Here is a 114094-nt window from a genome sequence, read left to right as displayed (position 1 = left end):
TCGGAAATGTGAAAACTATCTCAAAACGGGATCGGGCGCGCGAGGGAAATGCGCCACTGCCTGTTCAGCGACTGCGCTGCACCGCCATCGGCAGGGCCACGGCGTGCTGCCAGTCCGGCCGGTCCAGCAGGCTGGGGTCGTCCAGCACCGCCGCCATCAGCGGGTGGGTATCGTTGCCCCAGAACAGTTCGCCGTCGATGGCCAAGGTCGGCACGCCGAACACCCCGGCCTCGATCGCCGCCTCGGTGTTGCGACGCAACTGCTCCTTGATGGCCGGCTCGCCAATGGCCGCCTCTACGTCGCTGATACCCAGCCGGGCGGCGGGTTCGCGAAGGGTCTCGGCCGAGTCGCCGGCGTTGCCGTCGCGCCAGATCCAGTCGAAAAGCGCGTCCACCGCCGCAGTGCTGGCACCGGCGGCCAGGCACAGGCGCAGGGCCGCCAGCGGATTGAACGGGTGCCCGGGCGGGAAGCGCAGAGGGGTGCCCTCGGCCTGCGCAGTCCACAGCAGCTGGCGGTACATGAAGCGGCGCTTGGCCGGGATCTCCGCCGGGCCCAGGTTGCCCAGATGGTGCAGCACCGCACCAAAGGCGATGGGCACCGGTTGGATGCGCCCGAACTGCGGCAGCCGCTTCACCTTCTGCCAGTGCAGGTAGGAGTAGGGCGAGACGAAGTCGAAATACCAGCGGAGGGTGGGCATCGATGGCTCCTCGTAACGGTCAGGGCTGCGCGTTGCGCTGCAGGTAGCGGTCGCGCAGTTCGGTCTGGCGCGAGCGCATCGGCATCGCCCGGCCGCCCAGCCAGACCTGTTCGGCATAGTGCGCCACATCCAGCGGATCGCCTTCCCACAGCACCAGGTCGGCGCGCTTGCCCGGCTCGATGCTGCCGATCTGGTCGGCCACGCCCAGCACCTCGGCCGGTACCCGGGTCAGCCCGGCCAGGCCGTCGGCCCAGGGCAGGCCATTGGCCACCGCGTTGCCGGCCAGCTGGCGCATCTTGCGTGCATTGTGCGAGGCGTCATCGCGCTGGGCGAAGGCCACCGGTACGCCCGCGCGCTGCAGCCGCGCGGCGTTCTCCAGGGTGGCGCCGATCTGGTCGAAGGTCGTCGGCAGGTTGCGCAGCGCGTCGACGAATACCGGCACCTTGGCCGCTGCCAGTTCCGGTGCCAGCTGCCAGGCCTCGGCACCGCCGGCGACGGCGATCTTCACCTTCTCGCGGGCCGCCCAGCGCAGCAGCTGGCGGATGTCGGCTGCACGGTCCACTTCCACCACAATGCGGCCCTGCCCGGACAGATAGCGGGCCAGCGTGCGGCGACCGGCCGGGGTCAGCAGCGCATGCGGCGAATCGGCGGCAACCTGGCCACGCGCTTCATCGACCATCTGCTGCAGCAGCATCCACTGCGCGGCGCGCGATTGACCGGTCAGTTCAGATGCCGCCGCACCCAGGCGCAGGAACAGCGCGCGCGGGCCGATCGGGTCGGCACTGCCATCGAAACGCACCACGCCGCCCTGGCCGGCGACGAAGCCACCGCCGGTGGCCGCGCCCAGCGCAGTGAAGCCGATGCCGTCCAGGCGTGCCACCGGAATCAGCACGGACGCCGGGTTATAGGCCAGTGTCACGTCGAACTCCGGGCGCAGCGGCTGCTCGCCGATCTTCAGTGCGCTGTCGACCGTGCTCGATTCACCGGATACTTCCTCGATGCCGATCTCGGTGATGCCACCGAACAGGGCAGGGGTCAGCATGCGGCCCTTGGCTTCGACCATCGGCACACCGGCCGGTGCGGACAGGCCCCGGCCCACCGCACGGATGATGCCGCCCTGCACCAGCACATCGGCGTCCTCCACGTTGCCACGTGCGCTGGCGGTAGCGACGGTCGCACCGCGCACCAGCAGGTCCTGCGCCTGTGCAGACGGCGCGATGCAGGCCAGCGCCATGACGGCAGCGCCGAGCGTCGCGGCAGATTTCGCCATTGTCTTGAACATGCCCATCAGCGCAGCTCCTGCCCAAGTTGGAAATCAGACCGCGGCGTCGCCGCTGGCGTGCTGCGGTCGTACACACGGCGGCCATCGACGAACACCTGTTCGGCCAGTGCATACGAACTGAAGGGGTTGCCGTTCCAGATCACCACGTCGGCCATCTTTCCGGCCTCCAGCGTGCCGGTCTGTGCTTCGATGCCCAGCGCCTTGGCGGCGTTGGCGGTCATCCAGGTGATCGCGCGTTCCGGTGCGATCTCCGGCATGTGCGCGCGGCGCGCGGCGGCCATCACCTTGGCCGCTTCCTGGTTCAGGCGCTGGATGCCTTCGGGCGAGTCGGAGTGGACGATGGCGCAGCTGTTCTTCGGCCGGTCGACCAGTGCGATGTTCTCGGCGATGCCGTCGAAGGCCTCCATCTTGAAGCCCCACCAGTCGGCCCACAGTGCACCGCACACACCTTCGGCAGCCAGCCGGTCGGCCAGTTTGTAGGCCTCCACGCCATGGTGGAAGGCGGCCACCTTGAAGCCGAATTCCTTGGACAGGTCGAGCATGGTGGCCATTTCATCGGCGCGGTAGCAGTGGATGTGCACGCGGATATCGCCCTGGATCGCACCGGCAAGGGTGTCCAGCTTGAGGTCGCGCTTGCCGCCGGCGTCACCGGCGCTGTCGCCCTTGTCGCTGCCGAACCAGCCCTTGCGCTTGGCCGGCTTTGGCTTGTTCTTGGCGATGTAGTCGGCCGCGTCGATGAAGGCTGCGCGGTAACCGGCCACGTTGCCCATCCGGGTGGCAGGTGCCACGCCCTTGCCGCCACCGTAGACGCGCTTGGGGTTCTCGCCGCAGGCCATCTTCAGGCCCCACGGCGCGCCGGGGAACTTCATCGCCTGGTAGGTGGTGGCAGGCACGTTCTTCAGCGTTACGCCGCGGCCACCAACGAGGTTGGCCGAACCGGGCAGCACCTGCATGCTGGTCACCCCGCCGGCCAGTGCCGCCTGGAAACCGGGATCCTGCGGCCATACCGAATGCTCGGCCCAGACATTGGCGGTGACCGGCGCGGTCATCTCGTTGCCGTCGCTGTGCGCGCTTACGCCGGGGCTGGGATAGACGCCCAGGTGCGAATGCACGTCGATCAGGCCCGGGGTCACCCATTTGCCGTCGGCGTTGATGCGGGTGACGCCAGCGTCGACCTGCAGCGCATCGCCGACGGCGACGATGCGACCATCGCGCAGCAACACATCGGCGTTGTCCAGGCGCTGGCCGGTGCCGGTCAGCACGGTGGCGTTCTGGATCAGCAACGGCCCATCGGGATGCGCCTGGTAGGTACTCGGGTAGGGATCGGCCACGAAGCGCGAAGCGCCCACGGCCGGCGCCGTGCTCAGCGATACCAGCGCCAGACCCAACCCGGCGCGCAACAACGTCGATGTCATGCAGATCCCCTTGGCAGCGTGTTCAACCCACCGACGCTAGCCGGGGACTGGCCTGCTTGCCAAGTGTCCTTTTTCACGGGGCGTCATCTGCCATCTCGACGGCAACGTCCGCCTCCCGGAAAATGGTGCTCCCCACGCCGCACCGGACCGCCCATGAAGAGCAAGCAGGACATCGTCGACAACTGGCTGCCGCGCTATACCGGCGTGCCCCTGGACAAGTTCGGCCAGCACATCCTGCTGACCAACTTCGGGGGTTACCTGCATACGTTCTCCGCGCTGACCGGTGCGCCGGTGATCGGCCTGGACCGGCCCATGGCCAGTGCCACCATCGACGGCATCACCATGATCAACTTCGGCATGGGCAGCCCCAATGCCGCGATCATCATGGATCTGCTGTCGGCGGTGATGCCCAAGGCGGTGCTGTTCCTGGGCAAGTGCGGCGGGCTGAAGCGCAAGAACGAGCTGGGCGACCTGGTGCTGCCGATCGCGGCCATCCGTGGCGAGGGCACCTCGGGCGACTACCTGCCGCCGGAAGTGCCGGCCTTGCCCGCCTTCGCCCTGCAGCGTGCGGTCTCGACCATGATCCGCGACCTTGGCCACGACTACTGGACCGGTACCGTTTACACCACCAACCGCCGGGTATGGGAACACGATGAGGCCTTCAAGGAGCGGCTGCGGGCGATGCGCTGCATGGCCATCGACATGGAAACCGCGACGATCTTCGCTGCCGGCTTCGCCAACCACATCCCCAGTGGCGCCCTGCTGCTGGTTTCAGACCAGCCGATGATCCCGGACGGGGTGAAGACCGAGGCGTCCGACGCCAAGGTCAGCTCGCAGTTCGTGGAAAACCATATCCAGATCGGTATCGAGGCGCTTAAGCTTATCCGGCGCAACGGCAAGTCGGTCCGCCACCTGCGCTTCGACGAATGATGATGATGGCCTGGCGCGGTGCGCCGGCCCTGGGAGTAGGTGATGGACGTTGCCGCGCAAGTGGTGGAATTCTGGAAAGACGCGGGCCCTGAAAAGTGGTTCGCCCGCGATGATGCGTTCGACGCACGGTTCCGTACGCTGTTCGCGGACGAACACCATGCCGCCGCATCGCGCGCGCGCGAGCACTGGCTGAGCAGCGCCGAGGGCGCGCTGGCGTTGATGCTGCTGCTGGACCAGTTCCCACGCAACTGCTTCCGCGGCACGGCCCATTCCTATGCCACCGATGGTCTGGCCCGGCACTACGCCATGCGCGCGATCGAAGAAGGGCTGGACCTGCAGCTGGTACCCAAGCTGCGCGCCTTCATCTACCTGCCGTTCGAGCATTCCGAAGATCCGCTGGACCAGGACCGCTCGGTCGCGATGTTCGACGTGCTGGGTGACAAGGAATACCTGCGGTACGCCGAACTGCACCGCGACATCATCCGCCGCTTCGGCCGGTTCCCGCACCGCAATGCTGTGCTTGGCCGCATTCCGTCGCCGGAAGAACTGGATTACCTGGCCGAAGGCGGTTTTGCCGGATAACCCGGAAGGAGTAGATCCACGCCATGCGTGGATGGATTCAACGGAAAACGCCGGCTTTCGCCGGCGTTTTTGTGGGTTTCAACTGCAGCCGATCAGTACTTCGGCACGCCGTTGTCCACTTCGTCCGACCAGGCATCGATGCCGCCGGTGACGTTGAACACCTTGCTGAAGCCCAGCGCACGGAACTGCTCTGCTGCCTGCGCGCTGCGGCCACCGTGGTGGCACAGGAAGGCCAGGGCGGTGTCCTTGGGCAGGGCTTCCAGCTCGGCGCGGCCATTGCCATCGAAGCTCTTGAACGGCACGCCGACAGCGGCGATGGCGCGTTCTTCGGCCGGGCGCACGTCCACCAGCATCACGTTGCCGGCACGCACCAGGTCGTCGGCATCACGCACGCTGATTTCCTGCACCGGCTTGGGCGCGTTCGGGTTGTCGATTGCCAGGCCCTTGCCACGGATATCGTCGACCCAGTCGATGGTGATGCCATCGGCGCGGCGGGCGCTGGCCAGGTCGAACTGCACGCGCAGGCCATTGGACTCGGCGGCGATCGCGCCTTCATCGTACGGGGCCAGCTGGAAGTTCGGCTGGAAGCGGGCATCGATGCCCAATTGCAGCGACGCACCCGGCGAATCGGCCAGCGCGCCCTTCAGCATTTCCACCGCGGCCGGGGTGACGGTGATGCGCGGCGGGGTGCGGTCCGGTGCAGCCAGGCCCAGCACGCTGCTCAGCTCACCGCTGGCGGCCATCTGCAGCACGATGTCGCTGCCGCCGACCAGTTCGCCGTCGATGTACAGCTGCGGGATGGTCGGCCAGTCGCCATAGGCCTTGATGCCTTCACGGATCTCCGCGTCAGCCAGCACGTTGACGTGGGCGAACTCCACGCCCAGGTCCTGCAGGGCACCCACGGCCTTGGCCGAGAAGCCGCACTGCGGCATCGACGGCTGGCCCTTCATGAACAGCACGACGCGGTTGTCGTTGAGGATGGTTTCGATGCGCGAACGCAGGGCGGGATCGAGGGACATGGCAGTCATGGGTCCGAAGAATTCGAATCATCAATTCTACCCCCCATGGCATCATGGGGCATGACCAACGCAGGAACATTGCATCGCATCCCGACCCGCCCCTGGCGCTGGGTGCCCTGGCTGGTGCTGTCGCAGCTGGCCGTGATCCTGGTCTGGGTGCTGGCGGGCTGGCACTGGGGCCTGGCCCTGATGGTGGCAAGCCACGCGTTGTTCATGGTGCCGGTGTTCCTGCCCAACAGCCGCTTCTACGCGCCGGTGCTGAGCCGGCTGCCCGCGGCCGGCGACAGCGTCTGGCTGACCATCGACGACGGCCCCAGTGAACAGACCCCGGCAGTGCTGGATCTGCTGGACCGGCACCAGGCGAAGGCGACCTTTTTCCTGGTCGGCGAGCGCGTATTGGCGCATCCGGCCCTGGTGGAGGAGATCCTGCGTCGCGGACACGACCTCGGCAACCACAGCCACAGCCATCCACAGGCGCGCTTCTGGCGGCTGGGCCCGGGCACGATGGCGGCGGAGATCGAGGGCTGCCAGCAGGCGCTGCAGGCAGTGAGTGGGCGACCGGTCCGCTGGTACCGCTCGGTGGTGGGCATGACCAACCCGTTCGTGGCGCCGGTACTGCGCAAGCTGGGCCTGGTGCGCGTGGGCTGGAGCGCCCGCGGTTATGACGGCGTCGGCTGCACCCCGGATGGCGTGCTGGCGCGTCTGCTCCCGGACCTGCGCCCGGGCGCGATCGTGCTGCTGCATGAAGGTGCCGCACATGGCCACAACCTGGCCATCATCGAACGGGTGCTGCAGGTGCTGGACGAGCGTGGCCTGAAGGCCGAACTGCCGGCCAGGTGACCGGTAGCGCCGGGCCACGCCCGGCGAGCGCGCAGCGCGGCAAGAGCGAAGCGACCCGCGTTTGCTCTTCGCTTTTCTCCTGTCTTCCGTGGTGGACGCGCCCGTAAACCGTCCGTGCCCATCCGCCCGGGCAGCCCCCGTAGACAGCCGCCCACCACGAGCGGCTCAGCCGTTGGCCGCAGTTCCCGGCCGCTCGGCCACCAGCAACCAGCTGTTGAACGGCGTGCGCCCATGCAGCGGACGCAACGGAGCCACCTGCATGCCGGCAGCCGCCAGCGTGGCCTGCAGCCGCTGCGGATCCGGGTAGTGACGCGGTCGCGTGCCCATCCAGCCGACCAGCCAGGCCAATCGGTCAGCCACCCGCGTGGTGCGGTCGCGGCGGTCGCCGGTCGCCAGCGGCGTGCGCAGCAGCAGGCGGCCACCGGGCGCGACCCGCGCGCTCACCGCGCGCAGCAGCTCCAGTTGCGGTGCTTCGTCCAGGTACTGCAGCACATCCAGCAGCAGCACATGCCCACCATGCACCGGCAACGGCGCCTGCACATCCAGACAGTCGAACCGTACGTTGGCCAGGCCGCTGCCGGCGCGCTGCGCACGGGCGATCTTGTCGCTGTCCACGTCCACCCCGAGGTACCCCTGCTGGCGGCCACGCTGGCGCAGCACGTGCGCGAACAGGCCCAGCCCGCAGCCCAGGTCGAGCACCGGCTGGCCGTCATCGGGAAGGTGCTGCAGCACGCCGTCATACAGCGGGTCGCTGCCCAGCTTGCCGCGTGTGTAGTAGTAATCGCGGCGGCTGCCCCAGGCCTGCATCGGCCGGAAGGACTCGGCGATCAGGCGCGCCTGCCCGGCATCAAGCGGCGAACAGGGCAGGGGCGTGCCGTTCCGTGGCGTGCCGTCCATCGTCTCAGTCCGTCCTGCCCAGCAGGTGTGCGGCCACCGGCAGCGCACGCGCGCTCCACAGCGCGTACATCCGTGCGGACGGGTGCAGGCCATCCTCGGCAATCATTGCCGGGTCAGCGCCGGTGTCGCGGCTGATATCGGTGATGTCGACGAAGGCCACGCCCTGCTGGGTGCTGATCACCTCGGCGGCAGCGTTGAACTCGTCGGTTTCCAGTTCGATCTGGCCCAGGTCGCGACCGCTGCCTGCACCGTACGGCGTAGTGCCCCAGTCCGGGAAGGACAGCACCAGGACCCGGTCCGCACGGCCGCCGGCAAAACCAATCGCGCGCTGCAGCAGGGCCTGGAACTGCACCTGGTACTCGTCCAGCGGACGCCCGCGATACTGGTTGTTGACGCCGATCAGCAGGCTGACGAAGTCGAACGGCCCTTGCGGCGCAACTTCGTCGATGCCGGCGTCGAGCTCGTCGGTGGTCCAGCCGGTGGTGGCGATGGTCTGCGGATCGCCCAGCGCGACGCCCTGCGCGCGCAGGGCGGCGGCGAGCTGATGCGGCCAGCGGCCGTCGACCGCGACCGCTTCACCGATGGTGTAGGAATCGCCCAGGGCCAGATACGTAAAGCCCATCGATCAAGCCACCGACCGGCGGGGCTTCAGCGGCACCACCTTGGTGGCATCTTCGGCACGGCGGGCGAGGGCGCGGTCGATACGGGCGAACACGTCGCGCATCACCGACGCCTCCGGCAGCAGGGTCACGCGGAAGTGGTGGCGGTAAGGCACGTTGAAGCTTGAGCCCGGCACCACCAGCACGCCGTCGTTGTTCATCAGGTCCAGCGCGAAATTATGATCGTCAAAGCCCTTGGCAGCGGCACCGACCACGGCCGGGAACGCGTACAGCGCGCCGGCGGGGGCAACCAGTGACAGGTGTTCGCTGGCCTCGCAGGCTTCAATCACTGCACGACGGGTTTCATACAGGCGGCCACCCGGTGCGCACAGCTCCGAAATGGTGTCCGGACCGTTCACTGCGGCGTCGATGGCGTACTGGCCCGGCACGTTGGCGCACAGGCGCAGCGCGCCCAGCAGGTCCAGCGCGGCGCGGAAGTCGCCCAGCCGTGCGTCGTCGCCGCTGAGGTGTGCCCAGCCCACCCGCCAGCCGCAGGCGCGGTGCACCTTGCTCAGGCCGCCGAAGGTCAGGCAGGGATGGTCACCGGCCAGCGGTGCGACCGGCTGGAACACCGCGTCGTCGTACAGGATCTGGTCGTAGATCTCATCGACCAGCAGCAGCAGGTTGTGGCGGCGCGCGATCTCGACCACCTGCTCCAGCAGCTCGCGCGGGTAGCTGGCGCCGCTGGGATTGTTCGGGTTGATCAGCACGATGGCGCGGGTGCGCGAGGACACCAGCGTCTCGATCTCGCTCGGGTCCGGCTGGAAGCCGTTCTCGGCGGCGCAGCGGTAGTAGACCGGGCGGCCGTCGTTGAGGATGGTCGAGGCCGACCACAGCGGATAGTCCGGCGAGGGCACCAGCACTTCGTCGCCCGGGTTGAGCAGCGCACGCAGCGACAGGTCGATCAGCTCGCTGACGCCGTTGCCGACGAACACGCGGTCCGGGTGGGCATCCGGTGCGCCACGGCGGGCGTACGCGGCGGCGATGGCTTCGCGGGCGACCGGCAGGCCCTGCTGATGGGTGTAGGGATCGGTGCGGCCCATGTCATCGGCGATCGCGCGCTGCAGGTGTTCCGGTGCACGGAAGCCGAAAGCGCCGGGATTGCCGATGTTGAGCTTGATCAGCTTGTGGCCCTGCGCTTCCAGCTCCCGGGCTCGCCGTGCCAGTTCTCCGCGGATTTCGTAGCGCACTTCGGAAAGGCGCTCGCGGATGACCAGGGGTTTGGGCGAGGGAGTGGACATGGGCGGTGGGCCGCAAAAGGCATGGGGCTTCCATGGTAGCGGAATTGCTGCAGCGCATGGCAAGGGCCGCAGGGCCCGCCAACATTGGGCTGGGCGGCACCACACAGGTAGAATGGCGGCGATGACCCAGACCCCCGATTTCACCGCTCTGCAGACCATTGGCTGGCCCTGGCCGGGCCCGCCGCAGCAGGCCGACTGGCAGGCCGTGATGGCCGCACACCAGCAGGCCCACCCGGCGCGGGTGATCGAGCAGCATCGCACCCACTATGTGGTGGCTGATGGCCCGGAGGCATCGATCAAGGCCGAATCGCTGCCGGAGTGGCAGCGCCCGCGCTTCCCCAGCCACGAACGGCCGGCGGTGGGCGACTGGGTGCTGCTGGATGGCATCCGCATCGTTGCCCTGTTGCCGCGACGTACCGCGATCAAGCGTGGCGCCGCCGGTGAGCATTACCACCAGCAGGTGATCGCGGCCAACATCGATACCGTCTTCATCGTCTGTGGCCTGGACGCGGACTTCAATCCGCGCCGTATTGAACGCTACCTGCTGCTGGTGGGCGGTGGCGGTGCCGAACCGGTGGTGGTGCTGACCAAGGCCGACCAGACCGAGTACAGCGACGACGCGCTGGCGGTGCTGGAAGAACTGGAGATGCAGGGCATCGCCCTGCATGCGATCAATGGCCTGGATGCCGACAGTGTTGCAGTGCTGGAGCCGTGGCTGGGTCCCGGCCGGACGGTGGTGCTGGTGGGCTCGTCGGGTGCGGGCAAGTCGACGCTGACCAACACGCTGCTGGGCGAGCAGCGGATGAAGACCAATACGGTGCGCGCCAACGATTCGCGCGGCCGCCATACCACCACCCACCGCGCACTGATGCCACTGCCGATGGGCGCCTGCCTGATCGATACGCCGGGCATGCGCGAACTGAAGCCGACCGGCGAAGAGACGCTGGCCGAAGGTGGCTTCGCCGATATCGAAGCGCTGGCCGCGCAGTGCCGCTTCCGCGACTGCATGCACCAGCAGGAACCCGGCTGTGCCGTGCGTGCGGCGATCGATGCCGGCGAGATCGAAGAGAGCCGGCTGCAGAACTACTTCAAGTTGAAGGAAGAAGTGGCCGCCGCCGCCGCGAAGCTGGCCGTGCGCCAGGCCGAGACCGCGCAGGAACGCGGTGGCAGGAAGGGCAAGAGCCAGCAGTTCCGCCCGGCGGGCAAACCGCGCAGGCGCTAAGGCTGGAGAATGGTGGCTGCCAACCTTGGTTGGCACTGTCACGGCAGGGGCAGTCCAGTAGATCCACGCCATGCGTGGATGCTTTCCGCGCATGCTTATCTGTGCCAACCAAGGTTGGCACCTACCAACGCGCGGGCAGGGCGTTATAGTCCGCCCATGGAACCGACCGCGACGCTGGACCGTGACGTGGCCCACCATGCAGCGCTCGATGCGCGCCTGGTCGAGGCCGTAGGAGGCATCCGCCTGCTGGGCCTGACCAGCTGGCCGGCGACACTGCAGGCACCCTTCCTGGACAGCGTGGCCCGTGGCCAGCCGACGCTGCCGGTGGTCGACTACCCGAAGCTGGATTTCAGCGACGAGCGTCGCGCGCTGGCCGCGCTCGCTGCCGAGTGTGACGAAAACCATCCGCTGGGCCATTACGTGCAGCAGTCCGCGCAGAGCTGGGATCTGGCAGCGCAGCTGCTGGAAGGCCTCGGTACCGCGGCCGTGGATGCCTGTTCGATGCAGTTGTTCGGGTCGCCCGAGCAGCCTTTGCCGGGCAACGGACCGAGCACGCGCGATGCGGCGCGCCACTTCATCCAGATTGCCGCCGAACTGGATCACGAACTGCTGGCACCGGAAGAGCAGGTGCCGGTATCGGCGATCGCGTTGCAGCTGCAGCTGCAGAATGACCTCGACGCGTTCTTCGAATCACGCATCATCCAGGTGCAGCTGGACCCGGAGCTGGTTTCCAAGGCGGCTGCCGGACCGACCCGCATCCGCCTGCGCACCAGCGCGCGTTTCAGCGCTTACGATCGCGCGCAGTTGTTCCATCATGAAGCGCTGGTGCATTCGCTGACGGCGTTGAACGGTCGCGCGCAGCCGGTGCTGCCGAGCCTGGCACTGTCCTCGCCACGGGTGACGGCCACCCAGGAAGGACTGGCGACGTTTGCCGAGCAGATCACTGGCAGCATCGACATCGAGCGCCTGAAGCGCATCAGCCTGCGTACCGAGGCGATCGCGATGGCGCGCGAAGGTGCGGACTTCATCGAGGTGTTCCGCTACTTCTGCGACGCCGGGCAGAACCCGGAAGAGAGCTTCGCCTCTGCGCAGCGGGTATTCCGCGGTGTGCCGCCGAGTGGGGGCCTGGCCTTCACCAAGGACACGGTGTACCTGCGCGGTCTGGTGTCGGTGCATACCTTCTTCCGCCACATGCTGGCCGAGGATCGCCTGCAGGTCTGCCGCTGGTTGTTCGCCGGCAAGATGAGCCTGACCGATGCGATCGCGTTCGCCCCGCTGTTCGAATCGGGCGTGCTGAAGCCACCGCGCTGGCTGCCGCACTGGATGAGCCGGGCCAATGGCCTGGCCGGCATGCTGGCGTTCTCGCTGTTCGCCAACCGCATCCGGATGGACCAGCTGGCGCCGGAATGAAATGCGTTGGCGTCTTGTGGCGTCTTGATTGATATTGGGGAGAGCGGGGGGCTTACGCTGGCCAGGACACGCCGCAAGTACGTCCCTGTAGGCTCGGCCACGGCATCCATGCCGTGGACGGTCCTGGCCAGCGCAAGCCCCCCGCTCCAGACAATTTCCTGCGAGACGGCCAGCAATCCACCAGAGGGATTGCGCTTGAAGAGCTTTAAAAGCAAAGAGCCGGGCACTGCCCGGCTCTTTGCTTCTGCTCTTGCTTTCCATTGCCTCCGCGCCGGCGCGGGGAACTGTCCAGCGCGGGTAGGCAGGCCCATGCAGGACCGTTGGCGCCATGGATGGCGCCATCGAGCCCCCAGGGACGGGTTTACGGCGTGTCCTGCATGGGCCTGCCTACCCACGCCATGCAGGAACAATCAACGCGCCGCAGCGCCCGCTTTCGACTTAGAACTCCGCCGCCACCGTCATGAACACCTGCCGCGGCGCACTCGCATGGATCGCATACCGCGTGCCCTTCGGATCGGTCGGTGCGAACGAGCTCAGCTGACCCGCATAGCGCTTGTTGGTCAGGTTGGTCGCGTTCAACGACACCCGCACGTTGCGCAGGCCCATGCCCGGGCCGAAGTCGTAGCCGGCGCCGGCATCGAAGGTGGTCACGCCCGGCACCGACTGGTCGTTGGTGTAGGTGTAGTAACGCTTGCCGGTGTACTTGGCGCGCAGGCTGGCGAAGAAGCCATCGCGGTTCCAGCTGATCTCGCTGGACGCCATGCGCTGCGGCGTATCCACGGTGATCTTGCCGGCCACCGGCACGATCGCACCGCCCGAGGTGTAGTCATCCTCGTAGGTGGTCTTGTTCCAGGACAGCGCGTTGTACCACTGCAGGCCATCGACCGGCTTGAGGATGAAGGTCAGCTCGGCACCATGGCTCTTCACCGAACCGACGTTGATGAAGCGCGTCACGCACTCCGGACGCGTGCCTACCTCGATGCTCGAGCACGGGTTCAACGACAGCAGACGGTTGTCGAACTTCACGTTGTAGGCCGCGATCGACGCCTGGTATTTCTCGCCGAAGGTACGGAAACCAGCTTCCAGGCTCTTGGACTTCTCCGGCTCCAGGCCGGCGCTGGCCGCGAACGATTCCGGCGACACCTGCAGCGGGCCACCGCTGCCGCCGCCGACGAAGGCTGCGATGTTTTCGGCGTACGAGGCGAACACTTCATTGTTGGCATTGAGCTTGAAGCCCACGCCCAGCTGCGGCAGTACCGATTCCTTGGCGGTCAGCGTACCCGAGGCGATGCTGGTTTCCACGCCCGGCTGGGCCTTGGCAGTCATGCGCGTGTTGGGGCTCTTGATGCCCACGTCCACGGTCAGGCGCTGGTCGAGGAAGCGCATGCGGTCCTGCACATAGAACTGGCGGGTACGGATGTCGAAGTCCTGGTTGAACAGGCGACGGTCCGGATTCTGCAGGTACAGGTCGTCCAGGAACGGGCCGCTGATGTAGTAGAAGTTGCGCGAGACGTTATGGTCGTTCTGCTCGTACCACACGCCGGCTTCCAGTTCGTGGATGCCCAGCATCCACGACAGCGCAGCGGTCACGCCATCGCGGTTGATGGTGTAGTTGGTGCTGCGGATCGAGATCGGCAGCATCTTGTCCGTGCCCGGGTAGGACGGCTGGCCCGGTGCCCACCAGTGGCCCTGGCCACGGTTTTCGTGGTGGTAGCCCAGCAGCTTCAGGCGGCCCTGCTCACCCAGGCGGATGTCGGCGTCGATCGAATACAGGTTGTCGTCGCGCAGCGCACGGCTCTGGTAGTAGGCATCGTCGATGCTGTTGACGCCGCCGCTGAACGCACAGTGTGCCTTGTTGTAGGTGCCCGGTGCGCAGTATGCAGCCGCGACCGCGCGGTCCCAGTCCGGTGCATAGATGTTCCAGTCATAACCCAGGCCGCGCGCCAGCATGTCCTTGGACAGGTAGGCATAGTTGGCCTGGCTGGCGCGCGAGGTGGCGACGAAGGCACCGAAGCGGTTGTCGCCCACGTTCCATACCGCCTTGGCATTGAACTGGCGGGTGGTCTGGTTCTGGTATGGCGCGGCCCACATGTCCTGGTCCTGGTGCACGCCGGACACGTAGGCCGAGAAGCCGTTGATGTCACCAGTGTCCACCCGCAGGTAGCCGCGGCGCTGGTTGTCATCACCCACGGTGATGCTGGCGCGGCCGCCGAATTCGGTGGACGGATCCATCGAGAAGTACTGGATGGTGCCGCCAAGGTTGCTGGTCGAGGCCACGCCCAGCGAGCCGATGCCCTGTGACAGCTCGGCACCGGCCAGGTTCTCGGCAATCAGCGCACGGGCGATGCTCAGGCCGTTGTAGTTGCCGTAGCTGTTGTCGCCCAGCGGGATGCCGTCCAGCGTGTAACCCAGGCGGCTCTTGTCGAAGCCGCGCAGGCTGATGGTCTGCGATTCTTCATTCGCACCGAAGGCATCGTTGGACTGCACCGACACGCCCGGCAGGCGGTCGAGGATCTTCTGGCCGCTGGTACCCGGCGGCAGCACCTGCTTGTCGACGGTGGTGATGCGCTGCACCTGGCGGGTCTCGCCCTGGCCGATGACCGAGACGGTATCCAGCGTCTGCGCGCTCAGCGCGGTATCGGCGGTGGCGTCGGTGGCTTCAGCGGCGTGGACGCTGGCGGCGGAAAGCGCGATCGCCACGGCGATCGTCAGATATCGGGTCTGCATGATGGTCCATTGCATGGGGGGTGATCACCGGCCCGGGGCGCGGTGCATGGCCACTATGCGAAGGGAACATGAAACCTTGTTTACGAAAAACCAACGAACGGCATTGCGGGGGAATCCGCGCAGGGCGTGAATCTACCGGGGGAGGGGAGTAGATCCACGCCATGCGTGGAGAAGGGCTACCCCATGTACAGGCCGCCGTTGACCGGATAGTCCGCACCGGTCACGTAGGAGGCTTCATCAGAGGCCAGCCAGGCACACAGGCCGGCCACTTCTTCCGGGCGACCCAGGCGCCGCACCGGCACCGACGCGGCCAGCCGGTCCAGCACGTCCGGCGGGAAGCTGCTGATCGCCTGGCTGGCGATGTAACCGGGCGACAAGGTATTCACGGTGACCCCGCGCGAGGCGACTTCAGCCGCCAACGCGCGGCTGAAACCGTGCATCGCCGCCTTGGCCGTCGCGTAGTTCACCTGGCCGATCTGGCCCTTGTGGGCGCTGACCGAACCGATGTTGATGATGCGGCCCCAGCCACGCGTGGCCATGCCATCGACCACCTGCTTGGTCAGGTTGAACAGCGAGTTGAGGTTGGAGGCGATCACCGCATTCCAGTCCTCCACCGTCATCTGCCGGAACAGCAGGTCGCGGCTGCCGCCGGAATTGTTGACCAGCACGTCGACTTCGCCGACCTCGGCACGAACCTTGCCAAAGGCCGCCGTAGTCGACGCCCAATCGGTCGCGTTGCCTTCGGAGGCGATGAAATCAAAGCCCTGTTCGCGCTGCTCGCGCAGCCAGTTGGCCTTGCGCGGCGAGTTGGGTGCGCAGCCGGCGACCACGGTATGGCCGGAACGGGCCAGGCTCTGGCAGATGGCAGTGCCGACACTGCCCATCCCGCTGGTGACGTAGGCGATGCGAAGAGTCATTGCAGAACGCTCCTTGGTAAGGAAATCAGGCCGTGAAGGGATAGAGCCCGAACAACAGGCCGCCGATCATCAGCAGCAGCGAAATGGCGATCGCCCACTTCAGGGTGAATTTCTGGTGGTCGGCGAATTCAACCTTGGCCAGCCCCACCAGCAGATAGGTGGAAGGCACCAGCGGGCTGAGCAGGTGCACCGGCTGCCCGGCCAGCGACGCGCGGGCCATTTCCACCGGGGTGATGCCGTAGTTGCCGGCCGCCTCGGACAGGATCGGCAGCACGCCGAAGTAGAACGCGTCGTTGGACATGAAGAAGGTGAACGGCATCGAGGCCACGGCGGTGATCACCGCCAGGTACGGGCCCCAGCTGTCTGGGATGATCGCCAGGAAGCTGTGCGACATCGCCTCGACCATGCCGGTGTTGTTGAGGATGCCGGTGAAGATGCCTGCGGCGAAGATCAGCGCCACCACCGACAACACGCTGCCGGCATGGCTGACCACGCGGCGGCGCTGTTCGGCCAGGTTCGGGTAGTTGATCACCAGCGCGATGGCGAAGCCGATCATGAACAGCACCGGCATCGGCAGCACACCGATGATGAGGGCGCTCATCAGCGCCAGGGTCAGCACCAGGTTCACCCACAGCAGCTTGGGGCGCTTGGTGTCTTCGGCGTCTTCCACGGTCGGCAGCGTGTTGCCGTCGTCGGACACGCTGTTGTCCATCCAGCTGCCGCCCTTGGGCAGGGTCACCACGCCCAGGCGACGACGCTCCTTCAGGCCCAGGTACCAGGCCAGCAGCAGCACGCCAGCGCAGGCGATCACCATCGACGGAATCAGTGGCACGAACACATCGGCCGGGTCCACGTGCAAGGCGGTGGCCGCGCGCGCGGTCGGGCCACCCCACGGGGTCAGGTTCATCACGCCACCGGCGAGAATGGTCACGCAGGTCATGTTCAGCGCGTTCATGCCAAGCCGCTGGTACAGCGGCAGCATCGCCGAGACGGTGATCATGTAGGTGGTCGAGCCATCGCCGTCGAGCGAGATCAGCATCGCCAATACGGCGGTGCCGAGCACGATCTTCATCGGGTCGCCCTTGACGAAGCGCAGGATGATCCGCACCAGCGGATCGAACAGGCCCGCATCGATCATCACGCCGAAGTAGAGGATGGCGAACATCAGCATCACGCCGGTCGGCGCGATCTTCTTGATGCCTTCCAGCATCATCTCGTCGATGCCGGCGGCGAAGCCACCGATCAGGGCGAAGATGATGGGAATGGTGATCAGGGCAACGAGCGGCGACAGTCGTTTGCTCATGATCAAGTACATGAACGTAATGACCATGCCAAAGCCGAGGATGCTCAGCATCATCTGCGGACTCCTAGAGGAAACAGGGCGTGGAACGTGGAGGGGGCCCGGGAGCGTGCGCGCCCGGGGGAAAACGCGTTAGAAGTCGAACTGCAGGCGCCCGGTGACCGCGCGCGTGCGATCCACCGTGGTGCCAGCGAGGCGGTCGCGGTTGCGGCTTTCGATCACGTTGAGCATGAAGCGCAGGTTGTCGCGCAGGTACCAGTTGCCGCCCAGCGTCCAGCCTTCGGTACTGCCACGGCGCAGGTCCGGCGCACCATCAAGGTGCTGCGCGCCCCACATCTGGTCGTAGCGCAGGGCCACTTCGAAGGCACCGGCCTTGTGGCGGATGTTCTTGACCCGGGCGAAGCGGCCGGTCTTGCGGTCGTAGGCGCGGCTTTCGCCGGTAACGAACCAGCTGAGCATGCCGTAGGCGGCCATCACGTCGCCGCGCTGGGCGCCATCATCGAAGGTGGCACCGCTGAACTCACCCTGCCATGACAGCGGGCCGCGCACCTGCGCATATTCCAGCGACCACTTGTTGACGTCGGTATCGCGGCCAGCGGAGAAGTCGACCAGGGTCAGGCGGCTTTCGTCGGACAGATGGCCGGCCGGACGCGGACGGATCTTCAGGCCCGGGGTGCCGTTGCCGCCCGGGTTGTCATAGGCCTCGCGGGCCAGCGACAGGCCCAGGTGCAGCACGTCGCCCTCGCTGGGTGACGGCGCCCAGGTGACGCGTCCACCCGCAGCGCGGCCCTTGACCTGCCAGGCATCGATGCTCTCCAGGCTGTACACGCTGGCCGCCCAGGTGAAATCGCCCGGATTGGCCTGCCAGGAGGCGCCCAGCCGGTACAGCGGTGCCAGCGTGGTGCCGGCGTTGCCGCGCTCCAGGAAGCTGCCGTAGTTGGAACCGGTGCGGTCGTCCAGCGAGAAGTACTGCTTGAACTGGCCCACGGTGAGGCGGCCGGCATCGCCGAAGCTGCGGCTCAGGTAGACGTCTTTGGCCTCGACACGGTCGCCGGAGAAATCGGCTTCCAGCTTGTAGTCGACCACGAAGAACTTGCCGGAAACGTCAACCCAGGCGCGGCGGATCTCGGTGTCGTCCTTGTTCGGCGTACCCCGGTTGTCGTTGTCGAAGGTGGCGAAGTCCAGGTGCAGGCGGCCGCCCACAGTGGCGGTCACTGGACGTTCGTCTTCGGCGAAGACCGGCGCGGCCAGCGCAGCCAGGGCCATCATGGCGGCAGGACGCCGCCAGGCAATGCTCAATTCCACAAACCCTCCCAGGTGCACGCCAGGCGCGCGGCAATCGTGGGCACCGGACGGTGCGCGGCCGCAGTCTGTGTCGCGCAAGCTGTCATCGTCCTGTCAGCGGTTTGTGCGGTGCAGCGTAAAGGCCGCCGGGCATGGGCCCGACGGGCAGGTCCGGCGCCATGCGGTAGCATTCGCTTCCCCTCCCACTGTTGTGCCCATGCGCCTGCTGCTGGTCGAAGACAACCCGGACCTGGCCGATGCGATCATCCGTCGCATGCGCCGCAGTGGTCACGCGGTGGACTGGCAGGCCGACGGCCTGGCCGCCGCCAGCGTGCTGCGTTACCAGAGTTTTGATCTGGTGGTGCTGGATATCGGCCTGCCGAAACTGGATGGGCTGCGGGTGCTGGCCGGCATGCGCGAGCGTGGTGACAGCACACCGGTGCTGATGCTGACCGCGCGCGATGGCATCGAAGATCGCGTGCAGGCGCTCGATGTCGGCGCTGACGACTACCTGGGCAAGCCGTTCGACTTCCGCGAGTTCGAAGCGCGCTGCCGCGTGCTGCTGCGGCGCGCACGCGGGCAGGCCAGCGAAGTGGTGCAGATCGGCGGCTTCCAGTTCGACAACGCTGCGCACCGGGTGACCCTGGATGGCGAGCCGATCGAGCTGCCCAACCGCGAATATCGCCTGCTGGAGATCCTGGTCGGACGCTTGGGTCAGGTGGTGGGCAAGGATGAGATCGGCAATGGCCTGTTCGGCTTCGATGACGAAGCCGGGCCGAATGCCATCGAGCTGTACATCGGTCGCCTGCGCAGAAAGCTGGCAGGCGCGCCGCTGCGCATCACCACGGTGCGTGGTGTCGGCTATCTGCTTGAAGCCAGCGACGGCCCGTCCGATGCCGATGGTTGACGCGCGCAGCGCAAGTGCCGCCCCCGGGTCGCTGCGGCGCACCCTGCTGCTGTACCTGGGCGCGTTGCTGGCGGTGTTCGCGGTGGCGCTGCTGTTCGCTGCACGCGACTACGGCCAACGCGCCGCCAACCGCTCCTACGACCATCTGCTGGTGTCTTCGGCCCTGTCGATCGCCGATTCGGTGGCATTGGTCGATGGCCAGTGGCAGGTGGACCTTCCGTATGCCGCGCTGGACCTGCTGGCGATGGCGCCGGAAGACCGCGTGTTCTACCGGATCGCCGACAGCCGCGGCAACCTGATCACCGGCTACGGTGACCTGCCTGCGTCGCCGCAGCGGCCGGGCACGCAACCGCAGTTGTTCGATGCGCCCTACAGCGGCGAGATCGTGCGTTTCGTGGTGGTCGGCCGCAGCTTTGCCGCGGCCTCCGCGCAGGGCGAGGTGCAGGTGCAGGTGGGGCAGACCCGGCGTGCACGCGAAGCGGTGGCGCAGGAACTGGTCACCCGCGCGCTGTTGGCCATCGGCGTGCTCTCGGCATTGCTGCTGGCACTGGTGGCGTTCGGCGTGCACCGCGCGTTTCGGCCGCTGGTGCGGGTCGAGCGCGAGCTGTCACGCCGCGAGCCGTCCGACCTGAAACCGCTGGATGCGCGCGTGCCACGCGAGATGGATCAGATGGTGGCCGCGCTGAACCGCTTCATGGAGCGCCTGTCCAGCAGCAATGAAACCCTGCGTGCGTTCATGGCCGAGGCCGCGCACCAGATGCGCACGCCCTTGGCCGCGCTGCGTGCGCAGGCACAGTTGGCGCTGGACGACGACGATCCGGAAGACATGCGGCGCAGCCTGCAGGCGATCGAGCGCAACGCCACCCACATGAGCCGGCTGCTCAACCAGCTGCTCAGCGATGCCAGCGTGATCCATCGGTCACATCTGCAGCGCTTCGCCACCGTGGACCTGGCCGAGACCGTGCACCAGGCCCTGCATGAAGCGCTGCCGCAGGCAGGGCCCGCCCCGCGCGTGCAGCTGGCGATGACGGCCGAGCCGGTGCAGGTGCATGGCGACGCGCTGCTGCTGCGCGAAGCCATCAAGAATCTGGTCGACAACGCGCTGAAGTACGGCGGCGATGGTCCCTTGCAGATCGCGCTGACCGCTGAAGGCGGACAGGCCGTGCTCACCATCGCCGACCACGGCACCGGCATCGCCGCCGCCGATGCCGAACGCGTGTTCGAGCGTTTCGCGCGCGGCGAGGGCGCACCCTCCGGCGGTGCAGGCCTTGGCCTGGCCATCGTCAAGCGCGTGGTCGACAGCCATGGCGGCCAGATCGATCTCAGCAATCGACCGCAGGGCGGCCTGGTCGCCACCATCCGCCTGCCCCGGAGCAGCACATGATCCGCCTGTTCGTCGTTGTTGTTGCCCTGTTGCTGGCCGTGCCGGCACTCGCTGCACCGGGCGATGTACGCCGCTTCCCCGCCCAGGGCGCCGCCACCGCACAGCTGCGCATCCACGGCACCACCGATATCGAGGTCTTCGCCGAAGTCATCGCTGACTACCAGCGGCTGCATCCGGGCAGCGAGGTGATGTACGAAGACATCATCACCCAGGATCTGTACGCGCGTTACCTGCGCGACCGCAGCGGGCCTGCGTCGCCGGACCTGCTGATCTCCAGCGGCATGGACCTGCAGACCAAGCTGGTCAACGACGGCCACGCGTTGCCACACCGCTCGCTGCAGACGCAGGCGCTGCCAGCGTGGGCGCAATGGCGTGGCGAGGCATTCGGCATCAGCTACGAACCGGTGGTGGTGGTCTACAACACCCGCAGGCTGCCGGCGGCGAAAGCGCCGCACACGCGTCGACAGTTGCTGGACCTGCTGCGCGCGGAGGGGGCGCCGTTGCGCGGCAAGGTCGGTACCTACGATATCGAACGCAGCAGCGTGGGCTACCTGCTGGCGACCCAGGACGCGCAGCGCGGCAGCATCGCCGGCGCGTTGCTCGGTGCGCTGGGCGACAACGCGGTGGTGCGCGAGGAGCGTACCGGGGTGCTGCTGGACCAGGTGGCCAGCGGCCAGTTGTCGTTGGTCTACAACGTGCTGGGCTCGTATGCGCAGGCGCGTATCGATGCGGGCGCACCGCTGGCCATCGTCGAGCCGGAAGACTACACGCTGGTGGTGCTGCGTACGGCGGTGATTCCGCGCACCGGCGCGCACCCGCAGGAAGCGCGGCGTTTCCTCGATTACCTGCTGTCACCGCGCGGCCAGCAGGTGCTCGCGCGGGAAGCGCGGCTGATGCCGATCGTGCGCAGCGATGCAGGCGGCGGGGATGCCCCTGGCCGCAGCCGTCGCCCGATCCAGCTCGGCCCCGGCCTGCTGGTCTACCTGGATGCGCTCAAGCGCCGCCAGTTCCTGGATGCATGGCGCAGCAGCGTGGAGCCGGCGGGGCGGTAGCGCCCGTACTGGTGCTCCGGTAGCGCCGGGCCATGCCCGGCGGAGGCAGTTCGCTGCCCGTACAATGGCCGCATGAGCGAATACACCATCCTGATCGCCGATGACCATCCGCTGCTGCGTTCGGCAGTGGTGCAGTCGTTGCGGCAGAGTCTGCCGCTGGCGCAGGTACGCGAGGTCGCCAGCGCCGAAGCACTGGCCACTTCGCTGGACGCACAGCCCGATGTGGATCTGGTGCTGCTGGACCTGACCATGCCGGGCGCACATGGATTCTCCGCGCTACTGCACGTGCGCGGTTCGCACCCGGACATTCCGGTGGTGATTCTGTCCTCCAACGACCACCCGCGGGTGATCCGTCGCGCGCAACAGTTCGGCGCGGCTGGTTTCATTCCCAAGTCCGCGCCTGCCGAAACCATCGGTGAAGCGGTGGCAGCGGTGCTCGATGGTGGCCTGTGGTTTCCGGCGATGGCGGCCGAGCGTTCCGAGGCCGACGCGTTGCTGGCCAGCCGCCTGGCGCAGCTGACGCCGCAGCAGTTCCGGGTGCTGCTGTGCCTGGCCGACGGGCTGCTCAACAAGCAGATCGCCTATGAACTGGGCTTGGCCGAAAACACGGTGAAGGTGCACGTGACCGCCATCCTGAAGAAGCTCGAATGCCACAGCCGCACGCAGGCAGCAGTGCTGGTGAAGGCGCTGGAGCCGGAGGGTGATGCGCGCGTTGGATTGGATGGCTGACAGAGACGGGACGTTGGCGCATGTAGTGCGTCGTTGCGGATGCAGTTCCGCTTTCCTGATCAGTTCCCGCTGATCGAATTCAGTTTGGGATCGGTAGAGAACATGAATCTGTTCTCGTATCCCGCGCCGAGCTTCAGATGCTTCGGCGTAGCTGTATGTGGGAGACGATCGCTCTGACGCCCACCGCTGGCCCTCGCTCAGGTGCGATTGGCTTACCCGCGATGCCGCAACAGCAGCTGCGTCATCAACGCCCGCAGCGCCGGCGGCCGCACGGGCTTGAGGAGGAAGCCCCAGCCGTTCTCCGCAGCATGCACTTTCAGCGCATCATCGCGCTCAGCGGTCACCAGGATCACCGGTGGCCGCGCCTTCCACAGCGTGCACAGCGCTTCATACAGGTCCGGTCCGTGCCATTGCCCCATGCGTACGTCCAGCAGCAACAGTTGCGGCACGTTCAGCGCACTGGCGATTTCCAGTGCCCCCTGGGGGCCATCGGCAAGTTCCACATGGCAGCCCCAGCGTTCCAGCAGAGCACGGGTTGCCGCACAGACGTGGGGGTCATCATCGATGCTCCAGACCCGACATTCGCGCAGCGGGCTGTCATCGGACGGTTCGGTCGCGACGACCGGCGCCGCCGGCGGCGCAATCACCTCGTCGGCGCGCCCGAGTGCCACGCTCACCGCGAATACGCTGCCCCTGCCCAGCGCGGAACGCAGGCTGATGCGGTGTCCGAGCAGTCGACCGATGCGTTCGACGATGGCCAGGCCCAGGCCGGCGCCCCGTTCCTGCTCCACGCCGTCGTTGAGGCGCCGGAACTCTTCGAAGATCTCGCCCTGCAGGCTTTCCGGAATACCTGGTCCCTGGTCATGCACCTCGATGCGCAGCTGGTCGCCTGCACGCCGGCAGCCGATCAGCACGCGGCCACGTGGCGTATAGCGCAGCGCATTGGACAGGAAATTCTGCAGGATGCGCCGCAGCAGTGCTTCGTCGCTGACGATCACCGCACGGGTGTCCACCCAGTCCAGTTGCAGGCCCCGGCTCTGTGCGGCGATGCCGAACTCGCGCGCCAGGGTTTCCAGCAAGGGAGACAGCGCGAATGCGCGCACCCGTACCTGCAACGACCCCGACTCCAGCCGTGAAATATCCAGCAGGCTGTTGAGGATCGCGTCCTGCGCCGCCAGTGCGGCGTCGATATGGTCGCTGGTCTGTTGCTGTTCGGGGTCGGTGAGCTTGCCGCGCAGCACCGACACGAACATGCGCGCGGCGTTCAGCGGCTGCAGCAGGTCGTGCACGGCCGAGGCGACGAAGCGGGTCTTGTAACGGTTGGCCTGCTCGGCTTCGCGGCGGGCTTCGTCCAGATCCTGGGTGCGTTCGGCCACGCGGTGTTCCAGCGCATCGGCCAGCGAACGCAGCTCGCGTGCAGCGTTCTTGTAGCTGGTGATGTCGGCATAGCTGGTGACGAAGCCGCCATCGGGCAACGGGTTGCCGCGGATCTCCAGCACCGTGCCGTCGTCCTTCTCGCTCTCGCGCATGTGCGGGCGGCCACTGCGCAGGTGGGTCAGGCGGCGTTCGATGGCCTCGTCGATCGGGCCGGGCCCCAACAGGCCGCGACGTGCGTTGAAGCGGAACAGTTCCTCGATCGGACGGCCCACCCGCACCAGCCCCGCCGGGAAGCGGAACAGCTCCAGATAGCGCGAATTCCACGCGACCAGACGCTGTTCCTTGTCGATCACCACCACGCCCTGCGGCAGATGTTCGAGGCTGCGGCTCAAGCCAACGTCGGCATCGGTCGCGGCTTCCAGCAGGCCGTCCTGGGCGGTCCGCAGTTCCTGTGCATGCTGCTTGAGCAGGGTTTCCAGTTCACGCCGGCTGCGCTGGCGGTGCTTGGACAGGCGACGCCGTTGCTGCACGAACAGCAGCAGGAAACCCAGCGCCAGCCAAGCGGCGGCGCCGGCCACTGCCGCGCCGCGGCCGGCGCTGGTGGCCGCGCTGGCGTCGTGCAGCAGGTGCAGGCTCCAGTCTTCGTCGGGCAGCGCCAGGGTCTGCCACAGCATCGCCTGCGGCAGTGCCGGGTCGAGCAGGCGCACCATGCGGCCGCCATCGGCCAGCACATCTTCGGTGCGCACGCGCAGCGGCTGCAGCGAGCGGTCGGCATACTGCCGCGCCGCGCGCATCTCGTTGCGTTCCTCCGTGCCGAGCGGGCGCAGCAGGCGGTAGCGCCAGGCATCGCGGTTGGCCAGGAACACCACGTCGTGGTTGTCGCTGGTCAGCACCACGTCCGGGCTGTTCAACCATTCCTGTTCCAGCGCCGACAGCTCGATCTTGATCACGATCACGCCGATGCGCTGGCTGTCGGCATCGAGGATGGCCTCGGACATGAAGTAGCCGGGCACGCCGGTGGTCATGCCGATGCCGTAGAAGCGACCACGGCCATGGGCCAGTGCTTGCTGGTAGTAGGGGCGGTAGCTGTAATCCTCGCCGACGTTGCTGGTCGGCTGGTCCCAGTTGCTGGCGGCCACGGCCACGCCATCGTGGCCGACCAGGGTCAGTGTCGAGGTGCGGGTGACCTGGTTGGCGCGCTGCAGTTTGAGGTTCAGGCGTTGCCGCTCGGCGGGCGAGGGCGGCACCTGCAGTGCTTGCAGCAGGTCCGGATCCAGCGCCATCACCTGCGGCAGGGTGCCGAACCGGTCGATGCGCTGTTGCAGTCCCTGGCCATACAGCTGCAGCTGGCGCTGCACCTGCGCGCTTTCGGTGCCCAGCGCGCGACGCCAGGCATAGTGGCCTGCGGCGGCCGCGCACAGCACGGTGCCGGCCACCATCACCAGAACGGTCAGCAACTGCAGGCGGTGTCGGCTGAGCCAGTACATGGCGGCAGTCTACGCAGGGCCGGCGGGCGTGGCATGCACGCCCGCCGGGATCTGACACGTGGAAGGGATCAGAAGTGCATCTGCGCGCGAAGTTCGAAGATCTCCGGAGTGCTGTGCACACCGCGACGGCTGGCGTCGACCTTCACGTAGTTGGCCTGGAACTTGAAGTGGCTGGTCAGGTACCAGTTGGCGCCCAGGGTCAGGTCGTGCTGGCGGCCACCGAGGATGCTGGCGTCGTCCAGGTCCAGACGGCTGTAGCGGGCCACCAGTTCCACCGCACCGTAGTCGTGCGCCGGCTTGATGTTGGCAACGGCGCCGGCGTTGTACGGGCGCGATTCGCCGGTCAGCACCCAGCTGGCCATCGCGTACTGGCCGTGGCCGGTGTAGTCGGGCTTGCCATCATTGCGGGTGACGGTGGCCTGCAGCGCTTCGGCCTGCAGCGAGAACGGACCGCGGATCCAGATACCTTCCAGGCCGGTGCGGCGGATCTGGTCGGCGGTGACCAAGGCCCCCGAATCGACCAGGCGGATGTCGGTCAGGCCGGCTTCCGGACGGGCCCGCAGGCGCGCGCTGGCTTCGTGGTGCACGTCGCGGCCATCGTGGTAACCGCGCGGATTTTCCTGCGAATAGGCCAGGCCCAGGTGGATCACGTCACCCGGTGCCTTCACCGGCGTCCACACCGCACGCACCGCCTGGGTGGTGCCGGGGTTGTCGCCCTGCAGGTCCTTGCCGCCATAGGCGCCGGCCTGCAGCAGGTATTGCGGACGCTCCAGCACCCATTCCACGCCGGTGCGGCGGCCTGCGTAGAACGCCTGCACGGGCAGCGCGGTTTCCAGGAAGCTGCCGGCGCGCGAGGAGGTGTTGGCATCCAGGCCGACCGGGGTCTTCATGTAGCCGAAGCGGAAGCGGCCGACATCGCGGCCGAAGAACGCCTTGCTCTCGAAGCGCACGAACACGTCCAGCCAGGTATCGGCCTGGAAGTCGTAGTAGACCATTGCGTCGTACACGCCCTTCTTTTTCAGGGTCGCGCCGAATTCCTTGCGGCGCACCGCGTCGTCATCCTCGATGCCGCTGGCGGACGAGAAGTCGTTGTAGTCGTAGGCGATGTTGGCGGTGGCGGCCAGTTCCGTGCCGTCGCCGAAGGCGTATTTGGTCGGCCAGTTGTCGAAATCGGCAGCCGAAGCGAAGGCGGGAAGCGCCGCCAGGGAAAGGGCGAGCAAGGTGGGAATCGGGCGCATGATGGTGCGGCTCTCTCAGATTGCGTGTGGACAGGACAACAACGGCCGCAATGGCCGGAACTTTCGCAATGACGCGCCCGGCCGTTCAGGTCGGGCCACCGGCATCCCCGCGATCAGCGGTGCGGCGCCAGTGTAGGCAGCGCAGCCACCTGAACCGGGGGGCTAGTACCAATAGGTTATCTGCGTGGCGGTGCGTGGCGCGTACAAAGGCGTCCATTGGTCGCACCCCGCGGCTGTAGTCAAGGGGCGTGCGGTCAGTTTCCACGGTAACGGTTCCCGTGCACTTCCGGGGCCGTACGTGCCTGAAAACGCCCCTTCCGGAGTCCGCCATGCACATCCCGACCGCTGCGCCGATGCCCAGCAAGCCGTTGCCGCTCTACCGCCAGCTGTACTTCCAGGTGATCGTGGCGATCGTCCTGGGTGCTGTCCTCGGCCATTACGAGCCGCTGATCGGCGAGAAGATGAAGCCGCTCGGTGATGCCTTCATCAACCTGGTGAAGATGATCATCGCGCCGGTGATCTTCCTGACCATCGTCACCGGCATCGCCGGCATGACCCACCTGCGCACGGTGGGCCGGGTGTTCGCCAAGGCGATGGCGTATTTCCTGTTCTTCTCCACGCTGGCGCTGATCGTCGGCATGATCGTGGCGCACGTGGTGCAGCCCGGCGCCGGCATGAACATCAACCCGGCTGAGCTGGACCAGACCGCGGTGCACAGCTATGTCGAGAAGTCGCACGACCTGACCCTGGTCGGCTTCCTGATGGACATCATTCCGAAGACGCTGATCAGCGCCTTCGTTGACGGCAACATCCTGCAGGTGCTGTTCGTGGCGGTGCTGTTCGGCATCGCGCTGGCCTCGGTGGGCGAGAAGGGCAAGCCGATCCAGAATTTCCTGGAAGCGCTGGTCGCGCCGGTGTTCAAGCTGGTGCACATCCTGATGAAGGCTGCGCCGATCGGTGCCTTCGGTGCCATCGCCTTCACCATCGGCAAGTACGGCGTCGGCTCGCTGGTCAACCTGGCCTGGCTGGTCGGCTCGTTCTACCTCACCGCGTTCCTGTTCGTTGCGGTGATCCTGGGCGTGGTCTGCCGTCTGTGTGGCTTCTCGGTGTTCAAGCTGGCCCGTTACCTGAAGGCCGAGCTGCTGCTGGTGCTGGGCACCTCGTCGTCGGAGTCGGCGCTGCCGTCGCTGATGGAGAAGATGGAACGTGCCGGCTGCAGCAAGTCGGTGGTCGGCCTGGTGGTCCCCACCGGTTACTCGTTCAACCTGGACGGCACCAACATCTACATGACCCTGGCCGCGCTGTTCATCGCCCAGGCCACCAACACCGAGCTGACCCTGGGCCACCAGATCGCGCTGTTGCTGGTGGCGATGCTCAGCTCCAAGGGCGCTGCCGGCGTCACCGGTGCCGGCTTCATCACCCTGGCCGCAACCCTGGCGGTGGTGCCGGAAGTGCCGGTGGCCGGCATGGCGCTGATCCTGGGCGTGGACCGCTTCATGAGCGAGTGCCGCTCGCTGACCAACTTCATCGGCAACGCGGTGGCCACGGTGGTGGTCTCGCGCTGGGAAGGTGCGCTGGACCGCGACCGCCTGACGCTGGCGCTGGATGGTCGCGAAAGCGAACTGCCGCCGCCGGTCGATGCCGTGCCGCTGGCGATGACCGAGGCGCTGCCCGCCAAGGGCTGATCCGGGTGTGTGGTACTGCGGGGCCGGTCACAGCAGTGGCACGGCCCCGCAGCGTTTCAAGGCGTCCCACGGCTGTCATCGCCAGCGCCGAAGCTGTGCTCTGGTAACGTCGCATACGCCATGGAATTGTGCGGTCGCAGCATCACTGCGACAGCATAGCGACAGGTCCGACCGCTCCAACGGGGGTATGATCCCCTGTCCCTTCTGCCCATTCATGTAACCCACATCGATGTCCAACGAAGATTTCAAACAGGCCGCCCTCGATTACCACCGGATGTCTCCGCCCGGCAAGATCAAGGTTTCCGCTACCAAGCCCATGCTGACCCAGCGCGACCTGTCGCTGGCGTATTCGCCGGGCGTGGCGTACGCCTGTGAAGCGATCAAGGCCGATCCGCAGCAGGCCAGCGAGCTGACCGCCCGCGGCAACCTGGTGGCGGTGATCTCCAACGGTACCGCGGTGCTGGGCCTGGGCAACATCGGCGCGCTGGCCGGCAAGCCGGTGATGGAAGGCAAGGGCGTGCTGTTCCAGAAGTTCGCCGGCATCGATGTGTTCGACATCGAAGTGGACGAGAACGACCCGGACAAGCTGGTCGACATCATCGCCTCGCTGGAGCCGACCTTCGGCGGCATCAACCTGGAAGACATCAAGGCACCGGAGTGCTTCATCGTCGAGCGCAAGCTGCGCGAGCGCATGAAGATCCCGGTGTTCCATGACGACCAGCACGGCACGGCGATCATCGTCGGTGCTGCGGTGCTGAACGCCATGGCGATCACCGGCAAGAAGATCGAAGAAGTGAAGCTGGCGACCACGGGCATGGGCGCGGCCGGCATTTCCTGCGTGAACATGCTGGTGCAGCTGGGCCTTAAGCCGGAGAACATCCTGGCCTTCGACCGCGAAGGCGTGATCCACACCGGCCGTACCGACCTGGACCCGGAAAAGCTGCGCTATGCGCGCGACACCGACAAGCGCACCCTGGCCGAGATCGTCGATGGCGCGGACATCTTCCTGGGCCTGTCGGCGCCGGGCATCCTGACCGCCGAGATGGTCAATACGATGGCACCGGACCCGGTGATCTTCGCCCTGGCCAACCCGACCCCGGAAATCATGCCGGAACTGGTGCGCGCCGCGCGTCCGGACGCGATCATCGGTACCGGCCGTTCGGACTACCCGAACCAGGTCAACAACGTGCTGTGCTTCCCGTACCTGTTCCGCGGTGCGCTGGACGTCGGTGCGACCGCGATCAACGAGGAAATGAAGATCGCCTGCGTGCGCGCGATCGCCGCGCTGGCCCGCCGCGCCGCCACCGACATGGGCTCTGCCTATGGCGGTGAGACCCCCAGCTTCGGCCGCGAATACCTGATCCCGCGTCCGTTCGACCGCCGCCTGCTGGTGGAACTGTCGGCCGCCGTGGCCCAGGCCGCGATGGATTCGGGCGTGGCCGCCCGTCCGATCGCCGACATGGAAGCCTACCGGCAGAAGCTGTCGCAGTTCGTCTACCGCACCAGCCTGATGATGAAGCCGGTCTACGACCGCGCGCGCAGCGACAAGCAGCGCGTGGTGTATGCCGAAGGCGAAGAAGAAGTGGTGCTGCAGGCGGTGCAGAACGTGGTCGACGACGGCCTGGCACATCCGATCCTGATCGGCCGCCCGGAAGTGATCGAATCGCGCATCGAGCGCCTCGGCCTGCGCCTGAAGATCGGCGAGAACATTGAAGTCACCAACATCAATGACGACCCGCGCTTCAACGAATACTGGCAGTACTACCACGGCCTGACCGGCCGTCGTGGCGTCACCGTGGCCGCCGCCAAGAACCTGATGCGTTCGCGCCCGACCCTGATCGCTGCGGTGATGGTGGCCCGTGGCGAAGCCGATGCGATGCTGACCGGCATCGTCGGCCGCTTCCACAAGAAGCTGGGCTACGTGCGCAGCGTGCTGCCGCTGGAATCGAAGGTCACCTCGACCTCGGCGATGACCGGCGTGATCAACCAGCAGGGCGTGTTCTTCTTCGTCGATACCCACGTGCAGGAAGACCCGACCGCAGAGCAGCTGTGCGAAGCGACCCTGCAGGCCGCGTACCGCATGAAGTTGTTCGGCGTCGAACCGAAGGTGGCACTGCTGTCGCACTCCAACTTCGGCAGCCACGATTCGAAGGATGCGCTGAAGATGCGCCAGGTGCGCGAGCTGCTGCTCAAGCGCAACCCGCGTCTGAACGTGGACGGCGAAATGCAGGGCGACACCGCATGGGATGAAGCCCTGCGCCAGAAGCTGCTGCCGGGCTCGACCCTGCAGGGCCGTGCCAACCTGTTCGTGCTGCCGAACCTGGAAGCGGCCAACATCGCCTACAACCTGGTGCGCGTGTTCACCGATGGCGTGGCGATCGGTCCGATCCTGATGGGCGTCAACAAGCCGGTGCACATCCTGACCACCAGCGCGACGTCGCGCCGGATCCTGAACATGACCGCGATTGCAGCAGTCGATGCGCAGATCCGCAAGCAGATCGAAGCGGAAAAGAAGGCATAAGCCTTCGTTCTGATGCGATCTGCAGAAACGCGCCCCACGGGGCGCGTTTCTGTTTTCGCAACGTCGAAACGGTAGTGCCGGCCGCTGGCCGGCAACCGCCATCATGTCCAGGTGCACCGCGACAGCGAGCCAGCGGCCGGCTCTACCCGCAGGCGCCTGCCACACCCGCTACGCCGCCCGGTAATCGCCCTGCAACCTCGCTGCGGCCCAATACGCCCACGCGGCCTGGCCGTGGGAAGGGACCGGACCGGCCTTCCCACCCTGGGCCCGACCAACTTTCCATGGGCGGAGCAGTGTCATGCGCAGTCGAGTGAGCAAGCGGTACTTCCAGCAGCTGTTCGCGCTGTACGCCGGCTTCGTGCAGTCGCGTTGAAGGCCGGGGCATCGCCCCAGCAACGTCGAGCTTACCGCCGCTTCGCGCGCCGCGCGGGCGGCGGCGCAGGGGCCGGGGAGCGCGGCTTGGCATACTCCGCCCACAGCGCCGGCAGGGTCTTGCCAGTGTGTTTCTGCCATAGCGCCGGCGCATAGCGCCCGTCGCGCAGATCCTTGTCCAGTGCCAGCACCAGTCCCGGGTGCGCCGCTTCGGCCCACTTCAGGAAGGCACCGGTCACCCGGTAGCCGCTTTCCACCGTCTGGCCCTGGCTCAGCTTGTCCGGCAACGCCCAGCCGGCAGCGGCGTTGTTCATGCCGTAGCGATCGCGGGCGTAGTCGGCAATGCCCTCCACCAGCCAGCCCGGCACGCGCTTGTCGCCATAGCTGGGGTAGCCCTGCACGATGTGCATCGCTTCGTGGGTGACCAGATCGATGTCATCCGGGTGCTGGACCAGCCAGCCCGGATTGATCGTGATCGTGCTGGCCTTGTCCTTGTCGCCGACGAAGGCGACGCCGTTGTACGCCGGATCGATCACGATGCGCACCTCGTTCGGCGCGGCCGGGCGGAAGTCCGCACGCTCGCGCAGGTAAGCGAAGTAGAACGTATCGATGATGCGCTTGCGCACCGGTGCGGCCAGCGCGCCGGTGGCATCCTGGTAGTACAGGGTCACCCCGTCACGGCTGACCTGCCCATCGAAGGCCCGGGTCTGCGGTTGTGCGTGGCTGAGGCTGGGAAATACAAGGGCGGCAAGAGCGAGGGGGAGCAAACGTAGGCGCATGGACGTCATTGTAGGGGGGAGGGCGCCAACAGTTCGATCTCGGCCAGCTGCAGGCGCCCCGGCGCAGCCAGGCGCAGACGGTACTCGGCGTAGCGTGAGGGCGAGGCGATACGGAACGGGCGGGTCTGCCGCGCCGAGGTGAAATCTTCGCCGCGTCGCTGGTCCAGCGTTACCCAGCGCCCGTTGCCGGCACGCGCTTCCAGTGTCCACTCACCGCCACGGATTGTGCCGTCACCGCTGGTCAGCGTGTACATCGTCGGTACGCCATCGCCCACGTGGCTCAGTGCGATGGTCACGCCGCCGCCCAGCGGCACGGCCGTGTTGGCATCGTCGTCGATCAGCGCGGGCAGGGCACGGCCATCAGCCAGTGCCGCCTGCGCGCCATTGCCGAGCAGATCGTGCAGCAACTGCGGGCGCTGGCCGCGCGCGGTCAGCGAGCGCGGAACATCATCGACGCCGCTGCCCCAGCGTGACGGCTGCGGGCCCATCACGAAGTCCAGGGTTGCACCCCTGGCGATCACTTCGTGCGGCACCCAGGTCTTGGTCCACGGCTTGCCGTTGATCTTCAGCGACTGCACGTAAACGTTCTCCGGCGAATTCTGCGGTGCATTGACGGTCAACGCCGCGCCGCCCTGCAGCTCGACGCGCGCATGCTGGAACGCCGGCGAACCAATCACGTACTCCGGTGCACCCATGCGCAGCGGATACAGGCCCAGCGAGGCCATCACGTACCACGCCGAGGTCTCGCCGTTGTCCTCGTCGCCCGGGTAGCCCTGGCCGATCTCGCTGCCGACATACAGCCGCGACAGGATCTCGCGCACATGCTGCTGGGTCTTCCACGGCTGCCCGGCATACAGGTACATCCACGGGATGTGGTGTGCCGGCTGGTTGCTGTGCGCGTACATGCCCATGCGCACGTCACGCGCTTCGGTCATCTCGTGGATGGTGCCGCCGTAGGAGCCGGCGAACGCGGCGTCGGCGGTTTCCGGCGTGGCGAAGAAGGTATCGAGCTTGGCGGCCAGCTTGTCACGGCCACCGTACAGCGCGGCCAGGCCTTCGCCGTCATGCGCGGCGGTGAAGGCGAACGTCCAGCCATTGGATTCGGTGTAGTCGTGGCCCCACACACGCGGGTCGTAGTCCTTGGCCTGCAGGCGCCAGCTGCCATCGGGCCTGCGGCCCTGGAAGAAGCCGGCGGCCGGATCGAACAACGTCGCGTAGCTGCCGGCGCGGTGACGGAAGTAGTCGGCCTCGGTGGCGTAGCGTTCGCGTGCGGACGGTGTCGTCGCGCGCTTGGCCAGGGCATCGGCCATGTTGGCGATGCCGAAATCATTGAGCGCACCTTCCATCGTCCACGACATGCCTTCATGCACGTCGGCGCTGGCATAGCCGCGGAACGTCGAACGATCCATGCCCTTGCGGCCGACGTGGCGGTCCGGTGGCACCACGGTGGCGTTCTTCAGCGCTGCGGCGTAGGCCTCTTCCGGATCGAAGCCACCGATGCCCTTCAGCCACGCATCGGCGAAGGCGACGTCCGAGCTGGTGCCGACCATCAGGTCCGCGTAGCCCGGCGAGGACCAGCGCGCGACCCAGCCACCGGCGCGGTACTGCTCGATGAAACCCTGTACCAGCTGCCCGGCATCATCCGGGGTGAACAGCGCATACGCCGGCCAGGTGGTGCGGAACGTGTCCCAGAAGCCGTTGTTGACGAACACCTTGCCGTCGCGGACCGGGGCGAAGCTGCGTGTCGCGCTGCCGTCGGTGTTGTCATCGGCGGCGCTGGCCTGGCTGGCATAGCGCCAGTCGGGAGCGGCGACGGTGCCCGCATTCTCGTGGCCGGAATTGGGGTACAGGTACAGCCGGTACAGGCTGGAGTACAGCGTGGTCTTCTGGTCGTCGCTGGCGTTGCCGATGTCGAAGCGGGCCAGGCGCGCATCCCACGCATCCTGTGCACGCCCGGCTACGCTTTCCAGCGTATCGGCTGCGGCGATTTCCAGCGCCAGGTTGTGGCGCGCCTGCTCGACGGAGATCAACGAGGTGGCGATGCGCATCGTCACCCGCCGCTCGCTGCCTGCGTCGAATTTGATGTAGCCGGTCGGGCGGCCGGTGCCGATGTGGCCGCTGCTGCGCCACGGCTTGTCGAAGCTGGCCACCACATACATGCGGGTGGCGCCGTTGGACAGGCCGCTGCGGGTATCGGTGTAGCCGGACAACGTCTGCGTGGCGGCATCGAGGGTCAGCCCACCGCGTGCATCGACGTTGTCGAACAGCAGGTTGGCGTCGCCGCCTGCGGGGAAATCGAAGCGGAACAGCGCGGCATGGTCAGTGGGGGCGATGGACGCGGCGATGCCGTTGTCGAAGCGCACGTCGTAGCGATACGGGCGCGCGCTTTCCTGTGCGCGGTCGAAGGGCAGCGCACGCTTGCTGCGATCAGCTTCAGGTACACCGCGCGTGGCGGAGGGCATCACCTGGAAGGTCTGGCGGTCGCCCATCCACGGGCTGGGCTGGTGGCTCAGCGCCAACGCCTGCAGCTGCGGCCGGTTCTTCGCATCGTTCTGCTCGTTCCAGCGGTACAGCCAGTTCAGTGCGCCGGCATCGGTCACCGGCGTCCAGAAGTTGAAACCGTGCGGTACCGCAGTGGCCGGGAAGTTGTTGCCGCGCGAGAAGGTGCCGTTGGCCTGGGTTCCGCGCGTGGTCAGTACCCAGTCGGAGACGCGCTGCGGCGCCTGCCGTGGCTGCACGTCCAGGCGCACGTCGTCGATCCAGCCCGACACAGGCGCGCCGTTGGCGCTGGCCACCTCGAGCTCGATGGCCAGCACGCGGCGGCCCTTCAGCGCCGGCATGTCGCCCAGCCTGACCGCCTTGCGCGCCCACTGCTGCGGGTACAACGTCTTCGAATCGCCCTGCGCCCGTGCGCCCAGCGCTACGCCGTGCTGGTCGCGCGCGCCGCTGGCGGAGACGCGGCTGCCATCGTCCAGCAGCAGGTCCAGCGAGACATGGGTGGAGGCCACGGTGTCCTTGCCGACGATCTCCGGCAGTACCAGCCAGGACAGCGTGGTGTCGGTGTCGATGGGCAGATCGGTCTTGAACAGTTCGCGGCGCGCCTGGCCGCCACTGGCGCTGTAATGCAACGCATGCAGGCCGCTGTAGCCGACGTTGCGCTTGGCCGCGTACGGCGCGGCAGGACCACTGCCGACCTCGACGGACAGCGCGCCAGCGGACCTGGCCGGTGCCGGTTCGCCCGGCTCGAAGGAGGTCTGCAGCCCTTGCGCCAGCACCGGTGTCGCAGTGGTCGCACAGGCCAGGGCCAGGGCGAGCGGAAGCAGGGCGCGGCGCGGATCGGACAGGGTCATGCAGGGTCTCCCGGTAGGGCAGGCGGCAGGCAGAACCCGCATCGGCGAACACCACGGACAGCATCGCCCCGTCCGCCGCAGGGCAGTCGGGAGACGATGCAGGTCCGGTGGGGGGCGGGCCATGCGATCGGGTCAGGAATGGATCGGACCCGATGCTGCAACAGCTGGCAGCGCCCTGACAAGTGCCATTTAGTTCGATCCAAATGCGGGAAATTCGAACGAAGACCGGTTCTGCACGGAACTGGCTGGTGCGCATGGGGATTTCCTGCCGCCGTGGCTCGGCGCCGCCGCCGGGGAGCGGGCAGGGCGGTTGCATGGCGGGACCACGGCGTGGGGGTGAAGCTGGCCGCCGCGCGCAGCGGCCACGCCGCGCACGGTGTTTGCCGGGCCCAGATGCTAGAATCGCAGGCCTCGCAATCCGTTCATCGACATCCGCCATGAGCCATACCGCCACCGCGCCCGCCAACGCCGAAAAGCGCTACACCGTGCACCGCAGCGATCTGCCGCTGAGCTGCCCGACTCCGGAAATGGCGCTGTGGAACTCGCATCCGCGGGTGTACCTGCCGATCGAAGACGAACCCAACGGGCAAGCGCAGTGTGCTTACTGCGGTGCCGTGTTCGTGCTGGCCGACTAAGCGGCCGCCCCCTCGATGCGCCGATTGACCGTGGTGCAGTTGCTGCCGGCGCTGCACTCCGGCGGTGTCGAGCGCTCGACCCTTGAAATCGCGGCCGCCCTGGTCGCTGCCGGCCATCGCGCGCTGGTGGTGTCGGCCGGTGGTCGTCTGGTGCAGCCGCTGCTCGACAGCGGTGCCGAGCACCTGACCCTGGATATCGGCCGCAAGTCGCTGCTGACGCTGCGCCATCTGCCGACCCTGCGCCGCTTGTTCACCGAAGTGGGCGCCGACATCGTCCATGCCCGATCGCGCCTGCCGGCGTGGCTGGGGCTGTATGCGATCCGTGCGATGCAGCCGGCGGAGCGCCCGCATTGGGTCACTACCGTGCATGGGCTGAATTCGCCCGGCCGCTACAGCGCGGTGATGACCAGCGGCGAACGCGTGATCTGTGTATCCAACAGCGTGCGCGACTACGTGCACACGCATTACCCGACGGTGGCCGGCGACAGGCTGCAGGTGATCCCGCGTGGGGTGGATGTCAGCCAGTTCCCACGTGTGGCCCGCGCCGATCGGCGGCCCCGGCTGGCGCTGGCGGCGGACTATCCCTGGCTGGCCAAGGTCGATGGACCGCTGTTGCTGCTGCCCGGTCGTGGCACCCGGCTGAAAGGCCATGCCCACGCGCTGCAGCTGCTGGCCGATGTCCGCGCAGCAGGCGTGCCGGCACAGCTGTGGATGCTGGGCACCGACGAGCCTGGCCGCGAAGCCTATGTGGCAGAGCTGCGCAGGCAGGCAGACGCGCTTGGCGTGACCGGGGCCGTGCACATCAGCACGCCGACCGCGCGCATCGCCCAGGCGTACGCCGCCAGCGATCTGGTGCTGCAGCTGTCTGACAAGCCGGAGGCCTTCGGTCGCACCGTGGTCGAAGCGTTGTCGGTCGGCAGGCCGGTGCTGGGCTGGGACCACGGCGGCGTGGGCGAACTGCTGCAGCAGCTGCAGCCCAGTGGCGCCGTGCCGCTGGGCAATGCGCAGCTGCTGGGTGAACGTGCGCTGGCCTTGCTGGCACAGCCGCCATCGCTGCCGGGCCGTATCCCGTTTACCCTGCAGGCCATGCAGCGCGATACCCTCCGCCTTTATGCCGACCTCGCTGGCTGACGCCACGCCGCCCCTGCGCGACGAGCGCGCTGGCCGCTGGGCACCCTGGTGGGTGCTGGCCTACGTCGCGTTGTGGCCGCTGCCAGGCATCGCCGAAACGGTGCTGGGCCTGGGAGCGTTGTACGCCGCGGCACGCATGGTCATCCGCCGGGTGCAGCATCGACCGCATCTGCTGAGCCCGGCAGCGTGGGCACTGACATCGATTCTTTTCCTCGGCTACTGGTTGCCGCAGGCGTTCTCGGCCTTCGATGCCGTGGACCCGTCGGCGTCGTGGACCAAGGCTGCGGCGGGACTTCGCTATCTGCCTTTCATGTGGCTGGTGGCGATCGCCGTGGCCACCCCGCAGCGGCGGCGCCTGACCCTGGGTGGGTTGGCGGTGATCACCGGCCTGTGGACGCTCGACGCGCTCGTGCAGGCACTGGCAGGCACCAGCCCCTGGTTCTGGTCGCTGCAGCAGATCAAGCTGGCCATCAGCGGCCACGCATTGTGCCCGGCTGAAGAAGCCGCGTTGGCTGATCGTCTCAGCGGAGCGCTGGGACCGTGCAACCTGAAGTTCGGCCAGGTGCTGGCCAGTCTTTCGCCGTTCCTGTTGTTGCCAGTGGCGCGCCGTTTCGGCAATGCGGGCTGGCTGCTGGCCGTCGCCGCGGTGGGCGTGGTGCTGCTGCTGGCCGGCTCGCGAGCGTCATGGATCACCTTCGGCCTGGTGGTTGTCTACAGCGGTGTGCGCCAACTGGGATGGAAGCGGCTGGGCCTGCTGGCGCTGGTGGGTGTTCTCTCGGCGGGCGTACTGACCGCCAGCGTGCCGCAGTTGCGAGAGCGTGTGGCGCGCACGGCAATGGCCTGGGAAGGTGGCGATGACGGGGTCGAACAGGCGCTGTCCGGCCGTACCCGCATCTGGAGCGCGGCGGCCTGCATGATCGAAGCGCATCCGATCAATGGTGTCGGCGCTCGTGGCTTCCGCGATGCCTATCCCCATTGCGTTGCGGATGAAGGGCCGGCGGTGTGGGGCACGATGCCGGCGCTGCACGCCCACCAGATCGTGCTGGAGATTCTTGCCGAGACCGGCGTGCTGGGTCTATTGCTGTGGCTGGCGGCGGTGGCACAGGCATGGCGGGCATGGCGTTTCGCCCCGGCCCCGGCGCGCGAACGTGCACGCCCGGCGATGCTGGCATTGGCGGTCACTGTGTTCCCGCTCAATACGCACCTGGCGTTCTATTCCGCGTTCTGGGGCGGCTTGACCGTCCTGCTCGCCGCGCTGTTCGTCGGCACGTTGCTGGCGCGCGAACCGGATGATCAGCCGGGCGCCGGGTAATCTCCGCATCCACGCATGGCGTGGATCTACTGGATTGCTCGGGGTGGTTGGGCGTATCCACGCATGGCGCGGATCTACTTGCGTGTGCGGGTTGGGGCCTATCCACGCATGGCGTGGATCTACTGGATTGCGCGGGGTGGGTGGTCGTATCCACGCATGGCGTGGATCTACTGGATTGCGCGGGGCGGGTGGTCGTATCCACGCATGGCGTGGATCCACCGGAGATGCCGATCAGTAGATCCACGCCATGCGTGGATGGGCTTTCCCATGAACATTGGCCGTCGTCGCGGCTTTTCCCGACCTGCCGCGAGGTGGTCCGCCAATGCACGCAGGGTCGCGCAACCCGCAGTCTGTGCCCATGGCCAGCCCCAGACTCCGTTACGGTCGCTACTCCCGCACGGGCAACATCTATTCCCTGACCACGGCGACCGTTGGCCGTACCCCCTTGTTCGCCGATGCCGCCAACGTGGCGGTTCTGGTCGATACCCTGCGTTTCATCGAACGCAACGGTTTCAGCCACAGCCATGCCTGGGTGGTGATGCCCGACCACCTGCACTGGCTGATGGAACTGCAGAAGGGAACGCTGGCCCAGTGCATGGCCGTACTCAAATCACGCAGCAGTCGGCTGCTGAATCGGCAACTGGGACGGAAAGGACCACTCTGGCAGCACGGCTACCACGACCATGCGGTACGCACCGATGAATCCCTTCATGAGAAGGCGATGTACATCCTGGCCAATCCGGTGCGGGCCGGACTGGCCGGCGAGTTGGGGAAATACCCGCATGCGTGGTGTCGTTGGCCGTTGTAGATTCCGGTGTCGGAACGGAGAGCATCCACGCATGGCGTGGATCTACTGGGAATGCCGATCAGCAGCCCGACGCCATGCGTGGATGGGGTGCTCCCGACCGCCCGTCATCTCACTTGTAGAAATCGCTCCGCCCACCTGGCTGGCGCTTGAAGCGGCGATGGATCCACAGATACTGGTCCGGTGCCTCGCGCACCATCTGTTCGATGGCCTGGTTGACCCGCGCGGTATCGGCCTCGACGTCTTCGCTGGGGAAATTCTCCAGCGGCGCACCAATCTTCAGGAAGTATTTCCCGCCTTCGCGGCGATGGAAGTAGGGGATGACCGCGCAACCGGTCATCCGCGCCAGCTGGTGGGTCGCGGTGATGGTGGATGCGGTGTGGCCGAAGAACGGCACGAACACGGTGTCCTTGCCGCGCATGTCCTGGTCGGGCGCGTACCAGAGGAAGCCGCCCTTCTTCAGATGGCGCACCGTCGCGCGGATGTCCTCGTTGGCATACATCGCCTTGGCGTAGCGCAGGCGGCCGAACTTCACCGCCCACTCGTACACCGGGTTCTTGTGCTTGCGGTACATGCCCGAAAGGTCGACGTGGTCGCACAGCAGGCGGCCGCACATCTCCAGGGTCATGAAATGGCCCGAGACCAGAAGCACGCCGCGGCCCTCGGCCTGCATCTGCTTGAGGTGTTCCAGCCCTTCGATGTGCACCTGCGGGCGGATGCTGTCGATGCTGCCCCACCAGGAGCGCGCGCATTCGAAGATGCCGACGCCCAGCGCATCGAAGCTGTCGCGCACCAGGCGCTTGCGCCAGGCCTCGTCCTTCTCGGGGAAGCACAGCTTGAGGTTGACCTCGGCGGCATGGCGGCGGCTGCCGGCCAGGCGCCAGGCGATCGAGCCGACCCCGCGGCCGAGCGCGCGCTGCAGCATCCACGGCAGCCGGGCGATCCCGAAGGCAGTGAACATGACGGCAAACATCGGCCAGTTGCGTGGATCACGCAGCGACGGACGGACGGCGGTGGTGGCATCGGACATGCCGCCATTCTACCAACCCGGCCGCGTGTCTTTCCCGGGGGGCTCCCGTATCCTTGCCGCATGCGTAAAGACCCTGTCGAATGGATCCTGCGTGGCCTGTACTCGGCCGTGCTGTACCTCCTGCTGCCGATCACCGTGTACCACCTGGTCTGGCGCGGCTTCCGGGTCCGTGAATACTTCCGGCGCTGGGATGAACGGTATGCGTCCTATCCGCAGCCGAGCGGCCAGCCGCGGGTCTGGCTGCATGCGGTCTCGGTGGGCGAGGTCAACGCCGCTGCGCCGCTGGTCAATGCGCTGCGCGAGCAGCGGCCGGATATCCGCTGGGTCATCACCACCATCACCCCGACCGGCTCGGAACGGGTGCGCGCGCTGTGGGGCGATGCGCTGGACCACGTGTACCTGCCGTACGACGTGCCGGGCAGCGTCAACCGTTTCCTGGGGCACTTCCAGCCCAGCCTGGCGCTGATCCTGGAAACCGAGCTGTGGCCGAACATGCTGTTCGGTTGCCGCGACCGTCGCATTCCGGTCTACATCCTCAATGCGCGCCTGTCGGCCCGATCGCTGCGCGGCTACCGCGTGCTGGCGGCGTTGATCCGGCGTGCGCTGCGCACGGTCACCTGCGTGGCCGCACAGTCGCAGGATGACGCTGCGCGGTTCGTGCAGTTGGGCGCGGCGCCGGAACAGGTGCAGGCACTGGGCAACCTGAAGTTCGACATCGCCACGCCGGACGTGCAGCCCTTCATCGAACAGTTCCATGCCCATGTGCCTGCCACGCGCCCGGTGTGGATCGCGGCCAGCACACATGACGGCGAAGAGCAGGCAGTGATCGACCTGCACCGCCGCCTGCGCCAGCAGCATCCGGACCTGCTGCTGCTGTGGGCGCCGCGGCACCCGGAGCGCTTCCCCAAGGTGGAGGCGCTGGCCCGCGAGCAGGGCTGGAGCGTGGCGACGCGGCGCGCGCAGCAGTGGCCAGCGGCAGGCAGCGATGTATTCGTCATCGACACGCTGGGCGAACTGATGCCGTTCTATGGCTGCGCCCAGGTCGCTTTCGTCGGGGGCAGCCTGCAGGCCATCGGCGGCCACAACCTGCTGGAGCCTGCGGCAATGGGCACCGCAGCGGTGACTGGCCCGCACCTGCACAACTTCGCCGAGATCTCGCGGCGCATGCGTGAGGCCGGCGCACTGCTGATCGGTGAGGACGTGCAGGCGGTGGGTGATCTGCTGCTGCACCTGCTCGACGACGCGCAGGCGCGTGAGGACATGGCCCGCGCGGGTTGCACGCTGGTCAGCAATGGTCGCGGCGCGCTGCAACGGACGCTGCAGCTGGTGGCTCCGCATTTGCCGCCTCCGCTGGCCTGAGCCCGCGTGTTGCCGCCAGGCGTCTTCCCAGGTGGCTCTGTCGTGATCGCCTGCATTAAGTCTGCTTGACGGTGTTGAATCTGTCGTAGCCGGACCGCTTGTGCCGTCGGCTGCGTGCAGGCTGTCACATCATGGTGCCTACGGCGCCGATTCCGATTCCGCTTTTCCCCATCAGGCTGCCAGCCTGCTGTCGACCACGCTTGGACGACATCAAGGGAGCTTTGAATGATTGCCGACAACGGAGGCGCGCTGCGGGGCAGTGCGAAGACCGGAGGGCTGGGCACCGACCATCTGCTGGTGGTGGCGCTGACCCTGCTGATGGGCGGCAGCGTTGTCGTGCTGGTCGGCCAGCACACGGCGGCGCAGGCGGGGCCCGCCATTGTCCTCAGCCTGTTGCTGGCGGCGCTGGGCGCGCTGCCGATGCTGTACTGCCTGCGCATGGCGATGCGGCGCTCGCCGGATGCTTCCGGTCTTCATGGTCTGCTGCGTGCCGCCTGGGGCAAGCTGTCTGCGGATGTACTGGTGATTGCCCTGCTGCTGGAACTGACGGTGACCATCGCAGGCCTGGCGCAATCGATGGCACGCCATCTGTACGCAGCCGCGGAGGTCATCGATGCCGTGCCCGCACAGTGGATGCCGTTGCCGATGGCGGCGTCGATCATGCTGTTGCTGCTGGGGGCGGCCACCGCTTTGCTGCGGATCCCGCGCGCGCTGTTGCTGGCCTGTGCATTGCTGACGGTGAAGCTGGGCGTTGGCTTGCTGCTGTTGTTGCTGGCGGCTCGCCATGTGCACTACGCCCATTGGATTCCGTGGCTGCCCTCGGCCATCGCGCCCTATCGCTTTGGGTTGGGCGGCGTGCTTGCAGCGAGCGTGGCATTGCTCGGTGTGCTGCTCGGTGCAGGCCTGCTGGCGGGATTCTGCGGCACGGTCCCGCGCGCTCGTTCGCAGATTTCCAGAGCTGCCGGCGCAGCGGTGCTGTTGGCGATGGTGTGGCTGATGGTACTGGCTGCGTTGCAGTCGGGCCTGGTCGAGTTTGCCGCGCTGGCCAGCACGCGACCGCTGTCGGTGGCATTGCAGGGTGTGCCGCAGCTGCAATGGTTGCTGCCACTGTTGCCGTTGGCGGGCGGCGCGGGGCTGGCGGCCCTGCAGATCGTGTTGCTGTTGCTGGCCGCGCGGTTGGGGTTGGAGGTCTGCCCGTCGGCGTGCGGCAATGCGGGCGCCAACGCACGCTTGTTGCTGACGCTTGCACTGACCGTGCTGGGCGCGGTATTGGCGTTGTTGCTGCCGGAGAGCTGGCTTCCACAGCTGCCGGGGCCTGCAGGCCTGCTGGTACTGGCCGCCATGTGCGCCGGCGTTGCCCGCAGCCAATGCCAGGCAAGGGCGGCGACCGACGAGCGCAGGCTCCTCCCGATGGTGCTCGCACCTGTGGCGACCGCACTGTGCTTGTTGCCGGCCGTCATGGCCCGCACTTTCGTACCGGTGCTGATGGTCCTGCTTGTGTTGCTGGGCGGCAGGCTCGTCCACCGATATGTCTGGTGTTCCAGGTAGACCTGCCGGCGTGGCGAGCCAAAAAAAAGCCACCCGCGAGGGTGGCTTTTCGATCAGACCGGTGGCGCCGACTCAGTTCGTGGTCGTGGACGGGTTGCCCGCGTCCTGGGTCAGCAGGCGGTTGATGTCCTGCAGCTCGGCGACATCCAGGCCACCCACGGCCTGGCTCAGCAGCAGGCGGTTCTGCAGGAAGTTGTAGCGGGCCTGCGCGTAATCCAGCTGTGCGGAGAACAGGATGCGCTGGTTCTGGATCACGTCCAGCACCGTGCGGGTACCCACTTCCAGGCCGACCTGCGAGGCATCGTAGGCGCTCTGTGCGGAAACCACGGCCAGGCGGCGGGCTTCCACTTCGCTGATGCCCTGCACCAGGGTCTGGTAGGCGTTGCGGGTATTGCGGTCCAGGGCACGCTTCTGCTGCTCGAAACCATCCTGGGCGATGTCACGCTGGGCCAGCGCCTGGCGCACGCCGGACTGGGTGGCGCCGCCAGAGAAGATCGGCACGCTCAGGGTCAGGCCGATGCTGTTGGTGCGTGCATCGGGTGAGAGCGAACCGGCACCGACGCTGTCGCCCCAGGTCGCGCTCTTGCCCCAGCTGCCGCCCAGCGACAGGGTCGGGTAGTGGCCACCACGGGCGGCCTGCACGCCGGCTTCGGCGGCACCGACCTTCAGCTCCTGCGCCTTCAGCGCCGGATTCTGCGTGGTCGCCTGCTGAACCAGCTGGTCCAGATTGCCGCGGTTGGCCGGCACTTCCGGACGGAAATCGGCCGGCAGGCCCTTCAGGTTCATCACCGGCTGGCCGGTCAGTTCGGTCAGGGCTTGGTAGTTGTCGGCCAGCGTGTTCTGCGCAACGATCGCGTTGGCGCGCGCCTGGTCGTACTGGGCGCGTGCTTCGTGCACGTCGGTGATCGGCGCCAAGCCCACTTCCAGGCGCTTGTCGGCGAAGTCGAACTGCTTCTTCGCGGCCGCTTCGTTGGTCTGTGCTGCGTTCAGCGATTCGATCGCCACCAGCACGTTGAAGTAGGCCGCCGAGGTGCGCACGATCAGGTTGTCGTTGGCCGAGTCGAGGGTGAAATCAGCCGCCTTGCTCAGCTCGCGCTGCGAACGCAGGTTGTTGATCTGCGTCCAATTGAACAGCGTCTGGGTGCCATCGACCGTATAGTTGCGACTTTTGCTGGTGAACGAGCCGGAGTTGGCGTCGGCATTCGGCTCGCTGCGCGAACGGTTCAACTGGGCCCGGCCATTGATCTGCGGCAGCAGGGCAGCACGCGCCTGCACGGCGCCTTCCTTGTCGTACAGCCGGGTGGATTCGGCGGCGGACAGCTGCGGGTCACCATTGCGCGCCATTTCATAGACCTGCAGCAGGTCGGCGGCATGGGCGGACAACGGCAGCAGGGCAGTGGCCAGCGCAACAGCGAGGGATCGGCGGATCATTGCGGCTTCCTTGGACTCAGAGGTGGAACTGGGGGGCCGGGGCGGCACCACGCAGGTAATCGATATCGGTCTCGAACAGCGACTCGGTGCTGCCATCGGCCTTCACCAGCAGTGCTTCCATCGCCGGCGAACGGCCCTGGATGACATACAGGCGACCACCCGGACGCAACCACGAAGCAAACTGTGACGGCACCACGTCGACGGCGCCAGTGACACAGATCACGTCGAAGCGGCGTTCGGTCTGCCAGGACAGGCCATCAGCCACTTCCACGCGCACGTTGGTGCCCAGGCCGGTGGCATCCAGGCGGGCGCGCGCAGCGGCGGCCAGTTCCGGATCGATTTCCAGGCTCAGCACGTCGCGCGCCAGCGCGCCGATGCAGGCCGACAGGAAGCCGCTGCCGGTGCCGATTTCCAGCACTTCGTCACCTGGCTGCAGATCCAGTGCCTGCAGGGTACGGCCCTCGATGACCGGCTTCATCATCTTCTGGCCGTTGCCGATCGGCAGTTCGACATCGGCATAGGCCAGCGCCCGGTGCGCGTCGGCGACAAAGGCCTCGCGCGGCAGGCGGGCCAGGACGTCGAGCACCTTGATGTCCAGCACGTCCCAGGGACGGATCTGCTGTTCCACCATCAGTTCGCGGGCGTGGGCGTAATCAATCGTCATGAGGTTCAAATCCAGCGCAGTGGGCCGGCCATTTTACCGGTGCCGGAGGCCGGCGGCGCGCCCAGAGCATCAGCTGCGGGGTGGCCGGGGTCGCAGTGCCGGAAGTCATCGCGACCTCCGGTTCGTTCAGTTTTGGTTATCCAGCGTTCCCAGCCCCCCGCGGCGCGTAGGCGCGCAGGAAGAAATCCACACTGGCGGCCACATGGATCGCAGCATCGGTCTCGACGGGTGACAGTGGCATGCCGCACATCATATGCATGTGCACTTCGCCCTTCACCAGGGTCAGGAACTGCTGGCCGGCGATGTAGCAGTCGGGGATGTCCAGTTCGCCGCGCTCGGCACGCATGCGCATGAAGTCGGCCAGCGCCTCGCAGGTGCGTTGGGGCCCCGCCTGCCAGAACAGTTCGCGCAGGCGCTCATCGGTCTCCGGGGCCATCATCACCCGTTGGATCGACAGGGCCGCGTCGGAGGTGATCATCTCGAAGAACGCCATGCCGATGCCCAACAACTGGTCGCGCAGGGGGCCTTCCACGTTGGCCACGAACAGCGCGTCGGGCAGCATCTCGATGCATTTGGACTGCACAGCTTCGGAGAACAGGGTCTCTTTGTCGCCGAAATGGCTATAGACGGTCAGCTTCGAGACGCCGGCCTGGGCAGCAATGCTGTCCATGCTCACGCCGCTGTAGCCCTGTTCGATGAACAGTGTCTTGGCTGCCTCGAGTATCGCCGCGCGCTTGCCCAGATCCTTGGGGCGCCCGGGACCGGCAGCCTTGGCAGCGGGCTTGGCCGTCGGCTTTCGGGAAGTGGGAGAACTCATTCCGCTAATACTAGACCAAGCGGTTCGATATTTATACTATACCGGCTGGTTCACTAATGTCCGCGTTGCAACAGTATGTTGCCGGCGCGTTCCCCCCGGATTTCTTTTCAGGTCCTGTACCTCATGAAAAACATGCGTTGGTTGGGCGTAGGCGTACTGGTCGTGGTGTTGGCAGCGTGCGGCAAGCAGGCCGCCGAGCCGGTGGCGGCCATCCCGGTGCTGGTGGTGCATCCCACCACGCAGGATGGACAGGCCGCGGCCGCCTACCCCGGCGAGGTGCGTGCCCGCCAGGAAAGCCCACTGTCGTTCCGGGTTGGCGGCAACCTGGTCAAGCGCCTCGTCGACGCAGGCGAGCGGGTGAAGAAGGGCCAGCTGCTGGCCGAGCTGGATGCGGCCGACTACGCCTCGCAGGCGGCGGCATCGCAGGCGCAGCTGGCGGCGGCGGAAGCAGACCTGGTGCGCGCGCGCGATGACCAGAAGCGCTATGCCAAGCTGGCGGAAGACCAGCTGGTGAGCCGCTCGGCACTGGACCAGCAGACGGCGGCATTCAAGGCTGCACAGGGCCAGGCCAACGCTGCCCGGGCCAACCTCGCCGTGGCCCGCAACCAGGCCGAGTACGCGCAGCTGCGCGCACCCGCCGAAGGCGTGATCGCCAGCCGCCAGGCCGAAGCCGGGCAGGTCGTGAGCGCGGGGCAGACGGTGTTCACCCTGGCCGCCGATGGTGGCCGTGAGGTGCTGATCGCGCTGCCGGAAAGCAGCATCCGCGACTACAAGGTCGGCCAGTCGGTGCAGGTGGAACTGTGGAACCGTCCGGGCCAGCTGTTGCCGGGCACCCTGCGCGAGATCGCCCCGGCCGCCGATGCACAGGCGCGCACCTATGCCACGCGCGTGAGCCTGGCGCCGGAAGCACTGAGCGAAGTGGAACTGGGCCAGAGTGCGCGGGTGTTTGCCACCGCCGGGCGCAGTGGTGCGTTGCAGCTGCCGCTGGCGGCTGTGCTGCGCGGCAGTGATGGCAAGGCCAGCGTGTGGGTGGTCAATCCGTCCAATGGTGCATTGAAGGCAACGCCGGTGCAGGTGGGTGCCTACGGCGCGCAGGCCGTGCCCGTCGTGTCCGGCGTGGGCGCGACGGACTGGGTGGTCGCTGCCGGCGGCCATCTGCTGCGCGAAGGCCAGGTGGTGACGCCGGTCGACCGCCAGAACCGCCCGGTGCTGGCACCGTCGGCCGCCAAGCCGGCGCCGGCCGCAGGCAAGGGGCACTGACCCGTGCGCCGCTTCAATCTCTCCGAATGGGCGCTGGGCAACCGTGCGCTGGTGTTGTTCGCGATGCTGGCGTTCGCCGTCATCGGTGCCTGGTCGTACAAGCACCTGGGCCAGTCTGAAGATCCGCCCTTCACCTTCAAGGCGATGGTGGTACGCACGATGTGGCCGGGCGCCACCGCCGAGCAGGTCTCGCGGCAGGTGACCGAGCCGATCGAAAAAGCGCTGATGAACACCGGCGAGTACGAATTCATCCGTTCGTACTCGCGGCCGGGCGAATCGCAGGTGATCTTCATGGCGCGCGACAGCCTGCGCTCCAAGCAGATTCCGGACCTGTGGTACCAGGTGCGCAAGCGCGTGGGCGATATCCGCGCGACGCTGCCGAGGGAGATCGTCGGGCCCTTCTACAACGATGAGTTCGGCGACACCTTCGGCAACATCTATGCGTTGACCGGCGAAGGCTTCGACTACGCGGTGATGCGCGACTATGCCGACCGCATCCAGCTGGAACTGCAGCGCGTGCCCGACGTCGGCAAGATCGACCTGGTCGGCCTGCAGGACGAGAAGGTGTGGATCGAGCTGTCCAACACCAAGCTGGCCACGCTGGGCGTATCGCTGCAACAGGTGCAGCAGGCGCTGGCCGACCAGAACGCGGTCAGCGCCACCAGCTTCTTCGAAACCCCGACCGACCGCGTGCAGCTGCGCGTGACCGGTCAGTTCGATTCGATCGAGGACATCCGCAAATTCCCGATCCAGGCCGGCGAACGCACGCTGCATCTGGGCGACATCGCCGAGGTCAAGCGTGGCTTTGCCGATCCGGCCTCGCCGAAGATGCGCTTCATGGGCCAGGATGCGATCGGCCTGGCGGTGGCGATGAAGGACGGCGGTGACATCCTCAAGCTTGGTGCCACCCTGGATGCCGAGTTCGAACGCCTGCAGAAGACCCTGCCGGCCGGCATGCAGCTGCGCAAGGTGTCCGACCAGCCGCATGCGGTGGAAGAGTCGGTGGGCGAGTTCGTGCAGGTGCTCACCGAAGCGGTGGTGATCGTGCTGCTGGTCAGCTTCTTCTCGCTGGGCCTGCGTACCGGCCTGGTGGTGGGCGTGACCATCCCGTTGGTGCTGGCGATGACCTTCTTCGTCATGCACTACTTCGACATCGGCCTGCACAAGATCTCGCTGGGTGCACTGGTGCTGGCCTTGGGCCTGCTGGTGGACGATGCGATCATCGCGGTGGAGATGATGGCCACCAAGATGGAGCAGGGCTACGACCGCCTGCGCGCGGCCAGTTTCGCCTGGGAGTCCACGGCCTTCCCGATGCTGACCGGCACCCTGATCACCGCTGCTGGCTTCCTGCCCATCGCCACCGCTGCATCAAGCACCGGTGAATACACCCGCTCGCTGTTCCAGGTGGTGACCATCGCGCTGGTGGTGTCGTGGATTGCCGCAGTGCTGTTCATCCCGTACCTGGGTGACAAGATGCTGCCGGACCTGTTCAACCCGCAGCTGCCGAAGCCGGACAGCCTGGCCGGCCGCTGGCGCGCCAAGCGCCTGCAGTGGGCCGACCGGCATCCGTCACTCGCGCGCTGGATCGCGCCGAAGGAGCATGCGCACGATCATGATCCGTACCAGCGGCCGTTCTACACGCGCTTCCGGGCTTTCCTGGATACCTGCCTGCGCCATCGCTGGTGGGTGATCGCTGCGACCATCGCCCTGTTCATCGGTTCGTTGATGCTGTTCCGCTTCGTGCCACAGCAGTTCTTCCCCGACTCGACCCGCCCGGAACTGATGGTGGACATCGAGCTGGCCGAAGGTGCGTCGCTGGCCGCGACCCAGGCACAGGCCGACAAGCTGGAGAAGCTGCTGAAGGGGCGCGAAGGCATCAGCAACTACGTGGCCTACGTCGGCACCGGTTCGCCGCGCTTCTACCTGCCGCTGGACCAGCAGCTGCCGGCCACCAACTTCGCCCAGTTCGTGGTGCTCACCGAAGACGCCAAGGCCCGCGAATCGACCCGCGACTGGATGCTGAAGGACGTGATCAGGCAGTTCCCGGATGTGCAGATGCGTGTGACGCGCCTGGAGAACGGGCCACCGGTCGGCTATCCGGTGCAGATGCGTGTGTCCGGCGAGCACATCGCGCAGGTGCAGGCGATCGCGCGCCAGGTCGAGGCCAAGGTGCGCGAAAACCCGCACGTGATGAACGTGAACCTGGACTGGAGCGAGCCGAGCAAGGTGGTGCGGCTGGTGATCGACCAGGACCGCGCCCGCGCGCTGGGCGTCAGCAGTGCGCAGGTCAGCCAGTTCCTCAGCAGCTCGTTGTCGGGCATGAGCGTGAGCACCTATCGCGAAGGCAACCGCCAGATCGAGATGCTGCTGCGTGGCCCGGACAACGAGCGTGCGCAGCTGGACCTGCTCGGCAGCCTGGCGATCCCGACCAGCAGCGGCACCGCGGTGACGCTGTCGCAGGTCGCGCGGCTGGAATACGCCTTCGAGGACGGCATCATCTGGCACCGCAACCGTTTGCCGACGGTGACCGTGCGTGCCGACATCAGCGATGGCATGCAGCCGCTGGACGTGGTGCAGCAGATCGTGCCGACCCTGGATGGCATCCGTGCCGACCTGCCCAGCGGCTACCTGCTGGAGACCGGCGGCTCGGTGGAGGATTCGGCTCGCGGGCAGAACTCGATCAAGGCCGGCATGCCGCTGTTCCTGATCGTGGTGGCCACGCTGCTGATGCTGCAGCTGCGCAGCTTCTCGCGTGCGGCGATGGTGCTGGTGACCGCGCCGTTGGGCATCATCGGTGCGACGTTGTTCCTGCTGCTGTTCCGCGCGCCGTTCGGCTTCGTGGCGCTGCTGGGCACCATCGCGCTGGCGGGCATGATCATGCGTAATTCAGTGATCCTGATCGACCAGATCCAGCAGGACATTGATGCCGGGCATGACCGCTGGCATTCGATCATCGATGCGACGGTGCGGCGTTTCCGCCCGATCGTGCTGACCGCGCTGGCGGCGGTGCTGGCGATGATTCCGCTGTCGCGCAGTGCGTTCTACGGCTCGATGGCGATTTCGATCATGGGTGGATTGATCGTGGGCACGGTGCTGACGCTGGTGTTCCTGCCGGCGCTGTATGCAGCGTGGTTCCGGGTCAAGCCGGACGAATCCGGGGCGTAATGCCCCGGGTTTCCCGGCCAACGGGCTGAGCCCCCTCTGCGGTTGGGGTTCAGAAGCGGGATCGCTTGTCTGGGCCGGGTGGGTGGGCTGTTCGGGGGACGCCGCAAGTACGTCCTTGTAGGCTTGGCAGCCGCATCCATGCGGCTGACACCCCCGCCCAGCCCACCCACCCGGCCCCTGACGGTTTCCTGCGGCCTCCACCGCAGGAAGAGAAAAAAGAAGAGCGAAAAGCAACAGCAATAGCCGCGTGCTGATGGTTGGGGTCAGATCCGTTTTCCATTGGAAAACGGATCCGACCCCTTTGTGTTTTCCGATACACCTCATCCACGCATGGCGTGGATCCACCAACCGTCATCGGGAAATGATCGGAGGCGGGGAGGGGGCAGGTGGCGGGACCGGCCACGGCATGGATGCCGTGGCCGAGCCTACAGGGAGGTAATTGCGGCGTGTCCCGCCATCTGCCTCCTCCCCGCCAACCAAGCAACAACCCAGAGCCGCTCTGGCTGTTGCAGTTGCAGTCGCCTCTGCGGGTGCCGGGCAGCCGCCCGGCCGATCACCCCTGCAACTGCAGTCGCTCACGCAGCAGCGGCTCCAGCCAATCCAGGAACACCTGCACGCGCTGTGCGCGATGCTGCCGATGCGGCAGCAACAGGGTCACCGGCAACGGCTGCGCCACGTACTGCGGCATCACTTCCACCAGCGCACCAGAGTGCAGTTCCGCCTGCACGTCGTAGCGCGGAATCTGCAGCAGTCCCAGCCCCGCGACACAGCAGGCAATCGATGCCTCGGCGTTGTTCACCCGCACCCAGCCGGGCATCGGCAGCGTGCGCAGCTGTGCGCCGTCCTGCCATTCCCATGGCTCTACTCGCGCCGTGGTCGGCGACGCATAGTTCACCGCGCGGTGCTGCTGCATGTCGGCAGGATGCTGCGGTATGCCGTGCTCGTGCAGGTACGCAGGCGCGGCAACGTTGACGAAGTCCAGCTGGCCCAGCGTGCGGGCCACCAGGCTGGAGTCACCCAACTGGCCCACCCTCAGCACCGCATCGCAGCCGTCCTCGATCAGATTCACCGCGCGGTCGGTCATGCCCAGATCCAGCTCGACCTGTGGGTGCCGTGCGAAGAAGTCCGGCAGGGATGGGGCGATGATGCGGCGGCCGATGCGGCTGGGCACATCGATCTTCAACAAGCCCCTCGGCTGCGCGTCGTCCGTGCGGAACAGCGACTCGGCATCTTCCATTTCGGCAATCAGGCGCAGGCAGCGCGCGTAGAACGTGTCGCCATCGTGGGTGGTGGAGACCCTGCGGGTGGAGCGCTGCAGCAGGCGCGTACCCAGGCGCTGTTCCAGTTCTGCCACGGCCGCTGAGACGGTGGAGCGGGGCAGGCCGAGCTGGTCGGCGGCGCGGGTGAAGCTGGTGCACTCCACCACCCGCGCAAAGATGCGGAAACGCTCGATCCGGTCCATTGTTCGCCCGCTCTGGAAAGTTAAGTCAATGTTGCGGGCTTTATCCGCGATTTCTGCACGATATCGTCGTCAGCACAGGGTTGCCAGTCCGGCAGCCCCTTTCCGGGACCGATGCCATGACCGACCACCGTATCCAGGGCAAGACCGTGCTGATCGCAGGTGGCGCCAAGAATCTCGGCGGGCTGATCGCTCGCGACTTCGCCGAGCAGGGCGCCAAGGCCATCGTCATCCACTACAACAGCGCCGCTACACAGGACGATGCCGAGGCGACCGTTGCAGCCGTGCAGGCCGCAGGTGCCAAGGCCGTGGCGTTGCAGGCCGATCTGACCTCGGCCGCGGCGATGGAGCGGCTGTTCGCCGACGCGGTTGCCGCCGTCGGTCGCCCGGACATCGCCATCAACACTGTCGGCAAAGTGCTGAAGAAGCCGATGCTGGAGATCAGCGAAGCGGAGTACGACCAGATGAGCGCGGTCAACGCGAAGACGGCGTTCTTCTTTCTCAAGGAGGCCGGACGCCATGTCAACGACGGTGGCCGCATCTGCACGCTGGTGACGTCGCTGCTCGGTGCGTTCACGCCGTTCTATTCCAGCTACGCCGGCACCAAGGCGCCAGTGGAACACTTCACCCGCGCAGCATCGAAGGAATTTGGCGAGCGTGGGATTTCGGTGACTGCGATCGGTCCCGGGCCCATGGATACGCCGTTCTTCTATCCGGCCGAGAGTGCCGATGCGCAGGCGTATCACAAGACCGCCGCGGCGCTGTCGGCATTCACCCGTACCGGCCTGACCGACATCGCCGACATCGTGCCGTGGATCCGCTTCCTGGTGACCGACGGCTGGTGGATGACCGGGCAGACCATCCTCGTAAACGGTGGTTACACCACAAAGTAGAGACACGCGAGGCTTGAGTTCGTGCCGTGGATCCACGCCATGCGTGGATGCTCCTGGCTTCATCCACGCATGGCGTGGATCTACTGTTGATCCCCAAGTGGACAGCTTCAGGGCGTTCACGGGCACAATAGCGGCCAGTTCCAGGGCCGGAGCGCCTGCCATGTTCTTCCGCACGACCTGCGCCTCGGCGCTGCTGCTGATCGCCTGCAGCGGCTCTGCCATTGCGCAGCCGGCTGACGCCGATGCTCTGCTGTTCCAGCACGGCCTGCGGGACGTACTTGAGTGCGGCGCGAGTGCGGACGTCCAGCAGGCCGTCGTCAACCGCCTGCGCGCGGCACGCTACGCCGACGCTGCCGAACGACTGCCGTACCTGCGCGACTGGCGATTCGAGCAGGAGGGTGAGGATGACGATCACCGGGTGACCGTCATCACTCCGCCACAGTCGATGACCGTCCACGGTGTCGAAGTGCCGCGGCTGTTCGTCGATGCGTTCGGGTTCTCGGTTGCGCTGGACCCCGCACAGCGCGATCGTATCGTCGCTGCGCACGGCTTGCGGCTGCAGTCGAGCACGCTGCGGGAGCCGTTCGAATTATGGTCGGCGCCCACCACGTCGATCATCGTGCGCAGTGCGGGCGACGGCTATCGACTGGGCTGCGCGCCTTCCACGAAAGATAACAAGGCAGCCGTACCTCAGGTACCGGCTGTTGACGTCCAGGACCTGCAGGATGCGATCCACTGCCGCGCCGACGAAGGCGGCATGCGCCGGCTGCAGGCGTTCTGGCAGCGGCTTTCCGAACAGCCCCAGTTCGAGTGGCCGCAGGATGTCCGTTCGGTCAACGAGGTGAACTACACCGTTGGTGATGATGATCTGCACCTGCTGCTGATCGGGTTGCAGGTGCCTGTCCAGGCGTACGGCGTTTCCACGCACACGATTGCGCTGGCGTTCGGTGGTTTCTTCGGCGCGGATCTGGGGGGTGTTGCGGTTGCGCCAGTGCTAGCCCAGGCGGGCATGGACACCTCGCATACGGTCGGCAAGGATGCGTGGCAGCGCCTGTTGCCTCCGGTTGCTTTCAGCGGTGGCAGTTGGATCCCGCAGCACATCGTGATGCGCACCGACGAAGGTCGCGTTGTTGCCGGTTGCGCCAGCGACTACGCGCGCAGCACTTCGCGCTGAGCGGATCTCATGCCGGGCGATCAGCAGCACGCCGGGCAGGGCTCGCTGCTACCGATTGACATGCAAAGGGTGCCGGGCATGTCCCGGCACCCGCCTGCTTCAGCCCAGCTTGGCCAGCACCGCGTCGGTAGCCGCCGCCGTACTCACCGCCGTGCCCTTCGCCGCCAGGTCTGCCGTGAACACGCCATCGTCAAGCACCGCATGCACCGCCGCTTCCACCGCTGCGGCTTCGGCTTCCAGCCCCAGCGAATGGCGCAGCAGCATCGCCGCGCTGAAGATCGTCGCGTACGGGTTGGCGATGCCCTTGCCGGCGATGTCCGGGGCCGAGCCGTGGATCGGCTCGTAGATACCCACCGCACCCGGCTCGCCCAGCGAGGCCGAAGGCAGCAGCCCCAGCGAACCGGCCAGCATCGAGGCTTCATCGGTGAGGATGTCGCCGAACATGTTCTCGGTCACGATCACGTCGTACTCGCGCGGCTTGGCCAGCAGGTGCATCGCCATCGAATCGACCAGCTGGTGTTCCAGCGCGACGTCCGGGAACTCCTCGCGGCCGATGCGCGCGGCTACGTCACGCCACAGGCGTGAGGTTTCCAGCACGTTGGCCTTGTCCACCGAAGTGACCTTGCCGCGACGCTGCTGCGCCAACCGGAAGGCACTGCGCAGCACACGCTCGATCTCGGCCACGGTGTAGCGGCACAGGTCGCTGGCGCTGTCGGCATCGCGGGTCTTGTCGCCGAAGTAGATGCCACCGGTCAGTTCGCGCACCACCACGAAGTCCACGCCCTGCAGCAGCTCGGCCTTGATCGGCGAGGCGTGCAGTGCGGCTTCGTGGGTGCGCACCGGACGCAGGTTGGCATACAGGCCCAGCGCCTTGCGGATCGCCAGCAGGCCCTGCTCCGGGCGCACCTTGGCGTTCGGGTCGGACCACTTCGGCCCGCCCACGGCTCCCAGCAGCACAGCGTTGGCGGCCTGGCAGGCGGCCAGGGTCGATGCCGGCAGCGGTTCGCCATGGCGGTCGATGGCGATGCCACCGATGTCGTGCTCGCTGAAGGTGAAGGTGTGGTTGAAGCGCCTGGCGACGGCGTTCAGAACGGCGACCGCGGCGGCGGCCACTTCCGGGCCGATGCCATCACCGGGCAGGACAACAATTTCAGCGTGCATGCTCACTCTCGTAACGTTCGATTTCAGGGACACGGCCCAACAGATAACCCAGTTGATCGACGCCTTCCAGCAGGCAGGTCTGCGAGAAGCCGTCCAACGGGAAGGAGTAGACGCGGCCATCGGGCGTGCGCAGCTCGCGCGCCGCAACGTCGATGGTCAGCTCATCGTCAGGGCGCTGCATCAGCAGCTGCACGTCGGCCTCGTCCAGTACGATCGGCAGCAGGCCGTTCTTCAGCGAATTGCCGCGGAAGATGTCGGCGATCTCGCTGCTGACGATGGCACGCAGGCCGAGATCGGTCAGTGCCCACGGCGCATGTTCGCGCGATGAGCCGCAGCCGAAGTTGCGCCCGGCCAGCAGGACACTGCGGCCGGCATTGTGCGGTTGGTTGAAGGCGAAGTCCGCCACGGGCGAGCCATCGGCCTGCCAGCGCCAGTCGTTGAACGCATTGCGGCCCAGGCCAGCACGTTCGGTGGTGGACAGGAACCGCGCCGGAATGATCTGGTCGGTGTCGATGTTGGTCTGGCGCAGCACCACGCTGGCCGAGCTCAGGGTGCGGAAGCCGCTCATCAGGCCACCTCCTGGGCGAACAGCTCACGGGCATCGGCAACGTGGCCCTGCACTGCGGCCCAGGCAGCACTCATCGGCGAGGCCAACAGGGTGCGCGAGCCCGGGCCTTGGCGGCCTTCGAAATTGCGGTTGCTGGTGCTGACCGCCAGTTGGCCGGGGGCGACCAGGTCGCCATTCATGGCGATGCACATCGAACAGCCCGGTTCGCGCCATTCGGCACCGGCCGCGCGCACGATCTCATGGATGCCTTCGGCCTCGGCCTGGCGCTTGACGATCTCAGAACCAGGCACCACCAGCATGCGCACGCGCTCGGCGACGCGACGGCCGCGCAGCACCTGTGCCACTTCGCGCATGTCGCTCAGCCGGCCATTGGTGCAGGAGCCGACGAACACCACGTCCACCGGCGTGCCGGCCAGCGTCTGTCCCGCCTGGAAGTGCATGTAATCCAGGCCCTTCTGCGCGGCGGCATCGTTAGCCGCCGGGATCGGCGCATCCACCGCGATGGCGGTGCCGGGGTGGGTGCCCCAGGTCAGGGTCGGGCGGATATCGGCGGCATCGATGTGCACCTCGCTGTCGAAGCGCGCGCCTTCATCGCTGCGCAGCTGCGTCCAGCGGGCAACGGCAGCGTCGAAGTCGGCGCCCTTGGGGCCACGCGGCGTATTGGCGACGAAGTCGAACGTCACCTGGTCGGGCGCGACCATGCCGGCGCGTGCACCGGCTTCGATCGACATGTTGCACAGGGTCATGCGCTGTTCCATGTCCATCGCTTCGATGGTGCTGCCGCGGAACTCGATCACGTGCCCGGTGCCACCATTGACGCCGATCACGCCGATGATGTGCAGGACCACGTCCTTGGCGCCGATACCCGGCGCGACCTTGCCATCGACGGTGATCGCCAGCGTCTTCGCCTTGCGCTGCAGCAGGCACTGCGTGGCCAGTACATGGCCGACTTCGCTGGTGCCGATGCCGAAGGCCAGCGACCCGAATGCGCCGTGGGTGGAGGTGTGGCTGTCGCCGCAGACGATGGTCATGCCCGGCTGGGTGAAGCCCTGTTCCGGTGCGATCACGTGGACGATGCCGCGGTTGTCCGAGGCCATGTCGAACAGTTCGATGCCGTGCTCGGCGCAGTTGCGCGCCAGCATCGCGACCTGTGCTTCGGAGGCGGCACTGGCGTAGGGCAGCGTGCCGTCGGCAGCGGCCGGCAGGGTCGGCGTGGAATGGTCCATCGTGGCCTTGGTCCGATCCGGACGGCGCGGCTTCAGGCCCCGCTCGCGCAGTTCGGTGAAGGCCTGCGGCGAGGTCACCTCATGGATCAGGTGCAGGTCGATATACAGCACGGCGGGCGCGCTGTCGGTTTCTGGAACCACCACGTGGGCGTCCCACAGTTTGTCGTACAGGGTGCGGGGTGCGGAAGTCATGCGTTTGCCTGGCAGGAGTACGAAGTAGCGGACATCGAAGAGAAAGTAACAGGGGCAGGTCAGCGCCGACGCGCGAGCACGCGCAGGCGCACGTAGTCGGCCAGCGGCTGGCCGGCGGCGTTGCGCGGCAGATCGGCCAGCAGGGCGGTGGCGGCATCGCGCACCGTGGCGCGCGCCACGGCCGGCAGGTCGTCCAGCAGCGGTGCGGCGAACACCCGCAGCCAGCCGGCAACGCCGGTCGGCAGCGCGGTCGGGCGCGGCAGGCATTCGATCAGCTGCACCTGGAAGCCATGCTGGCGCAGGCGTTCGGCGTAGCCATCGGCGGTAGGGAAGTACCACTGGAATGCACTGGCGCCATGCCCATGGGCGACGCGTGCGGCCTGCACGGCGGCAATGATCGTGGCCACGTTGCCATGACCGCCGAATTCGGCGACGAAGCGGCCGCCGGGGCGCAGTGCGTGGCGCACGCCTTCCAGCACGCGGTCGGGGTTGGGCATCCAATGCAGCGCCGCGTTGCTGAACACTGCATCGAACGCGCCATCGAAGGTCAGTGCGTGGCCGTCCATCACCTGCGCATCGACACCCCGTGCACGGGCGGCGATCACCATTTCCGGCGAAGCATCGACGCCCTGCATGTGCGCGCCGCTGAGGGCCAATTCGGTGGTGAGCACGCCATCGCCACAGCCCAGGTCGAGGATGCGCTCGCCAGCGCGCGCGTCGAGCAGACGCGCTACCGCACCACCTAGGGTCGGCACGAAGCCGGCATCGATCGCATAGTCCTGGGCATTCCACTGCTGACCAGCGTTGCTGGTGGCGGTTGCGGTGTCGAAGGCGCTCATCTTGGGTTCCTCAGGCGGTGGCAGTGGCAGGTGCTTCAGCGCTGACGCCAGCGTTGGCCTGGCGCTGGCGCAGCAGGCGGTTGGCGACGTCCAGCCAGGCCAGTGCGGATGCTTCGATGATGTCCGTGCTGGTACCGGTGCCGTCGTACTCGACGCCTTCGTGGCGTACGCTCAGGTTGGCTTCGCCACGCGCGTCGGCACCGATACCGACGCTGTGCACGTGGTAACTGTCCAGCATCAGCTGCACGCCGGTGGCGGCCGACAGGGCGCCGAACAGTGCGTCGACCGGGCCATCACCCTGCGCGGTCTCGGCCACGCGGTTGCCGTCCGGGTCGGACAGTTCGACCAGCGCATTGGCACGGCTGCCGACATCGCTGATGGTCATCGAAGCCAGGCGGTAGCCCTGTGCGTTGGAGCCGCCCTGCATCAGCGTCTGCAGGTCGGCATCGGTGACCACGCGCTGCTGCTCGCACAGGCCCTTGAACTGCTCGAACACCAGCTTCAGCTCGTCTTCCTCCAGCCAGAAGCCCAAGGCGCGGAGGCGCGCTTCGACGGCAGCACGGCCACTGTGGCGGCCCAGCACCATCTGCGAGTCCTCCCAGCCCACGTCTTCCGGACGCATGATTTCGTAGGTGCCGCGATGACGCAGCATGCCGTGCTGGTGGATACCCGATTCATGGGCGAAAGCATTGGCACCCACGATGGCCTTGTTGCGCTGCACAGGCATGCCGACCAGGCGCTGCAGCAGCTGCGAGGTGCCGACGATGCGCGGGGTGTCGATGGCGGTGTCCTGCTCGTAGAAGGCCTGGCGCACCTTCAGCACCATCGCGATCTCTTCCAGCGAGCAGTTGCCGGCGCGTTCACCGATGCCGTTGACGGTGCATTCGACCTGGCGCGCGCCACCTTCGATGGCGGCCAGCGAGTTGGCCACGGCCAGGCCCAGATCGTTGTGGCAGTGGGCGCTGAAGATCACGTTGGCCGCGTTCGGCACATCGGCGACGCCAGCGATGACCTGCTGGAACATCGTGCGGATCTCTTCCGGCGTGGTGAAGCCGACGGTGTCGGGCAGGTTGATGGTGGTGGCGCCGGCAGCGATCGCCACGCGCGAGACCTCGATCAGGTAGTCCAGTTCGGTGCGGGTGGCGTCCTCGGCGGAGAACTCGACATCGTCGATGTAGGAGCGTGCCAGCGCTACGTGCCTGCGTACCGATTCCAGTACCTGCTCACGCGTCATCCGCAGCTTGTGCTCACGGTGCAGAGGGCTGGTCGACAGGAACACGTGCAGGCGCGGGTTGGCCGCCGCTTCCAGCGCACGCGCCGAGGTCTCGATGTCCGCCTGCAGGCAGCGCGACAGCACCGCCAGGCTCAGGCTCGGGCGGCGCAGTTCGCGGCCGATCAGGGCCATCGCTTCGCGGTCGGACTGCGAGCTGGCCGGGAAGCCGGTCTCGATGATGTCCACGCCCAGTTCGTCCAGCGCACGCGCCATCACCAGCTTCTGCGGCGGGCTCATGCTGCAGCCGGGGGACTGCTCGCCGTCACGCAGGGTGGTGTCGAAGATGCGGATGCGCGGGGTGGTAATTCGTTCGATGGTGGTCACAGGGAAATCTCCTCGACAGCGGGTGCGACGGCTTGCAGGGGGGAAGGGGAAGGCGTGGGAAAAGCGGTGGCGGTCGCCTTGCCGGGCGAGCGCGGGGTTTCTGCCCGGCGTCGGCGCGGCTTGCGTGGCGGACGTGGGCGGATGTCGGTGAGCAGGCCGGCGAGCACGCCGGCGTCGATGTTGCCGCCGGAGACGACCGCGCACTTGCGGCGCCCGGCGACGCGACGGCCGGCGGCCAGGGCCAGCGCACCGGCGCCTTCGGCGATGATGTGTTCTTCCAGTGCCAGCCGCACCAGGGTCTCGCGCAGCTCGGCTTCGCGCACGATCACCACATCGTCCAGCAGCGACGTGCACAGGCGGCGGGTCAGGAACCCGGGGATCTTCACCCGCACGCCATCGGCCAGCGACGGCACAGGATTGATCTCGCGCACGTCGCCGCGGATCGCGCGGGCCATCGAATCAACGCCCTCGACCTGCGCACCGACGATGCGCACGCCCTGCGACTTCAGCGCCAAAGCGACGCCGGAGGCCAGGCCGCCACCGCCGATCGGTACGATCACCACGTCGGGCGCATGCGCGGCCAGCTCGATGCCGACAGTGCCCTGGCCGGCGATGACATCGGCATCGTCGAACGCGGACAGGAAGCGATAGCCATGACGCTGCGCCAGTTCGACGGCGAACGCATAGGCCTCGTCATAGCTGTTGCCATGCTGGCGCACCGTTGCGCCCCAGTGGGCGACGCCAGCGATCTTGGTGGCCGGTGCGCCATGCGGCATCACGGCGATGGCCGGAACATCCAGGCGATAAGCAGCCCAGGCCACGCCCTGGGCGTGATTGCCGGCGGAGGCACAGATCACCGGCCGGGTATCGCCACGTTCGCGGGCGGCCAGCAGGGCATTCAGGGCGCCGCGTACCTTGTACGAACCGGTACGCTGCAGGTTCTCCAACTTCAGCCAAGTGCCGAAGCGCTCGGCATGATGCAGTGGAGTGGGCGGCAGGAAGCGGCGCAGGCGGGCCTGCGCGGCCAGTACGTCGGCAACGGTTACGTCGCCGACATCGCTTTCCTTGCTGGCATCAGCAGCCGGCATGGGCCACCAGCGGCGTGTTGCGGAACACCGCATGCGGGCACGGGCGGCGAAGAAGACGCCTCCGTACCGGCACCGTGTTGCATACGATACGGGCGTTCATGCGGATGCTCCTTCCAGTGCGGTCATCTGCACCGAAACGCAGTCGTAGATCTTCTCCATCTGCCGGCACAGCGTTTCCGGTGGGCGCTGGCTGTCCACCACCAGTTGCAGGTGCCAACGGCCATCATCGGTGGCCACCGGCGCACCGGTGATCGCGCGCGGTGCGAAACCACGGCGTTCGGCCATGCCGATCACGCGCAGCAGCGCGCCCTCGGCCGGTTGCAGCACCAGGTCAAGCCGGTATTGCATTGGGGATCTCCTGGCGTGCATGTGCGGGGTTGCTTTCCAGCATGGTGCTGTTGGCGGTATTGGGCGGCACCAGCGGCCACACGTTCGCGCGTGCATCGATGGCCACGTGCAGCAGGGCCGGGCCGGGTTCGGCCAGCAGCGCGGCCAGACCGCCTTCGACGTCATCACGTGCATCGATACGCGTGGCCGCGATGCCGAACACCTTGGCCAGGGCGACGAAGTCCGGGTTGTCGGACAGATCGATCTCGCTGTAACGCTCGGCAAAGAACAGTTCCTGCCACTGCCGCACCATGCCCAGCGAACTGTTGTCCAGCAGGATGATCTTCACCGGCAGGCGGCAGCGGGCGATGGTCGCCAACTCCTGCACGTTCATCATGAAGCTGCCATCGCCGGAGACCAGCACCACGGTGCGCTCGGGGCAGGCGAACTGCGCGCCCATCGCCGCCGGCAGGCCGAAGCCCATCGTACCCAGCGCACCGCTGGTCAGGTGGTTGCGCGGATGAGTGAAGCGGCAGTGCTGCGCAACCCACATCTGGTGCTGGCCGACGTCGCAGGCCACCACCGTATCGGCCGGCGCCAGTTCGCTCAGGCGCTTCAGCAGCGCCGGCGCGTAGATGTGCTGGCCGGGTGCGTCGTAGCGTGCGGCGAAGCGATCGCGATGCTGTGCGCAGCGCTTGCGCCATGCGTCCTGGTGGGCCTTGGGGGAGGGGAAGGCCGCACGCAGGGCGCGGATGGCGTGGCCGACGTTGCCGGGCACGGCGACATCGGCGCTGCGCAGCTTGGAGATCTCGTACGCATCGGCATCGATGTGCACCACGCGGGCAAACGGTGCGAACTCGGCCAGCTTGCCGGTCGCCCGATCATCGAAGCGCGCACCCAGCACCAGCAGCAGATCGCTTTCCTGCACGGCCATGTTCGCCGCGCGGGTGCCGTGCATGCCCAGCATGCCCAGCGACTGCGGGTGCTGGGGAGGCAGCGCGCCCAGGCCACGCAGGGTCATCACGGTGGGGATGGCGCTGGCTTCGACGAATTCGCGCAGGTCCTGCACGGCATCGCCCAGGGCGATGCCACCACCGGCGTAGACCACCGGCTTCTCGGCCGCCGCCAGAGCCGCGATGGCCTCGGCGATGGCCGCGTCGGCGGGGGCCGGCGGCGGTTCCACATGGGCCGGCACATGCGCCGGCAGGTGGCTGGCATCGGCCAGCTGCACGTCCTTGGGCAGATCGATCAGCACCGGGCCGGGACGGCCTTCGCGGGCGATGCGGAAAGCATCGGCCACCACGCGCGGCAGGTCATCGACGCTGCGCACCAGCCAGCTGTGCTTGACGATCGGCATCGTCAGGCCGAACACGTCCAGTTCCTGGAACGCATCGGTGCCCAGCAGCGGCGTGGCGACCTGGCCGGTGATGCAGACCATCGGCACCGAATCGAGCATCGCATCGGCGATGCCGGTGACCAGGTTCGAGGCGCCCGGCCCGGAGGTCGCCACGCAGACGCCGACCTGGCCACTGGCGCGCGCAAAGCCGTTGGCGGCCAGTGCCGCGCCCTGCTCATGGCGCACCAGGATGTGCTTCAGCGACGAATCCACCAGCGCGTCGTAGAACGGCATGATGGTGCCGCCCGGATAGCCGAACAGCGTACGGACACCCTCGGCCTCCAGCGCCTGGGTCAGCCAGCGCGCGCCGTTGGGCGGCGCGCTGCGGTGTGTGGGAGAGTTCATGGGGGAACCTTGCAGAGCGGGTGGGGGTGCCGCGTTGTTACGCGGCTTGACCTTGCAACCAGACCATCTTGGCGCGCAGTTCCTTGCCTACCTTCTCGATCGGGTGCTCCAGGTCGGCCTGCTTGAACTTGTTGTAGTTCGGCAGGCCCGCTTCGTACTCGGCCACCCAGTTCTTGGTGAAGGTGCCGTCCTGGATGTCCTTCAGCACTTCCTTCATGCGGGCCTTGGTTCCGGCGTCGATCACCCGCGGGCCGCTGACGTAGTCGCCGTACTGCGCGGTCTCGGAGATGAACTCCAGCATCCGCGAGATGCCGCCTTCGTAGAACAGGTCGACGATCAGCTTCAGTTCGTGCAGCACTTCGTAGTAGGCGATTTCCGGCTGGTAACCGGCTTCCACCAGCGTCTCGAAGCCCGCCTGCACCAGTGCCGAAGCGCCGCCGCACAGCACTGCCTGCTCGCCGAACAGATCGGTTTCGGTTTCTTCCTTGAAGGTGGTCTGGATCAGGTTGGCGCGCGCACCACCCAGGCCGGCCGCATAGGCGAGCGCGTACTCGGCGGCCTTGCCGCTCTTGTCCTGGTAGACCGCCCAGATGCATGGCACACCGCGGCCGATTTCATATTCGCGACGGACCAGTGCACCCGGGCCCTTCGGTGCGACCAGCACGACGTCCAGGTCTTCGCGCGGCTTGATCATGTCGAAGTGCACGTTCAGACCATGCGCGAACAGCAGCACCGCGCCCTGCTTCATGTTCGACGCCAGCACGTCCTCGTACAGCTTCTTCTGCACCATGTCCGGGGTCAGCACCGCGACCAGGTCGGCATCCTTCACCGCATCGGCCGGTGCCTTCACGGTGAAGCCATCGGCCTGTGCCTTGACCTCGGTGGGGCCGCCCGGACGCAGGCCTACCACCACATCGAAGCCGGATTCACGCAGGTTCAGCGCGTGCGCGCGGCCCTGGCTGCCGTAGCCGATGACGGCGATCTTGGTCTGGGGCAGTTCGTTGGTGCTCATGGGGGAGGTTCCTTGCGGGTGGGAAGAAAAAAGACGGCCGGCAGTCGAAGCGACGTACCGGCCGGTCAGGGAAAAGTGGGGAGGGCAGCGCCGCGCATCGCACAGGTACTGCCACCACGAGAGTTCGTGGTGCAGCAGGTCCAGGTTGTGGAGGAGGCGGTGGTCATGGTGGTTGCGTCTGAAACCAGGTCCTGAAATGAAAAAACCCGCACCTGGGCGGGTGCGGGTTTTTGAAGAGTTCCGGTGTGTTTGTTGCTTACACGCTGGCTCGTCCCGCACCTGTTGGTTGGGTAATAAGTACGAGCACAAGAATCGAACGCAGCGAGGCGGCGCCGGTATCGGCGGCTTCGATGTGGGTTCGCGGTGGTGTGTTGTGATGCAACATGTGATCGAGAAAACCACAGCCATTTCCGCTGTGTCAACCCTCGCAGCACTATTCCCGTCAGTTTCCGCTGCATGCAGTGCAATCGCTTGTGGCACAAAGATGGTTGCTGCTGAAAGTGTTTCGGTGAACCCGAATTCACTCTTTCCAATGGGTTTTTTGCGCGGATTCCGGCGATACCAGCTGCGCTCGCCGGGTCGTGCAGCGCCCCGTGTGCCGCGGGAAGTTCCGCGCGCATTGCGATGCGTTCGTGGCAATGGCGCCCGAGGCTCCATGAGGCGCCCCATGACCTATGCCCGATGGCCCCCGGTCGCGGTAGCGGCGAAGATCGGGTCACCACCCCTTCCCTCGGAACCTGACCGTGTCCCGACGTCTTGCCCGTTCCCTGCTGGCTGCTGCCGTGCTGGCTGCCGTGCCCATGCTGTCCCAGGCCGCCGACCGCATTACCGGCCACACCTTCGCCACCCGTTCGGAGGTGATCGCCCCGCATGCGATGGCCGCCACCTCGCAGCCGCTGGCTACCCAGATCGCGCTGGACGTGATGAAGGCCGGTGGCTCGGCCGTCGATGCCGCCATTGCTGCCAACGCAGCGCTGGGCCTGATGGAGCCCACCGGCAATGGCGTCGGCGGCGACCTGTTCGCCATCGTGTGGGACCCGAAGACGCAGAAGCTCTACGGCTACAACGGCTCGGGCCGCTCGCCGAAGTCGCTCACCCTGGCCGAGTTCCAGCGCCGGGGCCTGAAGGAGATCCCCGCGACCGGTCCGCTGCCGGTATCGGTGCCGGGCGCGGTTGATGGCTGGTTCGCGCTGCACGAGCGCTTCGGCCGCAAGCCGATGGCCGACAACCTGGCCCCGGCCATCCGCTACGCGCGCGACGGTCATCCCGTTGCCGAAGTGATCGCCTATTACTGGGATCGCTCGGTGCCGAAGCTGTCGCAGTATCCGGGTTTCAAGCAACAGTTCACGATCGATGGCCACGCGCCGCGCAAGGGCGAGATGTGGAAGAACCCCAACCTTGCCGACACCCTGCAGAAGATTGCCGACGGCGGCCGTGATGCCTTCTACAAGGGCGACATCGCCCACACCATCGGCGACTACTTCAAGAAGAACGGCGGCTACCTGAGCTACCAGGACATGGCCGACCATCATGGCGAGTGGGTCGAGCCGGTCAGCAGCAACTACCGCGGCTACGACGTGTGGGAGCTGCCGCCCAACAGCCAGGGCATCGCCGCGCTGCAGATCCTCAACGTACTGGAAGGCTACGACTTCTCGAAGATTCCGTTCGGCTCACCCGAGCACGTGCATCTGTTCGTGGAAGCAAAGAAGCTGGCCTTCGCCGATCGTGCGCGCTTCTACGCCGACATGGCGTTCCAACCGGCGCCGGTACAGAAGCTGATTTCCAAGGAGTACGCCGCGCAGCGTCGCGCGCTGATCTCGATGGACAAGGCGCTGAAGGAAGTGCAGCCGGGTACGCCCAAGCAGCTGGAAGAGGGCGACACGATCTACATGACCGTGGCCGATGCCGACGGCATGATGGTGTCACTGATCCAGTCCAACTACCGTGGCATGGGCAGCGGCATGGCCCCGCCGGGGCTGGGTTTCATCCTGCAGGATCGCGGCGAGATGTTCGTGCTGCAGAAGAACCACCCCAACGGTTACGCACCGGGCAAGCGTCCCTTCCAGACCATCATTCCGGCCTTCGTCACCAAGGGCGGCAAGCCTTATGCAAGCTTCGGCGTGATGGGCGGTGCGATGCAGCCGCAGGGGCACGCACAGATCGTGATGAACCTGGTGGACTTCGGCATGAACCTGCAGGAGGCTGGTGATGCCCCCCGCATCCAGCATGAGGGATCGACCGAGCCGACCGGTCAGGCGACGGCGATGACCGATGGTGGCGAGGTCAATCTGGAAACCGGGTTCCCGTACGAGACCGTGCGGGCGCTGATGCGCAAGGGGCACCGCGTGGTGTTCGCCGATGGTCCGTATGGTGGTTATCAGGCGATCCTGCGTGATCCGGAAACGGGCGTGTATTACGGCGCATCGGAGAGCCGCAAGGATGGGCAGGCGGCGGGCTACTGAGGTTTCCCGGCCAACGGGCTGAGCCCCCTCTGCGGAGGGTTCAGAAGCGGGATCGCTTGCTGGGCCGGGTGGGTGGGCTGTTCGGGGGACGCCGCAAGTACGTCCTTGTAGGCTTGGCAGCCGCATCCATGCGGCTGACACCCCCGCCCAGCCCACCCACCCGGCCTCTGACAGTTTCCTGCGGCCGCCACCGCAGTAAGAGAAAAAAGAAGATCAAAAGCAACAGCAACAGCCGCGTGCTGATGGTTGGGGTCGGATCCGTTTTCCATTGGAAAACGGATCCGACCCCTTCTTGTTTTCCGATACACCTTCATCCACGCATGGCGTAGGTCCACCAACCGTCACCGGGAAATTGTCGGGGGCGGGGCGGTGTGGGTGGGCAGGACCGTTGGCGCCATGGATGGCGCCATCGAGCCCCCAGGGATGGGTTTACGGCGTGTCCTGCCCACCCACACCGCCCCGCCCAACCAGCAACAACCCAGAGCCGCCTTGGCTTCGGCCGTTGCCTTTGCCTGAAAAAAGCGGTGCAGCCGCAGGCTGCAAAACACCCTCAATCCTGATCCTGCGCGCGTGCTGCCTCCGCCTGGGTCTCTTCCTGCGCTGCCATCTCGCGTGCGATCCACGCATCGATCATGCGTCGCTGGCGCTGCGCCTGCCGCCGCTCCCGCGTGTACTCCTGGTCCAGGACCCGGTACAGCGACACCATCACCAGCACCATCAGCAGCGCGAACGGCAACGCGGCAATCGTGATCATGCCCTGCAGCGCATCCAGCCCGCCCGCCAGCAGCAATGCCGCCGCAATCAACGCTACCGCGATGCCCCAGGCCAGCTTGCGCTTCAGCGGCGGATCCCCGGCTTCGTCGGTGGACATGCTGGCCAGTACCAGAACCGCCGAATCGGCCGAGGTCACGAAGAAGATCATCAACAGCACCAACGCCACTGCCGACAGCATCAGCGACGCCGGCAGGCTGTCGAACAGGGTGAACAGCACCGTCTCATAGCCATTGCCCAGCGCCTGCACAAGGTCGGCGTGGCCGAAGATCTGCGCCCACAATGCCGTTCCCCCGAAAACGGCGAACCAGAAGAAGCCCAGCAGGGTCGGTGCCAACACCACGCCGATCACGAACTCGCGCACGCTGCGGCCGCGCGAGATGCGCGCGATGAAGGAACCCACGAACGGGGCCCACGAAATCCACCAGGCCCAGTAGAAGATCGTCCAGTCGGCCACCCACGTGCTGCCGGAGAACGGTGACATGCGCAGGCTCATGGTCACCAACTGGTTGAGGTAGGAACCCAGCGTGGTGGTGAACGTATCGAAGATGAAGCCAGTCGGCCCCAGCACAAGTACGGTCGCGGCCAGCAATGCAGCCAGTGCCAGGTTGAAGTTGGACAGCCACTTCACGCCGCGCTCCACACCGCTGGCGGTCGAGGCCATGTACAGCACGAAGGCAATGGCGATGATGGTCATCTGCACCGGTACAGTCGCCTGCAGGCCAAATACGCGCTCCACGCCTGCAGCGATCTGGATGGTGCCGAAGCCGAGCGTCGTCGCCACGCCGATCGCCGTGGCGACCACCGCCGCGATGTTGACGACACGGCCGATCCAGCCGCGATGGTGGCGGCCGATGATCGGCTGCAGCATATCGCTGACCAGCCCGCGTCCATTGCGGTTGAACTGGAACCAGGCCATCGCCAGGCCGATCAGTGCATAGATCGCCCACGGATGCAGGCCCCAGTGGAAGAACGCATAGCGCATCGATGCACGCGCGGCATCCATGCTCTGCGGTTCAATTCCTTCCGGTGGCTTGGTGAAGTGTGAGATCGGCTCGGCCGCGCCCCAGAACACCAGGCCGATGCCCATGCCGGCAGCGAACAGCATCGACATCCAGCTGGCGCGCGAGAACTCGGGCTCGGCGTCTTCGCCACCGATGCGCAGGTTGCCGAAGCGGCCGAAGGCCAGGTACATCAGGAACACCAGCGCCAGGAATACCACCAGCAGGTACAGCCAACCGACGCTGCGGATAACATCACCCAGCGCCGCCTGCACGACGGTATTGAAGGGGCCGGGCGCGAGGCCGGCGAGCAGCACCAGGGCAAGCACCAGTGCGATGGAAATGCGAAACACCATGAAGGAGCTTCTCCGATCAAGGGATTGAGGGGAGCGAGCGAAAGCTTGCAGGGAGTGGGCCGGCGAAAGTGTGCGCACCGGACAGGTACCGCTATGGCGGCAGGGAAAGCGCCGCGTGCAATGGTGCGGCGCGCGTGCACGTTACTGAATGCGACGTCACGGTTCTGTTAACGCAGGCGCGGTAGATCCGCGCCCTGCGTGGGCGATCGGCCAGGAGACCGAGTGGTTTCTATGCTCTAATGCCCACCAAGAAGCGGGGGTACCGCGGCCTTGTGGCCACGGTTGAGATAGTCCCTTGGAACCTGATCCGGCTCATACCGGCGTAGGGAAGCTTTGCAATGCAGCCGTACCCGGAACCTGCCCAAGGAGCGCCTTGGTGCCGTCCGGGCGCGGGGGCAGTGCGCCGCCGCTTCGTCCCTGACCTTCCTGGACGATGCCCGATGAACGCACAGCTCTCTGCCCTGCAGCAACAGGCCCAGCAACTCTCCGAGTCCGTGACCCGGCCCATACCCGGCTCGCGCAAGATCCACGTGCCCGGCTCGCGCCCGGATCTGCAGGTGCCGATGCGTGAGATCGCGCTGACCCGCACGCCCACCGTGTTCGGTGGCGAAGAGAACGCACCGGTCACCGTCTACGACACCTCCGGCCCATACACCGATCCGGACGAGCGCATCGACCTGTCTGCGGGCCTGCCGGCATTGCGGCGTGGCTGGGTGGAGGAGCGCAACGACACCGAACAGCTCGACGGCCTCAGCTCCTCGTTTGGCCGCGCGCGCGAACATGATCCGAAGCTGGACCCGGTGCGCTTCCCCGCGCGCAGCCTGCCACGTCGCGCGCGGGCCGGCGCCAACGTCACCCAGATGCACTATGCGCGCCGCGGCATCATCACCCCGGAAATGGAATTCGTGGCGATCCGCGAAAACCAGCGACTGGACGCGATCCGCGATGCCGCACTGCTGCAGCAGCATCCCGGTGAATCCTTCGGCGCATCGATCCAGCACATCATCACCCCGGAATTCGTGCGCGAGGAAATCGCCCGCGGCCGTGCGGTGCTGCCCAACAACATCAATCACCCGGAAAGCGAGCCGATGATCATCGGCCGCAACTTCCTCACCAAGATCAATGCCAACATAGGCAACAGCGCGGTGTCCTCGGGTATTGCCGAGGAAGTGGAAAAGCTGGTGTGGGCGATCCGCTGGGGCGGTGACACGGTAATGGACCTGTCCACCGGCAAGCACATCCACGAGACGCGCGAGTGGATCATCCGCAACTCGCCGGTGGCGATCGGTACGGTGCCGATCTACCAGGCGCTGGAGAAGGTCGACGGCCGCGCCGAAGCGCTGACCTGGGAGATCTTCCGCGACACCCTGATCGAACAGGCAGAGCAGGGCGTGGACTACTTCACCATCCATGCCGGTGTGCTGCTGCGCTACGTGCCACTCACCGCCAAGCGGGTTACCGGGATCGTCAGTCGCGGCGGCTCGATCATGGCCAAGTGGTGCTTGGCCCACCACAAGGAAAACTTCCTCTACACGCATTTCGAAGAAATCTGCGAAATCATGAAGGCCTATGACGTGACTTTTTCGCTGGGTGACGGCCTGCGTCCCGGCTGCATTGCCGATGCCAACGATGCGGCGCAGTTCGGCGAGCTGGAAACGCTGGGCGAGTTGACGAAGATTGCCTGGAAGCACGACGTGCAGACCATGATCGAAGGCCCCGGCCATGTGCCGATGCAGCTGATCAAGGAGAACATGGAAAAGCAGCTGCGCGAGTGCGGCGAGGCACCGTTCTACACGCTTGGCCCGCTGACCACCGACATCGCGCCGGGCTACGACCACATCACCAGCGCGATCGGTGCGGCGATGATCGGTTGGTTCGGTACCGCCATGCTCTGCTATGTCACGCCGAAGGAGCATCTGGGCCTGCCCAACCGCCAGGACGTGCGCGACGGCATCATGGCGTATCGCATCGCCGCCCATGCTGCTGATCTGGCCAAGGGGCATCCGGGGGCGCAGGTGCGCGACAACGCGCTGAGCAAGGCACGCTTCGAGTTCCGCTGGGAAGACCAGTTCCACCTCGGCCTGGACCCGGAGAAGGCCAAGGAATTCCACGACGAGACCCTGCCCAAGGACGCGCACAAGCTGGCCCACTTCTGTTCGATGTGCGGCCCGCATTTCTGCTCGATGAAGATCACCCAGGACGTGCGCGAGTACGCAGAGAAGGGCATGCAGGAGAAGTCCGAACAGTTCCGTGCAGCCGGCGCCGAGGTGTACCAGCAGGGCTGATCGCAGAGGGGCAGTGCCGGGTCATGCCCGGCACCGTCCAGTCCCCCATCTCACAGCCTTGCCGTTATCCTCGCCCCAACGTTCCCTGGGGATAAGGAACCATGCCCATTGCCGTAACTACCCGCTGGCTGGCCATCGCCCGCCGTCACCCCTCTGCCTGGCTGCTCGGAGCACAGCTGCTGTCGGTACTGCTGTACCCGGCGTTGGACGAAACTGCTGCCGGGCGCGCGGCAGTGGGCGTATTCGGCATGGCCGTGCTCGGCCTGGCACTGTGGGTGGTGCAGCGCAGCCCGCTGGGGACATGGCTGGCGTTGGTGCTGGCCATCCCAGCGGTGGTGTTTTCCCTTTCGGCGGCCCTGCTCGACCGGCCTGCACTGGGCATCACCGCGCAGCTGCTGGAAAGCCTGCTGTATTTCTACACCGCCGGAGCGCTGATCGCTTACATGCTGCAGGACCACAAAGTGACGCGCGACGAGCTGTTCGCCGCCGGTGCCACGTTCACTCTGCTGGCATGGGCATTCGCTTTTACCTTTGCCGTATGTCAGCAGTGGTATCCGGGCAGTTTCCAGGGCGCCAGTGGCGGCGCGCAGCGCACATGGATGGAGCTGCTTTATCTGAGCTTCAGCTTATTGTCCGGGGTAGGTCTCAGCGACGTCGTGCCACTGCATCCGCAGGCCCGCGCGCTGGTAATGCTGGAGCAGTTTTCCGGCGTCATGTACGTAGCGCTGGTGGTTTCGCGGCTGGTTGGCCTGACCATGCTGAAACGCTTCTGAAAATGAACGCCAGATAAAAATATCGCGCCCAAAAGGGCGCGAATGATGATGCGTATTATGTGAATGCGTCGGCGAGAGAGAGCCTGATGTCGACCACGCGATAGGCGAGGTAACCCGCATAGGCTAATATCCGGAGGCTTCGTTTTTTTTGCGGTATGCGCCGATGCTTTGTGCGGAATCTGGCTTCTTGCTGTGCCAAGGATGGGAAGGGATCGATGGTGAACAGTGTTTGCGGCCTGTTTCAGCCCCATAGCAACGAATGATCAACAGCGAAATCCAGTCGCCTGAATCCGACCGCGTCCGCGTCGGTGAGTGCATCGTTACTTTGTCCTCGCGTGAGGTCGAAGTCGCCGGTGCCCGCCGTACACGCCGTTTGACGCCCAAGTCGCTGGGCGTGCTGCGCATGTTGATGCGGCAGCCGGGGCGGGTGGTGACCCGTGACGAGCTGTTCGCCGAAGTGTGGCCGGACACGCTGCCGACCAACGATGTGCTGACCCAGGCTGTTACCCAGCTGCGCAAGGCGTTCAGCGTCGACGACGACAATGGCCAGGCGTACATCGAGACCATTGCCAAGACCGGCTACCGCCTGCTGGTGCCGGTGCAGCCGTTGCCGGACCACGAGACCGATGCGATGGCTGTTGCAGAGGAATCGTCCGCACCGCAGTCGCCTGCGCCGAACGCCGTGGCCCCCGCAGCCGCGCCCGTGGTTGAACGCGGGAGCCGCCGCTGGCGCCGTCTGCGCCGTCGCCTGCTGCTGGCGCTGGGCGTGGTGATGCTGCTTGCGCTGGTGGTGTTGAGCGTACTGCTGCTGCGCCGCCCGGCGCCGGTGAATTCTCCGGTGGATGCGGCAGTGGAGAACGGCACGCGGGTGATCGGAAGCCCTGAGCGGCCGTATCGATTGATTACCGCGACGGCCGGTTTTGAGACCTATCCCACACTTTCTCCTGATGGATCGCAGGTCGCCTACGAAGGCGCCAACGACGATGGCACCGGCGGCAACGCCATCAAGGTGCAGACCTCCGGCAATGCGCCCGCGCGCCAGCTGCTTTCGCCACCGGCAGGTGCCAGCGACCGCTTCCCGAACTGGTCGCCCGATGGCCGCGAAATCGCCTTCGCCCGCTTTGGTGCCGATGCCAGCTGCCAGGTGCTGATCGCCAGCGCCACCGGCGGCGCCGTGCGCCAGGCCACACGCTGCGACGGCACCGAGCTGCTCAGTTTCGACTGGACGCCCGATGGCCGTGGCCTGGTCTTCGGCAGCATGGTCGGTCGCTATGCCCATCGCGGCATCCGCGTGCTCGATCTGGCCACCGGCCAATGGCGTGCGCTGGAGTACGCTGTCGACGAGGATGATTTCGACTACGCCCCGCGCTATTCCCCGGATGGCCGATGGCTGGTGTTTGTCCGCAACCCTCAGCTGGGCGATCTGTGGCGGATGCCTGCCAGCGGCGGCACGCCCGAGCAGTTGACCACCGAATCGGCCGAACTGCGTGGATGGGCGTGGCTGGGCGACGGTCGGCATATCGTGTTCGGTCGCCGCGTGGACAGCGAAGCACGCCTGTACTACCTCGACGTCGAGCGCCGCACATTGCGCGACGCTGGGCTCGACGATGCGCAGTGGCCGGCAGTGTCCCGCCGCGGCGACATGCTGGCGTTCGTGCATCGGCGCGCGCAGTTCGGGGTGTTCAGGATGCCCGCGCAGGGCGGTGCCGGTGAGCGCCTGTTCGCCTCCAGTGGCCGCGACGGGCAACCGATGGTGGCACCGGATGGGCGGCAACTGGTGTTCAGTTCCGATCGTTCCGGCAGCTTCGCCCTGTGGTGGGCCGACATGCAGCGGCCGGAGTCGCTGCGGCCGATCGAGGGGCTGAAGCCCGAGGCACGGCAGGCGCCCGACTGGTCGGCCGACAGCCGGCATCTGCTGGTGGTGGGCCGCGATGAGCATGGCGAAGCGGTTGTCTACGAGATCGCACCGCGCGATGAACAACTGCATCGCCTTCCGGTTCCCGCCGAGCAGCCATTGCAGGCGTTGTACGGCGCAGACGCGGAGCAGCTGCTGGTGGTTGAACGTGATGCCGACCAGCACACCCGCTTGAGCCTGTTCGACCGCAGCGCGCAGCCGTGGCGGCGGTTGGCCAGCCTGGAAGGCGTATCGCAGGCGCGTTTCGACCGCAGTAGCGGGCGGGTGCTGTTCACCCGGCTGGCAGCCGGTGGACTGTGGTCGGTGGACGCGGCGTTGACGCCTGCCAGCGTGCAGCAGGTCAGTGAGGACCGGCCCAGCCGTTGGCGCTACCGGACCTGGACGGTGGCCGGCAACGGCAGCATCGACTACCTCGGCAGCAGTGCCAGCTGTGGCACGACCCTGGTCCGTATCCAGTCCGGACGCGAAGAAGCGGAGCGTTGCCTGGACGCGCAGCGGCTGAGCGCGGGCAATGGACTCAGCGCCAGTGCCGACGGAAACAGCCTGTACCTGGCCCTGGCCATCAGCGATGGTGCCGACATCGGTGTGATGCGATTGCCCGAACAACCGCCCGCACTGTTCCCGGCATTCTCCAAATTATTGATCTTGAACGAGAAAGGGCCTTCGTAATTTCTTCGTGACGATCTCGCCGCGAATTCGTGGCGATCTCGGCAGTCTTTCCTGACGCGCTGTCACCTCATTTGGCAAAACGGAGGCCTGTACTTGGCAAATCCGTGGTGCCCCTATGCGTCAACTCTCGCTGGCTGATCGTGGCCAAACCGTATCCCTGGACAAGGCGATCGACGATGTCGCGCCGACCTGCATGGGGGTTGCCCGCCTCGGCAGCCTGCAGACCGCCGGCACCAGTTTCAGCGTCTGGATGCAGGTGCGCGGTACCTCCTGGGTGGAAGCCAAGGAAGGGCGCTTCCGGCTTCGCCAGGGCGAGTGGATCGCGTTCGAGAAGGAATCCAGGCCGCTGGTCCAGGCCGGACGCAACGGCTTGTGCGTGGGCATGAACCTGAACGTGGAAGCGCTGCGCGTGCTGACCGAAATGGCCGACTGCGGCCTGTACGCCGGTCGCGGCCTGATGAACCGCGCCGATGCACGCGTGGCATTGCGCCTGTGGCGGGACGCCCTCGCCAGCGGGCAGCCGGCGCAGGCACTGCGTCCGTTGCTGCTGCATCTGGCCGGTCTGCAGCGCAGCCTGGCCGACAACGTACAGCGTTGCCCCGGCCGCTCGCGCAGCCGCAAGCGCCAGGTGTTCGGTCGCATGCAGCGTGCGCGCCTGTATCTGGAAGGCAACAGCCACCGTGTGGTGCGCATCGGCGAACTGGCCGAGCTGACCAACTTCTCCAGCTGGTATCTCTCCAAGACGTTCCAGAGCCTGTACGAGGAAAGCCCGCAGTCGCTTTCGGCACGGTTGCGTCTCGAGCGCGCAGCCGATCTGCTGCGCGACACCGACATGATGGTCGGCGAGGTCGCTGCCGCCAGCGGTTTCGACAACTGCTGCAGCTTCGCGCGCGCCTTCCGCGCCCGCTACGGCCAGTCCGCCTCGCGCTTCCGCGAGAACGACGGACAGCTTCCGCCACACTCCGCAAAGTCTCCGGTTGTGTCGCGCAAATACAGCGCTGCAACGCAATCGTAACGTGCTACGGCGTTTTAACACGCTACTAACACGTACCTTGGAGAGATTGATGAACGTTCGTATTCCCGCAGTGCGGCTCGGCTTGCTGCCGGCCGGCATTGCGCTTGCCTTGGCACCGTCCTTCGCTTCGGCGCAGGACGCAGCTGCCGGCGGCACGACCGACCTGGACCGCATTTCGGTCACCGGTTCGCGCATCCGCCAGGCGAGCATGGAAACCGCGCAGCCGGTGATCGCGCTGCAGCGCGCCGACATTGAAAAGCAGGGCTTCACCAGCGTTGCCGACATCGTGCAGAACCTGTCGGCAACCGGTTCGCCGGCAATCAGCCGCGCCGATGCCCTGACCTCGGGCGAAGAAGTCGGCGGCCAGTACGTCGACCTGCGCAACCTCGGCCCGGAGCGCACCCTGGTGCTGCTGGACGGCAAGCGCATGGGCACCAGCACCGGCGGCTACACCGACCTGGCCTCGATCCCGACCTCGGTCGTGGAACGCATCGAAGTGCTGACCGACGGTGCATCGGCCATCTATGGTTCCGACGCCATCGCCGGCGTGGTCAACATCATCACCCGCAAGAACTTCGACGGCCTGGAAGCCAGCGTCTACGGTGGCCAGTACGGCCAGGGCGACGGCCAGAAGCAGGTCTACAACTTCGTCTACGGCCAGACCGGTGAGCGCGGTTCGATCACCTTCGGCGCCGAGTACAGCAAGGAAGACGAGGTCCAGGCCAAGGATCGCTCCTTCAGCCGCTACCCGAACGGTCGCTTCCATCCGAACCCGACCGCGGACGATGCCAATGGCTGGTCGCCGGCTTCCAACCATGGCGTGCTGATCGACGACATGGGTACCCCGAAGGACGCCAACGACGATATCTGGTACACCCGTGCCAATACCGGTGCCGGCAACGGCATGGGCGACTTCCGTGAGTTCGGCACCGCCGACTACACCAATGCCAGCCAGGAAATGTGGCTGCAGAACAAGCTGACCCGTCGCTCGGTCTTTGCCAACGGCAACTACGACCTGACCGACAACATCCGCGCCACCGCGAACGTGCTGTACACCAAGCGCACCGCGACCTCGCAGATTGCCGGCTACCCGTACCAGTCCGAGGTCTACGGCACCCCGCTGTCGGCCGACAGCATCTACAACCCGCTGGGCAAGGACGCGAACTTCATCCGTCGCACCTCCGAATTCCCGCGCCAGACCGAATCCGAGCAGGAAACCTTCCGCTTCTCGGCCGGCCTGGAGGGTTCGTTCGAGTTCGCTGACAAGTTCTGGGATTGGGACGTGGGCTACGTCTACAACCAGAACAAGGGCGTCAAGACCGGCACCGGCAACCTGTTCATCCCGAACGTGCAGAACGCCGTCGGTCCGTCCTTCATGGACGGCGACGTTGCCCGTTGCGGCACCCCGGGCAAGGTGATCGCTGGTTGCACCCCGTGGAACCCGCTCGCACCGTACGGCTCCACCGGCAACGGTTCGCTGGCTGACCCGGCACTGCAGGCCTACCTGTTCCTGCCGAGCCACGACACCTACACCAACACCACCAAGGCTTACAGCGCCAACATCTCCGGCTCGCTGTTCACGCTGCCGGCCGGTGACCTGGCCATCGCCGCCGGTTACGAGCACCGCCAGGAAAGCGGTGAGTACAACCCGGATGCACTGCTGCAGTCGGGCCTGAGCACCGACCTGGCCGGCGCGCCGACCAAGGGCAGCTACAAGCTCGACGAGTTCTACGTCGAACTGAACGTGCCGGTGCTGGCCGACATGCCGTTCGCCAAGGAACTGTCGCTCGACATGGCTGGTCGCTACTCGGACTACAACACCTTCGGCGACACCATCAACAGCAAGTTCGGCCTGAAGTGGAAGCCGATCGACGACCTGCTGGTGCGTGCGACCTATTCGACGGGCTTCCGCGCGCCGAACATCGCCAACATGTACGGCGGCACCTCGCAGACCTTCGACGCCTACACCGATCCGTGCGACAGCAGCTTCGGTTCGGCTTCGCGCAACCCGTCGGTTGCCGCGGCCTGCGGCGCACGTGGCGTTCCGGCGAACTTCCGCCAGATCACCTCCGGTGGCGCACAGTCGACCGGCCCGGGCACCCAGTCCTACAGCGCCTTCGAATCCGGTTCCAACCCGGAACTGCAGCCGGAAACCTCCAAGACCTGGACCGCTGGCCTGGTCTACAGCCCGAACTTCGTGCAGGGCCTGGACGTCAGCCTGGACTGGTGGAAGATCCGCATCGACAACGTGATCGCCGCCGAGTCGGTGACCTCGATCCTCAACCAGTGCTACGTGCTGGGCGTGGCGTCGGCGTGTGACCGCTTCAGCCGCGGTACCGAAGGCCGCACCGTCAACCAGGTGGTCGACGTTACCCGTACCCTGATCAACGGTGGTTACCAGGAAACCGCAGGTTACGACCTGGGCATCAAGTACCGCCTGCCGGAGTTCTCCTTCGGCAAGATCGTGGTTGACTGGAAGACCACCTACGTCGATTACCTCGAGTACAAGCGCGACAACGAAGCCGAGACTCCGGTCGAGCAGCACACCAGCTGGGCAACCGGCGACTGGGGTGCGAACTTCCGCGTCCGTTCGAACCTGAATGTCGATTGGAGCCTGGGCAACCTGGGCGTCAACTGGGCCGTGCGTTACTACTCGAGCATGAAGGAGCCGTGCTCCTACGACACCGAGTGCAACCTGCCTGACTTCAGCTCGGCCTACACCCTGGGCCAGCCGACCCGCAAGGTCGGTTCGAACACCTTCCACGATGTGCAGGTGCGTTACACCCTGCCGTGGCAGGCCACGGTCTCGGTCGGTGCCAACAACGTGTTCAACCACGAAGGCCCGGTCATGTACAGCCAGCCGAACTCGAGCTTCTCGTACTACGGTGGCTTCGACATCGGTCGCTACTACTACATGAAGTACACCCAGCGCTTCTGATCCATCGAAGCGTGACAGCAGAAAGAGGAGGGCGGGCCGCAAGGTCCGCCTTTCTTGTTTGTGCGGTCGGGCAACGCGGCTGTCCACGCCGTGCGATGGCGCACCTACGGTCCCTTGCGATTGATTCATGCCCCGCGCGGACGAGCCCCCGGTCACCAGCGGGTGATCCACGCCCCGCGCCGCTGAATCTCCGGTCGCTTCCAGTAGATCCACGCCATGCGTGGATGAATCTTCCGGCACAACGAAAAAGGGCAGGCCACCCGGCCTGCCCCCCATTCGCTTTACGCTCGTCCGCCGCTACGCCTCAGGCATCGCTGGGCACCAGCCCCATCAGGCTGTTGGCGTGCTCGCGCCACTGCGGCAACTTGTTCAGCACACCCGCGCGCTGCAGATAGTCCTCATCCACCGGATCGCCGTTGACCAGCGCCAGTGCCACGTGCACCGCACCGGTCACCCAGAAGCTGCGGGTGTTGGCGCGCTGCGGCTGCAGATGGAACGCCACTGCCTCGATGATCGGCATCGGCAGCCCCCACAGGCCAAGCAGGTAGGCACCCGCTTCGGCATGGCCAGGGCGATCGTCGTCCGCCAGCTCGGGTTCGCTGCGCTCGTTGCGCACGCCCGGCAGCAGCAGGCCGATGTCGGCCAGCAGTGCGGCGGTGGCACCGAGTTCGGCGCTGGAGTCAGGCAGCAGGCGTGCGGCCAATCGCGAGGCCATCAAGGCGCGCTGCTGCAGCGAATTGCGTTCGGCGCCCGACAAGGTCGGTGCGGAGAACACCTCGCTGGCCAGCACCAGGTCGCGCAGCGTGGCCAGGCCCAGCCGGGTCACGGCGGTGCGCAGGTCGGCGATGGTGCGGCCTTGGCTGAAGAAGGCCGAATTGGAAAGCTGCAGCACCTTGGCCGCGATCGCCGGATCGGCGGCGACCAGCTTGGCAACATCGGCGCTGTCGGCGTCGTCGTCATGTTCCAGTGCCTGGGTCAGGCTCAGGTACAGGTGCGGCGGCGAGGGCAGCTTCTCGATGCGGCCGATGGCGTCGCGCAGGCGTGGGCTGTCCAGCACTTCGCGCAGCTCTTCCAGGCTGGTCAATGCTTCCAGCAGCACTTCCGGTGCCAACGGCAATGGCAGGAAGCGATGGGCGACCCCGATCAGGCGTGCCGGCGGCGGCCGGTTGCCATGCTGTGCATCGACCAGTGCGATGCGGATGGTCTCCGGGCGCAAGGTGCGGATCTGTCCCAGCAACGTGGTCGCGTTGAGATCGGGCAACTGCGGGCAGACGATCACCGCGTCCACGCCCTGGGTGGCGACCGCGGTCATCGCGGCATGGCCATCGGTGGCGGTCAACGGCTGCCAGTCTTCCCCAAGATCGGCAATGAATTCGGTCAGCTCAGCCGGCAGGCTGGCTGTATCCCCAACAAGCAGAATACGCACGACACATTCCCCTGGCTGTCTCGACGGTCGATGTCGAAGACGTGTGAAGTGACGCAATTTACCTAATACGGCGGCAAAGGTGATGTGCCGCCGTCATGAAACGTGACCCGCATCGCTCCGACGCCGTGCGCCGGAGCAATGCTGTTCAGTCTCAGGCCTTGCTGTCGAGATGGCGCTGGTGCGCCTCGATCAGGATCTGCTTGGCCTCGGCCGCGCCGCCCCAACCGTCCAGCTTGACCCACTTGCCCTTCTCCAGGTCCTTGTAGTGCTCGAAGAAGTGACCGATGCGCTCCAGCCAGTGGCTGGACACCTGCTCGATGTCTTCCACGTGCGCGTAGCCGCCGAACACCTTGGTGACCGGCACGGCCAGGATCTTCTCGTCGCTGCCTGCCTCATCGCTCATCTTCAGCACGCCGACCGGACGGCAACGCACCACCGAACCCGGGACCAGCGGCAGCGGCAGCACCACCAGCACGTCGGCCGGATCGCCGTCGCCGCACAGGGTGCTCGGCACGTAGCCGTAGTTGCAGGGGTAGCGCATCGGGGTGGAAAGGATGCGGTCGACGAAGATCGCGCCGGTTTCCTTGTCCACTTCGTACTTCACCGGCTCGGAATCCTTCGGGATCTCGATGATGACGTTGATTTCTTCCGGCGGGTTCTTGCCGGGCGAGACGAGTTCCAGACCCATGGTGTGCTCCAGGTGGGGGATGTAGACGGATAGCTCTCCATTTTATGCCTTTGCCGGTCGCTGTGCAGGGTGGGGGGCTGACGGCACGGCGCGGCAGGGGCCCACGCCGTCGGCCGGGGTTCACCGATGGGGGCAGCGCGGCCAGCCCGGCAGGCTGGACGCACCTTCCCGAGGAGTTCCCGCATGAACGTGTTCGCCCTGCCATTTGGCCTGTTCTGTGCGTTGCTGGCCGCGCCTTCGGCCCAGGCCTTCCCCTACGTCGATCTGATCGACTACCCGCATAAGGAAGCCAACTGGGACCGCTTCTTTGCCCTGGAGGGCCGTCTGCAGCATGGCTTCGACGCGATCTGCGGCGACACCTTCTGCGAGGGCGAGTACAGCGATATCCGTGCCCTGCGCCTTCGCTGTTCGGTGGATGCGGTACGCGGCACCGTCCACGAATGCCTGTGGGCGTTTGCCGCCAGCGATCTGGAGGTCTCCCGGAACGACGGCACAGTGGAGGCCCGGCAGCCGACCTGGTTGTGCCGCCTTCCGCTGGAGCCGAGTACTCCGGTGGAGGCCTTCCACACCGCACTCGCCGCCCGCAACCCGCTGCATGACCCGCTGCCCGGTACCTCGCGGAGTACCTATGATGGCCTGACCGACTGCATTCATTGATGAGAACGTGACTGATTCTCATTAACGGAGTAGCATCCGCGGCGCCTCCCGTCTGTCGTCCCGGTTCCGCGCATGTCCTCCAATGCCGCCTCTCTCACCGAACTGCTGATCCGCGAGCGGCCGGCACTGCTGCGCCGGGTGCAACGCATCCTCGGCGGCGACAATGGTGCCGAGGATGTGATCCAGGCGGTGTGGTTCAAGGCCCGCGGGGTCGACGACAGTCAGGCCATCGACAACCCGCGTGCCTACCTGTTTCGGCTGGCGACCAATCTGGCCACGGACCACGGCCGCGAGTCGACCCGGCGCAACCGTCTGCTGGCCGATCACTACCTGTGGGGGCCGGACGAGGTGATTTCGACCGAGGAACAAGCGATGGCACAGGACGAACTGCAGCGCGTGCTTGACGCGGCGGGGCACCTGCCGGAGCCGACCCGCACCATCTTCCATCTCAATCGCCTGCAGGGCCTGACCCAGGCCGAGATCGCGCGCCGCCTTGGCGTATCGGTGACCACGGTCGAGAACCATGTGCGTGGCGCGCTGCAACGCCTGGCCTGGGCGCGCACTGGTCGATGATCGCCCGGACTTGGGGATGAGCTTCGCTGAAACGTCTTGATTACTGGACCGCGGATGCGGTCTAGTTCCCCCGCCCGCGCTTGAATGCGCCTGTCTGCCAGCCGATGAGCCCGCCGAACATGCTGCCCGCCGCCAATGACGATGCCCTGGCCGAACAGGCCCAGGGCTGGATCGCGTGGCTGGCATCCGGTGATATCTGCGATGCGCGCATGCACGAGTTCGAGCACTGGCTGCAACTGCCGGGACACCGTCGGGCCTTCGAGCACGAGCGCGCGCTGTGGCGCAGCGTGGGCCCACGCCCGCAGGCTGCGACCGTCGAGCGACGCAGACCACATCGCCTGCGCTGGGCAATGGCGGCCACGGCCGCGCTGGTGATGCTGGTGGCCTGGCCGGAAGCGTGGTTGCGCCTGCAGGCCGATCACCGCAGCACACATGTCGTGCAGAGCGTGCAGCTGCCTGATGGCAGCCGTGCCGTGCTGGATGCGGACAGTGCAATCGCCGTGCGCTTCGATGCGGAGGCACGCCAGATCGAGCTGCTGCGCGGGCGTGCCTGGTTCGAGGTCAGTCCGGATGCGCAGCGACGCTTCAGCGTGCACGCGGGCAATGGCGTGATCGAGGACATCTCGACCGCGTTCACCGTCGCGCGCGGCGATGACCGGGTGGAAACGCAGGTCGGGCAGGGCAGGGTACGCGTGGCCAGCCCGGCTGACGGCGGCTGGACGTACCTGCAGGTGGGCCAGCGTGCGGCCTATGGCGAGCACAGCGGTGTGATGCGTCTGGAGGACGTGCCGGCCGACAGCGTGGGTGCATGGCGGCAGGGCGAACTGCTGCTGGACCAGGCCAGCGTCGCCGATGCCGTGCACTGGGTGGGGCGCTATCGCGCCGGTCCGACCTTCGTGCGTGGCGATCTGTCGCGGCTGCCGGCGGTGAGCGCGGCGCTGCGCATCGATCGCCCGGAACAGGCGCTGGACGCGCTGGCCGCAACAGCAGGGTTGCAGGTTACCCGTCTTCCGCTCGGCGTCGCCATCGTGCAGTAGATCCACGCCATGCGTGGATGATCAGTGCGAACCATCCCGGCATGCCGATCGACGGTCGGCACCCACCGCGATCGCAAATTCCTCTTGGGGTTGTCGCGCGCCCATCCGTCTTACCCCGCGAACGTACTCGCCGCCGCCACGTACGTCGCCGTGTCCGCCTGTGTTGCGGATGACGCCGCGTTCGCGGCACCGATTACCTGACAGGTTCCCCCATGTTCGACTCCCACCGCCCGGGCCGCATGCTGCGCCCGTCCCGCCTGTGCATCGCATTGCTGGCTGCCGGCCTGGCCAGTGCCGCACCCTCCGTACTGGCGCAGAGCGTCAGCGGCGACCACGCTGCCGTTCAGCGCTTCGACATTCCGGCGCAGCCACTGGACGAAGCGTTGCGCAGCTACATGCGCCAGTCCGGCGTGCAGGTGGTGTACCCCGCATCGCTGGCGCAGGGTGCAACCTCGCGCGCGGTCAGTGGCAGCCTGTCGGCCAGCGAGGCGCTGCAGCACCTGCTGCAGGGCACGGGCCTGGCAATGCGCAGGGTCAGCGCCGATGCGGTCACCCTGGAAGCGGCAACGCCGGTGCAGGCCGGCAGCGGTGTGATCGTCACCGACACGCTCAGTGTGGCCGGCGACCGTGTTGACAGTGGCGCCACCAGCGACGAAGCGCGCCTGCTCGACAGCTATCGCAGTGTCGGCTCCACCACCACGCTCAACCGCGCGCACCTGGAGCGCTTCCGCGGTACCTCCAACGGCGATATCGTCAAAGGTGTGGCCGGCGTCACTGCGGGAGACCCACGCGTGGGCAACGGCTTCGACGTCAACATCCGCGGCATCCAGGGCCAGGGCCGCGTACCGGTGATCATCGACGGTGGCCAGTCCAGCATGGACACCTATCGGGGCTATGCCGGCCAGTCGCAGCGCACCTATCTCGACCCGGATCTGATCTCCAACCTGACCATCACCAAGGGCCCGAGCCTGCAGGCCAATGCCTCCGGTGGCATCGGTGGCGTGGTCGAAATGGAGACGCTGAAGATCGGCGACGTTCTGCGCGAGGGCCGCGACTTCGGCGTGCGCGTACGGGGCGGCCTGGCCAACGCCAGTGCCAACAACCTGCCGGCCTACAGTGCCGCGCCGCGTACCGATCGCAGCGCCACCGGCAGCCAGTTCTTCAACGTGGCTGCGGGAGGTCACTGGGACCGCTTCGATCTGGTCGCGGCCTATGCGTATCGCGACAACGGCAACTACTTCTCCGGCAAGCATGGCTACGACGACTTCCCGCAGACCCGGCGGACGCTGGCGCCACTGAATCCGCCACGTACCGAGGTGTTCAATACTTCTTCGCGCTCGAAGTCAGCGCTGCTCAAGGGCACTTGGCGCATTGATGACGCGCAGACGCTGGAAGCCGGCTATCGCCGCTACGAAGGCACCGCCGGCGAGATCATGGCCTCGCAGATCATCCGCGTCGAACGTGACCGCATCCCGCAATGGGATCCAGGCCACGTCGACATGGACAGCTACAGCCTGCGCTACCGCTTCAACCCGGACAGCGACCTGGTCGACCTGCGCGTCAACGCTTCGTACACCGACACTGACAGCGTGATGTACAACAGCCTGACCGGCATCACGCCGTGGTACTTCGACCGCCGCACCGAGTGGTACGACGCACCCAGCTTCAGCGGCGACCCCGGCTACAAGGATGCCTACCGCAACCCGCTGCGGCAGAAGCGCTTCAACCTGGACGCCAGCAATACCTCGACGTTCGACACCCGCGCCGGTGCGTTCACCCTCGACTACGGCCTGTCCTACAGTGACGAAGACATCGCCCCGGGCAGCTCCGGCCCGATCATGCACGACGACCTGGTCAACAACCGCTTCCTGCGCAATGCCGAGCGCAAGGAATACAGTGCCGTGGCGTCGTTGAAGTGGCAGCCCGACGAACACTGGGAGCTGTTGGCCGGTGGCCGCTGGAACCGGGTGGATGTGCACGACCGCAACCGCCTGGCCACGCCTGACGCCTACGAGGTGCAGGGCCAGTACCGCTACACCGAGCTGCTCAACGGCAACCCCAAGCTGCCGTCGTGGCGCGCAAAGCGCATCGCGCTGCTGAACTGGTATCCGGATGCGAACGGCAATTTCACCCAGGAATCGCTGCTGGCCTCTCCGTACAAGAAGGGCACGGTCGGCGACATCGGTGGTTGGAACTTCTACGACGCCGGCAAGGCGCAGGATCTGGAAGTGCCGGTCAGCTGGACCTGGTCGCAGCCGATCCGCCGTCGCGACACCGCGTTCTCGCCGACCGCCAGCGTGGCCTATCGCTTCAGCGAAGACACCATGGTCTACGTGAAGTACGCCGAAGGCACCAAGCTGCCGAGCCTGTTCGAGACCACGCTGGGCCTGTTCACCGCCGCCAAGCCGGTGGGCGAACTGAAGCCGGAACGTGCGCGCAGCTGGGAGATCGGTGCCAGTACCATCCGCTACGACCTGTTCACCAACGGTGACCGCCTGGCGCTGAAGCTGGCCTATTTCGATACCCGCATCGACGACCTGATCACCCGTGACTACCGCACGTTGTCGGCCGGCCTGATCCGCAACGTCGACCAGTTCAAGGTCTCGGGCATGGAGTTCCAGTCCAGCTATGACAGCGGCAAGGTGTTTGCCGACCTGTCCGCGCACTACTACTTCAAGGCCAAGACCTGCGCGCCGGACATCGCCGCAGAGCGTCGCGCCTACGGCGGACAGCGGAAGAATGACGAGCTGGTCAACACGCCCAACTGCGTGGATGGTGGCTTCGAGGGTTCTTACACCAACACGCAGAACCCGCCGCGCTACATGGTCAACCTGACCCTGGGGTCGCGCCTGTTCGACGAGCGGCTGACCTTCGGTACCCGCGTGGTTCACAACGCTGGTCCGATCAGCAAGCTGGACAAGGACTGGAACGTAGGCCTGTCGGCGATCCAGCAGTTGTACCGACCGACCACGCTGGTGGATCTGTTCGCGAGTTGGAGCTTCAACGCCCAGTTGTCGGTGGAGGCGGGCGTGGACAACCTGACCGACCGCTACTACCTCGATCCACTTGCCCTGGGCGTGATGCCGGCACCGGGCCGGACCGCGCGATTGGCGTTGACCTGGAGGTACTGATCCACGGGGTCAGAGCCCTTTCCTGTGATCGACGGGGTCGGATCCCTTTCCTGCGGAAAGGGCTCTGACCCCATCGGGTAATGAAGCGGTAGCGCCGGTCCATGGCCGGCGTCTGCTTACAGCCCGGTCGCTGCCTTCACCGCCTCTTCGTGCAGCGCCTCGTTCAGTTCGTCCACCACGGTGCTCCACGCCGCGTCGGCCTGCAGCGATTCGGACAGGAACTGGCGCTGGGCATCGTTCCAGTAGGGTGCCTCGGCCACTTCCACATCGGTGGCCAGCTGGTGCTCGCGGATGAAGCGGGCGATCCCCTCGGCGCTGGCATCCAGGCCCAGCTGCAGGAACAGGTTGGTCATGCGCGGTTCGGTGGTGATCATCGTCGGTTCCGGGTGGAAGAAGGGGATGGCCCATTATCGGTGCACACGAGCTTGGGGAAAGCCCCGCGGTGAACGTCTACAGCAGGACGACCCTCCTGGCATTCCCCCATGAACGCACACATCGCTCCCGAAGACAGCCGCAGCCTGCGGCTCAAGGCCGCCACCCGCGAGAGCCACGGCGCGCTGGACAAGCGCATCATGGCCGGCGACATCTTCGCCGACCGCAGCAACTTTGCCCGCTTCCTGCGCGTGCAGTACCGCTTTCACCGCAGCATCGATGCGCTGTATGCCAACCCCGCGCTGGACGCACTGCTGCCTGATCTCGATGAACGCCGCCGCCTGACACAGGTCGCGCGTGACCTGCAGGATCTGGAACAGACCCTGCCGGATGCCGACATCCCCGCACTGCCGTTGCATCTGGCGCTGCCGGCAGCGCTGGGCTGGCTGTACGTGGCCGAAGGCTCCAACCTGGGCGGCACCGTGCTGTACAAAATGGCTGCCAAGCTCGGCCTGGACCGCGACTTCGGCGCCCGTCACCTGGCGGCGCATCCAGACGGTGCCGCGCGCCACTGGCGTGAGTTCACTGCTGCGCTGGACGCGGTACCGCTGAGTGCCGAGCAGGAGCAGCAGGTGATCGATGCGGCCGATGCCGCGTTCCGCAGCGTGCACGGCCACGTCGAAGTGGAATTCGCCTGATGAACGCCGACCGCGTGCAGGCGCAGGGTTGATGCGCTGGCTCTGGTTTGCGCTGGGCTGGGTGATGGTCGGCCTCGGCGTGATCGGCGCGCTGTTGCCAGTGATGCCGACCACCATCTTCCTGATCCTGGCGGTGGGCTGCTTTGCGCGCAGCTCGCCGAAGTTCGAGCAGCGCCTGCTGGCGCATCCGCGCTATGGCCCCTCGTTGCGGTTGTGGCGTGAGCAGGGCGCGGTGTCGCGCAAGGGCAAGGCGTTCGCCAGCGCCGGCATGGCGGTGGGGTTCGCGATGTTCTGGTGGGGCGCCCATCCCTCATGGCGTCTGCTGCTGGGCGTGGGCCTGTTCTTCGCGGTCAGCGCCGGCTATGTGCTCAGTCGACCAGCACCACGTATGGAGCCCACGCCGCTGGTGGAAGTGGACGACACCCATGATCCGCGCACGGCTCGCCGCCGTGCCGTGTCCCCTGATTCTGATGGAACCCGAGATGATGCTGCCTGCTGACCTGGCTCCTGTGGCCGCCCCCGCACTGACCCCGTGGGGCATGTACCTGGCTGCCGATGTGGTGGTGAAAGCAGTGATGATCGCGCTCACCTTGGCGTCGCTGGCCACCTGGACCGTGCTGCTGGCCAAGGGCTGGGAACTGGGCCGGCAAGCGCGGCAGCTGCGAGCGGCGCGCGCGCTGTTGCTGCAGGCGGCGAGCCTGCCCAACGAACACGCCGATGCCTGCGTGCAGCAGGGTACCGCGCGGGTGATGCTGGATGCCGCGCGGATCGAACTGCACCTGTCGCAGGATCTGGATGGTCGCGAGGGCATCAAGGAGCGTGTTGCCTCACGCCTGGACCGGATCGAACTGGAAACCGCGCGCGTGCAGCGGCGTGGCATTGGTGTCCTGGCCAGCATCGGCGCGGTGGCCCCGTTCGTCGGCCTGTTCGGCACCGTGTGGGGCATCATGAACAGCTTCATCGGCATCGCACACAGCAACACCACCAACCTGGCGGTGGTTGCGCCGGGCATCGCCGAGGCCCTGCTGGCGACCGCGCTCGGCCTGGTCGCGGCGATTCCCGCAGTGCTGGTCTACAACCACTTCAGCCGCGTACTGGCCGGCCTGCGCGGCCTGCTCGGCGATCTGTCGGCGGCGGTGCAGCAACTGGTCTCGCGTGATCTCGACCGCGCCGCTCCACGTGCAGCAGCCGCGCCGCTGCGCGCGGTGCACTGAGGGGCGACGATGGCGATCAGGACCGCGTCCGACCGCGACGACACGCCGGAAGAAGCCCACGAGATCAACGTCACGCCCTTCATCGACGTGATGCTGGTGCTGTTGATCATCTTCATGGTGGCCGCACCGCTGGCTACCGTGTCGGTGCCGGTACAGCTGCCGGCCAGCAGCGCCAGTGCCACGCCGTCGGAACAGGCGCCGGTGTATGTGACCGTGCAGGCCGATCTGTCTCTGCGCGTCGGCGAGCAGGCGGTGGCGCGTGATGGACTGGCGGCTGCGTTGCAGGCAGCTACCCACGATGACACCGCGCAGCGCATCTTCCTGCGTGCCGATACCCAGGTGCCTTACGGCGAATTGATGGCGACACTGGATGCACTGCGTGCGGCAGGGTACCTGAAGGTAGCGCTGGTCGGCCTGGAGCAGGGCGCGCGATGAAAGGACTGCGGCGCTGGGCGACCAGCCTGGCGATCGTGCTGCTGGTGCATGCGCTGCTGATCGGCACGGCCTGCTGGTGGGCGGCACGTACCCCGGCTCTGGCGGCCGCTGCGCCGCCCGCAGCGCTGATGCTGGAACTGGCACCGATGGCACGGGCACCATCGGTGCCGCCACGCGAGGTCGCCACGGGGCCGCTGCAGCAGCAACAGCAGCGGCAGGCGCCGAAACCCGCCCCGCGCGAGCAACCAAAGGCGCCGTTGCAGCCGCAGGGGGACCTGCCACCGCCGCGTACACCGGAACTGGTGCCCTCGCCGGACGCCGCCGAAGCCAACGTCGCACAGACCAGCGCACCACCACAGGTGGCCGCCGATGCGGCCACGCGCTACACGGCACCTCAGACCACGTCCGGTGAGCGCAGCCGTGCCGAGGCGACCTGGGAAGGACGCCTGCTCGGGCACCTGCAGAAGCATCGGCGCTATCCACGCCAGGCCGAACGACTGCGCCAGCAGGGAGTGATCTACGTGCGCTTCGCGGTGGCCCGTGATGGAGCAATCTCCGGCGTGAGGCTGGGCCGCAGCAGCGGCTTCGCACTGCTCGACCAGGAGGCGCTGGACACCGTGCAGCGCGCCAGCCCGGTACCGGCGCCGCCGGCCGAAGTGGCCGGCGACCCGGTGGACGTGATGGTGCCGGTGTCGTTCTTCCTGCGTGGGCGCTGACCGTCGGCAGGGTCTGCAGCGGGGTCGGATCCCTTTCCGCAGGAAAGGGCTCTGACCCCATCGGAGCCGACATCCACGCATGGCGTGGATCTACAGCAACGGCACCAGCAGCAGCGCCACGATGTTGATGATCTTGATCAGCGGGTTGATCGCCGGGCCGGCGGTGTCCTTGTACGGATCACCCACGGTGTCACCGGTCACCGCTGCCTTGTGCGCCTCGCTGCCCTTGCCACCGAAGTGACCATCCTCGATGTACTTCTTGGCGTTGTCCCAGGCGCCGCCGCCGGTGGTCATCGAAATGGCCACGAACAGCCCGGTGACGATCGTACCGATCAGCAGCCCGCCCAGCGCGCGTGGCCCCAGCAGCAGGCCGACCACCACCGGCACCGCCACCGGCAGCAGCGACGGTACGATCATTTCGCGGATTGCCGAGCGGGTCAGCATGTCCACCGCCTTGTCGTACTGCGGCTTGGCGGTGCCCTGCATGATGCCGGGAATCTCGCGGAACTGCCGCCGCACTTCCTCCACGACCGCGCCGGCCGCGCGACCGACGGCTTCCATCGCCATCGCACCGAACAGGTAGGGAATCAGGCCACCGATCAGCAGGCCGATGATCACAGTGTGGTCGCTGAGGTCGAAGCGGAACTCCTGGCCGGGATTGGCCGCCTGCAGGTTGTGCGTGTAGTCTGCGAACAACACCAGTGCGGCCAGTGCCGCCGAGCCGATGGCATAGCCCTTGGTTACCGCCTTGGTGGTGTTGCCCACTGCATCGAGCGGATCGGTGATGTCGCGGATCTCCGAGGGCAGCTCGGCCATCTCGGCGATGCCACCGGCGTTGTCGGTGATCGGCCCGTAGGCATCGAGTGCGACAATCATGCCCGCCATCGACAGCATTGCAGTGGCGGCGATGGCGATGCCGTACAACCCGGCCAGTGCGTGCGCGCCCCAGATCGCCGCGCAGACGGCGATCACAGGTAGCGCGGTGGACTTCATCGAGATGCCGAGGCCGGCAATGATGTTGGTGCCGTGGCCGGTGGTCGAGGCCTGCGCAACATGCTGCACCGGCTTGTACTGGGTGCCGGTGTAGTACTCGGTGATCCACACGATCAGGCCGGTCAATACCAAGCCGATCAGCGCACAGCCATACAGCGCCATCGGCCCGTGCACGTTGTCACTCATCAGTCCGGTGGTGATGGGGTAGAACGCGATCGCTGCCAACACACCGGAGACGATCACCCCCTTGTACAGCGCTCCCATGATCGAACCACCGGGCTTCACCTTCACAAACAGCGCGCCGATGATCGAAGCGATGATCGAAACACCACCCAGCACCAGCGGATACAGCACCGCATTGGCACCAGCTTCGGCCAGCATCAGGCTGCCCAGCAACATGGTGGCGATCACGGTGACGGCATAGGTTTCAAACAGATCGGCGGCCATGCCCGCGCAGTCGCCCACGTTGTCGCCGACGTTGTCGGCGATCACCGCCGGGTTGCGCGGGTCGTCCTCGGGAATGCCTGCTTCGACCTTGCCGACCAGATCGGCGCCGACATCGGCACCCTTGGTGAAGATGCCGCCGCCCAAGCGCGCGAAGATCGAGATTAGCGATGAACCAAAGGCCAGGCCGACCAGCGCATGCAGTGCCTGTTCCATCGGTAGGCCCAGCCGCAGCAGCAGCGCGTAGTAGCCGGCCACGCCGAGCAGGCCCAGGCCGACCACCAGCATGCCGGTGATCGCGCCGCCGCGGAAGGCCACGTCCATTGCCGCGCTGATGCCGTGGCGCGCTGCCTCTGCGGTGCGTACGTTGGCGCGCACCGACACGTTCATGCCGATGTAGCCCGCGGCACCGGACAGCACCGCACCGACCGCGAAGCCGATCGCGGTGTACCAGCTCAGGAAGACGCCGACCAGCACGAACAGCACGACGCCGGCGATGCCGATGGTCAGGTACTGGCGGTTGAGGTAGGCGCGCGCACCTTCCTGGATGGCCGTGGCGATGGCGACCATGCGTTCATTGCCGGTGGGTTGGCGCAGGATCCAGCGCGCCGAGACGATTCCGTACAGGATCGCGAGAATGGCGCAGCCCAGCGCCAATGACAGCCCGTGACGTTCCAGCATTAGACCCCTCCGCAGAATGGATGGACAAGCATCCAGTGGCGATGAACGGCACCACGAGGGGGACGACGGGCTGCAGCCTGGAACCAACCCGTACCGACCTTGGTGGTCGTCCGACGTATGGCGGTGTTCAGCATTCCCTGGTGTCCGCAGTATGCGTGCCACCACCTGTGGAGTCGAGCGGCGCTCGGCAGGTTCTTCTTTGCACCCCGTTAAGCCAGCCTCTGCAAGCCTGCGCGCAGTCCCGTCGGAGATTCCCCATGCGCCTGTCCCTGTTGATGCTTGCCGTTCTGGCCCCGGCCATGCCTGCCTTCGCGGCGGAAGCACCGGAACTGCAGCGAGCGGTGGGTGCACCACAAGCGGTCGGCGCCGTGCATACGCTGCGGCAGATTCCCGAAGCCTGTGCCCGCCTGGAAGGCGCGTTCACCGGCCAGGCCGCCGAGCCCTATCGTTTCTCGGCGGTGCGTACCAGCGAGCAGTGCCAGCCGCGTGCCCGGTTTGTCGACTACAGCAAGGCGCAACCAAGCGCGGACAAGGGCTGGAAACTCAATGATGTGATCCGTGTTCCGAATGCCGCCTGCCCGGCACAGCAGGCGGTGGTGCGCGTATGGCGCCTTCCGGTGAACAACGCGCAGGCGCTGGATGGGCAGGGACAGTCGCGCATCTATCTGGAAGAAGCCAAGAAGCAGGCCGCCGCCGGCAAGATCCCGCAGGTGACGATGTTCGCCGCGCAGCTGCAGATGGAAGGCAAGGCCTGCAATTGAGGCTGAGCATCCACGCATGGCGTGGATCTACTGGGAGGGAGACCTGGGCAAGGCCTGCAATTGAGGCCAGGCATCCACGCATGGCGTGGATCTACTGGGAGGGAGACCCGGGTAGTGCCGGCCGCTGGCCGGCAACCCCGCGATCAATCCGCAAGCCTCGCTCCACGCGCCACCAGCAGCTCGCGCAGTGCCGATCTGTGGCACTGCGCCTCGTCCTCGCAATAGCAGCCCACCGCGATATCGCTGTGCTGCGATAGTGCGGCCAGCAGATCCAGCGCATGCGCCGCATCAGGCGCCTTCATCTCGGCTTTGTAGTGGCGGAAGAACGCATTCCAATCGGCAGCGGTCTTCGCCTCATGCGCCTGCTTCACCAGCTCGGCGCTGGGTGACAGTGTCGGGAACCACACGTCGTACCAGTCCTGATCCGCGAACTTGCTGCGCGGCACACCGCGCGGCGGGCGCCGCACAGTGCCGATGCGCAGGCCTTCACCGGGCGCACGCGGAGAGCCAAGTCGAACAACACGCAACGCCATGGCATTCCTCGCAAAAAGGGGGCGGAGGGGATTAAGTCGTATCCGACCCGCTGCTGACACTGGTGGAGGTGACGGAAGGGCGTATACGACTTAATCCCCTCCGTCCCCTTTACGGCTTCAGCCTTCGAACGCTGGCAGCTTCTGCTTCACCGCCACGTTCTTCAGCGTCACGTACTTCGGCAGGCCATCGCTACCGTAGGGCAACGGTGCTTCACCCTTGATCAACGGCTGCAGGTAGGCGCGCGCCTTGGCGGTGATGCCGAATCCATCGCGACGGATGAAGCTGGCCGGCATCTTCTTCTCGTGGTTGGCGATCTTCGACAGCGGTGCGGCTTCGATCTTCCAGCGATACGGTGCATCACTGCTGCGCACGATCACCGGCATCACCCCGTTCTGGCCCTTCAGCGCCAGCTGCACCGCAGCCTTGCCGACCGCCTGGGCCTGTTCCCAGTCGGTTTTGCTGGCCAGGTGGCGGGCTGAGCGCTGCAGGTAGTCGGGCAGGGCCCAGTGCACCTTCAGCCCCAACTGGTCCTTGACCCGCCCGGCCAGATGCGCGGCCACGCCGCCCAGCTGCGAATGGCCAAAGGAGTCCTTGCCACCGCCGGCGTCGGCGACGAAGCGGCCATCGGCGGTGGCGATGCCTTCCGACGCCACCACCACGCAGTAGCCCACGCGTGCGACCACGGCCTTTACCTTGGCCAGGAACGCGGCCTCGTCATAGGCGCGCTCGGGCAGCAGGATGATGTGCGGGGCGTCGTCCTCGCCGGTGCCGGCCAGGCCGGCGGCCGCGGCCAGCCAGCCGGCGTGGCGGCCCATCGCTTCATAGATGAAGACGCGGGTGGAGGTCTCTGCCATTGCGGCCACGTCCAACGCCGCTTCGCGCACGGACACGGCCGTGTACTTGGCCGCCGAGCCGAAGCCGGGGCAGGTGTCGGTCACCGCCAGGTCGTTGTCGATGGTCTTGGGCACGCCGATGCAGGTCAAGTCGTAGCTGGAGCTTTTTGCCAGCTGCGATACCTTCAGGGCGGTATCTGCCGAGTCGTTGCCGCCGTTGTAGAGGAACCAGCGTACGTCGTGGGCGCGCAGGACCTCCAGCAGGCGGTCGTAACGGGCACGGTCGGCCTCCAGCGATTTCAGCTTGACCCGGCACGAGCCGAACGCGCCGCCGGGGGTGTGGGCCAGGGCGCGGATGGCCGCAGCACTCTCCTTGCTGGTGTCGATCAGCTCCTCGCGCAGGGCGCCGAGGATGCCGTTGCGCGCAGCCAGGACCTTGATTCCCTTGGCGCGGGCCTGTTCGATCACCGCCGCGGCAGTGGCGTTGATGACGGCGGTGACGCCGCCGGACTGGGCGTAAAGGAGGGTGCCATTGCGCATGCTTCTACCTGTTCGGGGGAGGGGACATTGCAGGGACATTACCCGGATGCGCTAAAGTGGCGCTATTGCGGTGCAGCGATACCGGACCGTCCGGGGCGCGAACCTTCTTTATTTTCAACACGTTGGAGTCAGGTCAATGCGATTGGTTCTGTTGGGACCGCCCGGTTCGGGCAAGGGGACACAGGCGACGCGCCTGAAGGAAAAGCTCGAGATCGCCCACATTTCCACCGGCGACATGCTGCGCGCTGAAATTGCCGCCGGCTCGGAGCTGGGCAAGCAGGCCAAGTCGGTGATGGATGCCGGCAACCTGGTGTCCGATGAGATCCTGCTGGGCATGCTGAAGTCGCGCCTGGCCCAGGCCGATGTCGCCAAGGGCTTCATCCTTGACGGCTATCCGCGCAATGTGGCCCAGGCCAACGCGCTGGACGGCATGCTGGCCGAGATCGGCCAGCCGCTGGATGCGGTGGTGCAGCTGGACGTGGCCACCGAACTGCTGGTCGAGCGCATCGCCGGCCGTGCGCAGGAGCAGGGCCGCGCTGACGACAATCCGGAATCGGTGCGCAAGCGCCTGCAGGTCTACACCGAGCAGACTGCTCCGGTGGTCGACTTCTACGCTGGCCGGGGCACCCTGGCCCGCGTCGATGGCGTCGGCGAACTGGACGAGATCGAAGCCCGCATCCTGGCGGCGATCAAGCGCTGACCCTCGTGGCCGGTTGATGCCGGCCACCGCAGGCGCAAAAAAACAGGCCTGATCCGCGAGGATCAGGCCTGTTTCGTTTCATAGGTGCCAGCAAAGGGCTTGCTCAGGGCCCCCACAGCATGAGCTCCCTTGGGGATGGCCTCTTGGGGAGTAGGACCGGTTCGGGTACTGCGGCTGGCATCCTGAATTGTGTCCGGGTTCACAGAACATCGCTATCAGGAATTCCCTGACATGTGGCTGGAGTTTTCTCACAGCAGCTGTAGGGGTTCTCTTACCCCGGTGCTGACAATGGCCCTATACAGCCGTGATCGGTCACAATCCCCGGTCATGAGCAGCGTACATATCCTTGCAATCGCCGGCACCTTCATGGGTGGCGTGGCCGCCCTGGCGCGGGAACTGGGCCATACGGTCAGTGGCAGCGACCAGGCCATCTATCCGCCGATGTCGACCCAGCTCGAGCAGCTGGGCATCACCCTGGATCAGGGCTACCGCGCCGACAGCGTGCCGGAGGGCACCGGGCAGGTGGTGATCGGCAACGCGCTGTCGCGCGGCAATCCCGCCGTCGAAGCGGTCCTGGACGCCGGCCAGCGTTACATTTCCGGCGCCCAGTGGCTGTCCGAGCAGGTCCTGCCGGGCCGTGACCCCCTGGCCGTGGCCGGTACCCATGGAAAAACCACCACCACCACCATCCTGACCTGGCTGCTGGAGAATGCCGGTCGCTCCCCCGGCTTCCTGATCGGCGGCGTGGCCGAGGATTTCGGCGTGTCCGCCCGCTTGGGCCAGGGCCGCGAGTTCGTTGTCGAAGCCGACGAGTACGACACCGCGTTCTTCGACAAGCGCAGCAAGTTCGTGCACTACCGGCCGCTGGTGGCGATCCTCAACAACCTTGAATACGACCACGCCGACATCTTCCCCGACGTGGCGGCGATCCAGCGCCAGTTCCACCACCTGGTGCGCACCGTGCCGGCGCGCGGCCGCCTGATCGTCAATGGCGAAGACGCGCACCTTGCCGAAGTGCTGGCGATGGGCTGCTGGACCCCGGTCGAACGCTTCGGCTTCGACCCCGCGCTGGAATGGCATGCCGAGCTGTTGGCCGCCGATGGCAGCGCGTTCCGCGTCCATCATCGCGGGCAGGCGCTGGGCGATGTGCACTGGTCGCTGCTGGGCCGGCACAATGTGCTCAATGGCCTGGCTGCACTGGCCGCTGCGCACGCAGTGGGTGTTGCGCCGGCCGAGGTGATCCCGGCGTTGGCGCGCTTCCGCAGCGTCAAGCGGCGCATGGAAGTGATCGGCAACCACGATGGCATCACCGTCTACGACGACTTCGCCCATCACCCGACGGCGATTGCGACCACCCTCGAAGGCCTGCGTGCCAGGGTCGGTGATGCCCGCATCGTGGTGGCGATGGAGCCGCGCAGCAATTCGATGCGGTTGGGCGCTCACGCACAAGCACTGGCACCGTCCTTGGCACTCGCCGATGAGGTGGTGTTCCTGCACCGCCCGGAGCTGGCCTGGGATGCGGCAGCGGTGATCGCGGCGGTGCGCGGACAGGCGCATGCCGTGGCCGACACCGATGCGCTGTTGGCGCAGCTGCAGGCCGACGTGCGCAGCGGCGACCATGTGGTGTTCATGTCCAACGGCGGCTTCGACGGCGCGCCGCGCCGCTTCCTTGCAGGGCTGCAGGCACGATGAGCAGTGAGGGTTCGCTGCCGCTGTTCCCGCTGCATACGACGCTGCTGCCGGGCGCGGCCATCGGCCTGCGTGTCTTCGAGCCACGCTACCTGGATCTGGTGCGCGAAACCGGCCGCAGCGGTGAAGGTTTCGGTGTCTGCCTGATCCTGGAAGGAAACGAAGTGGGAGCGCCTGCAACGCCGGCCGCCTTCGGCGTGCAGGTGAAGATCGAGGATTTCGATGTCGGCGCCGATGGCGTGCTGCAGCTGCGATTGCGCGGCACCCGTCGTTTCCACGTCGAGCGCACGCGCGTGCGCGACAACGGGCTGGTGGTTGCCGATGTGCGCTGGTGCGATGAGGATCCCGATGACGAACTGCGTCCGCAGCATGCGTTGCTGGCGACGGTACTGGACCACATCATCGAGCAGGCGGGCACGGCGTTCGCACCGGCCTCGCCGGCCTTGATGGACCAGGCCAGCTGGGTCAGCTGGCGGCTGGCCGAGCTGCTGCCGCTGAGCGAACAGCAGCGCCTGCAACTGCTGCAGCTGGACGACCCGCACCAGCGCCTGCAGCAACTGCTGGGCTGGATGCCGTAAGAGCCCGGCCGCGGTGCTCGCCGGGCATGGCCCGGCGTCGTCGGTAGATGCCAACCTTGGTTGGCAGCCTTTCCCGAAAGCGCCAACCAAGGTTGGCGACTACCAGGCGGAGCAGTCGCGCCGGGCCATGCCCGGCGGCTTCGTTACGGCGTGGCGGTCTTCAACCGCAGCACTGGCAGGCCGGTCTCCGGGTGCACGGCTTCCTGCTGAGGCAGCGTCTGCACCGCTTCCTTCACGGCGTTCAACGCCGGGTCGATGCCCCGCACCGGGTGCCACATGCCGATCCACTGGAAGTGGCGCTCGTAGCGCAGGGTCTGTGCGCTGCCCAGCCACAACGGGGTGTCGCCCGGCTGCAGCTGCGCCGGCGCCTGCCACAAGCGCAGCACGTAGCGCTCGTCGGCCTGCGCGCCCTGGCGCACCATCAGCAGCGCTTCAACGCGCGTATCCAGTGTCGCCGGCAGTACCGGCAGTTCATTGGCGCCGGTGTTCTTGTCCAGCATCAGCAGCGCTTCCTGCCAGCCGGCCTGGGCCTGTACCTGCCAGCCGCGCGCTTCCAGCTGCGCCTGCAGCGGCGCCAACGGACCGGCCACCTGCACGTCCAGTGGCCAGCGCTGGTCATCGTCGAATTCGTTGCGACGCGCCGGCAGCTTCGCCCAGTCGTGCTGCCACCAGTCCTGCGCGTCCATCGCCAGCGGCGCCGGCAGGGTCGGCTCGAAGCGTTCCAGCTTGATGGCGATGTTGCGCGGCGCGTACCACATCGCCGCCACCACGAAGACGCCGTAGAACAGCCATGCCACCGGCTTGACCCAGAACGAGCGGTTGAAGCGGCGGCGGTAGGCGATGCCCAGCACCAGCAGCCAGAAGGTGCCGAACAACATGCCGCCGATGACATCGCTCAGCCAGTGCGCACCCAGGTACAGGCGCGCAAAGCCGATCAGGCTGACCACGATGCCCGACACCAGGTAGGGCCAGACGCGCGTGCGGCCGGGCATTTCGCGGGCGATCAGCACCGCGAAGAAGCCGAAGGTGATGGTGGCCATGGTCACCGACACCGACGGGAAGCCGAAGCCGCTGCTGGCATCGATCGGGCGCACCACATCGACGGTGGCGCCGAGCAGTTTGGTCAGGGCCAGGCCGAAGGCCAATGCGGCCAGCCAATGTGCAGCCGCCATCCAGCGCCGGCGCCAGACCAGGTAGCCCATCGCTGCAGCGGTTGCCGGCAGCAGCACCTGCCATGCGCCCAGAGACGCCAACGCGGCCATCGGGTAATCGGCCAGCGGATTGCGCAGGGCCAGCATTGCCTGGTGCACCAGCAGATCCACCGCCAGGGGTTCGCCGTGGGCGACCACTACGGTCAACAGCGCGAACCAGCCCCAGCCCAACAGCAGCAGCATCAGCGCCAGCATCGCCAGCGGTACCGACTCGCGGCGCTTCGGATCAAGCACGCCGACGGTGTAGCGGCCGAGTGTCGGGTGGCGGTTGGACCAGTCGAGCAGGCGGGCCAGCCAGTTGTCCATGCGTGCGGCCGACCAGCGATAGCCGTACAGCACGATGGCCCAGACCAGGCTGAGGATCACCGCCAGCAGGCCCGCCACCACGACCAGCCGGCCGGCAACCGCAGCGACGGTGTCATAGGCCTCGCCGAGGATCCAGCCAGGGGCCAGGAACAGTACGGCCCAGGAAATACTGGCGATGCCACTGGCCTGTACATAACGGCTGGCGGGCATTTTCATCATGCCGGCGATGGCGGGCACGAATGGCCGGATGGCACCGACATAGCGGGCGATCAGGATGCTCTTGAACGCATTGCGGCGGAACAGGTTCTCGCCCCGGTCAAGCAGCTGCGGGTAGCGGCTGAACGGCCAGACGCCACGCAGGCGGTCGCCCCAGCGCCGGCCTATCCAGTAGCTGATGCCATCACCGGCGAACGCACCCAGCGCTGCGGCTGCAACCGCATACGGCCCGGAGATCTGGCCCAGGCCGATGAACACGCCGACGGCGAACAGCAACGGCAGCGCCGGCACGATGGCGCCAAGAACGATGACCGCATCGCAGAAGGCGATCAGAAAGATGACCGCACCCGCCAACACGGGATGAGCGGCAATCCACGCGAGGGTGGCGTCGATCCATGAAGAGTCCATTTCCCGATTATAGGGGCGTGAAGGTGACTGGTTCCCAGCCGCTTGGTGACCGTTTGCAACCGGCGCCATCGCCTAGAATGTCGCCATGCCTGTATCCAACGACGCGCCAACGCATGCACTGAAGGCCGACAGCTTTGGCCGGATCCTCCTCGTGCAGGGCCCAGAAGGCCCCTTCGTGCGCCGCGATCTGGGTGCCACGCCGCTGTGGCTGCGGTGGCCTGCATGGTGGTTGGCGCGGCGCGAAGCGCGCGCGCTGAAGCACATCCACGGCATGGCCGACGTGCCGCAACTGCTGGACTGGAATGGTCGTCATCTCGACCGCAGCTTCATGGCTGGCGATGCGATGTACCAGCGCCCGCCGCGCGGCGACGTGGCCTGGTTCCGCGCCGCACGCCGCCTGCTGCAGCAGCTGCATCGGCGCGGTGTGGTCCACAACGACCTGGCCAAGGAAGCCAACTGGCTGGTGACCGAGGACGGTCGCCCGGCCCTGATCGACTTCCAGCTGGCAGTGATCGGCGACCCGCGCTCGCGCTGGATGCGCTTGCTGGCGCGCGAAGACCTGCGCCACCTGCTCAAGCACAAGCGCATGTACTGCCGGGAGTCGCTGACGCCGGTGGAGAAGCGCGTGCTCAAGCGCACCTCGTGGGTGCGCGATCTCTGGTTCGCCACCGGCAAGCCGGTCTACCGCTTTGTCACCCGCCGCATCCTGCATTGGGAAGACAACGAAGGGCAGGGCCCCAAGCCATGAGCGCACTTCTGAGCGAAGGCAGCGTGCTGCGTTCGCAACTGCCGGGCGCCGATTTCGTCCATGCCTGCCAGGCGGCGGCGCCACGCAACGGACGCTCGGCACTGCAGGCCTACCGCGATATGGCAGCGACGGTGCCCGGCTGGTTCGATGGACTGATGGCGCTGCGCAACAGAGGCATGCGGCTGCTGGGCATGAAGGATCTCGGCTCGCTGCGCGTGGTGCAGCAGACCGCTGATCCGCAGCCCGGGCAACGCCTCGGCATCTTCACCCTGCAGGCGCTGGACAAGGATGCCATCGTGCTGGAAGACAACGACCGCCATCTGCGCGTGCAGCTGGCGCTGCAATGGCACGGCGATATGTTGGAAGTGGCGACGGTGGTGCACACCCACAACGCGTTCGGCCGCCTGTACATGCTGCCGGTGGCACCGGTGCATCGATGGATCGCGCCGCACCTGCTGAGCAAGCAGGTGCGCGGATATCAGTAGATCCACGCCATGCGTGGATGCGCGTTGCCGCATGGCGCGGCAAACCCCTACGGCGTCACCGGCACCACCTGCTGGCCGATGAAGTTGCGCTTGCCATCGAAGTCATAGCCGATCTGCAGCTGGCCCACGTCCGGGCACGCATGGCAGTCGCGCAGCGGCGTGCGGTACAGCAGGCGGATGCCGCCCCCATCCAGCGCCGCGGTACCCGCGGCCTGCGCCGGCGCGAACGGCGTGGCCTGCGGATGCGCCTTGAGCACCTCCTGCACGCCGGGATCGGCGCGCAGCGTGTCGTCCAGTTGCACCGCATCCACGTCGATACGCTTGCCTGCGGCATCGACCAGGCGCGTGCCTTCATTGGTATTGGCGCGGAATGGATATTCGACGGTGGCCACGCCCAGGCCGTCGTGCTCATGCCAGGCAGTCACGTAGGCCAGTTCGCCACCGGTGGACAGCTGCTCGGCCGCGGTGACCGCATCAGCACTGGCCCCACCGGACCGCATCGCATCGCGCAGGCAATCGCGGGTGGCCGCGCTGTCGCCCTGGCGGCAGGCGTTGAGGTCACCATCCCAGACAACGGCCTCGCTCCAGCGCAGCTTGCCATCACCGGTGGCCTTGTCGACGCTGGCGGCGTCATCCTTGGCCGGCGCGCTACCGGGTTCGGGCGAGCGGCCCTGGCAGGCGGTGAGCAGGGCCAGGCCCAGGGCAGGCAACAACAGGCGGGAACAGCGCATGGCATGGACCTCGTGCAGTGACCGGGGCACCAGTATCGTCAACGTGCGGTGAACTCCGCGTCGGCGCGGCATACTAGCGGCTCATTGCATACGCTGGAGTGTGGAACGTGGGCAGTCTGCAGGGCAAAACCCTTTTCATCACCGGTGCCTCGCGTGGCATCGGCCTGGCGATCGCATTGCGCGCCGCGCGCGATGGCGCCAACGTCGCCATTGCTGCCAAGTCGTCGGTGCCCAATCCCAAGTTGCCGGGCACCATCCACAGTGCCGCCGAGGCGGTGACCGCAGCGGGTGGCCAGGGCCTGGCCCTGAAATGCGACATCCGCGAAGAAGACCAGGTGCAGGCAGCCGTTGCTGCCGCCGTGGACACGTTCGGTGGCATCGACATCCTGGTCAACAACGCCAGCGCCATCTGGTTGCGCGGCACCCTGGACACGCCGATGAAGCGCTTCGACCTGATGCAGCAGGTCAATTCGCGCGGCAGCTTCCTGTGCGCGCAGGCCTGCCTGCCGTACCTGCTGCAGGCCCCGAACCCGCACATCCTTACCCTCGCGCCGCCGCCGAGCCTCGATCCCAAGTGGTGGGGCGCACACACCGGCTACACGCTGGCGAAGATGGGCATGAGCTTTGTCACCCTCGGCCTGGCCGCCGAGTTCGGCCCGCAGGGCGTGGCCGTCAATGCGTTGTGGCCGCGCACGGTCATTGCAACCGATGCGATCAACATGATTCCGGGCGTGGACGTCGGCGGCTGCCGTACGCCGCAGATCATGGCCGATGCTGCACACGCGGTGCTGGTGCGCGAGGCGGCAGGCTTCCATGGCCGTTTCCTTATCGATGATGAGGTGCTGGCCGAATCCGGCGTGACCGATCTTTCCGGGTATGCGGTGGATGCGTCGCGTCCGTTGCTGCCGGATCTGTTCCTGGATTGAGCCAGAAGCATCCACGCATGGCGTGGATCTACTGTGCTGGCTTCGGTGGGGCTTCATCCACGCATGGCGTGGATCTACTGTGCCTACGGTGGTACCGGCCGTCGGCCGGGCTCACCCTCAGTGGCTGAACGTATCCGGCAACGGTCCGCCACACTTGCGGCAGTGCCGTGCATCCGGCTCGTGGCCTTCCAGCCCGCAATGCGGGCAGCCACGGGCATCGCGGCGCGCAGCCAGCTCGGCATCGCGCATGGTGCTGGCCAGTTCGGCGGTGTAGATGCCGGTGGGCACGGCGATGATGCTGTAACCGATCAGGATCAGCACCGAGGTGACGAAGCGGCCGAGCACGGTCTGCGGCACGATGTCGCCAAAGCCGACCGTGGCCATCGTTACCACCGCCCAGTACATGCTGCTGGGAATGCTGGTGAAGCCGTGGTTCGGTCCCTCGATCACGTACATCAGCGTGCCGGCGATGATCGTGATGGTGACCACCGTGAACAAGAACAGCAGGATCTTGCGCCGACTGCGCCACAGCGACTGCATCAGCACGCCGCTTTCTTCGATGTAGCGGGTCAGCTTGAGGATGCGGAACACGCGCAGGATGCGCAGTGCGCGCACCACCAGCAGGCTCTGCGCACCGGGAATGAACAGCGACAGGTAGGTCGGCAGGATCGAGGCCAGGTCGATGATGCCCCAGATGCTCACCGCGTAGCGCAGCGGGCGCTTGACCACCAGCAGCCGCAGCACGTATTCGGCGGTGAACAGGATGGTGAAGCCCCATTCCAGCACGTACAGCCAGTCGGCATGGGCGATGTGGAAGCGCTGCACGCTGTCGAACATCACCACCAGCACGCTGGCGATGATCGCGTACACCAGCAGCAGGTCGAAATTGCGCGAGGGCCGGCTGTCGTGGCGGTAGATGATGTCGAACCACCGGCGGCGCCAGCCGGTCTCGGTGGCGGGGTTCAGCTGGGGGGCGGAAAACGGTCGCATGCGTGCATTGTGCCGCACGGGTTCCAGCGCGAGAATGGGCATTCCTGAACCCTGCTGACCGCCATGACCGCCGCTACCGATCCGCTGATCTCCCTGTCGCACTACTACCTGCCGGTGTACAAGCCCCGCCAGGTGGTGCTGGAGCGAGGCCAGGGCGCCCGCGTGTGGGACAGCCAGGGCCGTGAGTTCATCGACCTGGCCGCCGGCATTGCCGTGTGTGGCCTGGGCCACAACGACCCGGATCTGGTCGCCGCGCTGGTCGAACAGGCCGGCAAGCTGTGGCACACCAGCAACGTGTTCTACAGCGCGCCACCGCTGCACCTGGCCGAGGAACTGGTGAAGGCCAGCCGCTTCGCCGAGCGCGTGTTCCTGTGCAACTCCGGCGCCGAAGCCAACGAAGTGGCGATCAAGATGGTCCGCAAATGGGCCTCCAGCCAGGGCCGCCCGGCCGACAAGCGCGTGATCATCACCTTCCGCGGCAGCTTCCACGGCCGCACCATGGGCGCGGTGACCGCTACCGCGCAGCCGAAGTACCAGGAAGGCTACGAGCCGCTGCCGGGTGGGTTCCGCTACATCGACTTCAACGATGAAGTGCAGCTGGAAACGGCGATGGCCGCCGGCGACGTGGCGGCGGTGATGTTGGAGCCGATCCAGGGCGAGGGCGGGGTGATGCCGGCCAAGTCCGGTTTCCTCAAGCGCGTGCGCGAACTGTGCGACCAGCACAACGCACTGCTGGTGCTGGACGAGATCCAGGCTGGCATGGGCCGTACCGGTACCTTGTTCGCGCATTGGCAGGATGACGTGGTGCCGGACATGGTGACCCTGGCCAAGGCGCTGGGTGGTGGTTTCCCGATCGGCGCGATGCTGGCCGGCCCGAAGGTGGCCGAGACCATGCAGTTCGGTGCCCACGGCACCACCTTCGGCGGCAATCCGCTGGCCGCGGCCGTCGCCCGCGTGGCGCTGCGCAAGCTGGCCTCGGCCGAGATCGCGGCCAATGTCAGCCGCCAGTCGAAGGCGCTGCGCGATGGGTTCGCCCGCATCAACGACGAGTTCAAGGTGTTCAGCGAAGTCCGCGGTCGCGGCCTGATGCTGGGCGCGGTGCTGAGCAAGGAGTTCGCTGGACAGGCCGGTGCCATCCTCGACCACGCCGCCGAACAGGGCCTGTTGACCCTGCAGGCTGGCCCGGACGTGCTGCGCTTCGTGCCGTCGCTGAACATCACTGACGAAGAAGTGGCCGAAGGCCTGAAGCGCCTGCGCGCGGCGATTGCCGCGTTCGTCGCCGCGCGCTGAATTCCCGACGCCGGGGTCGGACCCCTCTCCTGTGGAGAGGGCGCTGACCCCGTTGCTGCCGCTGCGCTAGTCGGGCATGGCCCGGCGCTACCGCACCCTGTAGCGCTTCAGCACCTTCCCCAGTCCGCGTCCGTCCTGCACGGTTTCCGCGTGCAGGCCCGCTGCGCGTGCACCGCGCACGTTGACGAACAGGTCATCGACGAACAACGTGTGCGCCGGTGCCACGTCGAGGGCTGCGAGCGTGCGCAGGAACACCTCCGGCGCAGGCTTGCGCAGGCCGAAGTCCGCGCTGCAGAACACCCGGCCGTGCAGCATGGGATACAGCTCCGGCAGCAGCGTCGGCAGCGCCTGCGTCATCAAGGCACCATTGTTGGTCAGCACCGCCATCGGCACCTGCAGGGCGTTCAGCCGTTGCAGCGCGGCGTGTTGCGGGTGGCTGGCCGCGTGCCGTGCGGCGATCCAGGTGTGCAGTGTTACCGTTGTGCCGAGCCGTTCGCCAAGCTGGGCCAGATAGCGCTCGCCATCCAGCGCACCGCTGTCGTGTGCCGCTTCGAGTCCGCTGTCGTACAGCGCGGCCTGCACGTGCGCGGTCGGCACGTCCAGCGCCTGCGCCAGATGCAGCACGCGCTGCGCGCGCTGGTAGTGCACCAGCACGCCGTCAACATCGAGCAGGAGAAGGTCGATCCGCATCGGTCGAGCATGCCATTGCCGTATCCCCGCGCAAACCCTGGACCATGACTGCGACACACGGTCGCAGTCGGGCCGGCAGGCCGCTGCCTAGAATGGCCATTGAACCTGCAGGAGACGCGATGATGAAGGCTTGGATGGTAGCGGTGGGACTGGGCGCGTTGATGCTGGCGCCGTCGGCGATGGCGCGCGTATGTGCGGTGAGCATCGACAGCACCGACCAGATGAGTTTCAGCAGCCGCGAGATCAAGGTGGCCGCCGATTGCAGCGAAGTTGACCTGACCCTGCGCCACACCGGCAGGCTGGCCGCCACCGCGATGGGCCACAACTGGGTGCTGACCCGCACCGCCGACTACCAGCCGGTGGCGATGGCGGGCATGCGCATGACCCTGGCCGACAGTTACCTGCCGAAGGCCGACAAGCGCGTGCTGGCCCACACCAAGGTGATCGGTGGTGGCGAGACCGCCCGCGTGCGTTTTTCCACGAAGGGCATGCAGAAGGGCGGCGATTACACCTTCTTCTGCTCGTTCCCCGGCCACTTCGCGATGATGAAGGGCAAGTTCGTCTTCGGTTGAGTGCGCAGCGGCCACGCATGGCGTGGCTCTACTCCAGGGACGCAGCTCAGTAGATCCACGCCATGCGTGGATGAAGCACATCGATCCAGTAGATCCACGCCATGCGTGGATGAAGCACATCGATCCAGTAGATCCACGCCATGCGTGGATGAAGCACATCGATCCAGTAGATCCACGCCATGCGTGGATGAGGGCAGGCAGTGCCGACCAAGGTCGGCACCTACCAAGCCGGGGTTCAGCCCTTGGCCGCCTTGAACGCCACGCGTGCCGCTGCCAGCGTGGCCTCGATCACGTCATCGTCGTGTGCGCTGGACAGGAAGCCGGCCTCGTACGCCGACGGTGCCAGGAACACACCCTGGTCCAGCATCGCGTGGAAGAAGCGGTTGAATGCCGGGATGTCACAGGCCGTGGCCTGGGCGTAGGTCTCCACCTTCTCAGCGGTGAAGAACAGCCCGAACATCGCGCCCACCTGGGTGGTGGTCACCGCCACGCCGGCGTCGGCTGCTGCTGCTTCCAGGCCCGCGCACAGGCGTGCGGCGCGCGCGCTCAGATCGTCGTGGAAACCCGGCTGCTGGATCAGCTCCAGCATGGCCAGGCCGGCGGCCATCGCCACCGGGTTGCCGCTGAGCGTGCCGGCCTGGTAGATCGGGCCGGCCGGTGCGATCTGCTGCATCAGCTCGCGGCGGCCGCCGTAGGCGCCCACCGGCATGCCGCCACCGATGATCTTGCCGAAGGTGGTCAGGTCCGGAGTGATGCCGTAGTGCGCCTGCGCACCGCCGAGGGCAACGCGGAAACCGGTCATCACTTCGTCGAAGATCAGCAGGGTGCCGTGCTGCGTGCACAGCGCACGCAGGTGCTGCAGGTAGCCTTCGCGGGGCGGAATGCAGTTGGCGTTGCCCACCACCGGCTCGATGATCAGGCCGGCGATCTCGCTGCCACGTGCCTCGAACAGGGCGGTGGCCGCCTCGAAGTCGTTATAGGGCAGGGTCAGGGTCAGTTCGCTCAGGCCGGCCGGCACGCCGGGCGAGGTCGGCACGCCCAGGGTCAGCATGCCGCTGCCGGCCTTGACCAGGAACGAGTCGCCGTGGCCGTGGTAGCAGCCTTCGAACTTGACGATGCAGCTGCGGCCGGTGGCACCGCGCGCCAGGCGGATCGCCGACAGGGTGGCTTCGGTACCGGAGTTGACCATGCGCACCATCTCGCACGACGGCACCAGCCGGGTGATGGTCTCGGCCATGGTCACTTCCGCTGCGCACGGCGCACCGAAGGACAGGCCGTTGTCGATCGCCTTCTTCACCGCCTGGCGTACGGCGGTGTGGTTGTGGCCGACGATCATCGGGCCCCACGATCCCACGTAGTCGATGTAGCGGTTGCCGTCGACGTCGTACAGGTAGGCGCCGTCAGCGCGCTCGACGAAGAAGGGTTCGCCGCCGACCGACTTGAACGCGCGCACCGGTGAGTTGACGCCGCCAGGCAGCAATTCCTGGGCGCGGGAGAACAGGGCGTGGGACTGGTCGTGGTTCATGGGGTTTCCTGGGGGTTACTGCTGCGTATCGAATCGGGCGAGGTAGGCGCGCTGGGTCGCGACCGGGTCCTGCGCGGCGTAGATGCCGCTGACCACGGCCAGCAGATCGGCGCCGGCATCGATCATGGGACCGACATTGTCCGGGCTCAGGCCACCAATCGCCACCCGCGGCACGCCCAGTGCGGCGCTTTGCCGCAGCAGGTCGGGGTGGGCGCGGCTGCTGGTGACCTTGGTGGTGGTGGGGAAGAAGGCGCCGAAGGCCACGTAGCTGGCGCCGGCTGCCACGGCGCGCTCGGCGTTGGCCAGCTGGTCGTAGCAGGAGGCGCCGATGATGGCGTCCGGTCCGAGCAGGCTGCGTGCGGCGCCGATGTCACCGTCGGTGCCGCCCAGGTGCACGCCGGCCGCGCCGATGGCCTGGGCAAGCGCCGGGTCGTCGTTGACGATCAGCGGCACGCCGTGGGCGGCGCACAAGGCCTGCAGCGCTGTGGCCTGTTCCCGCCGCAGGGCATCGCTGGCGGTCTTGTTGCGGTACTGCAGCCAGGTGGCGCCGGCAGCGAGCAGCGGCGCGGTACGCGCCAGCAGGCGGGCGGTATCGGGTTCATCCGGGGTGATCAGGTAGACGCCGCGGGGCGCCGGGGAAGCAGAAGGCATCGATGGCTACCGGTGAGTGGACCGCGATGGGACAATGGCGGCCCGTGAATCCAGCCCTGATTATCCGATGAGCGAAGCCACCCCCACCACCCTGCGTACCTGGATGTGCGTGGTCTGCGGATTCCTGTACCGCGAAGCGGATGGGCTGCCGGAAGAGGGCATCGCCCCGGGCACTCGCTGGGAAGACATCCCCGAGACCTGGACCTGCCCGGATTGCGGTGTGACCAAGGACGATTTCGAGATGGTCGAGATCGATTGATCGGACCTGTCTGTGGGTGCGAACCGTTGGTCCGCACACCGGACAACCTCAATGCAGCCGCGGTACCGGTCCGCCAAGGTCGATCAGCTTCTCGCGCAGCCATTGCGCGTCGCTGGCCTCGGGGTTGCGCTTGAGGTACAGGCCCAGGTCGTTGCGGGCGCCGGCCAGGTAGTCCAGCTGCAGGTAAGCCAAGCCGCGATCGCGCAGGGCATCGTCCTGTTCGGGGGCCAGCTTGAGCAGGCGGTCGGCACTGCGTGCGGCACGGTCCCACTCGCTGGCCTCGGCATAGACCCCATGCAGGTTGCGCAGCATGCGGATCAGGATCGCGCGGCTCGGTGCAGGGTCGAGGATCTGCGCCAGCACCTGGTCGTCGGGCATCTGCCCGCCCAGGTGCGACTTGGCGCGTTCGCGCAGTTCGTCCACGTCCAGTGGGCGGCCCCCATTGAACGGGTCCATCACCAGCACGCCATCGTCAACCGGCAGGCGCACCAGGAAATGACCGGGGAATGACACGCCGTCCAACGGAATGCCCAGCCGTCGCGCCACTTCCATCTGCACCAGTGCCAGCGAGATCGGATTGCCCAGACGGCGCTCGAAGACCTGGTTGAGGTAGCTGTTGCGCGGGTCGTAGTACTCCTGGTGGTCGCCGCTGTAGCCCAGCTCATCGAACAGATGCCGGTTGATGGCCGCCATCTTCAGCGGGCTGTGCTCGATGCTGTCCACCTCGGCACGCAGGTGCTCGACGTGGCTCTGCACCAGCGCATCGTAGGTCGAAGGCTGCAGATCGGGATATTCATCGCGCGCGATCAGCAGCGCGGTCGGCAGCAGTGGCAGCGCCTCGTCGTCGAAGTCGGCCAGTGCATCCCAGTCGGGGAGTGTGATGCGGGGTGGGTCCGGTTGCGGGGGTGTCCGCGGCATGGATGCCGCGGCCAAGCCCCCAGGGACGGGTTTACGGCGTCCCCCGCAACCGGACCCACCCCGCCAACCCACGGAATGCACGCTTTTGCTGTTGCTCTGGCCTTGGCTTCGGCGGGTGCCGGGCGCAGCCCGGCCGCCCCCTACTTCTCGATGCCCGGGCCGAAGATCAGCTCGGTGCCATCCTTCAGCTTGAGCTTCTCCGCCTGGCCGGCATTGAGTTCCAGCACGAAGCGTGCCGGGCCACCGCTGGGGTAGGGCGGGCACATGTCACCGGCCGAGCACGGCGGCACGTCGCGCTGCTGGCTCACCAGCCGCCGCTCGCTGTCGAAGTACAGGATGTCCAGCGCGATCTTGGTGTTCTTCATCCAGTACGCCTGCATTTCCTCGCGGTCATGCACGAACAGCATGCCGTGGTCCTCGGCCATCTGGTCGCGGAACATCAACCCGCGCGCACGGGTTTCATCGTTGGTGGCCAGTTCAACGTCATAGCGCGCACCATCAAGTTCCACCCAGTGGCGGGCAGCATCGGTGGCGCAGCCGATCAGGGCCAGCAGCGGGAGCATCAGCAGTGAGCGCAGCAACGACATCGTCAGGGTCCTTCGAAAGGGTCAGAGCACGATCGGCGGCTCGCCGCCGACGATCACCACATCGGCACGGCGACGTGCGAACAGGCCGACGCAGACCACGCCCGGCAGCTGGTTGAGCTCACGCTCGAGCTTTTCCGGATCGGTGATCTGCAGGTTGTGGATGTCCAGGATCTGGTTGCCGTTGTCGGTCACCACGCCCTCGCGCCAGGTCGGCTGGCCCCCGGTCATGTCGCGGATCTGGCGGGCGACCAGGCTGCGTGCCATCGGGATCACTTCCACCGGCAGCGGGAACCTGCCCAGCACCGGTACCTGCTTGCTCGGGTCGACGATGCAGACGAAGCGCTCGCTGGCCTCGGCGATGATCTTCTCGCGGGTCAGCGCAGCGCCGCCGCCCTTGATCAGGCACTTGTTGGCATCGCACTCGTCGGCGCCATCCACGTACAGCGACAGGGTGCCGGTGTGGTTCAGCTCGATCACCTCGATGCCATGCTGCTTCAGGCGCGCGGTGCTCTGTTCGGAACTGGACACCGCACCCTTGATGCGATGCTGGATGCGGGCCAGCGCATCAATGAAATAGGCGACGGTGGAACCGGTACCGACACCGACGATCATGCCGTCTTCGACGTACTCGATGGCCTTTTCGGCGGCCAGGCGCTTGGCTTCAGACATTGCGGAGAGCTCTCAGGCAGGGAATCAGGATTTCTTTTCCAGCGACAGCAGCAGCTTCCACTGCGCAGCGGTCACCGGGAACACCGACAGGCGGTTGCCCTTGGCAACCAGCGGGAAGCCTTCGCCGAGTTCCTCGGCATGCAGCTTGATCTCGTCCAGCGCGATCACCTGCTTGAGCTTGCGGTCGAAGGCCACGTCAACCAGCATCCAGCGCGGGTTCTCGCGCGTGCTCTTGGGGTCGTGGTAGTCGGATTTCGGGTCGAACTGGGTGTCGTCCGGGTAGGCCGCGCTGGCCACCGTGGCCAGGCCGACGATGCCGGGCACCTTGGTATTGGAGTGGTAGAACAGGATGCCGTCACCGACCTGCATGCCATCGCGCATGAAATTGCGCGCTTGGTAGTTGCGCACGCCGTTCCAGGGTTCAACCTTGACCTTGGCCAGGTCATCGATGGAAAAAGCGTCCGGTTCGGACTTCATCAGCCAGTAGCGCTTGCGGGCGGTCATGCGTTCACGGGGGCAGCGGAAGGGAGCAGGGTGCCGGCTTCAGTGCAGATCGCATCCACCGGCACGTCCCAGGACGCTACCGGCAAGGACTCGACCTGCTGCACCGAGAATGCCGCGCCGACCAGCCAGGGTGGCGCCGGCCGATCATGGCGGAAGGCGAAGCTGCGATCATACCAGCCGCCCCCCATTCCCAGCCGCCGGCACTGTGCGTCGAAGCCCACCAGCGGTGTCACCACCAGGGCCATCTGCGCCGGTTCCAAAGTGTCTTCGAGGGCGATATCCGGTTCGGGGATGCCGTAACGGTTGCTGGTCAGCGGTTGGCCGGGGCGCCAGGGCGCGAAGCGCAGCACGTCGCCGTGCAGTACCGGCAGGCAGTAGCGCAGCGTGTCGGGCAACTGCAACTGCCAGCGGTGCAGGGCAATCTCGCCATCCAGCGCCCAGTAGCCGGCCACGGCGCCTTCGCGTGGGGCGAACGGTAGCGCGAGCAGCGCATCGGCCAGCGATTCGGCAGCGGCGATACGGGCGGGGGCGGAAAGGTCGCGGCGGCGTTGCCGCAGGTCGTGGCGCAGGGCCTGTCGCGGGTCGGTCATGGCAGCATGCGGCAAGGATCAGCCGTCATTGTGCCGGAAAGAACAAGGGCGACGCCCGAAGACGCCGCCCTTGCTGGAATATTGCATTCTCCGCAATGTCGATGCATGCGAAACGACCTTGAACCCGCGGGCTCAAGTGGGAACGCTGGAGAACCATCGGGCTTCCCGCTGCAAGGCGGACCTGCACTCCCGGCGCTGTCGCGCTCCCGGTGTCGTTCTTAAGGGACAAGGCGAATGTTTGCACATGCCGTCGAGTACCGCAGAGAACGCGTCGCCATTATAGCCAGCACGCAGGATCTGGATAGGCCGTTCGTCGGCAACAGTGCGTGCCAATTCAGAAAAGAGAAGACGCATTCCGCGCCTTTCTCACGTGCTGCTGTCGATTGCCCGGTCCAGACGCCGGTTCAGGTCGGCCAGGGTCTGCTGCAGGGCCACCGCCTGGCGGGCGTTTTCATCGCGCAGCTGCTGCAGCTCGTGCGCCAGATTGAGTGCCGCCAGCACCGCGATGCGGTCGACGGCGGCCATCCGGTTGCTGCCACGGATCTCGCGCATGCGCGCATCCAGCAGGCGGGCGGCGGCCATCAGGCTGTCGCGTTCATCGCCACCGACGCCGACTGTGTATTCACGGTCGAGGATACGGACGCTGACCGGTTCGGCACTCATGTGTGCTGCTCCAGGGATTTGAGCCGGGTGATCATCGCTTCCACCCGCGAACGCGCCTGCTCGTTCTTGGCCAGCAGCGTCGAGCGCTCGGCCACCAGCTGTTCCTGCTGGTGGCGCAGGCTGCGGTTCTCCTCGGCCAGCCGCTGGTTGCGGTCGAGCAACGCCTCCACACGGGCGGCGAAGGCCTGCAGCTGGGCAAGGGGATCGGCGGGTTCCATGCCCGCACGATAGGCAAGCCGGGTCAGGGCGGTCAAGCACTGTCGCAGCAGGCCCCGGCGGCCACGAAGCGCAGGCGGACACATTGCTACACTACCCGGCTCACGGGCGCGCGCGTGCGCGCTCCGCAGTTTCCCTTCCGAACGAGCCGCACGATGACCGAACTTCCCTCCGTCGACGACGTTACCCGCGCCAGCCAGGAACTGGGCCTGGGCGCCACTGCTGCCGAGCTGCATGGCGGGCTGTGCGGCTGGCTGGCCGCTGGCGGTGCCCCCGGCAATGACTGGCCGGCGCGCGTGCTGGCCGACGACAATCTGCCGCAGGTGGCTGCCGACAGTGCGCTGGCGCAGTTGCTGGAGGCCACCATCAAGCAGCTGGAAGACCGTGACTTCGCCTTCGAGCTGCTGTTGACCGACAGCAGCGACGTGGCCGCACAGGCAGATTCCATGTTCAGCTGGACCCGCTCCTTCCTGGGCGGCTTCGGCCTGGGCAGCGGCGGCCACCGGCCGACCCTGTCCGAAGAAGGCGAGGAGGCACTGAACGACCTGGCCAGCCTGGCCCGTGCCTCGAGCGAGGACTTCGAAGCCGGCGGTGACGATGATGACGAAGCCCTGTCGGAGATCGAAGAGTTCATCCGGGTGGCGGTGCTGCTGCTGCACGGTGATGTGGTGCTGGCCGCGCGCCATCGGCAGCGCCTGAACTGATGGATATCAAGCAGCGCACCGGCATCGCTGCCGGCGAGTACAAGCGTCGTCGCCGGCAGCTGATGGACATGGCGGGCGAAGACGCGATCCTGGTGCTGCCGGCGGCATCGGAGAAGGTGCGCAGCCTCGATACCCATTATCCGTACCGGCAGGATTCGGATTTCCAGTATCTGTGCGGCTTCCCGGAGCCGGAAGCGGTGCTGGTGCTGATTCCTGGTCGTCGCCACGGCGAAGCCATCCTGTTCTGCCGTGAGCGCGATCCCGAGCGTGAAGCCTGGGATGGCGGTCGCGCCGGCCAGGAAGGCGCCGTGGCGCAGTTCGCGATGGACGATGCGTACCCGATCACCGACCTGGACGACATCCTGCCGGGCCTGCTGGAAGGGCGGTCGCGGGTGTACTACCACTTCGGCCGCGATGCGGACTTCGACCTGAAGCTGATCGGCTGGGTGAACCGCGTGCGTTCGCAGGTGCGCCACGGTGCGCAGCCACCGCATGAGTTCCTGGAACTGGGCCACCTGCTGCACGAGCAGCGGTTGTTCAAGTCCGGTGCCGAGGTGGCGTTGATGCAGCGCGCGGCCGATATCAGCGTGCTGGCGCATCGTGCGGCCATGCAGAGTGCGAAGGCGGGCATCCACGAGTACGAACTGCAGGCCGAGCTGGAGCGGGTGTTCCGTGCCAGCGACGCGGTGCCTGCGTACTGCAGCATCGTCGGTGCCGGCCGCAACGCCTGCATCCTGCATTACCGCGACAACAACGCACGCTCGCGCGACGGTGAACTGGTGTTGATCGATGCCGGCGCCGAGTACCGCGGCTACGCCAGCGACATCACCCGTACGTTCCCGGTCAATGGTCGTTTCAGCGCCGAGCAGCGTGCGCTGCATGATCTGGTGGGTGCGGCGCAGGCGGCGGCGCTTGCCCAGGCCAAACCGGGCGTGGCGTACGAAATGGGCCATCTGGCGGCGGTGCAGACCCTCACCGAGGGGTTGCTGCAGCTGGGCCTGTTGAAGGGCACGCTGGAAAAGAATCTCACCGAAGGCTTGTACCAGCGCTTCTACCGGCACAAGACCGGGCACTGGATCGGGCTGGATGTGCACGACGTAGGTGACTACCGCCTGGCCGGCGATTCGCGCCTGCTGGAGCCGGGCATGGCCTTCACCATCGAGCCGGGGCTGTACATCGGCGTGGACGACACGACGGTGGAACCGCGCTGGCGCGGCATCGGCATCCGTACCGAAGATGACGTGCTGATCACCGACGACGGGCATCGGGTGTTGACCGAAGGCCTGGAACGCAGCGCCGACGAGATCGAAGCGTTGATGGCGGGGTAAGGATGTTTCTGCAGGGCTTGCAGCCCTGCACCCGCTACAAGCCAGAGCAACAGCAACAGCAACAGCGGCATTCGGTGGGATGGCGGGGTACTGTGGGTTTGCGGGGCCGCCGTGAACCCATCCTTGGGGGCTTGGTCGCGGCATCCATGCCGCTCACACCCCGCAAACCCACAGTACCCCGCCTTCGACAGTTTCCCGCGGCTGTTGGTAACGGCGGTTGTCGGCACGCGGGACTATTGGTAGGTGTCGACCTTGGTCGACACGGAGCGAGCGCAGCGAGCGACC

General features: G+C 66.6%; 98 protein-coding genes, 1 other RNA gene and 1 riboswitch. Of the genes, 48 read left to right on the top strand and 51 right to left on the bottom strand.

Going from position 1 to position 114094, the window contains the following annotated elements:
- Positions 1–64: 64 nt before the first annotated feature.
- Genes AC1DKR_RS16545 through AC1DKR_RS16535 form a run of 3 tightly spaced genes read right to left on the bottom strand, consistent with a single transcriptional unit; the run spans position 65 to position 3394 of the window.
- Positions 65–697 (bottom strand): 2-hydroxychromene-2-carboxylate isomerase, encoded by a 633-nt coding sequence (locus AC1DKR_RS16545; RefSeq protein WP_312787023.1) that lies wholly within the window; start codon positions 695–697, stop codon positions 65–67.
- Positions 698–716: 19 nt separating this feature from the next.
- On the bottom strand, positions 717–1931 hold the full coding sequence (locus tag AC1DKR_RS16540) for an amidohydrolase family protein (protein WP_478034036.1): 1215 nt from the start codon (positions 1929–1931) through the stop codon (positions 717–719).
- 53 nt (positions 1932–1984) lie between these two features.
- Positions 1985–3394: an amidohydrolase gene (locus AC1DKR_RS16535; protein WP_478033724.1), complete on the bottom strand. Its 1410-nt coding sequence runs from the start codon at positions 3392–3394 to the stop codon at positions 1985–1987.
- Between the two features lie 153 nt (positions 3395–3547).
- Between AC1DKR_RS16535 and AC1DKR_RS16530 the strand changes: the two genes are divergently transcribed.
- Positions 3548–4324: an AMP nucleosidase gene (locus tag AC1DKR_RS16530; protein WP_230112693.1), complete on the top strand. Its 777-nt coding sequence runs from the start codon at positions 3548–3550 to the stop codon at positions 4322–4324.
- Between the two features lie 42 nt (positions 4325–4366).
- Positions 4367–4906, top strand: coding sequence for a DUF924 family protein (locus tag AC1DKR_RS16525; RefSeq protein WP_478033722.1), 540 nt, complete (start codon positions 4367–4369; stop codon positions 4904–4906).
- 92 nt (positions 4907–4998) lie between these two features.
- Here AC1DKR_RS16525 and grxD read toward each other — a convergent pair whose 3' ends face one another.
- Complete coding sequence (gene grxD / locus AC1DKR_RS16520; RefSeq protein WP_025874107.1) at positions 4999–5925, bottom strand: Grx4 family monothiol glutaredoxin; 927 nt, start codon at positions 5923–5925, stop codon at positions 4999–5001.
- Between the two features lie 60 nt (positions 5926–5985).
- On the opposite strand from grxD, the gene AC1DKR_RS16515 reads away from it, so the two are divergent.
- The gene (locus AC1DKR_RS16515; RefSeq protein WP_223496509.1) at positions 5986–6765 is read left to right on the top strand and encodes a polysaccharide deacetylase family protein; all 780 of its coding nucleotides are present in this window, start codon (positions 5986–5988) and stop codon (positions 6763–6765) included.
- Positions 6766–6930: 165 nt separating this feature from the next.
- Here AC1DKR_RS16515 and AC1DKR_RS16510 read toward each other — a convergent pair whose 3' ends face one another.
- The 3 genes from AC1DKR_RS16510 to AC1DKR_RS16500 are packed head-to-tail and all read right to left on the bottom strand — an operon-like array spanning position 6931 to position 9562.
- The gene (locus AC1DKR_RS16510) at positions 6931–7662 is read right to left on the bottom strand and encodes a methyltransferase domain-containing protein (protein WP_088100925.1); all 732 of its coding nucleotides are present in this window, start codon (positions 7660–7662) and stop codon (positions 6931–6933) included.
- Between the two features lie 4 nt (positions 7663–7666).
- Complete coding sequence (locus AC1DKR_RS16505) at positions 7667–8284, bottom strand: SGNH/GDSL hydrolase family protein (RefSeq protein WP_312112965.1); 618 nt, start codon at positions 8282–8284, stop codon at positions 7667–7669.
- 3 nt (positions 8285–8287) lie between these two features.
- Positions 8288–9562, bottom strand: a complete 1275-nt coding sequence (locus AC1DKR_RS16500; protein ID WP_025874111.1) for a pyridoxal phosphate-dependent aminotransferase — start codon at positions 9560–9562, stop codon at positions 8288–8290.
- A gap of 112 nt (positions 9563–9674) precedes the next feature.
- Between AC1DKR_RS16500 and rsgA the strand changes: the two genes are divergently transcribed.
- The gene (gene rsgA / locus AC1DKR_RS16495) at positions 9675–10784 is read left to right on the top strand and encodes a ribosome small subunit-dependent GTPase A (RefSeq protein ID WP_478033719.1); all 1110 of its coding nucleotides are present in this window, start codon (positions 9675–9677) and stop codon (positions 10782–10784) included.
- Between the two features lie 156 nt (positions 10785–10940).
- Positions 10941–12194: a flavohemoglobin expression-modulating QEGLA motif protein gene (locus AC1DKR_RS16490; RefSeq protein WP_088100922.1), complete on the top strand. Its 1254-nt coding sequence runs from the start codon at positions 10941–10943 to the stop codon at positions 12192–12194.
- Positions 12195–12632: 438 nt separating this feature from the next.
- On the opposite strand, the gene AC1DKR_RS16485 is transcribed toward AC1DKR_RS16490, so the two are convergent.
- The 4 genes from AC1DKR_RS16485 to AC1DKR_RS16470 all read right to left on the bottom strand — a co-directional run bounded on the left by AC1DKR_RS16485 (position 12633) and on the right by AC1DKR_RS16470 (position 18407).
- On the bottom strand, positions 12633–14921 hold the full coding sequence (locus AC1DKR_RS16485; protein WP_478033716.1) for a TonB-dependent receptor: 2289 nt from the start codon (positions 14919–14921) through the stop codon (positions 12633–12635).
- A gap of 176 nt (positions 14922–15097) precedes the next feature.
- Positions 15098–15838, bottom strand: coding sequence for an acetoacetyl-CoA reductase (gene phbB, locus AC1DKR_RS16480; protein WP_353101245.1), 741 nt, complete (start codon positions 15836–15838; stop codon positions 15098–15100).
- Between the two features lie 25 nt (positions 15839–15863).
- Positions 15864–17192 (bottom strand): CitMHS family transporter, encoded by a 1329-nt coding sequence (locus AC1DKR_RS16475; protein ID WP_025874116.1) that lies wholly within the window; start codon positions 17190–17192, stop codon positions 15864–15866.
- A gap of 78 nt (positions 17193–17270) precedes the next feature.
- Positions 17271–18407 (bottom strand): OprO/OprP family phosphate-selective porin, encoded by a 1137-nt coding sequence (locus AC1DKR_RS16470; protein WP_447945821.1) that lies wholly within the window; start codon positions 18405–18407, stop codon positions 17271–17273.
- A gap of 232 nt (positions 18408–18639) precedes the next feature.
- Between AC1DKR_RS16470 and AC1DKR_RS16465 the strand changes: the two genes are divergently transcribed.
- The 4 genes from AC1DKR_RS16465 (at position 18640) to AC1DKR_RS16450 (ending at position 22494) form a co-directional block, all read left to right on the top strand.
- Positions 18640–19329 carry a response regulator transcription factor gene (locus AC1DKR_RS16465; protein ID WP_080149867.1) on the top strand — a complete coding sequence of 230 codons (690 nt, stop codon included), beginning with the start codon at positions 18640–18642 and terminating at the stop codon, positions 19327–19329.
- Positions 19322–20713, top strand: coding sequence for a sensor histidine kinase N-terminal domain-containing protein (locus AC1DKR_RS16460; protein ID WP_478034033.1), 1392 nt, complete (start codon positions 19322–19324; stop codon positions 20711–20713). Before AC1DKR_RS16465 ends, AC1DKR_RS16460 begins: the two co-directional genes overlap by 8 nt.
- On the top strand, positions 20710–21765 hold the full coding sequence (locus tag AC1DKR_RS16455) for an ABC transporter substrate-binding protein (protein ID WP_447945545.1): 1056 nt from the start codon (positions 20710–20712) through the stop codon (positions 21763–21765). The genes AC1DKR_RS16460 and AC1DKR_RS16455 overlap by 4 nt, the downstream gene beginning before the upstream one ends.
- A 72-nt stretch (positions 21766–21837) precedes the next feature.
- Positions 21838–22494 (top strand): response regulator, encoded by a 657-nt coding sequence (locus tag AC1DKR_RS16450; RefSeq protein WP_033831979.1) that lies wholly within the window; start codon positions 21838–21840, stop codon positions 22492–22494.
- 212 nt (positions 22495–22706) lie between these two features.
- Here the strand turns inward: AC1DKR_RS16450 and AC1DKR_RS16445 are convergent, their stop codons facing one another.
- Positions 22707–25358, bottom strand: a complete 2652-nt coding sequence (locus tag AC1DKR_RS16445; RefSeq protein ID WP_478033709.1) for a hybrid sensor histidine kinase/response regulator — start codon at positions 25356–25358, stop codon at positions 22707–22709.
- A 68-nt stretch (positions 25359–25426) separates the two neighbouring features.
- Positions 25427–26596 carry an OprO/OprP family phosphate-selective porin gene (locus tag AC1DKR_RS16440; protein WP_478033707.1) on the bottom strand — a complete coding sequence of 390 codons (1170 nt, stop codon included), beginning with the start codon at positions 26594–26596 and terminating at the stop codon, positions 25427–25429.
- A gap of 329 nt (positions 26597–26925) precedes the next feature.
- On the opposite strand from AC1DKR_RS16440, the gene AC1DKR_RS16435 reads away from it, so the two are divergent.
- The gene (locus tag AC1DKR_RS16435) at positions 26926–28281 is read left to right on the top strand and encodes a dicarboxylate/amino acid:cation symporter (protein WP_478033704.1); all 1356 of its coding nucleotides are present in this window, start codon (positions 26926–26928) and stop codon (positions 28279–28281) included.
- A gap of 229 nt (positions 28282–28510) precedes the next feature.
- A complete protein-coding gene (locus AC1DKR_RS16430; RefSeq protein WP_478033700.1) occupies positions 28511–30802 on the top strand; it encodes an NADP-dependent malic enzyme in 2292 nt (763 codons plus the stop codon).
- 404 nt (positions 30803–31206) lie between these two features.
- On the opposite strand, the gene AC1DKR_RS16425 is transcribed toward AC1DKR_RS16430, so the two are convergent.
- On the bottom strand, positions 31207–31962 hold the full coding sequence (locus AC1DKR_RS16425) for a basic secretory protein-like protein (protein ID WP_478033698.1): 756 nt from the start codon (positions 31960–31962) through the stop codon (positions 31207–31209).
- Positions 31959–35303, bottom strand: a complete 3345-nt coding sequence (locus AC1DKR_RS16420) for a GH92 family glycosyl hydrolase (RefSeq protein ID WP_478033695.1) — start codon at positions 35301–35303, stop codon at positions 31959–31961. Before AC1DKR_RS16420 ends, AC1DKR_RS16425 begins: the two co-directional genes overlap by 4 nt.
- A gap of 437 nt (positions 35304–35740) precedes the next feature.
- On the opposite strand from AC1DKR_RS16420, the gene AC1DKR_RS16415 reads away from it, so the two are divergent.
- The 4 genes from AC1DKR_RS16415 (at position 35741) to AC1DKR_RS16400 (ending at position 39189) form a co-directional block, all read left to right on the top strand.
- Positions 35741–35938 carry a zinc-finger domain-containing protein gene (locus tag AC1DKR_RS16415; RefSeq protein WP_025874129.1) on the top strand — a complete coding sequence of 66 codons (198 nt, stop codon included), beginning with the start codon at positions 35741–35743 and terminating at the stop codon, positions 35936–35938.
- A 15-nt stretch (positions 35939–35953) separates the two neighbouring features.
- Entirely contained in the window at positions 35954–37069 is a 1116-nt protein-coding gene (locus AC1DKR_RS16410; protein WP_363731716.1) for a glycosyltransferase, read from the top strand.
- Positions 37050–38381, top strand: coding sequence for an O-antigen ligase family protein (locus tag AC1DKR_RS16405; RefSeq protein ID WP_336032023.1), 1332 nt, complete (start codon positions 37050–37052; stop codon positions 38379–38381). Before AC1DKR_RS16410 ends, AC1DKR_RS16405 begins: the two co-directional genes overlap by 20 nt.
- Positions 38382–38739: 358 nt before the next feature.
- The gene (locus AC1DKR_RS16400; protein WP_478033691.1) at positions 38740–39189 is read left to right on the top strand and encodes an REP-associated tyrosine transposase; all 450 of its coding nucleotides are present in this window, start codon (positions 38740–38742) and stop codon (positions 39187–39189) included.
- 109 nt (positions 39190–39298) lie between these two features.
- Here the strand turns inward: AC1DKR_RS16400 and AC1DKR_RS16395 are convergent, their stop codons facing one another.
- Positions 39299–40216: an LpxL/LpxP family Kdo(2)-lipid IV(A) lauroyl/palmitoleoyl acyltransferase gene (locus AC1DKR_RS16395; protein ID WP_089236760.1), complete on the bottom strand. Its 918-nt coding sequence runs from the start codon at positions 40214–40216 to the stop codon at positions 39299–39301.
- 60 nt (positions 40217–40276) lie between these two features.
- Here AC1DKR_RS16395 and waaA point away from each other — a divergent pair, with 60 nt between their 5' ends.
- Positions 40277–41575 carry a lipid IV(A) 3-deoxy-D-manno-octulosonic acid transferase gene (waaA, locus tag AC1DKR_RS16390; protein WP_223496485.1) on the top strand — a complete coding sequence of 433 codons (1299 nt, stop codon included), beginning with the start codon at positions 40277–40279 and terminating at the stop codon, positions 41573–41575.
- Positions 41576–41800: 225 nt separating this feature from the next.
- Positions 41801–43123 (top strand): amino acid transporter, encoded by a 1323-nt coding sequence (locus AC1DKR_RS16385; protein ID WP_478033686.1) that lies wholly within the window; start codon positions 41801–41803, stop codon positions 43121–43123.
- A 72-nt stretch (positions 43124–43195) separates the two neighbouring features.
- Here the strand turns inward: AC1DKR_RS16385 and AC1DKR_RS16380 are convergent, their stop codons facing one another.
- The 3 genes from AC1DKR_RS16380 to AC1DKR_RS16370 all read right to left on the bottom strand — a co-directional run bounded on the left by AC1DKR_RS16380 (position 43196) and on the right by AC1DKR_RS16370 (position 46035).
- Positions 43196–44554, bottom strand: a complete 1359-nt coding sequence (locus AC1DKR_RS16380; RefSeq protein ID WP_442244370.1) for a TolC family outer membrane protein — start codon at positions 44552–44554, stop codon at positions 43196–43198.
- Between the two features lie 16 nt (positions 44555–44570).
- The gene (locus AC1DKR_RS16375) at positions 44571–45218 is read right to left on the bottom strand and encodes a protein-L-isoaspartate O-methyltransferase family protein (protein WP_478033681.1); all 648 of its coding nucleotides are present in this window, start codon (positions 45216–45218) and stop codon (positions 44571–44573) included.
- A 136-nt stretch (positions 45219–45354) separates the two neighbouring features.
- A complete protein-coding gene (locus AC1DKR_RS16370) occupies positions 45355–46035 on the bottom strand; it encodes a TetR/AcrR family transcriptional regulator (protein ID WP_478033678.1) in 681 nt (226 codons plus the stop codon).
- 123 nt (positions 46036–46158) lie between these two features.
- Here AC1DKR_RS16370 and AC1DKR_RS16365 point away from each other — a divergent pair, with 123 nt between their 5' ends.
- Complete coding sequence (locus AC1DKR_RS16365; RefSeq protein ID WP_478033675.1) at positions 46159–47295, top strand: efflux RND transporter periplasmic adaptor subunit; 1137 nt, start codon at positions 46159–46161, stop codon at positions 47293–47295.
- A gap of 3 nt (positions 47296–47298) precedes the next feature.
- Complete coding sequence (locus AC1DKR_RS16360; protein ID WP_093817963.1) at positions 47299–50460, top strand: efflux RND transporter permease subunit; 3162 nt, start codon at positions 47299–47301, stop codon at positions 50458–50460.
- Between the two features lie 553 nt (positions 50461–51013).
- Here the strand turns inward: AC1DKR_RS16360 and AC1DKR_RS16355 are convergent.
- Positions 51014–51922, bottom strand: a complete 909-nt coding sequence (locus AC1DKR_RS16355; RefSeq protein ID WP_478033672.1) for a LysR family transcriptional regulator — start codon at positions 51920–51922, stop codon at positions 51014–51016.
- A gap of 116 nt (positions 51923–52038) precedes the next feature.
- On the opposite strand from AC1DKR_RS16355, the gene AC1DKR_RS16350 reads away from it, so the two are divergent.
- Both AC1DKR_RS16350 and AC1DKR_RS16345 read left to right on the top strand, forming a co-directional pair.
- A complete protein-coding gene (locus AC1DKR_RS16350; protein WP_176019666.1) occupies positions 52039–52812 on the top strand; it encodes an SDR family oxidoreductase in 774 nt (257 codons plus the stop codon).
- 160 nt (positions 52813–52972) lie between these two features.
- A complete protein-coding gene (locus tag AC1DKR_RS16345) occupies positions 52973–53986 on the top strand; it encodes a hypothetical protein (protein ID WP_478033667.1) in 1014 nt (337 codons plus the stop codon).
- A gap of 99 nt (positions 53987–54085) precedes the next feature.
- Here AC1DKR_RS16345 and leuB read toward each other — a convergent pair whose 3' ends face one another.
- From leuB to ilvC, 9 genes are all read right to left on the bottom strand, one after another.
- Positions 54086–55147, bottom strand: a complete 1062-nt coding sequence (gene leuB / locus AC1DKR_RS16340; protein WP_312787192.1) for a 3-isopropylmalate dehydrogenase — start codon at positions 55145–55147, stop codon at positions 54086–54088.
- Positions 55137–55715, bottom strand: a complete 579-nt coding sequence (leuD, locus tag AC1DKR_RS16335; RefSeq protein ID WP_478033664.1) for a 3-isopropylmalate dehydratase small subunit — start codon at positions 55713–55715, stop codon at positions 55137–55139. The genes leuB and leuD overlap by 11 nt, the downstream gene beginning before the upstream one ends.
- Positions 55715–57133 (bottom strand): 3-isopropylmalate dehydratase large subunit, encoded by a 1419-nt coding sequence (gene leuC, locus AC1DKR_RS16330; RefSeq protein ID WP_279208690.1) that lies wholly within the window; start codon positions 57131–57133, stop codon positions 55715–55717. The genes leuD and leuC overlap by 1 nt, the downstream gene beginning before the upstream one ends.
- A 59-nt stretch (positions 57134–57192) precedes the next feature.
- Positions 57193–57972, bottom strand: a complete 780-nt coding sequence (locus tag AC1DKR_RS16325) for a class I SAM-dependent methyltransferase (protein ID WP_353099787.1) — start codon at positions 57970–57972, stop codon at positions 57193–57195.
- A 10-nt stretch (positions 57973–57982) separates the two neighbouring features.
- The gene (locus AC1DKR_RS16320; RefSeq protein WP_478033660.1) at positions 57983–59569 is read right to left on the bottom strand and encodes a 2-isopropylmalate synthase; all 1587 of its coding nucleotides are present in this window, start codon (positions 59567–59569) and stop codon (positions 57983–57985) included.
- Positions 59566–60657 (bottom strand): threonine dehydratase, encoded by a 1092-nt coding sequence (locus AC1DKR_RS16315; protein ID WP_100462698.1) that lies wholly within the window; start codon positions 60655–60657, stop codon positions 59566–59568. Before AC1DKR_RS16315 ends, AC1DKR_RS16320 begins: the two co-directional genes overlap by 4 nt.
- A gap of 96 nt (positions 60658–60753) precedes the next feature.
- Positions 60754–61005, bottom strand: a complete 252-nt coding sequence (locus tag AC1DKR_RS16310; protein ID WP_093817954.1) for an ACT domain-containing protein — start codon at positions 61003–61005, stop codon at positions 60754–60756.
- Positions 60989–62725, bottom strand: coding sequence for an acetolactate synthase 2 catalytic subunit (gene ilvG, locus AC1DKR_RS16305; protein ID WP_313251771.1), 1737 nt, complete (start codon positions 62723–62725; stop codon positions 60989–60991). The genes AC1DKR_RS16310 and ilvG overlap by 17 nt, the downstream gene beginning before the upstream one ends.
- 37 nt (positions 62726–62762) lie before the next feature.
- Positions 62763–63737: a ketol-acid reductoisomerase gene (gene ilvC / locus AC1DKR_RS16300; protein ID WP_025874152.1), complete on the bottom strand. Its 975-nt coding sequence runs from the start codon at positions 63735–63737 to the stop codon at positions 62763–62765.
- An 800-nt stretch (positions 63738–64537) separates the two neighbouring features.
- Between ilvC and ggt the strand changes: the two genes are divergently transcribed.
- Complete coding sequence (ggt, locus tag AC1DKR_RS16295; protein ID WP_478034031.1) at positions 64538–66199, top strand: gamma-glutamyltransferase; 1662 nt, start codon at positions 64538–64540, stop codon at positions 66197–66199.
- 550 nt (positions 66200–66749) lie between these two features.
- Here ggt and AC1DKR_RS16290 read toward each other — a convergent pair.
- Positions 66750–68327, bottom strand: a complete 1578-nt coding sequence (locus tag AC1DKR_RS16290; protein ID WP_223496468.1) for a BCCT family transporter — start codon at positions 68325–68327, stop codon at positions 66750–66752.
- 245 nt (positions 68328–68572) lie between these two features.
- Positions 68573–68674: riboswitch (TPP riboswitch) on the top strand.
- Between the two features lie 93 nt (positions 68675–68767).
- Between AC1DKR_RS16290 and thiC the strand changes: the two genes are divergently transcribed.
- The 5 genes from thiC to AC1DKR_RS16265 all read left to right on the top strand — a co-directional run bounded on the left by thiC (position 68768) and on the right by AC1DKR_RS16265 (position 77922).
- Positions 68768–70612: a phosphomethylpyrimidine synthase ThiC gene (gene thiC, locus AC1DKR_RS16285; protein WP_478033653.1), complete on the top strand. Its 1845-nt coding sequence runs from the start codon at positions 68768–68770 to the stop codon at positions 70610–70612.
- Between the two features lie 101 nt (positions 70613–70713).
- Complete coding sequence (locus AC1DKR_RS16280; RefSeq protein WP_032976761.1) at positions 70714–71385, top strand: ion channel; 672 nt, start codon at positions 70714–70716, stop codon at positions 71383–71385.
- Between the two features lie 259 nt (positions 71386–71644).
- A complete protein-coding gene (locus AC1DKR_RS16275; RefSeq protein WP_478033651.1) occupies positions 71645–73969 on the top strand; it encodes a winged helix-turn-helix domain-containing protein in 2325 nt (774 codons plus the stop codon).
- 115 nt (positions 73970–74084) lie between these two features.
- Positions 74085–74984 carry a helix-turn-helix transcriptional regulator gene (locus AC1DKR_RS16270; RefSeq protein WP_108266180.1) on the top strand — a complete coding sequence of 300 codons (900 nt, stop codon included), beginning with the start codon at positions 74085–74087 and terminating at the stop codon, positions 74982–74984.
- A gap of 49 nt (positions 74985–75033) precedes the next feature.
- Positions 75034–77922 carry a TonB-dependent receptor gene (locus tag AC1DKR_RS16265; RefSeq protein WP_312107186.1) on the top strand — a complete coding sequence of 963 codons (2889 nt, stop codon included), beginning with the start codon at positions 75034–75036 and terminating at the stop codon, positions 77920–77922.
- Between the two features lie 304 nt (positions 77923–78226).
- On the opposite strand, the gene AC1DKR_RS16260 is transcribed toward AC1DKR_RS16265, so the two are convergent.
- On the bottom strand, positions 78227–79348 hold the full coding sequence (locus AC1DKR_RS16260) for an HDOD domain-containing protein (RefSeq protein WP_223496460.1): 1122 nt from the start codon (positions 79346–79348) through the stop codon (positions 78227–78229).
- A 151-nt stretch (positions 79349–79499) separates the two neighbouring features.
- Positions 79500–80036 carry an inorganic diphosphatase gene (gene ppa / locus AC1DKR_RS16255; protein ID WP_025874161.1) on the bottom strand — a complete coding sequence of 179 codons (537 nt, stop codon included), beginning with the start codon at positions 80034–80036 and terminating at the stop codon, positions 79500–79502.
- A 183-nt stretch (positions 80037–80219) separates the two neighbouring features.
- Here ppa and AC1DKR_RS16250 point away from each other — a divergent pair, with 183 nt between their 5' ends.
- The 4 genes from AC1DKR_RS16250 to AC1DKR_RS16235 all read left to right on the top strand — a co-directional run bounded on the left by AC1DKR_RS16250 (position 80220) and on the right by AC1DKR_RS16235 (position 85434).
- Entirely contained in the window at positions 80220–80693 is a 474-nt protein-coding gene (locus AC1DKR_RS16250) for a hypothetical protein (protein WP_312786316.1), read from the top strand.
- 72 nt (positions 80694–80765) lie between these two features.
- Positions 80766–81266, top strand: coding sequence for an RNA polymerase sigma factor (locus AC1DKR_RS16245; RefSeq protein WP_428703609.1), 501 nt, complete (start codon positions 80766–80768; stop codon positions 81264–81266).
- A 104-nt stretch (positions 81267–81370) separates the two neighbouring features.
- On the top strand, positions 81371–82303 hold the full coding sequence (locus AC1DKR_RS16240) for a FecR family protein (protein ID WP_478033646.1): 933 nt from the start codon (positions 81371–81373) through the stop codon (positions 82301–82303).
- A 212-nt stretch (positions 82304–82515) separates the two neighbouring features.
- Positions 82516–85434 carry a TonB-dependent receptor gene (locus AC1DKR_RS16235; RefSeq protein WP_478033644.1) on the top strand — a complete coding sequence of 973 codons (2919 nt, stop codon included), beginning with the start codon at positions 82516–82518 and terminating at the stop codon, positions 85432–85434.
- A gap of 116 nt (positions 85435–85550) precedes the next feature.
- Here AC1DKR_RS16235 and AC1DKR_RS16230 read toward each other — a convergent pair whose 3' ends face one another.
- Positions 85551–85808 (bottom strand): DUF2789 domain-containing protein, encoded by a 258-nt coding sequence (locus tag AC1DKR_RS16230; RefSeq protein WP_223496451.1) that lies wholly within the window; start codon positions 85806–85808, stop codon positions 85551–85553.
- A 108-nt stretch (positions 85809–85916) separates the two neighbouring features.
- Between AC1DKR_RS16230 and AC1DKR_RS16225 the strand changes: the two genes are divergently transcribed.
- From AC1DKR_RS16225 to AC1DKR_RS16205, 5 genes are read left to right on the top strand one after another with little or no spacing between them, the layout of a single operon-like run.
- Positions 85917–86504: a biliverdin-producing heme oxygenase gene (locus AC1DKR_RS16225; RefSeq protein ID WP_312107172.1), complete on the top strand. Its 588-nt coding sequence runs from the start codon at positions 85917–85919 to the stop codon at positions 86502–86504.
- 31 nt (positions 86505–86535) lie between these two features.
- Positions 86536–87003, top strand: coding sequence for a YbaN family protein (locus AC1DKR_RS16220; protein WP_336031951.1), 468 nt, complete (start codon positions 86536–86538; stop codon positions 87001–87003).
- A complete protein-coding gene (gene exbB / locus AC1DKR_RS16215) occupies positions 86990–87718 on the top strand; it encodes a tonB-system energizer ExbB (RefSeq protein WP_394198392.1) in 729 nt (242 codons plus the stop codon). Before AC1DKR_RS16220 ends, exbB begins: the two co-directional genes overlap by 14 nt.
- A 9-nt stretch (positions 87719–87727) precedes the next feature.
- A complete protein-coding gene (gene exbD / locus AC1DKR_RS16210) occupies positions 87728–88153 on the top strand; it encodes a TonB system transport protein ExbD (RefSeq protein WP_312787178.1) in 426 nt (141 codons plus the stop codon).
- Positions 88150–88869 carry an energy transducer TonB gene (locus AC1DKR_RS16205; protein WP_478033639.1) on the top strand — a complete coding sequence of 240 codons (720 nt, stop codon included), beginning with the start codon at positions 88150–88152 and terminating at the stop codon, positions 88867–88869. Before exbD ends, AC1DKR_RS16205 begins: the two co-directional genes overlap by 4 nt.
- Before the next feature lie 90 nt (positions 88870–88959).
- Here the strand turns inward: AC1DKR_RS16205 and AC1DKR_RS16200 are convergent, their stop codons facing one another.
- Positions 88960–90987, bottom strand: a complete 2028-nt coding sequence (locus AC1DKR_RS16200) for a sodium-translocating pyrophosphatase (protein ID WP_313249861.1) — start codon at positions 90985–90987, stop codon at positions 88960–88962.
- A 257-nt stretch (positions 90988–91244) separates the two neighbouring features.
- On the opposite strand from AC1DKR_RS16200, the gene AC1DKR_RS16195 reads away from it, so the two are divergent.
- Positions 91245–91748: a hypothetical protein gene (locus tag AC1DKR_RS16195; protein WP_223496440.1), complete on the top strand. Its 504-nt coding sequence runs from the start codon at positions 91245–91247 to the stop codon at positions 91746–91748.
- A 143-nt stretch (positions 91749–91891) separates the two neighbouring features.
- Here AC1DKR_RS16195 and AC1DKR_RS16190 read toward each other — a convergent pair whose 3' ends face one another.
- A complete protein-coding gene (locus AC1DKR_RS16190) occupies positions 91892–92281 on the bottom strand; it encodes a DUF488 domain-containing protein (protein WP_312786547.1) in 390 nt (129 codons plus the stop codon).
- Between the two features lie 117 nt (positions 92282–92398).
- Positions 92399–93655: a 6-phosphofructokinase gene (locus tag AC1DKR_RS16185; protein WP_478033637.1), complete on the bottom strand. Its 1257-nt coding sequence runs from the start codon at positions 93653–93655 to the stop codon at positions 92399–92401.
- A 136-nt stretch (positions 93656–93791) separates the two neighbouring features.
- Here AC1DKR_RS16185 and AC1DKR_RS16180 point away from each other — a divergent pair, with 136 nt between their 5' ends.
- From AC1DKR_RS16180 to AC1DKR_RS16170, 3 genes are all read left to right on the top strand, one after another.
- On the top strand, positions 93792–94355 hold the full coding sequence (locus AC1DKR_RS16180; RefSeq protein WP_025874177.1) for an adenylate kinase: 564 nt from the start codon (positions 93792–93794) through the stop codon (positions 94353–94355).
- Positions 94356–94682: 327 nt separating this feature from the next.
- Positions 94683–96047, top strand: coding sequence for a UDP-N-acetylmuramate:L-alanyl-gamma-D-glutamyl-meso-diaminopimelate ligase (gene mpl / locus AC1DKR_RS16175; protein ID WP_478033635.1), 1365 nt, complete (start codon positions 94683–94685; stop codon positions 96045–96047).
- Positions 96044–96622: an LON peptidase substrate-binding domain-containing protein gene (locus AC1DKR_RS16170; RefSeq protein WP_032976742.1), complete on the top strand. Its 579-nt coding sequence runs from the start codon at positions 96044–96046 to the stop codon at positions 96620–96622. Before mpl ends, AC1DKR_RS16170 begins: the two co-directional genes overlap by 4 nt.
- Before the next feature lie 143 nt (positions 96623–96765).
- On the opposite strand, the gene AC1DKR_RS16165 is transcribed toward AC1DKR_RS16170, so the two are convergent.
- A complete protein-coding gene (locus AC1DKR_RS16165; protein ID WP_478033633.1) occupies positions 96766–98763 on the bottom strand; it encodes a bifunctional DedA family/phosphatase PAP2 family protein in 1998 nt (665 codons plus the stop codon).
- An 85-nt stretch (positions 98764–98848) separates the two neighbouring features.
- Here AC1DKR_RS16165 and AC1DKR_RS16160 point away from each other — a divergent pair, with 85 nt between their 5' ends.
- Positions 98849–99511, top strand: coding sequence for a serine/threonine-protein kinase (locus AC1DKR_RS16160; RefSeq protein ID WP_363731798.1), 663 nt, complete (start codon positions 98849–98851; stop codon positions 99509–99511).
- Positions 99508–99996: a DUF2867 domain-containing protein gene (locus AC1DKR_RS16155; RefSeq protein WP_363731800.1), complete on the top strand. Its 489-nt coding sequence runs from the start codon at positions 99508–99510 to the stop codon at positions 99994–99996. Before AC1DKR_RS16160 ends, AC1DKR_RS16155 begins: the two co-directional genes overlap by 4 nt.
- A gap of 47 nt (positions 99997–100043) precedes the next feature.
- Here AC1DKR_RS16155 and AC1DKR_RS16150 read toward each other — a convergent pair whose 3' ends face one another.
- Positions 100044–100727 (bottom strand): hypothetical protein, encoded by a 684-nt coding sequence (locus AC1DKR_RS16150; RefSeq protein ID WP_025874183.1) that lies wholly within the window; start codon positions 100725–100727, stop codon positions 100044–100046.
- Between the two features lie 107 nt (positions 100728–100834).
- Here AC1DKR_RS16150 and AC1DKR_RS16145 point away from each other — a divergent pair, with 107 nt between their 5' ends.
- Complete coding sequence (locus AC1DKR_RS16145) at positions 100835–101653, top strand: SDR family oxidoreductase (protein ID WP_312787156.1); 819 nt, start codon at positions 100835–100837, stop codon at positions 101651–101653.
- 117 nt (positions 101654–101770) lie between these two features.
- Here AC1DKR_RS16145 and AC1DKR_RS16140 read toward each other — a convergent pair whose 3' ends face one another.
- Positions 101771–102643 (bottom strand): ion transporter, encoded by an 873-nt coding sequence (locus tag AC1DKR_RS16140; RefSeq protein WP_312111066.1) that lies wholly within the window; start codon positions 102641–102643, stop codon positions 101771–101773.
- 63 nt (positions 102644–102706) lie between these two features.
- Here AC1DKR_RS16140 and AC1DKR_RS16135 point away from each other — a divergent pair, with 63 nt between their 5' ends.
- The gene (locus AC1DKR_RS16135; RefSeq protein WP_088101212.1) at positions 102707–103933 is read left to right on the top strand and encodes an acetylornithine transaminase; all 1227 of its coding nucleotides are present in this window, start codon (positions 102707–102709) and stop codon (positions 103931–103933) included.
- Between the two features lie 87 nt (positions 103934–104020).
- On the opposite strand, the gene AC1DKR_RS16130 is transcribed toward AC1DKR_RS16135, so the two are convergent.
- Entirely contained in the window at positions 104021–104623 is a 603-nt protein-coding gene (locus AC1DKR_RS16130; protein ID WP_478033628.1) for an HAD-IA family hydrolase, read from the bottom strand.
- A gap of 122 nt (positions 104624–104745) precedes the next feature.
- On the opposite strand from AC1DKR_RS16130, the gene azu reads away from it, so the two are divergent.
- Positions 104746–105195, top strand: a complete 450-nt coding sequence (gene azu, locus AC1DKR_RS16125; protein WP_363731809.1) for an azurin — start codon at positions 104746–104748, stop codon at positions 105193–105195.
- A gap of 46 nt (positions 105196–105241) precedes the next feature.
- Here azu and AC1DKR_RS16120 read toward each other — a convergent pair whose 3' ends face one another.
- From AC1DKR_RS16120 to thiE, 3 genes are read right to left on the bottom strand one after another with little or no spacing between them, the layout of a single operon-like run.
- Positions 105242–105376: a hypothetical protein gene (locus AC1DKR_RS16120; protein WP_279323984.1), complete on the bottom strand. Its 135-nt coding sequence runs from the start codon at positions 105374–105376 to the stop codon at positions 105242–105244.
- Positions 105377–105430: 54 nt separating this feature from the next.
- A complete protein-coding gene (gene hemL / locus AC1DKR_RS16115; RefSeq protein WP_478033626.1) occupies positions 105431–106720 on the bottom strand; it encodes a glutamate-1-semialdehyde 2,1-aminomutase in 1290 nt (429 codons plus the stop codon).
- Between the two features lie 15 nt (positions 106721–106735).
- Positions 106736–107371, bottom strand: coding sequence for a thiamine phosphate synthase (gene thiE, locus AC1DKR_RS16110; protein ID WP_478033624.1), 636 nt, complete (start codon positions 107369–107371; stop codon positions 106736–106738).
- A gap of 34 nt (positions 107372–107405) precedes the next feature.
- Here thiE and AC1DKR_RS16105 point away from each other — a divergent pair, with 34 nt between their 5' ends.
- Positions 107406–107630 (top strand): rubredoxin, encoded by a 225-nt coding sequence (locus AC1DKR_RS16105; RefSeq protein ID WP_025874193.1) that lies wholly within the window; start codon positions 107406–107408, stop codon positions 107628–107630.
- Positions 107631–107678: 48 nt separating this feature from the next.
- Here the strand turns inward: AC1DKR_RS16105 and AC1DKR_RS16100 are convergent, their stop codons facing one another.
- From AC1DKR_RS16100 to AC1DKR_RS16065, 8 genes are all read right to left on the bottom strand, one after another.
- On the bottom strand, positions 107679–108548 hold the full coding sequence (locus AC1DKR_RS16100) for a SirB1 family protein (protein ID WP_478033622.1): 870 nt from the start codon (positions 108546–108548) through the stop codon (positions 107679–107681).
- 140 nt (positions 108549–108688) lie between these two features.
- Complete coding sequence (locus AC1DKR_RS16095) at positions 108689–109135, bottom strand: DUF192 domain-containing protein (protein ID WP_478033620.1); 447 nt, start codon at positions 109133–109135, stop codon at positions 108689–108691.
- Positions 109136–109156: 21 nt separating this feature from the next.
- Positions 109157–109804 carry a ribose-5-phosphate isomerase RpiA gene (gene rpiA, locus AC1DKR_RS16090; protein ID WP_099820806.1) on the bottom strand — a complete coding sequence of 216 codons (648 nt, stop codon included), beginning with the start codon at positions 109802–109804 and terminating at the stop codon, positions 109157–109159.
- Positions 109805–109828: 24 nt separating this feature from the next.
- Positions 109829–110308: an EVE domain-containing protein gene (locus AC1DKR_RS16085; protein WP_025874197.1), complete on the bottom strand. Its 480-nt coding sequence runs from the start codon at positions 110306–110308 to the stop codon at positions 109829–109831.
- Positions 110305–110898 (bottom strand): 5-formyltetrahydrofolate cyclo-ligase, encoded by a 594-nt coding sequence (locus AC1DKR_RS16080; protein WP_089236677.1) that lies wholly within the window; start codon positions 110896–110898, stop codon positions 110305–110307. The genes AC1DKR_RS16085 and AC1DKR_RS16080 overlap by 4 nt, the downstream gene beginning before the upstream one ends.
- Positions 110899–110981: 83 nt before the next feature.
- Positions 110982–111167: non-coding RNA, 6S RNA (ssrS, locus tag AC1DKR_RS16075), on the bottom strand.
- Positions 111168–111264: 97 nt separating this feature from the next.
- Positions 111265–111561: a cell division protein ZapA gene (locus tag AC1DKR_RS16070; RefSeq protein WP_100553461.1), complete on the bottom strand. Its 297-nt coding sequence runs from the start codon at positions 111559–111561 to the stop codon at positions 111265–111267.
- Entirely contained in the window at positions 111558–111779 is a 222-nt protein-coding gene (locus tag AC1DKR_RS16065; protein ID WP_025874200.1) for a TIGR02449 family protein, read from the bottom strand. The genes AC1DKR_RS16070 and AC1DKR_RS16065 overlap by 4 nt, the downstream gene beginning before the upstream one ends.
- Before the next feature lie 153 nt (positions 111780–111932).
- Here AC1DKR_RS16065 and AC1DKR_RS16060 point away from each other — a divergent pair, with 153 nt between their 5' ends.
- Positions 111933–112481 carry a YecA/YgfB family protein gene (locus tag AC1DKR_RS16060; protein ID WP_230112415.1) on the top strand — a complete coding sequence of 183 codons (549 nt, stop codon included), beginning with the start codon at positions 111933–111935 and terminating at the stop codon, positions 112479–112481.
- Positions 112481–113809, top strand: coding sequence for an aminopeptidase P N-terminal domain-containing protein (locus AC1DKR_RS16055; RefSeq protein WP_447945514.1), 1329 nt, complete (start codon positions 112481–112483; stop codon positions 113807–113809). Before AC1DKR_RS16060 ends, AC1DKR_RS16055 begins: the two co-directional genes overlap by 1 nt.
- The last annotated feature ends 285 nt before the right edge of the window (positions 113810–114094 follow it).

This window comes from Stenotrophomonas sp. 01N47 (assembly GCF_056399165.1).
The sequence above is the reverse complement of the archived record's forward strand: the minus strand, read 5'-3'. Positions and strand labels throughout refer to the sequence as shown.

Coding starts and splice junctions, on each gene's coding strand:
- AC1DKR_RS16225 (WP_312107172.1), top strand. CDS start 85,917: ATGAACGCACACATCGCTCCCGAAGACAGCCGCAGCCTGCGGCTCAAG.
- leuC (WP_279208690.1), bottom strand. CDS start 57,133: ATGACTTCCGCACCCCGCACCCTGTACGACAAACTGTGGGACGCCCAC.
- AC1DKR_RS16380 (WP_442244370.1), bottom strand. CDS start 44,554: ATGATCCGCCGATCCCTCGCTGTTGCGCTGGCCACTGCCCTGCTGCCG.
- AC1DKR_RS16375 (WP_478033681.1), bottom strand. CDS start 45,218: ATGACGATTGATTACGCCCACGCCCGCGAACTGATGGTGGAACAGCAG.
- AC1DKR_RS16135 (WP_088101212.1), top strand. CDS start 102,707: ATGACCGCCGCTACCGATCCGCTGATCTCCCTGTCGCACTACTACCTG.
- AC1DKR_RS16160 (WP_363731798.1), top strand. CDS start 98,849: ATGCCTGTATCCAACGACGCGCCAACGCATGCACTGAAGGCCGACAGC.
- AC1DKR_RS16150 (WP_025874183.1), bottom strand. CDS start 100,727: ATGCGCTGTTCCCGCCTGTTGTTGCCTGCCCTGGGCCTGGCCCTGCTC.
- AC1DKR_RS16220 (WP_336031951.1), top strand. CDS start 86,536: ATGCGCTGGCTCTGGTTTGCGCTGGGCTGGGTGATGGTCGGCCTCGGC.
- AC1DKR_RS16450 (WP_033831979.1), top strand. CDS start 21,838: ATGAGCGAATACACCATCCTGATCGCCGATGACCATCCGCTGCTGCGT.
- grxD (WP_025874107.1), bottom strand. CDS start 5,925: ATGTCCCTCGATCCCGCCCTGCGTTCGCGCATCGAAACCATCCTCAAC.
- AC1DKR_RS16265 (WP_312107186.1), top strand. CDS start 75,034: ATGAACGTTCGTATTCCCGCAGTGCGGCTCGGCTTGCTGCCGGCCGGC.
- AC1DKR_RS16080 (WP_089236677.1), bottom strand. CDS start 110,898: ATGACCGACCCGCGACAGGCCCTGCGCCACGACCTGCGGCAACGCCGC.
- ggt (WP_478034031.1), top strand. CDS start 64,538: ATGCTGTCCCAGGCCGCCGACCGCATTACCGGCCACACCTTCGCCACC.
- AC1DKR_RS16140 (WP_312111066.1), bottom strand. CDS start 102,643: ATGCGACCGTTTTCCGCCCCCCAGCTGAACCCCGCCACCGAGACCGGC.
- AC1DKR_RS16355 (WP_478033672.1), bottom strand. CDS start 51,922: ATGGACCGGATCGAGCGTTTCCGCATCTTTGCGCGGGTGGTGGAGTGC.
- thiE (WP_478033624.1), bottom strand. CDS start 107,371: ATGCCTTCTGCTTCCCCGGCGCCCCGCGGCGTCTACCTGATCACCCCG.
- AC1DKR_RS16545 (WP_312787023.1), bottom strand. CDS start 697: ATGCCCACCCTCCGCTGGTATTTCGACTTCGTCTCGCCCTACTCCTAC.
- AC1DKR_RS16085 (WP_025874197.1), bottom strand. CDS start 110,308: ATGACCGCCCGCAAGCGCTACTGGCTGATGAAGTCCGAACCGGACGCT.
- AC1DKR_RS16095 (WP_478033620.1), bottom strand. CDS start 109,135: ATGTCGTTGCTGCGCTCACTGCTGATGCTCCCGCTGCTGGCCCTGATC.
- AC1DKR_RS16535 (WP_478033724.1), bottom strand. CDS start 3,394: ATGACATCGACGTTGTTGCGCGCCGGGTTGGGTCTGGCGCTGGTATCG.
- hemL (WP_478033626.1), bottom strand. CDS start 106,720: ATGAACCACGACCAGTCCCACGCCCTGTTCTCCCGCGCCCAGGAATTG.
- AC1DKR_RS16190 (WP_312786547.1), bottom strand. CDS start 92,281: ATGGCGTTGCGTGTTGTTCGACTTGGCTCTCCGCGTGCGCCCGGTGAA.
- AC1DKR_RS16400 (WP_478033691.1), top strand. CDS start 38,740: ATGGCCAGCCCCAGACTCCGTTACGGTCGCTACTCCCGCACGGGCAAC.
- AC1DKR_RS16270 (WP_108266180.1), top strand. CDS start 74,085: ATGCGTCAACTCTCGCTGGCTGATCGTGGCCAAACCGTATCCCTGGAC.
- AC1DKR_RS16155 (WP_363731800.1), top strand. CDS start 99,508: ATGAGCGCACTTCTGAGCGAAGGCAGCGTGCTGCGTTCGCAACTGCCG.
- AC1DKR_RS16540 (WP_478034036.1), bottom strand. CDS start 1,931: ATGGCGCTGGCCTGCATCGCGCCGTCTGCACAGGCGCAGGACCTGCTG.
- AC1DKR_RS16060 (WP_230112415.1), top strand. CDS start 111,933: ATGACCGAACTTCCCTCCGTCGACGACGTTACCCGCGCCAGCCAGGAA.
- mpl (WP_478033635.1), top strand. CDS start 94,683: ATGAGCAGCGTACATATCCTTGCAATCGCCGGCACCTTCATGGGTGGC.
- AC1DKR_RS16310 (WP_093817954.1), bottom strand. CDS start 61,005: ATGCAATACCGGCTTGACCTGGTGCTGCAACCGGCCGAGGGCGCGCTG.
- AC1DKR_RS16395 (WP_089236760.1), bottom strand. CDS start 40,216: ATGTCCGATGCCACCACCGCCGTCCGTCCGTCGCTGCGTGATCCACGC.
- AC1DKR_RS16070 (WP_100553461.1), bottom strand. CDS start 111,561: ATGAGTGCCGAACCGGTCAGCGTCCGTATCCTCGACCGTGAATACACA.
- AC1DKR_RS16245 (WP_428703609.1), top strand. CDS start 80,766: ATGTCCTCCAATGCCGCCTCTCTCACCGAACTGCTGATCCGCGAGCGG.
- AC1DKR_RS16470 (WP_447945821.1), bottom strand. CDS start 18,407: ATGATGGCCCTGGCTGCGCTGGCCGCGCCGGTCTTCGCCGAAGACGAA.
- AC1DKR_RS16445 (WP_478033709.1), bottom strand. CDS start 25,358: ATGTACTGGCTCAGCCGACACCGCCTGCAGTTGCTGACCGTTCTGGTG.
- ilvG (WP_313251771.1), bottom strand. CDS start 62,725: ATGAACTCTCCCACACACCGCAGCGCGCCGCCCAACGGCGCGCGCTGG.
- AC1DKR_RS16100 (WP_478033622.1), bottom strand. CDS start 108,548: ATGCCGCGGACACCCCCGCAACCGGACCCACCCCGCATCACACTCCCC.
- AC1DKR_RS16410 (WP_363731716.1), top strand. CDS start 35,954: ATGCGCCGATTGACCGTGGTGCAGTTGCTGCCGGCGCTGCACTCCGGC.
- AC1DKR_RS16350 (WP_176019666.1), top strand. CDS start 52,039: ATGACCGACCACCGTATCCAGGGCAAGACCGTGCTGATCGCAGGTGGC.
- rpiA (WP_099820806.1), bottom strand. CDS start 109,804: ATGTCTGAAGCCAAGCGCCTGGCCGCCGAAAAGGCCATCGAGTACGTC.
- AC1DKR_RS16415 (WP_025874129.1), top strand. CDS start 35,741: ATGAGCCATACCGCCACCGCGCCCGCCAACGCCGAAAAGCGCTACACC.
- ppa (WP_025874161.1), bottom strand. CDS start 80,036: ATGGGTCTGGAACTCGTCTCGCCCGGCAAGAACCCGCCGGAAGAAATC.
- AC1DKR_RS16370 (WP_478033678.1), bottom strand. CDS start 46,035: ATGAGTTCTCCCACTTCCCGAAAGCCGACGGCCAAGCCCGCTGCCAAG.
- AC1DKR_RS16290 (WP_223496468.1), bottom strand. CDS start 68,327: ATGGTGTTTCGCATTTCCATCGCACTGGTGCTTGCCCTGGTGCTGCTC.
- AC1DKR_RS16055 (WP_447945514.1), top strand. CDS start 112,481: ATGGATATCAAGCAGCGCACCGGCATCGCTGCCGGCGAGTACAAGCGT.
- waaA (WP_223496485.1), top strand. CDS start 40,277: ATGCGTAAAGACCCTGTCGAATGGATCCTGCGTGGCCTGTACTCGGCC.
- AC1DKR_RS16425 (WP_478033698.1), bottom strand. CDS start 31,962: ATGACGTCCATGCGCCTACGTTTGCTCCCCCTCGCTCTTGCCGCCCTT.
- AC1DKR_RS16465 (WP_080149867.1), top strand. CDS start 18,640: ATGCGCCTGCTGCTGGTCGAAGACAACCCGGACCTGGCCGATGCGATC.
- AC1DKR_RS16120 (WP_279323984.1), bottom strand. CDS start 105,376: ATGGCGTGGATCTACTGGATCGATGTGCTTCATCCACGCATGGCGTGG.
- AC1DKR_RS16275 (WP_478033651.1), top strand. CDS start 71,645: ATGATCAACAGCGAAATCCAGTCGCCTGAATCCGACCGCGTCCGCGTC.
- AC1DKR_RS16280 (WP_032976761.1), top strand. CDS start 70,714: ATGCCCATTGCCGTAACTACCCGCTGGCTGGCCATCGCCCGCCGTCAC.
- AC1DKR_RS16315 (WP_100462698.1), bottom strand. CDS start 60,657: ATGCCGGCTGCTGATGCCAGCAAGGAAAGCGATGTCGGCGACGTAACC.
- AC1DKR_RS16530 (WP_230112693.1), top strand. CDS start 3,548: ATGAAGAGCAAGCAGGACATCGTCGACAACTGGCTGCCGCGCTATACC.
- AC1DKR_RS16240 (WP_478033646.1), top strand. CDS start 81,371: ATGAGCCCGCCGAACATGCTGCCCGCCGCCAATGACGATGCCCTGGCC.
- AC1DKR_RS16430 (WP_478033700.1), top strand. CDS start 28,511: ATGTCCAACGAAGATTTCAAACAGGCCGCCCTCGATTACCACCGGATG.
- AC1DKR_RS16325 (WP_353099787.1), bottom strand. CDS start 57,972: ATGAGCGCCTTCGACACCGCAACCGCCACCAGCAACGCTGGTCAGCAG.
- AC1DKR_RS16230 (WP_223496451.1), bottom strand. CDS start 85,808: ATGATCACCACCGAACCGCGCATGACCAACCTGTTCCTGCAGCTGGGC.
- leuD (WP_478033664.1), bottom strand. CDS start 55,715: ATGAGCGGCTTCCGCACCCTGAGCTCGGCCAGCGTGGTGCTGCGCCAG.
- AC1DKR_RS16170 (WP_032976742.1), top strand. CDS start 96,044: ATGAGCAGTGAGGGTTCGCTGCCGCTGTTCCCGCTGCATACGACGCTG.
- AC1DKR_RS16185 (WP_478033637.1), bottom strand. CDS start 93,655: ATGCGCAATGGCACCCTCCTTTACGCCCAGTCCGGCGGCGTCACCGCC.
- AC1DKR_RS16440 (WP_478033707.1), bottom strand. CDS start 26,596: ATGCGCCCGATTCCCACCTTGCTCGCCCTTTCCCTGGCGGCGCTTCCC.
- AC1DKR_RS16405 (WP_336032023.1), top strand. CDS start 37,050: ATGCCGACCTCGCTGGCTGACGCCACGCCGCCCCTGCGCGACGAGCGC.
- rsgA (WP_478033719.1), top strand. CDS start 9,675: ATGGCGGCGATGACCCAGACCCCCGATTTCACCGCTCTGCAGACCATT.
- AC1DKR_RS16250 (WP_312786316.1), top strand. CDS start 80,220: ATGAACGTGTTCGCCCTGCCATTTGGCCTGTTCTGTGCGTTGCTGGCC.
- AC1DKR_RS16105 (WP_025874193.1), top strand. CDS start 107,406: ATGGCGGCCCGTGAATCCAGCCCTGATTATCCGATGAGCGAAGCCACC.
- thiC (WP_478033653.1), top strand. CDS start 68,768: ATGAACGCACAGCTCTCTGCCCTGCAGCAACAGGCCCAGCAACTCTCC.
- AC1DKR_RS16490 (WP_088100922.1), top strand. CDS start 10,941: ATGGAACCGACCGCGACGCTGGACCGTGACGTGGCCCACCATGCAGCG.
- AC1DKR_RS16435 (WP_478033704.1), top strand. CDS start 26,926: ATGCACATCCCGACCGCTGCGCCGATGCCCAGCAAGCCGTTGCCGCTC.
- AC1DKR_RS16195 (WP_223496440.1), top strand. CDS start 91,245: ATGCGCCTGTCCCTGTTGATGCTTGCCGTTCTGGCCCCGGCCATGCCT.
- AC1DKR_RS16345 (WP_478033667.1), top strand. CDS start 52,973: ATGTTCTTCCGCACGACCTGCGCCTCGGCGCTGCTGCTGATCGCCTGC.
- exbD (WP_312787178.1), top strand. CDS start 87,728: ATGGCGATCAGGACCGCGTCCGACCGCGACGACACGCCGGAAGAAGCC.
- AC1DKR_RS16385 (WP_478033686.1), top strand. CDS start 41,801: ATGATTGCCGACAACGGAGGCGCGCTGCGGGGCAGTGCGAAGACCGGA.
- AC1DKR_RS16180 (WP_025874177.1), top strand. CDS start 93,792: ATGCGATTGGTTCTGTTGGGACCGCCCGGTTCGGGCAAGGGGACACAG.
- AC1DKR_RS16165 (WP_478033633.1), bottom strand. CDS start 98,763: ATGGACTCTTCATGGATCGACGCCACCCTCGCGTGGATTGCCGCTCAT.
- leuB (WP_312787192.1), bottom strand. CDS start 55,147: ATGCACGCTGAAATTGTTGTCCTGCCCGGTGATGGCATCGGCCCGGAA.
- AC1DKR_RS16500 (WP_025874111.1), bottom strand. CDS start 9,562: ATGTCCACTCCCTCGCCCAAACCCCTGGTCATCCGCGAGCGCCTTTCC.
- AC1DKR_RS16515 (WP_223496509.1), top strand. CDS start 5,986: ATGACCAACGCAGGAACATTGCATCGCATCCCGACCCGCCCCTGGCGC.
- AC1DKR_RS16505 (WP_312112965.1), bottom strand. CDS start 8,284: ATGGGCTTTACGTATCTGGCCCTGGGCGATTCCTACACCATCGGTGAA.
- AC1DKR_RS16130 (WP_478033628.1), bottom strand. CDS start 104,623: ATGCGGATCGACCTTCTCCTGCTCGATGTTGACGGCGTGCTGGTGCAC.
- ilvC (WP_025874152.1), bottom strand. CDS start 63,737: ATGAGCACCAACGAACTGCCCCAGACCAAGATCGCCGTCATCGGCTAC.
- AC1DKR_RS16235 (WP_478033644.1), top strand. CDS start 82,516: ATGTTCGACTCCCACCGCCCGGGCCGCATGCTGCGCCCGTCCCGCCTG.
- azu (WP_363731809.1), top strand. CDS start 104,746: ATGAAGGCTTGGATGGTAGCGGTGGGACTGGGCGCGTTGATGCTGGCG.
- AC1DKR_RS16510 (WP_088100925.1), bottom strand. CDS start 7,662: ATGGACGGCACGCCACGGAACGGCACGCCCCTGCCCTGTTCGCCGCTT.
- AC1DKR_RS16455 (WP_447945545.1), top strand. CDS start 20,710: ATGATCCGCCTGTTCGTCGTTGTTGTTGCCCTGTTGCTGGCCGTGCCG.
- AC1DKR_RS16365 (WP_478033675.1), top strand. CDS start 46,159: ATGAAAAACATGCGTTGGTTGGGCGTAGGCGTACTGGTCGTGGTGTTG.
- AC1DKR_RS16460 (WP_478034033.1), top strand. CDS start 19,322: ATGGTTGACGCGCGCAGCGCAAGTGCCGCCCCCGGGTCGCTGCGGCGC.
- AC1DKR_RS16420 (WP_478033695.1), bottom strand. CDS start 35,303: ATGACCCTGTCCGATCCGCGCCGCGCCCTGCTTCCGCTCGCCCTGGCC.
- exbB (WP_394198392.1), top strand. CDS start 86,990: ATGCTGCCTGCTGACCTGGCTCCTGTGGCCGCCCCCGCACTGACCCCG.
- AC1DKR_RS16205 (WP_478033639.1), top strand. CDS start 88,150: ATGAAAGGACTGCGGCGCTGGGCGACCAGCCTGGCGATCGTGCTGCTG.
- AC1DKR_RS16475 (WP_025874116.1), bottom strand. CDS start 17,192: ATGCTGAGCATCCTCGGCTTTGGCATGGTCATTACGTTCATGTACTTG.
- AC1DKR_RS16525 (WP_478033722.1), top strand. CDS start 4,367: ATGGACGTTGCCGCGCAAGTGGTGGAATTCTGGAAAGACGCGGGCCCT.
- AC1DKR_RS16485 (WP_478033716.1), bottom strand. CDS start 14,921: ATGCAGACCCGATATCTGACGATCGCCGTGGCGATCGCGCTTTCCGCC.
- phbB (WP_353101245.1), bottom strand. CDS start 15,838: ATGACTCTTCGCATCGCCTACGTCACCAGCGGGATGGGCAGTGTCGGC.
- AC1DKR_RS16200 (WP_313249861.1), bottom strand. CDS start 90,987: ATGCTGGAACGTCACGGGCTGTCATTGGCGCTGGGCTGCGCCATTCTC.
- AC1DKR_RS16065 (WP_025874200.1), bottom strand. CDS start 111,779: ATGGAACCCGCCGATCCCCTTGCCCAGCTGCAGGCCTTCGCCGCCCGT.